Source organism: Pigmentiphaga litoralis (assembly GCF_048632615.1).
In the GTDB taxonomy this organism is placed as follows: Bacteria; Pseudomonadota; Gammaproteobacteria; order Burkholderiales; family Burkholderiaceae_B; genus Pigmentiphaga; species Pigmentiphaga litoralis_B.
Window position 1 is genome coordinate 57672 of the sequence record NZ_CP184479.1, and the last position, 114774, is coordinate 172445.

The window sequence follows — 114774 nt, forward strand, 5'->3', positions numbered from 1 at the left end:
ATGATGGCGGGCACCATGCTGACGTGGGCCTTTCGCTCGTGGCAGGCCGGCAGTGTGACGTCGGGCGACGTGGTGGTCATCAGTGCGCTGGCCTTTCGCATTCTCCACGGCTCGCGCGACCTGGCGCTGGCGCTGGTCGGCACGGCGCAGCAATTCGGCGTGATTGCCGAGATGCTGAACGTGGTCGCCCAGCCGCACGATCAACCCGACCTGCCCGAACTGTCCGACAAGCCGATTGCCCGCGGCACCATCGAATTGCGCAACGTGAACTACGCGTATGCGGACGGACGGCAGGTGTTCAACAATCTGAACCTGACGATCCCGGCGGGCCAGAAGGTGGGCATCGTCGGGCCTTCGGGCGCGGGCAAGTCGACCCTGCTGTCCTTGCTGCAGCGGGTGGACGACGTGGGCGGCGGCTGCATCCTGATCGATGGCGAGCGGATCGACGACATGTCGCGGGACAGCCTGCGCCAGGCCATTGGTGTCGTTCCGCAGGACATCAGCCTGTTCCGTCGCAGCGTGCTGGAAAACATCCGCTATGGGCGGCCCGATGCCTCGACGGACGAAGTCGTTGCCTGCGCCAGGAAAACCCATTGCGACGAGTTCATCAGCGCCCTCAAGCATGGCTACAAGACCGTCGTGGGGGAACGCGGCGCGTCGCTGTCGGGCGGGCAACGGCAACGTATCGGCATTGCGCGGGCGCTGCTCAAGAACGCGCCCATCCTGTTGCTGGACGAGGCCACGTCGGCGCTCGACAGCCAGTCCGAAGCGCTGATCAACAGTGCACTGATCGATCTCATGAAGGACCGCACGGTCGTGGCGGCCGCGCACCGGCTGTCCACGCTGTCGCGCTACGATCGCATCGTAGTGCTGGCCGACGGCCATGTGATCGAAGATGGCAGCCTGGACGAATTGCGCAATGCCGGCGGCATGTTCAGCCAGCTTTGGGCGTTGCAGACGATTGAAGGTGATTGCCCGCCCGTGCAAGAACTCGTGGCGGACGACATGCCTTCCGTGCGTGCGGTAAACGAAGCAGACGAAGTCCGTTCGCGTGCGGCTTGACTGACTACGCAAGCGACCGCGCCGCGAGCGGGCCGGCGCGCCTGTGCCGGCCTACCCTTTCCAGCAGACCCTCAGCTTTTCCTTTCCTCAAAGAAGCGCTGCGTCAACTCATCGTTCCGAGCATGCACCAGATCCTTGTTGAGTTCAGTCGTGACCAGGCCTGCAACCTGGGGCGACAGCGCCTTGCGCAATGCGCCCAGAAAGCGGGGCGCGGCGGCGATCCGCAACTCGTCAAACCGTTTCTGTTGCAAGGCTTTGGCAAGGTGTTCAGCCACGTGGGTCGCGAATTGTTCAGCTTCGACATGCTGTTCGGCTTCACCCGCCGACGATGTGACACTGGACACGGCCTGCAAGCGGTGAGGCGAATCTTGCCTGGCCTGATGCGTCGCCGATCCCGAACGCCTGCCGTAGGCATCGCGCCGCAGGTCCGTTCCAGAGGCATGGGCGTCGGGGTCGGTCAGTTCTTCGACCGGCTCAAGCTGTTCGCCCTCGTCAGGCCAGCGCAAGATTCGTGCAATGGCTTCATCCGCAACCAGCACCCAGATGGTTTTCATTGACATTCTCCTTGAAAGACGTACTCACTATGCCGAGCAACACGCATGCCTGGCGGCCGCCGGACGGCACGCCGTTTGCGTGAGACACTCGACCGCCGGCCCCTGCAACTGTCCTGGAGAACGTTTTTGACCGTGTACCTGCCCAATCCGCCTTTCGCGGCCGCGTCGTCCGCGGGCCTGGCGATCGATGCCTTCGTGTTCGACATGGACGGGCTACTGCTCAATACCGAAACGCTCGCGCGGCGCGCGCTGATGCAGGCCGGCAAGGTGCTCGGCCTGCCCATGACGGATGCGTTCTGCGCCTCGCTGATCGGGATCTCGGCCGATGGATCACGCAAGCTCTTGCTCGACCGCTACGGCGAAGATGCCCCGGCCGACGACTTCTTTTCGATCGCCACACGGGAGCTGACGACGCAGATCGACGCGGGCGAGCTTGCCTTGCGGCCGGGCGTCGAAGCGTTGCTCGACGGGCTCGACCGTTGCAGCATTCCGCGCTCGGTCGCGACATCGTCAGGCCGCGATAAGGCAAGGCACCATCTGGCCGCGGCCGGGATCCTCAAACGCTTCGATCACGTCGTGACGCGGGACGATGTGGCGGCGGGCAAGCCTCGGCCCGACCTCTTTCTGGAGGCCGCGCGGCGCCTGCGCAAGACGCCCGGACGCTGCCTGGCGCTCGAAGACTCCTACAACGGCGTACGGGCCGCGCACGCAGCGGGCATGCCGGTCGTGATGGTGCCCGACCTGCTGACGCCAACCGATGAAATGCGGGAGAAGTGCCTCGCGATCCTGGACAGTCTGCAGCAGGTGGCCGACCTGTTCGTGCGGCCGGCAGGTTTCGGCCCGCTGGCTGGAGCGCCCCTGGCCGAAGCGCGGGCCGCGCCGATCACAGAATAGGCTTGCCCCCCGTGACCGCATACCGCGCGCCGCTGACATAGCTTGCTTCGTCCGAGGCAAGGAACACATACACCGGCGCAACTTCGCGCGGTTGCCCGGGCCGGCCCAACGGGACTTCGGAGCCGAAGCTTTTGACCTGGTCGGGCGGCATCGTTGACGGAATCAACGGTGTCCAGATCGGCCCCGGCGCCACGGAATTGACGCGAATGCCCTTGTCGGCAAGCAACTGCGCCAACCCGCCGGTAAAGTTCGCGATCGCGCCCTTGGTGGCCGCGTAGGCCAGCAGCGTCGGCTTGGGCATGTCCGAATTGACCGACGTGGTGTTGATGATGGCGGAACCAGACTTCATGTGCGGCACGGCGGCCTTGCACAGATGGAACATGGCCGTGATGTTGGTCTTGAAGGTGTAGTCCCATTCGTCGTCAGGGATCTCTTCCAGCGACTCGTGCGACATCTGGAAGGCCGCGTTGTTAACGAGGATGTCGATGCGCCCGAAAGCTTCCACCGCTTGACGGATGATGCCGCGGCAATGTTCGGCGACCGCGATATCGCCAGGAACGAGCACGCATTTGCGCCCCGCCTCTTCCACCCAGCGCTGGGTTTCTCGCGCATCTTCTTCTTCGTCCAGGAAGCTGATCAACACGTCGGCCCCTTCCCTCGCAAAGGCAATGGCCACCGCCCGGCCGATGCCGCTGTCTCCGCCGGTGATGACGGCGACTTTGTTCTCCAGCTTGCCACTGCCGCGGTAGCTGCTTTCGCCATGGTCCGCCTGCGGCCGCAATTCGGCTTCGACACCTGGCGGGTTCTGCTGTTGTTCGGGTTGTGTGCTCATGGCGGGCATGGGGTACTCCGTAAGCGGAAAGCTTCCTAGGAAGCAAAGCCCTGGCAGGTGCCAGGGAAGCCCGGGACATCTTGCAAGCCGTATTCCCGGCGCCCCCGCAACACTGCCTCCTGCCTTCCCCCGGGTACGCGACTTGCAGCGGACGAGCAAGAGCGCGCATCCGATGCGCGGCGAAACGACCTATTTACTGGAGCGCAGCATGTCAGTAAAGGCGGATCGTTCCCATTTCAACCAGGAGCATCAGCATGACCAAAGAAACCAACGCACCGCACAACCCGCATCGTAGCTACGACAACCCGACCGAGTCGGTCGACCAGCAAGATGCCTTTCCGGAATCGAAAGGCACGACGGGCGGCCGGCCCGGTTCGCAGCAGCCCGACAGCGAAAAAGCCACGCAATACAACGGATCGACCGAGGCCGACCCGCGCGAGGACGCGCCCGACCTGTTCAGCCCGCAGGACGATTCCCCCAGCGTGCTGAAGGAGAAGGACGGCGGCCTGATCAAGTCTTCCGGCCGTACGCTGTAAATACGGCGTCCGGCGCCGCCCGAGTCAATCGACTCCGGCGGCGCCTCGGACCTCCCAGTCCTTCAGGTCGGAAGTCTCCACCGTGACGCCGACGTGGCCGTTGCGCACCGCTTTCTGCTGCGCGACGGCATGAATCGCCCGAAAGTTCGCCCGGTAGGCTTCCAGCAAGCCATCGCGTGACCCCGCGGCGCCAAAGTATTCCCGCAGAGCCTGGGCGGTCACCCGCGCCTCGCCAGGGCCATCGGGAAAGTGCATGCGGAAGCTGACACCCCCTCGTCGGGTCGGGCAGTGACATCGAATGCCATGGCAAAAATCCTTCTATTGAGAATGACGCCTTCTCTCCAAGCAAAGACCTTGCCGCACACGCACCTGGGTGTATTGAACAGCAAGCACTACGTCTGCTGAGCGAGCGGAAGGGGCGCTTGCCACGGATGCCAGCCGCTGACGAACGCGGAACGAAGCTTGCGAGAAAGCGTGAGCATTTCTGATTACTGCATGTTCATCCGTATTCGACAGGGCAATCATGGCCGACGACAAAACGCAAAAACCTTCGAAGCCGCGGGGCTTCGCCGCAATGGACGCGAAACGGCAACGCGAGATCGCTTCGCTGGGCGGGCAGACTGCCCATCGCCTCGGGAAGGCCCACCGGTTCAGCGTGGAAGAAGCGCGCGCCGCCGGCGCCGCCGGGCATCGCACGCGCAAGCAGCAGCAGCAAAAGGCAGCAGGAGGCATGTCCGCCTCTGCGTCCACTGCCAACGGCGATCCAGACCAGAAGATGGCATCGTCGAACGAGGCCGAACACGCCGAGGAATGACACGCCCTCACCCACGCGACCGACTGACTCCCTTTGAGACCCCACCGTGAAATTGTCCAGCCTCTCCTTCATGGACGGCGAACCCATGCCCGATCGGTATGCGTTAGCCAAGAATTTGAGCCCCCAGTCGCTGATTCCCGGCGACAACATGAATCCCCAGTTCACCTTCATCGACGTGCCAGACGACGCGCAGTCCCTGGTGTTGCTCTGTGCCGACCTCGACGCGCCCGAGCTCCACCGCTACTGCTTTATGCTGTCCGGCAGTTGCTGAGAGCATGGAAGTCGGACGGCCCCCGAGGCTCATGAGGTCTCCTCGGTCGTGCCCGTTGCCGCGAGCATGGCAACGACTTTCTTGCTCAATGCGTGCATGGCAAAGGGTTTGGTGATGAGCTCGGTGTTGGGTCCAAGCTCCTGCTTGGCAGCCACCGCGCTTTCGGCATAGCCCGTCATCAACAGCGCCTTGAGATCCGGACGACGCGTGCGGGCGGCGTCGATCATCTGCCGGCCGTTCAAGCCCGGCAGCCCGATATCGGTCACGACCAGATCCAGCTTGGGCGTCGCTTCGATCAGTGCAAGGCCCGCCGTGCCGTCATCCGCTCGCAGTACCTTGAAACCCATGTCGGTCAGCACGTCGACCACCAGCACGCGCACCTCGGGATTGTCCTCGACTACCAGGACGATGGCCGGGGCCGCGGCGCGCGGCTCGACGGTCACGGGCGCATCGGCGGACGGCTCGTCATCATCGGCGTCGCACTGCGGCAGATAGAGCCGCACCGACGTCCCCTTTCCCGGTTCGCTGAATATCTTGATGTAGCCATTCGACTGCCGTGTAAAGCCGTAGATCATCGACAGGCCCAGCCCCGTGCCCTGCCCGAACGGCTTGGTCGTGAAGAAGGGTTCGAAAGCCTTCGAGGCGACCTCGGCGGTCATACCCACGCCGGTGTCCGACACCGTAAGAGATACGTACCGGCCCGCGGGCACCGCCGGATACCAGCTGTAGTCGTTGGCGTGCAGGTCCAGATTCTCGGTGATGATGGTGACGGTGCCCCCTTCCGGCATCGCGTCCCGCGCGTTGATCGCGAGATTCAGGATCGCGTTTTCCAACTGATGGGGATCGCAGCGGGTGCGCCAAAGGTCGGACGACGTCGCCAGGTCCAGCCGCACGTTCTCGCCCAGGGTACGGAGCAGCAGTTCGGACAGGCCCTGCACCAGCGCGCTGGCATCCAGGCTCTTGGGGGCAAGCGGCTGCCGGCGCGAAAACGCCAGCAGCCGATGCGTCAATGCCGCCGCCCGATTGGCCGAGGCCATCGCCATGCGCACGTACCGGTCGATGTCGTTGACCCCGCGTGCACTCTGCCGCTGGATGATCTCAAGCGCGCCCAGGATTCCGGCCAGCAGGTTGTTGAAATCATGGGCAATACCTCCGGTCAGCTGCCCGACTGCTTCCATCTTCTGCGCCTGCCGCAGCGCGTCCTGCGCGACTTCCAATTCGGCCAGGGCCTGCGTCTCGGCGGTCAGGTCCAGCCCGAGACCGTGAATGACGCCCTCTCCCGGCAACGCCGTCCAGGCCAGGGTCCGATAGGTCCCGTCCTTGTGGCGGCAGCGGCAGACGAAGCGCGGTGCCGGAAAACCCTTGCGCAGCCGCGCGAGCACCGACGCTGCCACGCCGATGTCGTCCGGGTGCGCCAGCCGCAGCATGTCGCGCCCGACCAGTTCGTCGCTGGCCCAGCCCAATTGCCGGGTCCATGCCGGATTGACCGATTGCACCGCGCCATCGAAATTCATGACGAACATCAGGTCATTCGACAGACGCCACAGCCGGTCCCGTTCCGCCGTGCGCTCCGCCACCGCGCTTTCCAGGCGGCGCTGGCTGCGCGACAGGTCGTTGCGGGCCGCAACCACCAGGTCGATGTCGAACGCGATGACCAGCCAGCTTTCGATCACGCCGTCATCATCGAACAGTGGCGCTGCCTGCGCCTTGAACCAGCGCCATGTGTGATCGGAGGCCCGCAGAAAGCGCAGTTCCAGTTCGCAGCCCTGCCCTGTTGCCAGCGCGCGCTGCCATGTGTCCATGACCGTGGCGCGATCGGCGGGATGCACCGCCTCGATCCAGTCGTCGACGGGCACGCCAGTATTGGTGCGGCCGGTGTAGTCGTACCAGTAGGGATTGATGTAGGTGAACTGGCCGCTGGCGGTCGCAAAAAGGTCATCTGCGGCGACTTCTCGACCAAGGCGCGGAACTGGGCGTCCCGCGCATGCGCGCGCGCTTCGACGTCGTGCTGTTCGGTGTGGTCGCGCAGGATCTTGAGGTAGCCGATGTGCTCGCCCGTCGACTCGTCTTCGAAGCGCATCATGATGCCCGAGCCCCAGTACAAGGACCCATCTGCCTTGCAGTGCCAGCGCTCGTCTTCGGACCGTCCGGTCTTGCGCGCCTGGTCGGCCTCCTGGCCCGGCACACCGCGCGCATTGTCTTCAGCGGTAAACATGCGGGCGGTCGTCTGTCCGAGCATCTCGTGTTCGGTCCAGCCCATCAGTGCCACCGCGCCGTCGTTCCAGCTCGTCACCCGCATGTCGAGCCCCTGCGTAATGATCGCAAAGTCGGTCGCGCTCTTGAGGACCGCTCGCGCAATGCGGTCGTCCGCCGATCCGCCAATCGGGTGTCCTGTCTTGCTGCCTCCATCCATGGGCGCTGTCCTTCCAACGGCTGTCGTCGCTGTCCCGCAAGCCGCATGCCCACACGGCAGAGCACACAAGCCTGCTTCCCGATCATCCTCCTGTGGAGGCGCCGACCGGGTCGGTGGGCAGCCAACTACGCGACAGCCCGTTCCAGCGCGGGCCGCAGCCGCTCGCCGAACACGTCGATGAATTCGCGCTGATTACGGCCGACATTGTGGAGCAGGATTTCCTCGAAGCCGAGCGCGGCGTACTCTGCCAGCCACTCGGCGTGGCGATCCACGTCGGCCGAAATCAGCACGTGGTCGTCCAGGTCTTCGGGCCGTACGTAACGGCTGGCCGCATCGAATTCGTCGGGCGTGCGCAGCGTCTCGGATGCCGCCGCTCCCAGCGTATTGGACCGCCATTGGTCGAAGGCATGGTCGCGCGCCACGGCGTCGGTGGGTGCGTAGGACACATGCACCTGCAGCGCCATCGGCTTGCCTTCGCCGCCGCCTTCCCGAAAGGCCTGCACGATCGCCGCCACGTCGGCCAGCGGCTGGTTGACCGTGATGAGTCCGTCGGCCCAGGCACCCACCCGGCGCGCGGTGGCGGGCGTCAGCGCCGCGCCCATCAGTCGAGGTGGCGTGTCGGGCAAGGTGTAGAGCGTCGCTTCATCGACCCGGATCGGACCGTCGCGGCTAACTGTTGCGCCTGTCCACAATTCGCGAATGATGCCGACGGCGGCCTCGAGTCGCGCATTGCGTTCCGCCTTGGCAGGCCAGCGATCTCCGGTAATGTGCTCGCCCAACGCCTGGCCACTACCCAGCGCCATCCACTGGAAACGCGATGGAAACATGGACGCCAGCGTGGCCGCCGCCTGTGCCGTAATCGCGGGGTGATAGCGCCATCCACCCGGCACGGTGATCATGCCGAATGGCAAGGTCGTGGCCTGCATGGCTGCGCCCAGCCAGGCCCAGGCGAAACCTGACTGGCCCTGGCGCTGGCTCCACGGTGCGATGTGGTCGGACGACATGACGCAGTCGAAGCCGGCGGCTTCAGCCTGTACTGCGTGCGTCAGCAGGTCCTGTGGACTGAATTGTTCATGCGATGCGTGATAGCCAAACTTCATTGCCTGCGCTCCATTGGCGTCGGGTGGTTGCGGGGGGCCGGTGGGATCGCATCCACTGCCAGCCGGTCGTGACGTTGACCAGCAGACACTGCCGCTCGCTGTCGTGCTTGAGCACGAGCGGCCAGGGGCGCGCCACGGCCAGCCCGCGATTGACGGCTTCGCGATGCACGGGATTTCGGGGATCGAACACCACGGGTCCAAACGCCGAAGTTTCGTTGTGGGTCAGCGATTCGAGCAGACGAAGCAAATCCTCGTCCGACACAATGGAGTTTCTGGATTCAAACATGGCCTGGCTATCCTTATGCGATGCTGCGCGCCTGCGCCCCCGGCGCAGACGGCAGGCAGGCAAAGCCGAGCAAGTGGCGTGCCGCTAGCGCCGGTGCAACAGCCAGCTGGCCAGACCCAGGCAGACGCCGAACGCACGCTGGCCGCTGCGCCGAGAATGGCGTCGTCCCACAAGGCATTGGTCCACGTGGGACGACGTGGCGGATCTTCGTCGATAAATTCATGTGGCCTCCTGATGGATCGATGTATCGAAACTTCCCGTTGGGAATGAAGGTTGCTCAGCAACAAGCGCGCCGAGCGTTCGCTTCCTACCGAGCGCCGCATTTCCCGAGGGTTCTGCGCTTGCACATTCTTCTGACCGGCGCCAATGGCTTCATTGGAAGCGCCCTTGCGGCCGCGCTACTTGCCCGCGGCCACACGCTTGTCTGTCCGCGGCGCGGATCCACGGTCGCCGGCCCATCCGCCAGCCAGGCCGATGCCCGCGTCCGCACCTTTCCCCTCGACTTTGCCGACCGTCCGCCGCCGCAAGCGTGGCGCGCCGCGCTGCAGGACGTCGACGTGGTCGTGAACACCGTCGGCATCCTGCGGGAACGCGGGACGCAAACCTTCAGTGCACTGCATGTCGATGCGCCCATCGCCCTGTTCGACGCGTGCGTGCTGGCCGGTGTCCGCCGCGTGATCCAGGTTTCCGCGCTGGGCGCGGACGACGGCGCCCGAAGCGCCTACCACCTGAGCAAGCGCAGCGCCGACGCCTACCTTATGCGTCTGCCGATCGACAGCGTGGTGGTCCAACCTTCCCTGGTCTATGGCCCGGGCGGCGCCAGCGCCAGCCTGTTCGACGCACTGGCCAGCCTGCCGGTGCTGGCGCTGCCGGGCGGCGGCAGGCAGCAGATCCAGCCGGTCTACCTTGACGACGCGATCGATGCGATCGTGGCGTTGATCGAATGGCCAGCCTCGTCACGACCACCCGATTCGCAGGTCGTGCCGTTGGTCGGACCCCAGGCCGTCTCGCTCAGGGACTATCTGGCCACGTTGCGACGGGCGATGCAGTTCACTCCCGGCGCGCCCGTCCTGCCCCTGCCGGTGTCCCTGCTGAAGGGTGTGGCGAAGCTGGCCGGACGATGGCCGGGCAGCCTGTTCGATGCCGATACGCTCGAGATGCTGGAACGCGGCAATGTGGGCGACCCTGCTCCCATCACCCACCTGCTGGGCCGCGCGCCGCGCGGCGCCGACCGGTTCATCGCCTTTCCGGACGCGCCCGCGGTTCGGCTCCGGTCATCGCTGAACTGGCCCCTGCCCTGCCTGCGCATCGCCATCGCGCTGGTCTGGATCTGGACGGGCATCGTGTCATTTGGTCTGTACCCGGAAGCAGAAAGCCTTGCGCTGCTGGCGCGGCTGGGCGCCCATGGCGACTTCGCCCGCGTGCTGCTCTATGGCGCGGCGTTGCTCGACCTGGTCCTTGGCGTACTGATCTTCACGTTGCGCGGCGGCAAGCGCCAGGCCTTGTGGCTGGCGCAGTTCGCGCTGATTGCGTTCTACACGGTGGCCATCACGATCTGGCTGCCCGAGTTCTGGTTGCACCCCTACGGTCCCATCCTCAAGAACCTGCCCATGCTCGCGGCACTGCTGCTGCTCTACCAGCTTGAAGACACACCCACCCACCAAGGCGCGACCCGATGGACTATCTGATCGTCAAATGGCTGCACATCCTGTCGTCCACCTTTTTGTTCGGGACGGGGGTGGGGTCGGCCTTCTATCTGTTCTTCGTGACGCTGCACCGGGACGTGCGCGCGATCGCTGTCGTCACCCGCTACGTGGTGATTGCCGACTGGATCTTCACTGCGACCACGGCCATCCTGCAGCCGGTCACGGGCTTCTATCTGCTGCACATCATGGGCATACCGATGTCGACACACTGGGTAGCGGTATCGCTGGTCCTGTATGCCATTGCGATTGCCTGCTGGCTGCCCGTCGTACGCATCCAGATGCGCCTGCGCGACCTGTCCCAACTGGCCTACCGAGCCAGCGTGCCGCTGCCCGCCGCGTACTGGAAGGCCTTCAAGTGGTGGGTGGCGCTGGGCGTGCCCGCCCTGTTCTGCTTCCTGGCGATCTTCTGGCTCATGGTCGCGAAGCCCGCGTAATCCATGCAACTCGACTGAAGTCTTGTTCCAATGCACTTCTCGGATCCCGTCTCCGGCGCCTCATCATTCCTTCGCCACGCCGCCCACGGTAAAGTGACCGTGCCTGTCTGCCCCATTCCGAGTGATCCCTTCTGAACGGAAGCCGTCTGCCATGCCGCCCAGCTCCTTGTCCGAGGCCCGTGTCGAACGCAGCTGGACCCTGCGCCGCAATTGCTGTGTGTCGCCCGGCCAATGCCTGGCGGGCATTGCGAGCCTGGACGGCGTGCTGGCCATTCTGGGCGTGGCCGCACTGGCCTACGGCTTGTGGGTCATTACCCTGTTCTGCCTGGTTGACGTACTGGCCGTCTCGCTGGCCGGGCTGTGCTACATGCGTCATGCTCGCGATGGCGAGACGCTGTACCTGCTGAATGACGGCAGTGCCGTTGTCGAAGCCGAACGCGGCGGTGACATGACCCGCCAGGTCTTCAACCGCAATTGGGTCAATGTCGATCTGGAACGGACCGCCAACCCCCAAAGCGCCACGCTTTGGCTGCGGCAGGGCGCGACGCGCATGCGCATAGGCGAGTTCGTGCCGCGCCATCGGCTTGGGGCGCTACAGCGTGAACTGCGGCGCGCCCTTCCCTGGCAACAGGCCGTTCATGGAACACCAGCAGCCACGTTACATCCGCTTACAACGACGTGATTCCGAGGCGCTTTTGCCCCTCTTGAAACCCATCGCCCAGCCAATAGATTTGCACTGACGACGTCACCGGCACCGCCGCTTAACACACAGCGGCCAGGCAGCCAGGATGTCCGCCGTGAACTTTTCTATAGGAGAACGACGATGGCCACTCTGACTTCCGCGCGTGATTTCGCCTCTGACTTCGAGGCAATCCGTTCGCAAATGGACGACATCTTTCGCAGCCTTGGTGTCTCGTCCGACATCCGGGCCTACAGCCGCGGCTTTCCTTCATTGAACATCGGCAGCACCCCCGATGCCGTCGAACTGGTCGCCTTCGTGCCAGGTGTGGATGCAGCCAGCCTGCAGGTCACGATCGACAAAGGGCTGCTCACCATTGCGGGCGAACGCCAAACTTCGATTCCCCGTGATGTGGCTGGCCTGAACGTCTATGCCCAGGAACGCCGCCATGGCGCATTCCGCCGCGTGGTGGAACTGCCGCAGGACGCCGACCCCGATGCGGTCGACGCAAGCTATGTGGACGGTTGCCTGCGCATCACGGTGCGCAAGCGTGAATCGTCCAAGCCGCGCCTGATTCCGGTGCAGTGACGGCCGACATCCGATCCATCCATATTGAAGGACCTAACTCTTAATCCAGGGAGCCGCACGCCCCTGTTCTTCTGACCTTGTTTCCAGGAGATGACCATGACCCAGACCACCGATATTGCCGTCGCCAAGAACAGCCAGGGCCGCAACGTCAGCAGCGCTGACCGCCAGTCCAGCCAGGTGCAAGCCCCGTCGCGCCCCCGATCGACGGTGATGCCCCACATGGATATTTACGAAACCCCCGATGGCGTGACGCTGATTGCCGACTTGCCTGGCGTGTCCGCCGACCGCCTGCAGATCCGCACCGAGTCCGATCGCCTGTTCATCGAAGGCGAGGCCCGCATCGACGTGCCGGAAGGCTTCACTATTCTGCACACCGAATTGCGCGACCCCGTGTATCAGCGCAGCTTCAGCCTGAGCCGCGAGATGGATGCATCCAGGATCTCGGCCCAGCTCAAGGACGGTGTGCTGACCCTGACCATTCCGCGTTCGGAAGCCGCCAAGCCCCGCAAGATCGAAGTGCGCACCGCATGATCTGAGGGCTGGCGGGGGCCGGGCTTGCCCGCCCGCTGCACACGAAAAAACGCCGCCCGGCGCGAAACCGGGCGGCGTTTTTGATTGCCGCCAGCCAATGCAGGCTTGTGCGAGCGAACGTCAGTTCACCGTCTTTTCCAGCTGTTCGGCCATTTGAAGATGATGCTGCAGTGCTGGCAGCGTGCGCGTCGCAAACGATCGCAGCGCCGGGTTAGATCCCTTCGAGGCTTCCTGCTTGAACAGGGTGACGGCTTCCGTGTGCGCCTGCACGCCCACCAACTTCACATAGGCCTTGTCGAAGGCCTCCCCTTGTGCGGCCGACAGTGCCGTCATCTTTTCTCGTCCATCGCGGTCGGACGGGAATCCACCGGCATGCCGATCTGGGACGCGATTTGCTGCAGTTCGGCGCTTGTGCGGCCGTGGTCGCTGATCATGCTCTGCGCATACTGGCGCACTTCAGGACGCGTGGCGCGCTGCAGTGCCATCCGGCTGGCGGTCAGCTCCATCATGTCGGTTTGCGCGGCGCGGCTGACGAACAGCGCATCCAGGTCCACACCCGACGCGCTGGCGGGCACGGCCATCTGCGAAGGAAGCATGGCGCAGGCCGACATGAGGGCGCCCACGGCGGTAGCCGAGGCAAGCGTACGAACGACGCGCGGAAAACGGGGAAAAGTCATGACCATGGAACACCTGTGGTGGGGAAATCGATATTGACGCGTGGACAGGTATGGCCTGCCGCGCCGCGGATGCTGGCATCCGGATCCACGCTTCACGCATGGATCCGGGCGCGGTCAGGGCTTGAGCAGCGGGTCGACCGTGCCGGTGACCGTAGCCGACGCGCCCAATTCGGCGCCCGTTGTCGGGTTGCTGTTCGGATCGGACTGCGTGCGCAAGGCCATGGCCGTCACGGCGGCTTCTTCATCTGCGGTCAGTTCCGTGGTGGATATGCCGCCGCCATCGAATCCGCCCTGGTCTTCCCAGTTGGAGACGACATTGAAGTTTTCCGGACTGTTCCAGGGACCGCTGGCATCGCCTTCGCCTTGCGACAGGTTGAAGTACGTGCGCGTGAAGCGAGGATCCCCCGGCAGCTTGCCCGGCGGATAATTGGGTTCCATCGCATACAGCGCTTTTTCGAAGGACAACTGGTGTGCGATCTCGCGTGTCATGAGAAAGCCCAATGCATCCTTGACACCTGGGTCGTCGGTCAGGTTGATCAGGCGTTCATACACGATCTTGGCGCGGGCTTCCGCGGCAATGTTCGAACGCAGATCGGCCGAGGGGTCACCGATGGAATCGATGTAGCCCGCGTTCCAAAGCTGGCCGCCCGAGTTGATATAGGCGGGGCCGCCGCCATACAGCACCTGTGTCACGTGCGAGTCGTTCCCCGCGCCTTGCAGCGAACGATACAGGTCGGCCTCCTTGTCGATGCCTTCCGCCAGCTTGCCCTTGGCGCCCTTGTTCAACATGGCGATCAGGTTCCCGATCACTTCCAGGTGACTGAGTTCTTCGGTGGCAATGTCCATCAACATGTCCTTGCGGCCGGGATCGTCCTCGGCGATGGACTGGTTGAAGTACCGACACGCCGCGGCCAGCTCACCTTGCGGACCGCCGAATTGTTCGAGCAGAAGATTGGCCAGCCCGGGATTGGTACCCGAGACGCGAACGGTATATTGCAGACGCTTGTTGTGGGCGAACATGCTTTCTCCTTGAGTTGCGGGTTTGGGTAGCGATGAATTCGCAACTGGCATTCCCGACCGTCAGAAAGCGCTGGTCTTCAGTGTTATCGCTGTCTGCGGGCCCTGGTCGCGTTTCGGTCGGCGCTTTGTGCATGCCGCTCAATGCTGAGCGTGCTCATGCATTCGGCATCCTGCTCGTCCGTGGCGGCTGGGGACAACTCGCCACTGCCTCCCGCCTCAGCCCAGCGCCGTATCCAGCAGCATCATGACAACGAAGCCGACCATGAGGCCGATCGACGCCGACGTCTCATGCCCCTGGCGATGCGATTCCGGAATGATCTCGTGGCTGATCACGAACAGCATGGCGCCCGCGGCGATGGCGAGCCCCCAGGGCAGCAGCCCCACCGATATGCCGATGGCCGCCGCGCCAAACACGGCGGCAATCGGCTCGATCAATCCAGAGGCGATGCCCAAAGCTACGGCGCTCCACTTGCTGTAACCCACGCCGCGCAGCGCGGTGGCCACGACCAGACCCTCCGGCATGTCCTGGATCGAGATGCCAGTCGCCAGCGCCTGGGCGCCCACCGCGTCGGTACCGCCAAACGCCACGCCAATCGCCATGCCTTCAGGCAGGTTGTGCAAGGTAATGGCCAGCACGAACAGCCACACCCGTTTCATTGCTCGGCCGCTGGGTCCTTCAAGCCCCTTGACGAAATGTTCGTGCGGTACCGCGCGGTCCAGCAGCAGCAACATGGCCGCGCCAAGCAGAATGCCCGCGCCCACGATGCCGCCCGCGCCCCATGGGCCGGCGCCCAGGTCCTGCGCTGACGCCAGCGCGGGGATCACCAAAGAAAAGGCACAGGCCGCCAGCATGACGCCGGCGCCAAAGCCCATGATGGTGTCCGAGATGCGTTGAGAGAAGGTCTGCGACAGCAGTACCGGCACGGTGCCGAGCGCCGTGGCGAAGGCCGCGACACTGCCTGCAAGCAAGGCATCGTGGACCCTCGGGTTCTGGTCAACCAGGAATTGGTACAGGTCATTGAGCAGGACGGCCAGGCCCGCGAGGACGATCAACGAGCCCAGCGCACGCCGCGGCGTGATGGCCAGCGCACGGCCGGAGGATTTCTGCATGCGGTCGAGAGCCGGATTGGGCATTCAATGTCCTGGTGCTACGGAAGAAAGAGGATGGGCGCGAGCACGCTCATCCCAGTGCGTAAGGCACGGAATGCAAGAAATGTTCCGTGATGCCCGACCACCCGCAACGCTCCGCCAGCTGACCACAACCAGATGTTGACGCCGCACGGCACGACCAGGATGTTCCCGTTCGCCATGCCGGTTATGTAGGCCATCGCGACCTATCTGGTGCCTTTGATGGTAGGCGCGCGCCGCGGGAAATCAAGCGACGTGGCCAAGCTGCGGCAGACCTTGCAGAAAGACAAGACGAAGCAGTGATCATCCGTGGCAAAGGCGCGCGAAAGGCTTCACGCCCTGGCCCATAGTAGGAAAATCACTTCCGGTCGACCCACACCGTCTGCGCGTTCAGGAACTCGGTCATCCCGAAGTGCGACAGCTCGCGCCCGTAGCCGCTGTGCTTGATCCCGCCGATCGGAATGCGCGGGTCGGATGCCGGGAAGCCGTTCACGAACACCCCCCGGTTTCGAGCCGCCGCGCAAAGGCCTTGCCCTTCTCGCGGTCGGTGGTCCAGATGGCGCCGCTCAGTCCGAACTCGCTGTGGTTGGCCAGAGCCAGCGCATCGTCTTCGTCTTCGGCAACGATCAGGGAAGCGACCGGGCCAAACAACTCCTGATCGAAGGCCACCATGCCCGGGCGCACGTCCGACAGGATCACCGGTGCAAAGTAGTTGCCCTTGCCATCGACTTTGCCGCCGTCCAGCAGCAGCGTCGCGCCGCCATCCACCGACGCCTGGACCTGACCGGCCAGTTCATCACGCAGGTCGAAGCGCGCCATTGGACCCACGTACGTGTCCGCATCCATGGGATCACCCACTTTCAAAGCCTTGACCGCCGCCACGAATTTTTCGGTGAACGCCTGGGCGATCGGCTTTTCAAGGATGATGCGCTTGGCTGCGATGCAGATCTGGCCGTTGTTCTGAAAGCGCCCCGTCACCGCCGCCTTGACCGCGCCATCCAGGTCCGCGTCCGCCAATACGATAAAGGGATCGGCGCCGCCCAACTCCAATACCGACTTCTTCAAGGCCGCGCCGGCTTGCGAGGCAATGGCGGATCCCGCCCGCACGCTGCCCGTCACCGCCACCGCCGCGATCCGCCGGTCGGCAATCGCCATCGACACGCCATCGTTTGATGCATTCAGTACGCTGAACGTGCCGTCAGGCAGGCCCGCCTGCTTCAAGGCCGATTGCAGTGCGTAGGCGCAGCCCATCACATTCGGGGCGTGCTTCAGCACATAGGCATTGCCCCCCAGCAGAATGGGCACCGCGCCGCGCAGCACCTGCCAGAACGGGAAGTTCCAGGGCATGACCGCCAGCACGGCCCCGATCGGCAGGTAGGACACATAGGCATCCTTGCCGATTGCCGTGCTTTCGTCGTTCAACATGGCCGGGCCGTGTTCCGCGTACCAATCGCACAGGCCGGCGCACTTTTCGACTTCGGCTTCGGCTTGCGCGATCGGCTTGCCCATTTCGCTGGTGGCCAGCGCGGCAAGGGCATGGATATCCGCGCGCAGCACCTTGGCCAGGCGGCGCAGCACGTCGGCGCGGCCGCTGACTGGCATGGCGCTCCAGGTCCGGTATCCGGCCACAGCCAGGTTCAATGACGCATCGATCTGGGTCTGCGATTCGATCGGATACCGCGCAAATTCCTCACCCGTTGCGGGATTGATGGACACGGCAAAGGCGGGGGTAGAGGACATGCAACGCTCCGGAACAAGGGGTCAGGCTCCACGATAGGCTTGTGCAACCTTCCTGGAAAGTGAAAAATAAGGAAAGAAACGTTCTTTCCGGAAGAATATGGACCTGTCTCAACTCGAAGTGTTCCGCGCCGTGGCGGAAGAAGGCGGAATCAGCGCCGCGGCCAAACGCCTGCATCGCGTTCCGTCCAATGTCACCACGCGCCTCAAGCAACTCGAAGAAGAGCTGGGTGTCGACCTGTTCATCCGCGAAAAACTGCGGCTGCGTCTGTCGTCAGTCGGGCATACCTTTCTGGACTACGCGTGCCGGATCCTCGACCTGACCGAAGAAGCGCGGCAGGCGGCGATGGGCAGCGAACCGCGCGGCACCTTTACGCTTGGAGCCATGGAAAGCACCGCGGCCGTGCGCATTCCGCCGGTGTTGGCCGCCTTTCACCAACGCTATCCCAAGGTCGAACTGGACCTGTCCACCGGCCCCTCGGGCGACATGATCGACGGCGTACTGGCGGGCCGCCTGTCCGCCGCGTTCACCGACGGGCCGGTCGGGCACCCGATGCTGGATGGCATTGCGGTCTATCCGGAAGAGATGGTCGTGATCTCGCCCAAGCGCCACGCTCCGATCACACGCGCCAGTGACGTCGCCGGCGCGACGCTGTACGCCTTCCGGCCCAACTGCTCGTATCGCCGCCACTTCGAAAACTGGTTCGCGGCCGACGCCGTGCGCCCCGGCAAGATCTTCGAAATGGAGTCCTATCACGGCATGCTAGCCTGCGTGACCGCAGGCGGTGGCCTGGCGCTGGTGCCCTTGAGCATGCTCAATACCATGTACGGCAGCCAGAACGTCTTGGCGCACCGCCTGGCTGCGCCGTTTCGCGAGGCGCATACCTGGCTGGTGTGGCGGCGCGGCGCACGGACCGCGAACGTCGATGCGCTGATCGGATTGCTGGAGGATCCGGCGACGATGCCCATGACCTTGGCATCGGCATCCGCGTCCGCATCAATATCCGCACCGATATCGGCATCGACATCGGCATCGACATAGGCGTTCGCATCCGCATCGACATAGGCGTTCGCATCCGCATCGACCCAGGCATCCGCATCCGCATCGCCATCGGCATCGGCATCGGCATCGGCCCTGACGCCTACGCCTGCGCCTTGATCGGCATGGCGTGCGCATCCAGCGTTGCCAGATAGGCATGGATCTGCGCCACCACCCCGGCGCCCTCGCCTACCGCGGCAGCCACCCGCTTGGTCGATCCCGCGCGCGCATCGCCCACCGCGAAGATGCCTGGCAGATTGGTTTCGAGCGGGGAAGGCGTCCGCGCCGTCGGCTCATCGGAAGGCGCGCCGGTCACGATGAAGCCCTTGGTGTCGCGGACCACCGGGCAGCCCTCGAGCCAATCGGTATTCGGATCCGCGCCGATGAACAGGAAGAGACGCCGAACGGGCGTGTGCCGTTCTTCCCCGGTATCCCGATGCCGGCAGGTGACCGCGGTCAGCTCGCCATCTTCGCCAGTCAGGCCGACCACCTCGGTGCGAAGATGCACCTCGACGTTCTTCAACCCGCGAATGCGCTCCACCAGATAGCTCGACATCGTCGCCTCCATGGACGCGCCTCGCACCAGGACGTGCACCTTGGTGGCTTGGCTCGACAGGTAGACGATGGCCTGACCCGCCGAATTGCCGGCGCCCACCACCATGATCTCCGACGCACGGCATAACTTGCCCTCGATCGGCGATGCCCAGTAGTGCACACCGGCGTTGTCGTAACGTGCGAAGTTCTCGACATGCAGATGGCGGTACTTCGCGCCGCTGGCGATCACGACTGCCTTGGCCTGCACCGTGGGATTGCCCCGGATGAAAATGCGGCGCGGGCAGGCGCTGCAATCCAGCCCTTCCACCACCGCCGGCACGGCAATGCGCGCGCCGAATTTTTCGGCCTGCACGAACGCCCGGCCAGCCAGGGCCTGCCCCGAAATGCCGGTCGGGAATCCCAGGTAGTTCTCGATCCGTGCGCTGGCCCCGGCCTGCCCGCCGAAGGCGTACGCGTCCAGCACCACCACAGAGAGGCCTTCGGACGCGGCATACACCGCGGTTGCCAGCCCAGCAGGGCCTGCACCGATCACGGCAATGTCATAGACCTTGTCGCCCGACAGATCGGGCAGCAGACCCAGGCATCGGCCCAGCTCGGCTTCGGATGGATTCAGCTGCACGGTGCCATCCGGGCAGACCACCAGTGGCAGTTGTTCGGCGGTGGGCGCATATTGCCTGAGCAGCGCCAGCGCGGTTGCGTCATCCATTGCCAGCTCGGCATGCGGATGGGCATTGCGCGCCAGAAAGCCTTGCAGCCGCACCATATTCGCGTGTCCCGGTGGCCCGACCAGCACGGGCGCCGCGGTATTCGTCTCGAGCAGCGCGACGCGGCGCAGGATCAGCGCGCGCATGATCCGCTCGCCCAGATCGGCTTCGGCCACGACCAGCGCCCGAAGGCTTTCCGGATCGATCACCAGCGCTTCGACATTGCCCACCGCGCGGCCCGACACCAGTGATGGGTGCCCCGCCAGTTGGCCGATCTCGGCAATGAATTGTCCTGGACCCTGCTGTACGACGTCGGCGTGATGCCCCAACCCGTCGTATTGCGTGATCTGCACGCTGCCTTCCAGCAGCACCAGCATCCCGGTCGCCGCATTGCCCGCCTCGAACATGCTTGCGCCATCGGGCCACCGTTGCCTGTGACCGAAGCGGCACAGCCGGCCAATGTCAGCGGAGGACAGGATGGGAAACATCTGCGGCCGCCGCGACTCGCTGGTGGACGTCTTGACGGGCTCGGCGAACGGGACGGAGTCGGCAAGCGAAAAGTCGGAACCTGGTGTGAGACCCATGCGTGGCGTGTCCTTGTCTGTTCCGGGATGGCCCGGTCCTGTGCCGCCGGGGCGATTGCCGCGGAACGTTCCCGCGGGATGTTGCTGCAGGTGCGTTGGTACGAGAGTGTTGATGCGGTGCGTTCCCGCGGCGTGCTGCCGGTCCTAGCGCGACGCCGCCAGCACGGCGTCCACCGCGCGTTCAAGCCGGTCCAGACCAAAGGACACGTCGACCAGCACGCCGTTCACATAGAACGTTGGCGTGGCGCGCACCCGCAGCGCCCTGCCGAGCGCGATGTGTTCCTGCACGCGTTGCAGGTACACATGGTCGTCCAGTTCGCTCTTGAATCGCAGCATGTCGAGTTCAAGCTTTTCCGCGTGTGTGATCAGGTGCGCCCGTTCCAGGTGGGATTGGTGTTCGAACAGCAGGTCGACATAGGGCCAGAACTTGCCCTGTGCGCCCGCTGCTTCGGACGCCTCGGCCGCCAGCTCGGCGTGCGGATGGACCTCGAGCAACGGAAAGTGACGAAACACGTAACGGACGTCATCGGCACGGCGCTTGAGCAACTGGTGCACGGCGCCATGCGCCGTACGGCAGTTCGGACATTCAAGATCGCCATATTCGATGATCACGACGGGTGCCGAGGCCGGTCCGAGGATGTGATCGATGGCCTTGTCAGGAATCAATGCTGTCATATGCCAACCCCCTAGGCGCTTCGCGCCTCCCCGGGGCGACACTGGCGGACTGGCGGAGCCAGATCCGCTGTGTCCTGGTGGGGTGAGTGCTTGCGTCGCGTTTTTGGAGAATAGCCGCATTTTTGCTCCTGGATAAGCCCCTTATGGGGGTGTGATGGGTCGTCGGGCGATGCATGGGGTAACACGTTTGTGTGCTGGCGGTGCGATGCGGGCGGCACAATCGGATTATCGTATTTACGCGCGGTGGCCTTATGAAGATTGCTACGTTCAACATCAATGGGATTCGCGCTCGCTTGCCGGCTTTGCTCGAGTGGCTCGAGCGTGAGGCGCCGGACGTGGCGTGTCTGCAAGAGTTGAAGACAACGGATGCGGCGTTCCCGGCGGACGAGATCCGGGCCGCCGGCTACGGCGTGATCTGGCACGGGCAGAAGTCGTGGAACGGGGTGGCCATCCTGGCGCGTGACACGGAGCCAGTGGAAACGCGCCGCGGCCTGCCGGGCTTCGAGAAGGATGAGCACAGCCGCTACCTGGAAGCCGCGGTCAATGGGGTGTTGATCGGGTGCCTGTATCTGCCCAATGGCAATCCGCAACCCGGCCCCAAGTTCGAATACAAGCTGGCCTGGTTCGAACATCTTCTGAAGCACGCGCAGACGCTGTTCGAGAGCGGCCATCCGGTCGTACTGGCCGGCGACTACAACGTGGTGCCGACCGATGAAGACATCTACAACCCCAAGTCGTGGCTCAAGGATGCGCTGCTGCAACCCGAAAGCCGCGAATGCTTCAAGCGGCTGGTGGACCAAGGCTGGACCGACGCGCTGCGTGTTCAGTATCCCGACGAACGCATCTATACCTTCTGGGACTACTTCCGCCAGCACTGGCAGAAGAATTCGGGCCTGCGCATCGACCATCTGCTGTTGAGCAAGGATCTGGCGCCGCGTTTGCAGTCGGCCGGTGTCGACCGCTGGGTGCGCGACCTGCCGCATGCGAGCGATCACGCGCCGACCTGGATCGTGCTGGGTGAAGCGAAGGCGGCACACAAGGCGCCCGCCAGGAAATCGGCCGTGAAGAAGGTCTCCGCCAGCAAGGCTTCTGCAAAGAAAGCGCCCGTCACGAAAACCGCTGCGACGAAACATGCGTCCGCAACGAGGAAACCTCTTGCGACGGAGAAAGCCCCTGCAACGGAAAAAGCCACTCGCACGAAGGCTGCCCCTGTGACAAAGAAGGCCGCTGCCACAAAGAAGGCCTCTGCGACAAGAACAGCCCCTGTCACAAAGAAAGCCTCTGCTAGGAGCGCCGCAGCTACCAAGACGCCATCCCGCAGAACGGCAGCACGCAATCTGGCGGACTGATCCGGCGCGCAGGGCGGGCCACATTCCGTCAGTCACCCGTGGACATCCGGGCCGCTGACCGGCGGCCCCTGCGGCGTCCGCCATCCCGGCGTACACTACCGCCCTTTCTGGATCGGCCTCGCTGCCCTCCGTCCCTTCCGTACGCGCGCCTCGGTCGTCGATCGCCGTTCGCACGCGTCTGCCCGTCACAGGAAACTTCCATGCAGGCCCTCGCCCGCCTTAGCCGTTTCGTCGGCAATACCTTCGCCATCTGGGTATTGCTGTTTGCCGTCATTGCCTTCTTTGCCCCCGCGCAGTTCACATGGCTGGGCAAGTACATCGTCCCGCTGCTCGGCATGATCATGTTCGGCATGGGCCTGACGCTGTCCAAAGAAGACTTCCGCGAAGTGGTGCGCCGTCCAGGTGACGTCGCCATCGGCGTGGCAGGCCAGTTCATCATCATGCCGGGCCTGGCTTACCTGCTGACGCGGGTGCTGGACCTGCCGCCGGAAGTCGCCGTGGGTGTGATCCTGGTGGGCTGCTGCCCCGGCGGCACGGCGTCCAACGTCATGACCTTCCTGGCCCGAGGCGACGTCGCCTTGTCGGTCGCGGTGACGTCGGTCACGACGCTGGTCGCTCCCATCGTCACGCCCGCATTGATCTATGTGCTGGCCAGCCAGTGGATCGATGTCAGCGCATCGGCCATGTTCTGGTCCATCGTGCAGGTCGTCGTCCTGCCCATCGCGCTTGGCGTGGCCGCGCAATACCTGCTGGGCAAGCGCGTCCAGCATGGGGTGGCCGTTTTGCCGCTGATCTCGGTGGTGGCCATCGTCGCGATCGTGGCGGCCGTGGTCGCGGGGAACCAGGCGCGGATCGCCAGCAGTGGACTGATGATTTTCGCGGTCGTTGTCTTGCACAACGGTCTGGGCCTGCTGATCGGCTATGGCCTTGCCAAGGTGTTCGGCATGAGCGTGGCCAAACGCAAGGCCATCTCGATCGAAGTCGGCATGCAGAACTCCGGACTGGGCGTGGCACTGGCCACGGCGCACTTCTCGCCGCTGGCCGCCGTGCCCAGCGCGATCTTCAGCGTGTGGCACAACATCTCGGGCCCGCTGGCCGCGACGCTGTTCCGCCGTTTCAAGGACGACACCCGCCAGGACGCCGCCCCGCGCATTTGAGACGGCCTTGCCGGGCCAATGGCGCCAGTTCGCCCCAGGCAGCCCTGGTAGGCATGCCCGGGCTGCGCAGGCAGGTCAGCCGCGCAGAAGTCCATTGGCCACACGGCTTCTCGGATGCGGGACTGCCTTCCGGGGCTGCGCGGCGCGCGGGAATCTGCAAGAATCGGTTCCCGTCCTGCCGCCGAGCACGCCGTCATGCCCTACATGCTTCTGATCGTCGAACCCGTCGAACAACGCAGTGAACGCACCGAGGCCGAAGGCCGCGCGCTCTACGACCGCATGCTGGGCTTTGGCGCGGATCTTCATGCGCGCGGCCTGCTGGTCGCGGGCGAATCCCTGGTCTCCCAACAGAAAGCGGTCCGCGTGCAGAAGCGCGACGGCCGCCACCGCCTGATCGACGGCCCCTTCGCCGAAGCCAAGGAAATGGTCGGCGGCTTCTTCCTGCTCAACTGCGCCACCCGCGAGGACGCCGTCGAGATCGCCGGCACCTGCCCGGCGGCCGAATGGTGCACGGTCGAAGTCAGGGAAGTCGCGCCCTGCTACGTCTGAACCCGACCAGCGGGCAAGCCAGTAAAAAAATCGGGCGCCCGGCCGCCAGACGGCGCCAAGCCGTCCGACGCATCATCGTTCGCCGTGCCGCCGTCCCCGCAACTACTTTTTTTCCCCTTGACGCGCATTTCCTGTCGAGGCGGTGTCGATTCCCAGGCATCCCGATCGTCGTAGGGGCACAGGCGATCCATCCCGCCTTGCAGGAGACTCCCGATGCGTTTCATGATCCTGGTCCGGGCCACGCCCGAGACCGAAACCGAAGCCGACACCTTGTTCAGCGATACGGCCTTGATGGCCGCCATGACCGACTACCACGACGCACTTGCCAAGGCCGGCGTGCTGCTCGACGCCGCTGGCCTCAAGCCCAGTGCGGCAGGCTGGCGAGTCCGTTACGCGGGAGACCGCCGCACCGTTATCGACGGCCCGTTCGCGGAAACCAAAGAGTTGCTGGCCGGCTACACACTGATCCAGGTACGCTCACGCGACGAAGCCATGGAATGGGCAAGGCGCTTTCCCAATCCCATGGGCGCGGGCGCCGACGCTGAAATCGAAGTGCGGCCCTTGTACGAGGCCGAAGACCTGCCGGCCGCCCTGACGCAGTCCCAGACGCCACAACCGGACGCCGCTCAAGCTTGAGCATGCTCGACCCGAACCAGACGCGACCCCGACTCCCGCCCCCCCAAGGAAACCGCCATGCACAAACACATCTTCGTCAATCTGCCCGTGACCGACCTGCCTCGGAGCAAGGCCTTTTTTGCCGCGCTGGGCCTGACGTTCGAGCCGCGCTTTACCGACCACACCGCTGCCTGCATGATTCTTGGCGAGAACATCTTCGCCATGCTGCTGACGACCGAAAAATTCCAGGGCTTCACGCCCAAGCCGGTCAGCGACGCCCATGCCAGCACCGAAGTGCTGGTGTGCCTGTCATGTGAAAGCCGGGCCGAAGTGGAAGGCCTGGTGGCCAAGGCCATTGCTGCGGGGGGCACGGCGCCTCAGCCGCCCATGGACTACGGCTTCATGTACGCACACGGCTTTACCGACCCGGACGGCCACATCTGGGAATTGATGTACATGGATATGAGCGCCGCGCCGCCCGAGATGCAGCCGCCGCAGCCCGCCGGGCCGCCCTCTGGCAGCCCCGACCACCAGACCACCACCTGACCTGCCGCGTGGACCTTGCGGCCACCCATCGAGCGATCGATGCCGTCTGGCGCATCGAGTCCGCGCGCGTCATTGCCGCGGTGGCGCGACGGGTGCGTGATGTCGGCGTGGCGGAAGAACTGGCGCACGACGCGCTGGTGGCCGCGCTTGAGCGGTGGCCGCGCGACGGGGTGCCCGACAACCCGGGCGCATGGCTCATGACCACGGCCATCCACCGCGCGCTTGACCGGCTGCGGCAGCAGTCGCTGCACGCGCGCAAGAACGAGCAGTACGGCCAGGAGCAGGAGCTACTGTTTGGCGCGTGGGCGCCGGACCCGGCGGACCAGGTCGCCGACGCCCAGGACGACGACGTGGGCGACGATCTGCTGCGCCTGATCTTCACCGCGTGCCACCCGGTGCTGCCCACCGATGGCCGGGTCGCGCTCACCCTCCGGCTGCTGGGCGGCCTGACTACCGATGAGATCGCGCGCGCGTTCCTGGTGGCCGAACCTGCGATCGCGCAGCGCATCGTCCGCGCCAAACGGGCACTGACCGCTGCCGCGGTGCCTTTCGAGGTGCCCGATGCCCAGGCCCGGCCCGAGCGCCTCGCCTCGGTGCTCGAGGTCATCTATCTGATCTTCAATGAAGGCTATACGGCAACGGCCGGCGATGACCTGATGCGCCCGGCCCTGTGCGATGAAGCTGTCCGGCTGGGCCGCGTCCTGGCCCAGCTGGCGCCCAGTGAAAGCGAGGTGCAGGGTCTGCTGGCCTTGATGGAATTGCAGGCCTCGCGGGCGGCGGCCCGTGTGGACGCGGCCGGCCGGCCCGTCTTGCTGGCCGACCAGGACCGGACACGATGGGACGCCCTGCTGATCCGCCGGGGCCTGGCTGCCCTGGCGCGCGCCGAGGCGCTGGGTGGCGGCGACGGTCCGTATGCCCTGCAGGCCGCATTGGCTGCCTGCCATGCGCGTGCAATGACGGCGGGGGCGACCGACTGGCGGCGAATCGTTGCGATCTACAACGTGCTGATGATGCGTTCGCCGTCGCCGGTAGTCGCCTTGAATCGCGCGGTGGCCGTCAGCATGGCGGACGGCCCGCAGGCCGCGCTGGATCTCGTGGACGATCTGGCGCGCGACCCGGCGTTGGCCCGGTACCCCTGGTTGCCGGGCGTGCGCGGCGATCTGCTGGCCCGCCTGCATCGGTATGCCGAGGCGCGCGGCGCTTTTGAACGCGCCGCGCAACTGACCCGGAATGTCCGCGAGCAAGCGGCGTTGCTGGAACGGGCGGCGGCCCTGCCGGCGGCCGGCGCGACGGTAATGCCGTCTCCCCAAGGCAAGCCGCAAGGGCCGTCCGATATCCCCACCGCGCCGACATGAGTCGGCCATATTGGTGTGACATCCTCAAATGTGGCACCCTTGCCGGTTGCGCCCCGCGCTCCGCTGCCGGAGCGCGTGTGACCGTCCCTACTCGAATCTGTGTGTCATGACCTCTGCATCCCCCACTGAATCGGCCGCTTCGCCCACGCCGCCCGATACCCGCACCCTTGCCACCCGGCGGGAATGGATAGGCCTGGCGGTCATCGCGCTGCCCTGTCTGGTCTATGCCATGGACCTGACCGTGCTCAATCTGGCGTTGCCTGCGATCAGCGAACACCTGCATCCGTCCAGCTCGCAACTGCTGTGGATCATCGATGTCTACGGCTTTCTGGTGGCGGGTTTCCTGATCACCATGGGCACCCTGGGCGACCGCATCGGCCGCCGCAAGCTGCTGCTGATCGGCGCCGCCTTCTTCGCGGTGGCGTCGACATTGGCCGCCTTTGCCGGCACGGCCGGCATGCTAATCGCCATGCGCGCCCTGCTTGGCATCGCCGGCGCCACGCTGGCCCCCTCGACGCTATCGCTCATTCGGAACATGTTCCATGACGAGCGGCAACGGCAGTTCGCGATCGGCGTCTGGATTGCCAGCTTCTCGGTGGGCAGCGCAATCGGACCGCTGGTCGGTGGCGTGCTGCTGGAATTCTTCTGGTGGGGCTCGGTGTTCCTGCTGGCCTTGCCCGTCATGGCGCTGCTGTTGATGGTCGGACCCTCCCTGCTGCCCGAATACAAGGATCCGAATGCCGGCCGGATCGACCTGATCAGCGTGGCCTTGTCCCTGATTGCGGTGCTCAGCATCATCTATGCGCTCAAACAACTGGCCGAGCATGGCCTAAACGTCCTGCCGCTCGCCCTGCTGGCGGCGGGTCTGGCGGTGGGCGTCGTCTTCATCCGGCGGCAGACCACGCTGGCCTATCCGCTGCTCGACCTCGCCCTGTTCCGGAGCCGCCCGTTCAGCGCGGCGATCACGGCCTACGCCCTGTCCTGCCTGGCGATGTTTGGCGTCTACATCTACATCAGCCAGTACCTGCAACTGGTGCTGGGCCTGTCGCCGTTGATGGCGGGCGTCGCGCTGCTGCCGTGGGCGCTGGGCTTCGTGTTCGGTTCCCTGCTGTCGCCGCGGCTGTCCCGCCACGTGGCGCCCGCCACCATCATGATCTGGGGACTGCTCTCGTCGTCGGTCGGCTTCGCCCTGGTGTGGATGGCCGGAACGTCCTGGGGCCTGCCGGCGCTGATTGCCGGCACGATCGTCATGAGCCTGGGCATGGCGCCGGTGTTCACCGTCGGCAACGAAATCATCGTGACGGCCGCGCCACCGGAACGCGCCGGGTCGGCCTCCGCCATTTCCGAGACCAGCGCCGAATTCAGCGGCGCGCTCGGCATCGCCATCTTTGGCAGTCTGGGCACACTTATCTATCGCATGGCCGTGAGCGATAGCCTGCCGGCCGCCCTGTCGCCCGAAGATCGCGCCACGTCGCTCGCCACGCTGGGTGGCGCGGTGGCTACGGCCCATGGCGCACCAGGTCCGATTGCCGACGCGCTCCTGATGGTGGCGCGGGACGCGTTCGTCAGTGCACTGCAGTTCACGGCGCTGGTGGGGGCGTGCTGGTGCTGCTTGCCGGTGTCCTGACCGCGCGGATCCTGCGCACCCTGCCGCGCAAGGCCTGAGAGATCGCACGCGTTCAACCGATGGTAACGGCGTTGGAAGCGGGGCCGGACTCGCTGCTAGCATGTCCGCCGCAGTTCAGATGAGGAAGCCATCATGCAAGAACGTCCGTTCGGCGGCACTGGCCGCCAGGTCCCGATCATCGGTCAGGGAACATGGAACCTGGAATTCGCGCCACGTCTCCAGGCCGTTGCGGCCTTGCAGCGCGGCCTGGATCTGGGTCTGCGCCACATCGACACCGCCGAGATGTACGGGGACGGCGACGCGGAATCGCTGGTGGGCGAAGCGATCGCAGGCCGCCGCGATGAGGTTTTTCTGGTGTCCAAGGTCCTGCCGTCCAACGCGTCGACACGCGGCGTGCGCAGTGCCTGCGAGCGTTCACTGAAGCGCCTGCGCACCGACCGCCTGGACTGCTACCTGTTGCATTGGCGCGGATCCTATCCGCTGGAAGAGACCTTCGCCGCCTTCGAAGACTTGCAGCGCGAGGGCAAAATCCTGAGCTTCGGTGTGAGCAACTTCGATGTGGATGACCTGGAAGAAGCCATCGATGTACTGGGCCCGGGCCGCGTAGCGTGCAATCAGGTGCTCTATCACCTGAAAGAGCGCGCGATCGAACACGCCGTCATCCCGTGGTGTGAAGCGAACCAGATTGCAGTTGTCGCCTACAGCCCCTTCGGACAGGATGCCTTTCCGGCGCCGGACAGCGCCGGCGGCCGGGTGCTGGCGGCCATTGCCGACGCGCATGGCGCTACGGCAAGGCAGGTTGCCCTGGCTTTCCTGACCCGAAGCAACGACGTGTTCGCCATCCCGAAGGCATCCAGTGCCGATCACACGCAAGCCAACGCGGGCGCCGGCGACATCCTCCTGACCGACGACGAGATCGTCCAGATCGACAAGGCCTTTCCGCGCGGCGCCAAACCGCGTGGGTTGCCCATGCTGTAGGTCCCAAATCGTTTGAAGCCCGTTTGTGCCGGGCCGGGCGGGCAGACGCCAACCCGCCCGGCGCGCAATCACACCACGCGGCCCGCCGCCCGCGCTTCGTGCCAGCGCAGCCCCCCAGCATCACCAGCACCACGGCCACCAGCGGGAACATCATCAGGTTGATGGCGTCCCACCCGGCCGCGCCCAGCATGCGGCCCGAGCTGAACGACGACAGGGCCACCGTGCCGAACACCAGGAAGTCGTTCAGGGCCTGCACCTTGGCACGCTCGTCCGGCCGATAGCAATCCGTGACGATGGACGTCGCGCCGATGAAGCCGAAGTTCCAGCCCACGCCCAGCAGCACCAGACCGCCCCAGAAGTTGAAGAGGTCGAGCCCGCCCAGGGACATCAAGGCCGCCGCGGCGATCAGCACCAGGCCCAGCGCCGTCATGGCGTACTTGCCGATAGCCGAGATGAGCCGACCGGTGAACAGGCTGGGCGCGAACATGGCCAGCACATGCCACTGGATGCCCAGCGCGGCTTCCCCCACGGTATGCCCGCAACCAACCATGGCAATCGGCGCAGCCGTCATCACGAAGCTCATCAACCCGAACGTCACGACCCCGGCCGTGACTGCCACGATGAATTTGGGCGTCAGTGCGATCTCCGACAAAGGCCGGCCCGACCCGCTTGCCGTCACCGCCGCAGGCGCTGGAATGCGCAGCATCGCCAGCAGTGGAACCGCCAGCAACGCCAGCGCCGCCTGGCCAAAGAAGCTTCCGGCGAACGGCGCGGCGGGCAAGGCATCGCGGGTCCAGATCACCACCTGCGGTCCGATCACCGCGGCGATCAACCCCCGACCATCACCCGCGAGATGGCTCGCGGCCGCCATGCGGGCGCCGCCATGTCCGCCGCCGCAAACCGGTAGCTCTGTACGCAGGCGCCATAGAAACCCGCCATGGTCGTGCCCACGCAGAACATCACGAAGTCGCCGCGCGCGATGCCCCAGGCCGCGATCAGTCCCGAGACGAGGCCCAGCATCGCGCCCAGCAGATAGGCCGTGCGCCGCCCCGCGCGCCGCATGATCAACGCCGCCGGGATGGTCGATAGCGCGACGCCGAGGTTGTACAGGCTGACCGGCAAGGTAGACAGCGCCGGATTGGTGGACAGCATCTGGCCGACCAGGCCACCGAGCGAAATGATGATGGGCGCGGACGCGCCGCCAAGTGATTGCGCGGCGACCAGCAGGTGCAGATTGCGCCGTTCAGCGGGCTCGGGCGCGGCGTCGGCGGCGTTCGTTATGGGAGATACGGTCGACATCGTCAAGGCTTCCGCTTGGCGCCCGCCGTGCTGAACACGTGGGCAAGGTAACACTGCAGCATGGTCCGCAGTTCATTCAGCAAGCCGGGCAAGCCGGCGGTTTCTTCGTCGATCAGCGGTCCGACACTGCGCATCTGGCTGAGCAGGGTCGCCGCCACCCGCGCGCCCTGAGCGGGCGGCACCTTGCCGGCCAGGGCCAGAATGCCGACCAGACTGCTGCGCATGTCCGCCCGCAGGCGGCTGCGCCGGCCATCGGCGTCACCGCGCGCGTCCATCAGGGCGATCGCGGCGGCGCGGTCGGACCGCAGGGTGCTCATCAGGTCGACCAGTCTGTCGGCCAGTCGGGCCGCGTCCAGCGTGGGGGCATCGGCCGTGATGGCCTCCAGCGACGCGTGGATACGTTCACCGTAGCGGGTCAGCAACACGTCCGCCAACACCTCTTTGGTCGGGAAAAAGCGATAAAGCGATCCGATCGCGGTATTCGATCGCGCAGCAACTTCCGTCATCGTCGCCGCGTCGTAGCCCTTCTCCGCGAACACCGCCGCGCCCGCGTCCAGGATTGCAGCCACGCGCTGCATCCCGCGTTCGCGTTTGGGTTCCCGCGCGCTGGCGACGGCGATTGACTTTTGCGAGGCCATCCTCAACAATCCTGATTTGCGAGTCTATCCTCGCATTCTCGCACAGCCGTGTGCCGCGATGTCCCCCATCCCTCCTCACGTTTCCCCCACCCCCGCCCTGTCGTCCGGGGGCCCCGACCAGGAAAGCCGCCCATGCCGCGCAAGCGCTGGGCGGCGTTGTTGCTGCTGTCCGTCGTCTTTGCGACCTTGCTGGAACTGGCCGGCCTGTCGGCGGCGCTGCTGCTCGGACCAATGATCGCCGCGATCATCGTGGCCTATGTAGGCGGCACGCTCAACGTACCCAAGCGCCCCTTCCTGCTTGCGCAAGGCCTGATCGGCTGCATGATCGCGCACAGCATCCCGGCGTCGCTGCTCGGTGAAGTGCTCAAGGACTGGCCGGTCTTTGTCCTGGCCGTCGGGTCGGTGATCGTGGCAAGTGTGATTATCGGATGGCTCATGACACGCTGGCAGGTGCTGCCCGGCACCACGTCCATCTGGGGCGCCTTCCCGGGCGCTGCCTCCGCCATGACGTTGATGGCCGAGGCCTATGGCGCGGACTTCCGCCTGGTGGCGTTCATGCAGTACGTGCGGGTGGTGCTGGTCGCCATCGTGGCGTCCACCTTGACCCGCTTCTGGGTGAGCGACGCAAGCGTCGCGGCCACCGCGCCGGTCGCGCACATTCTGTGGTTTCCGCCCCTGAACCCGATGGACTTCGCCAAGACGCTGGCGCTGGCGGCGGGCGGCGCGTGGCTGGCGCTGCGCTTGCGTATTCCCGCCGGGCCGTTGCTGGTACCGATGGTGGTAGGCATCGTGCTGCAGAACGTCTTCGGCATGACACTGGTGCTGCCGCCCTGGCTGCTGGCGTTGGCCTACGGCCTGGTCGGCTGGAGCATCGGCCTGCGCTTTACCCGCCCCATCCTCAGTTACGCCATGAAGACGTTGCCGCAGGTGCTCATCGCGGTCGTCACGCTGATTACCTTGTGCGGCGGCTTCGCGGTCATGCTGGTGGTGTTTGCCGGCGTCGATCCCCTTACGGCCTATCTGGCTACGAGTCCAGGCGGCGCTGATTCGGTCGCCATCATCGCTGCCTCCAGCAACGTCGACATGCCATTCGTCATGGCCATGCAGACCGGCCGTTTCGTGGTCGTGCTGCTCATTGGCCCGGGCCTTGCCCGGTATATTGCACGCCGATCGGGCATCAAGGACATTCCCGGCCGCTGAGCAAAGCGCGCTGCAGCGCGCTTTTCGCACCGTCATTCGCGCCAGCCATAGAGGGTATGGCGGGCGATGCGTAGACACTGCCGGGCGCCCGGCCTACCTTAGCCTCCAGTACGACAGCACGATGACAGTCGCATCGTCATCCGTCGGATATTTCGGAGAATGAGCATGAGCCAGGCGTCCCTACGCAACCTCGTCGACGGCGAAACCGGCACCGTCAGCCGCGAGGTCTACGTCAACGACACCATTTTTACGCAGGAAATGGAGCAGATTTTCAGTCGCGCCTGGCTGTTTGTCGGCCACGAAAGCATGGTGCCGAATCCCGACGATTACTTCGTCAGCCGCATGGGCACCGACTCTGTGATCCTGACCCGCGATCGCCAGGGCGAGATCCAGGTGCTGCTCAACAGCTGCCTGCATCGCGGCATGAAACTGTGCCGCTATGACCACGGCAACAATCGCACGTTTACCTGTCCCTACCATGGCTGGAGCTATTCCACCGACGGCCGCCTGGTCGAAAAGGCCGGTGAACTGGTCGGCGTGCCGGGCTACAAGACCCACTATTTTTCCGAACTCGACAAGCAGGCCTGGGGACTGAAAAGCGTCGCCAAGCTGGTGAATTACAAGGGCACCATCTGGGCAACCTGGGATGCGGACGCGCCCGCGTTCGAATACTACCTGGGCGACATGAAGCTGTATCTGGACTTCGCACTGGACCATCGCGATGGCCGCGAAGGCGGATCGGAAATGATCGGCGGCGTGCAGAAGTGGCGTATCCCGTGCAACTGGAAGACGGCCGCTGAAAACTTCAACGCCGACCTCTACCACGACATCAGCCATCGGTCGGTCGACATCGTCGGCATCGGCCCCGGCGGCAAAGGACGCCGCGATCCCACGCCCAACCGCGTGTCCATCTCGTTCAAGAACCTGGGTCATGGACTGGTCGGGCGCGCGCCCTATACCGAAGAAAATCCGTATGCGCCGCTGTATGGCAAGTACCCGGAAGTCGAGGCCTACTACCGTCAGGTGTACGAAGACCGCGAGAAGCGCCTGGGCGGAAAGATGCGCGTCCTGCACAGCGTGGGCACCATCTTCCCGAACATGGCGATCCATGGGCGGCAGCCGCGCACGATCGCTGTCTTTCACCCGATCAGCGCGACCGAAACCGAAATGTGGCGCATCTATCTGGTGGACAAGGACGCCCCGGCAGCGGTCAAGGAAGCGGCGCGCGCCTACTACCTGCGCTACTCAGGACCCGGCGGCATGACCGAGTCGGACGACATGGAGAACTGGTGCTACGCCACCGAATCCAGCACCGGCACCATCGCCCGCACCCTGGCCTACAACTATCAGATGGGCATGGGCCACGAGCAACCGGTGCCCGGGCTCAAGGGCGCCGTCACCACCGGCGAATTCACCGAAGAGACCAATCGCAATTACTACGTGCGCTGGGCCGCTTTCATGGCGGGCACCTCGTGGACCGACCTGATGGCCGGCGCAAACGACTGAGGACGAGACATGACACAGACCTATCTGGACATCGAACCGGCCTCGGTGCAGCAGGAGATCGAGCAATTCTTCTATCGCGAAGCCGACCTGCTGGATGAACGCCGCTATGACGAATGGCTCACCCTGCTTGCCGACGACATCCGCTACTGGATGCCGGTGGTGCGCAACGTGCGGCGCGATGCCCGCGAGCAGGAATACACCCGCGAAGGACTGGACGTCGCGTGGTTCGACGAAGGTATCGAGACGCTGCGCCAGCGGGTTGCGCAGATCAATACCGGTATCCATTGGGCCGAAGAACCGGCCTCCCGCACGTCGCACCTCATTACCAACGTGCGCCTGCTGGACGCACCCGACGGGCAGACACTGGCGGCCGATGAAGTGCGCAGCAAGTGCCGCTTCATCGTCTATCAGAACCGGCTGGAAGGCGAAGTGGCGTGGTTCGTTGGCAAGCGCGTCGATACGTTGCGCCGCACCGAACAGGGTCTGCAAGTTCGTCGACGCGAAATCTATCTGGATCAGACCGTGCTGCTCGGCAAGGCGTTGACCGTGTTCTTCTAGCGTTGGCGGCAGCGTTCCCAGCCCTGCCGACGAGCTGCCCGCGAGCTCTGTCATAACCCGATCCTGCGCCGTGTGGCGCGGGCGGCGACGGCTCGCGTTCGCGGATCGGTTTTGGCCACGGTCGTTGCCCAGCAAGTCCCTGTCGTCGTGATGACGCAGCCGGCCTCTTTCAAATCCTGCGGTTTAGCTATGGAGAGTTCATGAACCCATTGCCCGTCATCGTCATCGGAGCCGGCCATGCCGGTGTCGAATGCGCGTTTGCGCTGCGGCAGGCAGGCGTGCCCCAGGACATCGTTCTGATTGGCGACGAACCGCACTTGCCTTACGAGCGGCCGCCGCTGTCCAAGGCGATGCTGTCGGACATGCTCGATATTGAGCGCGTTCAACTCAAGCCCTTGGCGGCATTCGAGAAGGCACGCATCACCCTGCGCCGCGGAGAACGTGTCACGCGGCTCGATACAGCAACCCGCACCGTCCATATGGCAGGCGGAGATGACCTGCGCTACAGCGAATGCATTCTTGCGACCGGTGGCCGCGCCCGCCTGCTGCCCGGCATGGACGCGGCGCAGGTGCATGCGATCCGCACACTGGACGACGCCTTGCGGCTCAAGCCCGAACTGGTGCGCGGCCGGCGCCTGGCCGTGATCGGCGCCGGGTACCTGGGGCTGGAGGTCGCATCCACGGCGGCCACACTAGGTCTGCACGTGACGGTGATCGAAAGCGGCCGGCTCATGGGCGGCAAGGTGTCGCCGTACACCGAAACACGGTTTGCCGCCCTGCATCGGGAGGCGGGCGTCGCCGTGTTGACGGGGGTGTCGGTTGACGCCTGGGATGGCGGACCTGGCCGCTGGCGCGTGACCGTGACGAAGGAAGGCTTGCAGTCCGATGCCGCGCGGTCAAATGCCGCTCGGTCCGATGCCGCTTTGCTCGATGCTGCGCACTCCAAAGCCGCGCAGGTGAAAGCCGACCTCCTGCTGGTGTCGATCGGCGCACTGCCCAACACCGAGCTTGCCGAGGCGGCCGGCATCGCCTGTCACGACGGCATTGAAGTGGACGCGCTGTGCCAGACCTCGGCGCCCGGCGTTTATGCGATTGGCGACTGCGCCAACGCCCATAGCCAGCACGGGCAGCGCCGCTGCCGCATCGAGAGCGTGCAGAACGCCCTGTTCCAGGCGCGCACCGTTGCCGCGCAACTGGCCGGCAAACCCGCCGCCGCGCTGCGCCCGCCCACCTTCTGGTCCGAGCAATGCGGCAAGCGGCTGCAGATGGCCGGTCTCGTCTTGCTCGACGCGCCCGTTGACGATCGTGTCACGCCCACTGAACGCGGGTGGGTCGTCGAACGCTACCAGCACGGCCAGTTGCGCGCCGTGGAAGCGGTCGACAGCCCCGTCGACTTCGTCCAGAAAACCCGAATGATTGCCGCGCCGCTATCCGCCGAAACGTGCGCGAGCCCCCTTTGACCACGGAGCCCCAGCATGCCTAGTGCAACTTTCGAACAACCCGATGGCGATCGCTTGACGGTCGACATTCCCGAAGGATGGACGCTGATGGAAGGCGCGCGGCGGGACGAGATCGCAGGCATCGACGCCGAATGCGGCGGCGGCGCGATCTGCGGCACGTGCCATGTGCAGGTCGATGGCGCATGGCTGGCGCGGCTCAAGCCCGCCGATGCCTCGGAAAGCGCCTTGCTGGGCATCGTGCCCGAGCGCACGGACGGCAGCCGGCTGGCGTGCCAGATCGTCATGGACGACAGCCTGGACGGCATCGTGGTGCGCGTCCCGGCGGAACAGCTTGGCCTGTAGGCCATCGGCCTGCAGGACGTCCGGGATTGGGACAAGGCCGGTCAGACACATACGTAAATACGATTATCGGGAGAAGGTCGTGAGCGTGGCTTGGAACGAAAGGAAAGACGCGGCATGCCCGCGCGGCGTGGGGATTGCAACCGACGTCTATGCGTCGCATGCGCAGGGCACGGAACTGTTCGATGAAAACGGCAAGCGATATATCGATTTCGCGGGCGGTATTGGCGTGTTGAACGTGGGCCACCGCCACCCGCGTGTCGAAGCGGCGGTCGTGGACCAGGCCCGCCGCTTCATGCATAGCTGCTACCAGGTGCTTCCCTACAAGGAATACATCACCCTGGCCGAGCGTTTGAACGCCCTGGTGCCCGGCGACTTTCCCAAAAAAACGGTGTTCTTCACGACCGGGGTCGAAGCGGTCGAAAATGCGATAAAGATCGCCCGCGCCGCCACCGGCCGGCCCGCGATCATCAGCTTCAACGGCGCCTTTCATGGCCGCACGATGATGGGACTGGCGCTGACCGGCAAGGTCGCGCCGTACAAGATCGGATTTGGCGCACTGCCCGGCGATGTGTATCGCGCGCCCTTCCCCACTGCCGGCACCGATGCGGCCGTGGCGGACACCCTGGCCGCGATCCATGACCTGTTCCGTTACGACGTCGAAGCGTCGCGCGTTGCGGCCATCATCATCGAACCGGTCCAGGGCGAAGGCGGCTTCTATCCCGCGCCTGTCAGCCTGATGCGCCAATTGCGCGCGCTATGCGATGCGCACGGCATCCTGCTCATTGCCGACGAGATCCAGTGCGGCGTCGGCCGCACGGGCACGATGTTCGCCATGGAGCACTTTGGCGTTGCGGCCGACATCACGACGGTCGCCAAGAGCCTGGCCGGGGGCATGCCCCTGTCCGGCGTCGTCGGACGCGCGTCGGTCATGGACGCCCCGGCGCCGGGTGGCCTGGGCAGCACCTACGCCGGGGCGCCCCTGGCGATCGCGGCGGCGCACGCGGTATTGGATGTCTTCGAAAAAGAAGCGCTGCTCGACCACGGCAACCTGCTGGCTCGCACGATGCGCCAGCGCCTGGCGCGTGCCCAGGAACGCCACCCCGAAATCACGGACGTCCGCGGCCTGGGACCCATGATCGCCATGGAATTCAGCGACGAACACGGCAAGCCGTCGGCGGCCCTGGCCCAGGCGCTGCGCATGGAAGCACTGGATGCGGGCCTGATCCTGCTGACCTGCGGCAGCTACGGCAACGCCATTCGCTTCCTGTTCCCGCTCAATACCCCGGTCGGCCTCTTCAATGAAGCGCTCGACATCCTGGACACCGCGCTGGCCCATGTGCTGCGCCGGGAGCACACCGCATGACGACCCATTCCGCGGCATCGGATCATCCGCACGCTGGCGCACAGAGCGCGGCACAGACCGGGGCACACGCCGGCTTGGCCGAGCGCGCACCCGCCGGCATACAAACCGGTTCCCACTGGATGCTGCGCAGCGCCGCCGCCTCTGGCCTGACCGTGTGTTTCGCCAACCCCGGCACGACCGAACTGCCCTTTGTCGCCGGCATGGATGCCGTGCCCGAAGTCCGGCCGATCCTGACGATGTTCGAAGGCGTCTGTTCCGGGGCCGCCGACGGCTATTACCGCATCAGCGGCAAGCCGGCCATGACGCTGACCCACCTGGGCCCCGGATTCGCCAACGCGATTGCCAACCTGCACAACGCCCGCCGCGCCGGATCGGCGATCTACAACGTGATCGGCGAACACATGTCGTGGCACATCGAGGCCGATCCACCGCTGAACAGCGACATCGAATCGCTTGCGCAACCCGTTTCCGCCGGCGTCTATCGCGCCGACTCGGTGGCGTCGCTGGCGTCCGTGACACGTCAGTCGCTCGACAATGTCGTCGCCCCGGGCGGCGGCATCCACAGCCTGATCCTGCCCATGGATCTGCAAGCCGCGCCCATGGACGCACCGCTGCACGCCGCCACCGCCACGCCCATCGACACGCCCATGGACAGCGCGGCAATCGACCGGGTCGCGGCCGGCATTGCCGCGGGCAAACGGACGCTGTTGCTGCTCGGCGCCGATGCCTTGCATGAAGCGGCATTGATCGAAGCGCTGCGCTTCCGGTCGCTGAACCACGTGGAAGTCGTGGGCGAGACCTTCCCCGCGCGCAGTGAGCACGGCGGCGGGCTGCCGGCCATCCGGCGCTTCAACCCGTCGGCCGAACAGGCGCATCCGTATTTACTGGGCTTCGACTGCGTGGCATTGATCGGCGCCAAACGGCCCGTCGCCTTCTTTGGGGCGCCCGGCTATCCCAGTTTTCTTGGCGACCCGGCTCGCACCGTACCGCTGTGCGGCGGCAGCCAAGGCGCGCGTGGCGTGTTGCGTGCCCTGGCCGAGACGCTGCGTCTGCCGGCGCAGGCCGTCCAGGCTCCCCCGCCTGCCCAGGATCACGATCGCGACAACACGCTGACCGCCGAATCGGCCGCGCGAGTCGTTGCAGCCCATCTGCCGGCCAACGCCATCGTGTCGGCCGAAGGCCAGACCCTGGCCTTCCCGTTCAACGCCATCGCAGCCGAAGCGCAGCGGCATTCGACCATCGTGCTCACGGGCGGCGCCATCGGCCAGGGCATCCCGGCAGCCTTCGGCGCCGCCATCGCCGCCCCCGACCGCAAAGTCATCGGCCTGCAGTCCGACGGCAGCGCGCTTTACACGATCCAGACCCTGTGGTCGATGGCACGCGAAGGCGTGGACGCGACGATCCTGATCGCGTCGAACCGTCGCTACAACATCCTCATCAACGAGATGCGCCGCAACGGCTACGACCTGGTCAGCCCCGCCGTGACCGACCTGCTCCATCTGTCCCGTCCGGACGTCGACTGGGTGCACCTGGCGCGCGGGTTTGGCGTCAAGGCCGACCGGGTCGGGACGGTGGCCGAACTGCGCGCGTCCTTCCGGCGCGCCATGGCCGAGCCCGGACCGAAGCTGATCGAGGTCGTCCTTCCTTAATTGCCATTTGCGGAGTCGCCATGCATGCCAACTACATTGCCGGACACTGGGTCGAGGGTGACGGCATTACCCGCAACATCAACCCGTCGGACACGTCCGACCTGGTCGGGGTCTACACGCAAGCCACCCTGTCGCAGGTGGACGACGCCATCGCCGCCGCCGAGGCCGCCGCGCTGGCTTGGGCCAGCACCACCGCCCTGCAGCGCGCCGACATGCTCGATGCCATCGGCACGGAATTGATTGCCCGCAAGGAAGAACTGGGCCGGCTGCTGGCACGCGAAGAAGGCAAGACCTTGGCCGAGGCGACGGGCGAAGCCTGGCGCGCGGGCACGATCTTCCGCTTTTTCGCCGCCGAGGCGGTCCGCTTGCGGGGCGACCGCCTGCCCCAGCTGCGCCCCGGCGTGGACGTCGACATTACCCGCGAGCCGGTCGGTGTGGTCGGCCTGATCACACCCTGGAATTTTCCGCTGGCCATCCCGGCCTGGAAGATCGCGCCCGCGCTCGCCTTCGGCAACACCGTCGTTCTGAAGCCCGCCGACCTGGTGCCCGGCTGCGCGTGGGCGCTGGCCGACATCATCAGCCGTCATGGCGTGCCGCCCGGGGTCTTCAACCTGACCATGGGCCGCGGCACGGTGGTGGGCCAGGCCATTCTCGATGACCCCCGGGTGGCGGCCATCAGTTTTACCGGGTCGGCCGCCACGGGCAAGCGGATCGCCGAGGCCGCCATGCGCCGTCTTGCCAAAGTGCAGATGGAAATGGGAGGCAAGAATCCGCTGGTCATTCTGGACGATGCCGACATGGATCGTGCCGTGGACTGCGCCGTGCAGGGGTCCTTCTTTTCGACCGGCCAGCGCTGCACGGCATCGAGCCGCCTGATCGTGCAACGCGGCATCCATGATCGTTTCGTGGCCGCCATGAAGACGCGCATGGCCGCTTTGCGCACCGACAACGCCTTGCTGCCAGGCACCGACATCGGCCCGGTGGTCGACGCGCGCCAGCTGCAGCAGAACGAAGACTACCTGCGCATCGGCCGCGACGAAGGCGCGACCCTGGTCTTCGGCGGTGAGCGCGTGCGCCGCGACACTGACGGTTTCTACTTCTCGCCCGCCCTGCTCACTGACTGCGACAACGGCATGCGCGTATGCCGGGAAGAAATCTTCGGACCCGTTGCCGCGGTCATTCCGGTGGACAGTTACGAAGAAGCCCTGGCCGTGGCCAACGACACCGAATATGGCTTGTCCGCCGGCATTTGCACCGGCTCGCTCAAGCACGCCACGCACTTCAAGCGTCATGCGCAGGTCGGCCTAGTCACGGTCAATTGCCCCACGGCCGGCGCGGATCACCATGCCGCGTTTGGCGGACGCAAGGGGTCCAGCTATGGGGCCCGCGAGCAAGGCACGTACGCCGCCGAGTTCTACACCACCGTCAAGACGGCCTACACGGCGCCCTGATCCGCATCCCACGCGCGCAACCGTTGCCCGGGGCAACTGGTTGCGCCTGACAACCCGTTGCCTGACTCAATCAACGGATCTAACGCTTCAACTCCACACGCTGCGAGGAACCATGTCGTCATCCCAACCTACCGTCGTCATCAGCGCCACCCTGCCGGCCGACCTGCGCGCCCGAGTCGCCGCCGCCTGCCGGATCATTGACGTTCCGCCCGGCGCGTCCCTGAGCGAAGCCGTGCCCGCGGGGGACCGCGCCCTGATCGAAGGCGTGCTGTGCACGCTGAAGACGTCCATCGGCAAGGAGCAGCTGGCCGCCCTGCCCAAGCTGCGCGTGGTGTCCAACTATGCGGTCGGTTTCGACAACATTAGCGTGCCCATGGCGTCCGAGCACGATGTGTTGGTCTGCAACACGCCAGGCGTGCTGGATCGCGCGGTGGCGGACCTGACGATCGGCCTGCTGATCTGCCTCGCGCGGGGCATGGTCGCGGGCGATGCCTTCGTGCGCAGTGGCGCATGGACCAAAGGCGCCGCGCCACTGACCATGGACATCGCCGGAAAGACCTTGGGCCTGCTTGGCATGGGCCGCATCGGCACCCTGGTGGCCCGCACCGCCAGGGCGTTCGACATGAAGGTTGTGTATCACAACCGCCGCCGCGACGAGGCCGCCGAAGCCGAAGGCCTGGCCACCTACGTGGACCGGACCGCCCTGTTCAGCCAATCGGACATCGTCAGCGTCCACATCCCGCTGTCGGCGGAGACGCGTGGGTCGGTCGGCAAGCCCGAATTGGACCTGATGAAGCCCACCGCCTACCTCATCAACACGGCGCGCGGTCCGGTCGTTGATGAGGCCGCGCTGATCGCGCACCTGCAACAAGGCAGGATTGCGGGCGCCGGGCTCGACGTCATGGAAAAGGAACCGCTGCCCGCGGACAGTCCACTGTGCAGCTTGCCGAACGTCGTGCTGCAGGCCCACGTGGGCAGCGGCACCGTGGAAACGCGCCGCGCCATGATGGATCTGGCTGTCGCCAACCTGCTTGACGCCCTGAGCGGGAAGCCGCCCAAAGCCATGGTCAACCCCGATACCTGGGCCGCCGCACAACGCCGCGCTGCCTGATCGCAGCCGGAATGACCAAAGCTGCGCGTTCTTCGGGACGCGCGGGCTTTGGGACACGCAACTTCAAGGACACGTTTTGCCATGAGTCAGATCCTGCAGCAGATGACCGGTATCCAGCCGGAAGTCGCCATCGAGGCCATTCCCTCCGACGAGCGCGTCTGGGTGCTCCAGGCGCCCAACGTCTGGTTCCGGCCGCTGTTTTTCAACACCCTGTCGGGCGGATGGTGCAACCTGTTGCGCGTGCGCCGGTCGGGCGTGCTGAGCCGCCACATCCACCCTGCCCCCGTCTTCGCCTACGTGATCAAGGGGTCGTGGCGCTACCTGGAACACGACTGGGTTGCGTCAGCCGGGACCTTCGCCTTCGAACCGCCGGGCGAAATCCACACCCTGGTCGTTGACGCCGACAGCGAAAGCGACGAGATGATCACGTTCTTCAATGTCAGCGGCGCAATGATCTATCTCGATGACGCCGGCCGCCAGGTCGGGTATGAAGACGTCTTCAACAAGATCGACATGTGCCGCAAACACTACCGCGACGTCGGGCTGGGCGAAGACTACGTCGACCAGTTCATCCGATAGCGGCCGCGGCACGTTACGCACCTTCATTTGTTCCGAGGCACCATGGATCGTCGAACCGTATTGAAAGTCATCGGCAGTGCCGCAGCGCTCGCGTGGGATATGCCTGCCATTGCCCAGGACGCCTTTCCGTCCAGACCCTTGCGCATCGTCGTGCCCTACACGGCAGGCGGCGTCACGGACGTGGCCGCGCGCATCGTGGGCGACATTCTTTTGCGCAAGTATGGCCAGCCGGCCGTGATCGAAAACCGTGCTGGGGGCAGCGGCGTCATCGGCGCGCAATACGTGGCTCATGCACCTGCCGACGGCTACACCCTGATCGTGGGTGGCCTGGGCGGTAACGTCATCCTGCCAGTCACGGTGCGCAACCTTCCACTGGACAGCAAGGCGGCATTCGTACCTGTTGCCCAGGTGGCGGAATTCGTCAACGTGCTGGTCGTGGCCCAGTCCCACCCGGCCAATAGCGTGTCCGAACTCATTGCCTACGCCAAACGTTCGCCCAAGCCTTTGAGCTATGGCACGAACGGGCTGGGCACGTCATCGCACCTGACCACCGAACTGTTCGCGCTGACTGCCGGCCTCACCCTGATGCACGCGCCCTACAAAGGCAGCAACGAAGCGTTGGTGGATACCGTCAACGGCAATCTGGACTTCTGTTTTTCCAATCTGCCGCCCGTGTTGCCGCTGCTGAAGGCCGGGAAGCTCAAGGCGCTGGCGGTGACGAGTTCGTATCGGTCCCGGCATTTGCCCAATGTCATGACAATGGGAGAAGCCGGCATCGCCGATTTTGCGGTGACGAGCTGGCTGGGGATTTACGGTTCCTCCAGGACGCCGGCAAGCATCGTCGCGCAGTTGGGCAAGGACATTTCGGAAGGTCTGAAAGCGCCCGAGATGCAGGCCAAAGTCGAAGCCGCGGGGTTCGAACCGCGGCCGCTCGACGCCGACGCCTTCGCGCGATTGAATGACGCCGAATATGCCCGGTGGGACCGAATTGCCAAGAAGGCCAATGTGTCGCTGGAGTTCGGTAAATAGGCGACGCCATTCCGGTCGCCGCGCCTCAAGCTCGTTAGCGACTGATTCCCGGGCGGTAGACCGTTCGTCGCATGCCGGATGTCAGCGGTCGTGCCTGACTCAAGCGGTCCTTTCACCCGACCGGCTGTCCTGGCCCACTTTGCGAAGCGTCGCGCCGATCTGCAGCGCGGCGATATGCCCCCGCAGCCAGGTATTGGCCGTGTCGTTGTGAAAACGGGCGTGCCAGAACTGGCGGATGTGCGAGTGCGGCGTCTCGAACGGCAAGGGGCACCACGTCACGCCCTTGGACGCCGTGACCGCATGCGCGATGACCTCAGGCACCGTCACGACCAGATCGGATTGCGCCAGCACGGTCGCCAGCACGAGATAGTTCGGCACACTCAGTGCGACATCACGGCGGCTGCCTTGCTTGTCCAATTCCTGGTCTATCCCCAGATCCGTGCGATTGGCCGATACCACCAAGTGCCGCGCCGAGATGTACTCGTCCATCGTGATGTTCGGGCCGGCCTTGCGAAAGTCCCGGCCCATCACACAGACGTGCTGGTCCACCCACAGTCCCGACTGATAAAAGCCGCTTTGCAGTTCCTGCAGATTGCCCACGGCCAGGTCCGCATCGCCGCTCTCCAGCGCACCCCGATACTGATCGCGGGGAATATTGCTGACGTGCAGGTTGACGCCCGGTGCTTCCTGCTTGAGGCGCGCCACCAAAGGCGGCAACACCAGAAATTGCGCAAAGTCGGACATGAGCAAGGTAAAGCTGCGCGTGGTGGTGGCGGGATCGAAGCCCGTCGCCTGCTCCAGGCCGTTGCGCACCAGTTCCAGCGCGCGCAGCACATTGACCGACAGGTCAGTGGCAAATGGCGTCGGCTCCATACCGGCCTGCGTCCGCACGAATAAAGGATCGCCGCACTGCGTGCGCAGCCGCACCAGCGCATTGCTCATGGAAGGCTGCGACAGCCCGACACGCCGACCCGCACGCGTCACGTTCCGTTCGATATACAGCGCTTCAAATACTGGAAGCAGGTTGAGGTCGAGTTTGCTGATGTCCATGGCGGGAAAACTATATCTTCTGACCGCATGGCAGGCAATGCCGCAAAAGGCGTGAGCGTCGCCCGTTTTGCCGGCCGGGCCGGCGTTCTGCTAGGCTGACCGGCTTCCCATCTCTTGATCAGGGGCTTTGCATGACTATCCGCGCCATGACACTGGCCGACTATGACGCCGTCCTTGCGATGATGCATGCGACGCCGGGTATCACGGTGCGCGACGCCGATTCCCGGGAGGCAACGCAAGCCTATCTGACACGCAACCCCGGATGCAGCTTCGTTGCGGAAATCAACGAGCAGGTGATCGGCTGCATCATGGCGGGCCACGATGGCCGGCGCGGCTACCTGCAACACCTGATCGTGCTGCCGGCGCATCGGCGGCAGGGGATTGCCACCGCGCTGGTCGACGCGAGCATCGCGCGCTTGGCCAAGGACGGCATCCAAAAGCTTCACGTCGACGTCCTCGTGGACCATCCCGCGGCTGCGCGCTATTGGAAAACCCTGGGCTGGCATCGCCGCGACGACATCCACCGTTACTCGTTTGCGCTATCAGGCAAGACCAACGCATGACAGCGGCCCGTTGATCTTGCATGCGTGTGGATCATTGCCGCACACAACGAAAAAGGGAGGCCACAGCCTCCCTTTTTACATGCCAGCGCGCCTGAAGCGTGTGGCAATCAACGGTCAGGCACGGCGGCGCACCATGCCGTAGATCACGAGCAGAATGACCGCGCCAACCACCGAAGCGATCCAGCCCGCCGGTTCGCCTTCGGCGTACCAGCCCAGCGCACGTCCCAGATAACCGGCCACCAGCGCGCCGGCAATACCCAGCACGATCGTCATGACCCAACCCAACTTGTCATCGCCCGGCTTGACCGCGCGTGCAATGAGACCAACGATGAATCCTACGATGATGGTGCCGATAAGAGAAAACATGGATTGCTCCTTGGGAAGAACAGGTGGGACCGCGCCCTGCATCGTGCAACGCGCGGTGGCCATGGCGTCTTAGCAAGTAACGTTCCCAGCAATGACTACAGCGCCCGCTTGTCGAGGCCCACCTTGCCGTAGATTTCATTGATGTGCTGCTTGACCGATTCCGGCGTGTCGTCGTTTTCGGGCTTGTGGTTCCAGCCCACCTTTGCACGCGCGTACTGGCCGATGATCTCGTCCTGGTCCGACGTGGCGCCGCTGATGCCATAGGCACCCACCATCTCGTCGCCCTTGAAGATCGGCGCGCAGCCCCCGGACGCCACGATCTGCCCGTTGGAGAACACCGATGCATTCATCATCATCTGCGGGTTACGTTCCTTGAACCACTGCTGGATGATCAGGCCGTCCTGAAAGCGCGGGCTCATGGAACGGAAAGCCGCGACGGTATACGCCTTGGCGCGCGCCGTATCCGGCGTAATGAAGCCGGCGTCGTCCATCCGCTCCAATGCAATCAGATGCCCCTCGGCACTGACCACCGCCATTGACAGCGGCACGCCCATCTCGGCCGCCTTCTCTGTCACCGCAAGAAAAAACGTACGGCATTCTGCAATCGTGACCTTCGCCATATTCGACTCCTTTGATGATCAGTCGAGTTTCACGCCCGCGGCCTGCATGACCTTGGCGTACTTGTCCACTTCAGTGCCGATATATCGGCCAAACTGTGCAGGGCCTGCGTCGACGGGTTCTATCCCCTGCGCCTGGAATTGCGCCTTGACCGGGGTGGCGTTGACGGCGGTTCTGACGGCGTCCGCCAGCTTGCGCGTCACGGCTTCCGGCGTGCCCACCGGTGCGGCCAACCCGAACCACACGGACGAATCGAAGCCCTTCAGACCGGCCTCGGCGATGGTCGGCACCATTGGCAAGGTCGCTGTCCTTGCGGCGCTTGCCACCCCCAGGGCTTCGAGCTTCCCTGCCTGAACGTGCGGCAATACCGTCGACGCGGGGCCGAACATGATGGCCACTTGCCCACCCAGCAGATCAGCCACGGCAGGCGAGCTCCCCCGGTACGGAATGTGCAGCAGTTGAACGCCCGCCATCGATGCGAACAGTTCGCCCGCCAGGTGCGGTGACGTGCCATTGCCCGACGATGCGAACGTAATGCTCCCCGGCTTGGCCTTGGCGGCGGCGATCAGTTCAGGCACTGTCTTGACCTTCAGCGACGGATGGGCGACCAGCACGTTCGGGACATTGCCCATCATGGCGACCGGCGCGAAGCTGCGCGTCACATCGATGAAGGATGTGCTCTTGGAACTGGTGTTGATGGCATTGGCGATCGTGACCACGAACAGGGAATAGCCGTCGGGCGGCGAGCCCGCTACCTGGCGAGCTGCGATGTCGCTGCTGGCGCCGGGCTTGTTCTCGACCACGACGGACTGGCCAAGCGTGTCGGCCAGACTATTGGCGATCACACGCGTCGCCACGTCGGTCGAACTGCCGGCCGGAAAACCGACGGTGATCTTGATGGGCCGGGATGGGAAAGCGTCCTGAGCCGAGGCGGCCAGCGGTGCAAGCGCCATGGCCGCAGCCATGATGATCGCTGCATGTCGGGTCTGCATGTCGTGTCTCCTTGACTGGCAAGGCGTCGATGCGCCCTGCTCGTTGTATGCGTGCCGTGCGTGGCACGTGTTGGGTCGGGCTTGCACGCCGCGCCCTGGTCGTTGTGTGCATTCCGTGCCTGGCATGTGTTGCGCCGTGCCTGCACGCTGCCTGCTTCGCGCCTTCGCGCCCCAGCGCGTTGCGAGCCTCGCCATTACATGGCACCAACATTTATAATTCAAACGAATCTTTCTTATATTTCAATGAGCCAGGCTCATGAATCTGACCGTCCGGCAATTGCAGGCCTTCGTCCACGTCGCCCGCCTGGGCAGCTTTACCAAGGCTGCACAGGCCATGCACCTGACACAATCCGCGTTGAGTCTGCTCGTGCGCGAACTGGAAAGCGCGCTCGAGACCCGCCTGATCGACCGCACCACGCGCAGCGTCAGCCCCACGGCGGTCGGCCTCGAATTTTTGGCAAGCGCGGAACGCATCCTCGACGACCTGACCCACGCCATTGCCAACGTCGACCAGCTCGTCGCCCAGCAGAAAGGCCGCGTCGTCGTGGCCGCGCCCCTGGTGCTGTCGAGCACCTATCTTCCCGGCATCCTGGCCGGCTTCCGCAAGCGTTACCCCGGCATCGAACTCGCCCTGCGCGACTCGCTGCCCGACGAAGTGCTTCCCCGCGTCAAGAGCGGCGCCGCCGACATCGGCATTGGCACCTTCGACGACAACGAACCCGATCTCGGCCGCATGCTGCTGTTTCGGGAATCACTGGTCGCCGTCTTTCCGAAAGACCATGCCTTCGCCAAGGCGCGAAAGCTTGCGTGGCGCCAGCTCGCCGACGTGCCCACCCTCGCCCTCCCCCGCGGCAGCGTCTTTCGCGACCTGGCTGAACGCGGATGCGCGGATGCGGGCATTGGCTTGTCGCCCGCCTTCGAAGCCACGTATGTCGGCACGTTAATCGGCATGGTGGGAGCGGGTCTTGGCATCGCAATCGTGCCGGGCTATGCGACCGCTTTGGCCGATGCGCAGACCACGGCATGGAAGCCACTGGAACAACCCGTGGTGCAGCGCGACGTCGCCATCGTGCACCGGGCGGGCGTATCGTTGTCGCCGGCGGCAACGGCTTTCGTGGAATTCCTGCAAGCGGCCGAAAGAGACGGCGGCCGCCCAGGCCGGTGTCCCGCAATAAATTGCTGACACGGCTAAGAAAAACGCCATAATTCGCTGTAGCGGGACGCAGAGCCTGCGCACCAGGAGACACGCATCATGAGACTGCTTTGCCATGGCATCGCCGCGGGCCTTGCCGCGTCCGTGCTTGCCGTCAGCCACGCCGCCGACGCCCCCTTCCCCGACCACCCCGTCAAGATCGTGATCGGTTTTCCGCCTGGCAGCGCGACCGATGTCGCCACGCGCATCATCGCCAGCAAGATGGGCGACCTGCTCGGCCAGCCGATGGTTGTCGAGAACAAGCCCGGCGCCAGCACCAACATCGCCGCCGCCCAGGTCGCGCGCGCTGCGCCCGATGGCTACACGCTTTTCATGGCGGGCAACTCCAACTCGGTCAACCCCGCCCTGCTCAAGAACGTGCCCGTCGACATGTTCCGCGACTTCACACCGGTAGGACTGGCCGCGACCGTGCCCAGCATTCTGGTCGTCGCACCCAGCCTGGGCGTCACGTCCGTGCCCGACCTCATCGCCGCCGCCAAACGCGCGCCCGGCAAGGTCTTCTTTGCATCGTCAGGCGTCGCCACCACCTCCCATCTGTCGGGGGAGCTGTTTGGCATGTCCACGGGCGCCAAAATGACCCATGTGCCGTACAAAGGCAGCAATCAGGTCATTACCGATCTGCTCGCCGGCTCGGTCCCGGTCATGTTCGCGCCCGCCCCCACCGTCCTTGCCTTCATCAAAGACAACAAACTGACGGCGCTGGCCACCACCGGCCTTGCGCGATCCCGGCTGCTCCCCGACCTGCCGACGGTGGCCGAAGCCGGCGTCAGGGACTACGAAACGCGCATCTGGTTCGGCCTGGTCGCACCTGCGGGCACCCCCAACCGGTCATACAAAAGCTGTCCAGCGCGCTCGATGCCGCCACGGACAGCCAGGAAGTCCGCGATCAGCTCGCCGCGCAAGGCATCGAACCCTTCAAGGGCGACGCCAGAGAGTTCGCGCGCTACATGCAGCAGGAAACGCGAAAGTGGGCCGAGGTCATCAAGACCAGCGGCATCACGGTGGAATGACGCAGGCGTCGCCCCCCTTGGGTCGATACCCGCCGCCATAGACAAACGATCACGGAGACACCCTTGAACACGCTCAAACAATGGATTGCCGGCGACGACCTGATCGTCGCGCCCGTCGCCCTCAACCCCATGATGGCCCGCCTGGCGCAAGACGCAGGCTTCAAAGCTGCCTATGTCAGCGGGGGTCGCTGGGCTGGCTGAAATGTGTGACGGAGGCGAACCTGAGCGTGCACGAAATGGCCCAGCTTGGCCTGGAGATCCGTTCGGCCTGCGACATCCCGCTCGTGCTGGACGCAGGCGGCGGCTGGGGCGACCCCGTCCACATGCACCGCACCATGGCATTGTCCGAAGCCGCCGGCTATGCCGCCCTGGAAGTCGAAGACCAATACCTGCCCCGCCGCGTGCATCACCATTTGGGCGTCGAACGCCTGATCGACACCGACCTGATGGTCCAGAAACTGCGTGAACTCGCGGCCGCCCGCAAGAACCCCGACACCCTGATCATCGCCCGCACCAACGCCATCCGCGCCGGCGGCATGGACGACGCGCTGCGCCGCGCCGAAGCCTTCCACAAGGCCGGCGCCGACATGTTGTTCGTACACACCCGCGACCCCGAGCAGATGCGATACATCGGCGAACGCCTGCCCGCGCCCCTGATGATCTTTGCGCCTGGCGATGGATTTTCTACCTTTGCGCTGTCACGCGCCGACCTGGCCGGACTCGGCTACCGCCTGGCCGCGTCGTCGGGGTCCGCCTTTGCCGCCATGTACAAGGCGGTCAAGGAGTCCTACGAAGCCTTGGCGAATGACGCCCCCAACCCATACATGGCGCCCGGCGAAGTCGGCAGGCAGATGAAGGCGGCGCACGCAACGAGCCGCCTGCAGGACTTGATCGATGTGGAGCGCGCCACGACGGGGGATTGAGCCCGAACGAAGGGAACGTCAAGGCCCGGGCACCGGGTTCAATCGCTCAGGTACTTGGGGGAACGCGGTCCATACAACATGCCCATGGGCCGTCCGGCGCCCAGCAGCAGCGTAGTGGCCTGAGCTGCGATTTCCTGTGACCGGTCGTCGGATACCGCATTGATGATCTGGGTCACCAGGGCAACGACCAGCATCTCAACCAGCCCGCCGCTTTGCTGCTGCCGGTCCGCCGTGGACGCCGTGGCAGCGCCCTCCCAGAGCAGCTCCCCACTGCGCAGATCGACCAGCCGCGCCTTGACCGACACGGTGACGTGGCTGGCCAGAACCTGATAGCTGGCTCCGTACTGGCTCACTTCCATGTACAGCGCCGCGTCCGCGCCAAATACGTCGCGCAACTTGCCTGGAGGTGCGCCATGCATATCGTCGGGGTTCGCCAGCCCGTTCTGCTTGAGCGATTCGTCTACCACCGCCACCGGCACCACGTAGTAGCCCGACTCCGCCAGCGGCGCGGTCGCGCGAGCCAGCACGCCATACGTGGCGTTGACGTCCACCGTGCGGTTGAGCGGCGGAAGGACAACGACGGAGGCTGGCCGATTCGCACGGAAAGCCGTGTAGTCGTAGCTGGGCGGCGGTGTCGTCGTGCACGCCGTCCCACCGGCAACCATGAGCAAGACCACGCATGCCTTCCGATAACGTCGAATCATGGTCTCGTTCCTTGACCGGTGTAACGCGCAATTAGTGCGTCCATGTGTTGCGCCGACTCCGGATACAACGTTTTTTCGGTCGTCAGTTGCTGCACCACGTCACCCGTTTTTCCCAGCCGCGCGTAAAGCAGGCGCAGGTGCGCATGGAAGCCTGGCGGCAGGCGCGCGTTGGTGGCGCGTGCCTTCTGCACGTCCGACTCCAGCGCCATAAGCTGCTTTTCGACATTTCCTCCGCCGTTCTTGAAGTAGTCGTACAGTTGGTCCTGGTAGCCGCCCCAGTGATACAGCGGTCGCGGCGCCTGCGCGCAGCCGACCAGCGTCAGTAACGCCAGGGCGAAAGGAAGGGCTTGGGTGGCGGTGTTGCGGCAAGAGACGCGACGTGGCTTCGCCATGACGCGCCTTCAGGGTGCCGGGCGCCACGCGCCCGATTCAACGCCGGCAACCAACTGGGTCACGGCCTCGCGTATCGCCAGATCCAGGACCTTGCCGTTCAAGGTCGAGTCGTATCCTGCCGTGCCGCCGAAGCCGATGACTTCACGGTTAGACAGGCTGTATTCACCAGCGCCGACGGCCGAGAAAACGACCTGGGACGTCTGTACATCGACGACGTTGACGTTCACTTTGGCATAGGCCACCTGCTCACGCCCGCGCCCAAGAATGCCAAACAATTGCCTGTCTCCGACTTCCTTGCGTCCGAATTCCGTCACGTCTCCCGTCAGGATGTAATTTGCCCCTTTCAGGCTTTGCGTCCGCTGGGCAATACCGGCTTCCTGCTTGATCTCGGCCATATTGTCGCGATCCATGACCGCAAACCGGCCGGTCTGCTGCAGATGGGAGATGAGAATGGTCTTTGCTTGTCCGCCTAGCCGGTCGACGCCGTCGGAGAACAGGCCCCGCATGAAGCTGGATCGATTGTCGAATTTGCCGACGGCAACGGGACGTTGCACACCGGTATAGGGGGTGATGGCCGCAGCGACCTGCTTGACGGGCACCGAGCGGGATTGTTCGGTGGCGCATCCGCTGACGACAACGCTGGTGGTCAACGCGGCGGCGATGACACGCCACGCAGAGGCAGGAAGAATGGGGGCGTTCATGAACGAGCTGTCCGGAAGTGGAAGGTCGTCGACAGTAGCGGCCCGCGCCGGTTCGGAACAATGAGGAAGAGCCGAGTTCGCTTATCCACGTAGGCAATCGTGGAGCTAAGGCGCTGCCTATCTTGACAACGCCCGCCCCGCCTCCATCTACATACGATGCGCGCCCGCCCGTTCAGCCTTGCCGAGAGCTTCCACCCCGCCGTTACCGCGTGGTTCTGCTCCGCCTTTGCGGAAGCCACGCCCGCGCAGCAACAGGCCTGGCCGCTGATTCAGTCCGGCCAGTCCACCCTGATCGCCGCGCCAACCGGATCCGGCAAGACACTGACCGCTTTCCTGGCGGCGCTGGACACCTTGGTCCGAGATGCGATCGCGCGCAAAGGCGCTCTCCCGGACGAGACCACCGTCGTCTACGTCTCCCCGCTCAAAGCTCTGTCCAACGACATCCGCATCAACCTGGAACGCCCGCTCCAGGGCATCTCCGACGAACTGGAAAAGCTCGGCCTGCCCTCCCCTGGCATACGCACCGCTGTCCGCACGGGTGACACCACGCAGCAAGAACGCACCGCGATGCGTAAGCGGGCGCCGCACATCCTGGTGACGACGCCGGAGTCCTTGTACGTGCTGCTCGGCTCGGACAGTGGGCGCAACATGCTGAAGACGACGCGGACCGTGATCGTTGATGAAATCCACGCGGTGGCGGGAAGCAAGCGGGGCAGCCATCTGGCGTTGAGTCTGGAACGGCTGGACGCGCTGTGCGCGGCGCCGCCGGTGCGCGTTGGCTTGTCGGCCACGCAAAAACCGCTAGCGGCGGTGGCGCGCTTCCTGGTGGGCGCCAGCCGCCCCTGTGCGGTGGTTGACATCGGGCATGGGCGTCCGCGCGACCTCGCGCTGGAATTGCCGCCAGTGCCGCTGGAAGCGGTCATGGCCAACGATGTGTGGGAGCGCGTATACGACCGGATGGCGGAGCTGGCGGTCCTGCATCAGACGACGCTGCTGTTCGTGAACACGCGGCGGATGGCGGAACGGACGGCGCGGCATCTGGCGGATCGGCTGGGGTCCGAACTGGTGGCGGCGCACCACGGCAGTCTGGCCAAGGAAACCCGGCTGAATGCCGAGCAGCGCCTCAAGCGCGGGGAACTGCGGGTGCTGATCGCCACGGCATCGCTGGAACTGGGCATCGATATCGGCGACGTGGATCTGGTGTGCCAGGTCGGTTCGCCGCGCAGCATCGCGGCGTTCTTGCAGCGGGTTGGCCGATCCGGTCACCACGTGGGCGGTACGCCCAAGGGCCGGTTGTTTCCGACGTCGCGCGATGATCTGATCGAGTGCACGGCGTTGCTCGACTGCGTGCGGCGCGGTGAACTGGATTCCTTGCGGATCCCACAGGCCCCGCTGGACGTGCTGGCCCAGCAGATCGTGGCCGAGGTGGCGTCGCGGGAATGGGCGGAGTCAGACCTGTTCGACACGGTGCGGCGGGCCGCGCCGTACGCCGAACTGTCTCGCACAAACTTCGACGCGGTGATCCGCATGTTGGCCGAGGGGTATACCGGCAGTAACGGCGTGCGTGGCGCCTACCTGCATCGCGATTCGGTTGCTGGCACCGTGCGTGCCCGGCGGGGTGGCAAGCTGACGGCTGTCACATCGGGCGGGACCATTCCCGACAACGCGGATTTTTCAGTGCTGCTGGAACCACAGGGCCTGTCGATTGGCACGGTCAACGAGGACTTTGCCGTGGAAAGCCTGGCCGGCGATGTCTTCCAGTTGGGAAACACGTCCTACCGGATCGTGAAGGTCGAGAGCGGCAAGGTCCGGGTCGAAGACGCCCATGGCGCGGCGCCGAACATCCCTTTCTGGCTGGGGGAAGCGCCGGGCCGCAGCGACGAACTGTCGATGGGCGTGGGCCGTTTGCTGGCGGCGATTGACCGGTCATTGGGAGCTTCGGACAACCGGACAATGCAGGCAGCGGACGGGATGTCGAACAAAGCAGGAAGCGAAGCGGCACATGGAGCGTCGACCAAAGCAACGCGCGAAGTCGCCTACGGCGTTGCATTCGAACCAGGGCGCGAGGCATGCCACCAAGCGGCAATCGAAGTAGCACATCAGCAAGCATCTGCGCCTGACCTCGATGCGGCGATTGACCTGTTGCTGAACGACGTCGGCATATCCCACCCCGCTGCAACCCAGATCGTGGACTACCTGGCCCGCGCGCGGTCCGCCTTGGGCGCCCTCCCCAGCCAGGACACGCTGATCATGGAGCGTTTTTTTGACGAAAGCGGCGGCATGCGGTTGGTCATCCATTCGCCGTTCGGCAGCCGGGTGAACCGCGCCTGGGGCCTGGCGCTGCGCAAGCGTTTTTGCCGCACGTTCAATTTTGAGCTGCAGGCAGCCGCGACCGAAGATGCGATCGTGCTCTCCCTGTCGACGCAGCACAGCTTCGCGCTGGACGAGGTGTGGCGCTATCTGCGCAGCGAGACGGCCGAGCAGGTGCTGATCCAGGCGCTGCTGGACGCGCCGATGTTCAACGTGCGGTGGCGCTGGAACGCGACGACGGCCCTTGCCTTGCCGCGCTTTGCCGGTGGCCGGAAAGTGGCGCCCCCTTGCAGCGGATGCGCAGCGACGATCTGTTGACGTCGGTCTTTCCGGATCAGGCGGCGTGCCTGGAGAATGTGGTGGGCGAACGTGACGTCCCGAGCCATCCGCTGGTGGACCAGACGCTGGACGATTGCCTGCACGACGCCATGGATAGCGCTACCTGGCTGGCGCTGCTGCACCGGATCGAGCAAGGGCAGGTGCGACTGATCGCGCGCGACCTGCCCGCGCCGTCACCGCTCGCCATGGAGATCCTGAACGCGCACCCCTACGCTTTTCTGGACGATGCGCCTCTGGAAGAGCGCCGCACCCAGGCCGTGCGCAACCGCCGATGGACCGACCCGTCCTCGCCAGACGACCTGGGCGCGCTCGATGCGAAGGCCATTGCCGATGTCCTGGCGGAGGCCTGGCCGCGGGTGCGCAACGCCGATGAGATGCACGAAGCGTTGATGGCGCTGGGCTGCGTGACGCAAACGGAAGCCTTGCAAGGAAACGGTGCGGCGGAGCGCGACAACGGGACTGCGATGGCGGCGTTGACCTTTCAGCCCGGCGATGAGCCTGCTCTCAACGGCGCCTGGACGCCCTGGCTGCATGCGCTGGCTGCCAGCGGCCGGGCGTTTCTGTGCGAGACCGCGCCGGCTGTTGGGGCGCCCGCGTCCGGAACGGGGCTGTGGGTCCCAGTCGAACGCCTGCCGCAGTTCCGGCTTGTCTACCCGGGCGCCGACAGGACCGGGTTCCCCGAGGGAACTTCGCCAAACAATACCGGCGTTCCGGACGAAGACTCTGCCGACGACGCCCTTGCCGGCCTTCTCCACGCCCGCCTCTCCGGCCTCGGCCCGGTCACGCCCGAGGTTCTGGCTGCGCCCCTATCATTGAGCCTGCCAACTGTCCATGCAGCCCTGGCCCGGCTCGAGGCGCAGGGCGCCGTGCTGCGCGGCCGTTTCACGCCGTCTGCAACTGCCGACGAATGGTGCGACCGGCACCTGTTGGCCCGCATCCACCGGTACACCATCCGCCGGTTGCGGCGCGACATCGAGCCCGTCGAGCGACAAGACTTCATGCGCTTCCTGCTGGAATGGCAGCACCTGACGCCGGACACCCGCTTGCAAGGCCCGGACGCCGTATTCGAAGCCGTCGCGCAGCTGGAAGGCTTCGACGCCGCGGCCGCCGCTTGGGAAGGCCAACTGCTTCCCGCCCGCGTCACGGACTATTCCCCTTCCTGGCTGGACGACCTGTGCCGAGCAGGCAAAGTCGTCTGGACCCGCCTGGCGGGGCAGGCGAACGCCACGGGCGGGCCGGTGCGCAGCACGCCGATTGTCCTGCTACCGCGGCGCCATCTGGCGGTCTGGACGACATTACCGTCCCTGGCAGGGGACCCCGAAATCTCGCCCCGCGCCGAGAAAGTCCATGCGGCGCTACGCAGGCACGGCGCGATGTTTTTTGACGAACTGGTGACGGATGCCCGCCTGTTGCCGACCGAACTGGAAAATGCCCTGGGAGAGCTGGTGTCAGCTGGGCTGGTCAACGCCGACAGCTTTGCCGGCCTGCGCGCGCTGTTGCTGCCGGCCACGCAGCGCATCAGCCCGGGCAAACGCCGCGGAAGAGGCGGTTTCCGCCCTGCCACGATGGACGAGGCCGGTCGATGGGCGGCGCTTCGCAAGGCGGGGGCGCCGTCCAGCGTGGATGTCGACTCCGCTGATGCCGTCACGGCCCTTACACCGGCGGCCCAGGATCCCTCGCGGCAACCCGCCCATACCCGCCGCCTGCGCACCGACCCTGCCACCCTGGAACACATCGCCCACGTGCTGCTGCGCCGCTACGGGGTCGTTTTCTGGCGCATCCTGGAACGCGAACCGGACTGGCTGCCGCCCTGGCGGGATCTGCTGCAGGTCTTCCACCGCATGGAAGCGCGTGGCGAGATTCGCGGTGGGCGCTTCGTGGGAGGCCTGTCAGGCGAACAATTCGCCTTGCCTGAAGCCATTCCGCTGCTCCGGGGCATTCGCAAGCGGCCCCTGGATGGCATATGGGTCGCCGTATCCGCCGCCGACCCCGTGAACCTGGTCGGCACCGTCCTGCCCGGGGACAAAGTTCCGTCGCTGGCCACCAACCGCCTGGTGTTCAAGGACGGACTGCCGGTCGCCACACTGATCGGCGGCGACGTGACCGTGACCCCATCGCTGTCCGCTGAAGACCATGCGGCAGTGGCGATTGCTCTGCAGTCCCGGCGCTAGAGTATCCAGGTGATCAAGTCGGGCCGTCGCCAGCGCCGCAGGCACACCTGGCCGGACCAGCGATCCTTGAACGCTCAATAAAAAACCGGCCGGTCCTGTTGTTACAGGAACCGGCCGGCTTTCACCCAGCCTTCAATACCACGGCCAATCTTACGACCAGTCGCGCGCTTCGAAATTCTTGTTGATCCGCAGGGCCAGCAGCGTGCACGCCGCGCCGGACAGCAGATAGGCGCTCAAATAAGCCAGGCCGTAGTTGGCCGACAGACCCAAGGCCACCACCGGCGCAAATGCGGCGCCGATCAGCCAGGCAAAGTCCGACGTCAGGGCCGCACCCGTGTAACGGAAGCGCGGCAGGAAGTTCGCCGTGACGGTACCCGACGACTGGCCATACGACACACCCAGCAGGGCAAAGCCAATCAGGATGAACGCATCTTGCGCCAGCGGGCTGCCGTCGATCAGCCACGGTGCGAACACCGCGAAGATACCGATCACCACGGCCAGGATACCCAGCGTGGTGCGGCGGCCGATGCGGTCGGCGATCAAGCCCGATGCAATCGTTGCGCCAATGCCCACAAAGGCGCCAATGACCTGAACGAACAGCACGTCGGTGATGGATTGCGACGAGCGCAGTGCGATCCACGACAGCGGGAACACGGTCACCAGGTGGAACAGCGCGTAGCTGGCCAGGGCGGCAAATGCGCCGATGAAGAGGTTGTAACCCTGGGCCTGGACCAGTTCGACGACGGGCACGGGTTCCAGTTCGCCTTCTTCCATCAACTGCGTGTATTCCTGCGTCAGGACCAGGCGCAGACGGGCGAACAGCGCCACGACGTTGATCGCGAAGGCCACGAAGAAGGGATAACGCCATCCGAAGTCAAGGAAGTCACCCAGCGACAGTTCGGCGTACAAATACAGGAACAAGGCGCTGGCGATCATGAAACCAACCGGCGCGCCCAGCTGTCCGAGCATGGAATACCAGCCGCGGCGGTTTGCGGGTGCATTCAGGGCCAGCAGCGACGGCAGGCCGTCCCATGAACCACCGAAGGCCACGCCCTGCAGCACACGGAAGATCGCCAGCAGGATGATCGAGGCGCTGCCCAGCGAGGCATAACCCGGCAAGAAGGCCATGCCGCAGGTAGCGGTGCCCAGCAGGAACAAAGCGGCCGTCAGTTTGGCGCTTCGGCCCCATCGCCTTTGAATCGCCATGAATAGCGCGGTACCGATAGGACGGGCCACGAACGCGAACGAGAAGATCACGAACGAATACAGGGTGCCTTCCAGGCGTTCTTCAAACGGAAAGAACACGGTGGGGAACACCAGCACGCAAGCGATGCCAAATACAAAGAAGTCGAAATATTCGGATGCCCGGCCGATGATCACGCCGATGGCGATTTCACCTGGGGCAACCTTGGAGTGGCTGGTGGTGACCAGCCGGGCGTCGTTCTCCAGTTGAGAGGAGTGCGGCTCTGCGTGGTGCTCATGAGTGGTGCTGGACATCGTGCTTGCTCAGTGATTCGGAATGAGATTGCGCCAATATTGCGCGAACGGCCGTAGGATCGCATTGTCTGCCCTGGGCCGCCATAGGACAAAATGTCCAATTCCGGCCATGCGCGGGTAAGCGTACATTTTGCATCCTTTCCCAAGGTACGTTTTCGTCAATCCGGCAATGCCCACCCTCAAGAAATTTCGCGGACTGCTCTTGCTCCCCGCCGTCGCCATGTTGGCGGGCTGCAACGCGGTACTGCTCTCCCCTCCGGCGACATCGCCGCCCAGCAACGCGATCTGATCATCTACTCAACGGTGTTGATGCTGATCATTATCGTGCCTGTCATCGTACTGACTTTGTTGTTCGCATGGCGATACCGTGCCTCCAACAAAGAAGCGACGTACGAGCCGGACTGGGATCACTCCACCCTGCTCGAGCTGCTGATCTGGGCTGCTCCGCTGCTCATCATCATCGCGCTCGGCGCGCTGACCTGGGTCAGCACGCACAAGCTGGACCCCTATCGCCCGCTGGATCGGGTCAGCGCCACGCGCGAACTGCCGGCGAACGTCAAGCCGCTGGTGGTCGAAGTGGTGGCCCTGGACTGGAAGTGGCTGTTCCTGTACCCGGAACAAGGCATTGCCACGATCAACGAAATGGCGGCGCCGGTGGATCGGCCCATTATGTTCAAGATCACGTCGTCGACGGTCATGAATTCGTTCTTCATCCCTGCCCTGGCCGGCCAAATCTACGCCATGCCGGGCATGGAAACGAAGCTGCACGCGGTGATCAACCACCCTGGCGACTACGAAGGCTTCTCGGCCAACTTCAGCGGCGCGGGCTTCTCGGGCATGCGTTTCCGCTTCCACGGCGTCAGCGAAGGCGACTTCGACAAGTGGGTCGCCAAGGCCAAGTCCGAAGCGGGCAATGACAGCGAACTGACGCGCGATGCGTACCTGAAGCTCGAACAGCCCAGCGAACGGGATCCGGTCAAGTATTTCGCCTCGGTGGCCCCCGGCCTGTATGACGCGATCGTGAACCGTTGCGTCGAAGCCAACCGCATGTGCATGAAGGACATGATGGCCGTTGACCAGCGCGGCGGCCTCGGGATGGCCGGTGCGTACAACGTCGCCAAGCTCGACACCGCGTCGCGCAAGCGCCTGGGTATCGACGACAGCAAGGCCAAGACGTATGTCGGCGCCATGTGCACCCCGACCGACCTGTCGGGCTCCGCGAACGCGAGCGTGCCCCTGTGACCGATCGTCTTCCTGTAATTCTCTCCCGCGCTTTCCGCATCGGTACCCAAGATGTCTGAACACCTCGATCTCACCAAGCTATTACTCGGCCGCCTCTCGTGGGAGGCAATCCCCTTCCACGAGCCCATCCTGCTGGTCACCTTCGCCGCCGTGCTGCTGGGCGGCCTGGTGCTCGTGGGCGCGCTGTTCTATTTCAAGCTCTGGACCTACCTCTGGAAAGAGTGGTTCACCAGCATCGACCACAAAAAGATCGGGATCATGTACATGATCCTGGGCATCATCATGCTGCTCCGCGGCTTTGCCGACGCGCTGATGATGCGGGCGCAGCAGGCGATCGCCTTCGGCGACAACGCAGGCTTTCTGCCGCCGCACCACTACGACCAGATCTTCACGGCGCACGGCGTCATCATGATCTTCTTCGTAGCGATGCCGCTGGTGACGGGCCTGATGAACTTCGTGGTGCCGCTGCAGATTGGCGCCCGCGACGTGGCCTTTCCGTTCCTGAACAACTTCAGCTTCTGGATGACCACCAGCGGCGCCGTGCTGCTGATGGCCTCGCTGTTCGTTGGCGAATTCGCCCGTACCGGCTGGCTGGCCTACCCGCCGCTGTCCGGCATCGCGCAAAGCCCGGACGTGGGGGTGGACTACTACATCTGGGCCTTGCAGATCGCGGGGTCGGAACGCTGCTGTCCGGGGTCAACCTGCTGGCGACCATCGTCAAGATGCGCGCGCCCGGCATGGGCATGATGAAGATGCCGATCTTTACGTGGACCGCCTTGTGCACCAACGTGCTGATCGTTGCCGCCTTCCCGGTGCTGACCGCCGTGCTGGCCCTGCTGTCGCTTGACCGTTACGCCGGGTTCAACTTCTTCACGAACGACTTCGGCGGCAATTCGATGATGTACGTGAACCTGATCTGGATCTGGGGTCACCCCGAGGTGTACATCCTGATCCTGCCCTTGTTCGGCGTGTTCTCGGAAGTCGTGTCGACCTTCAGCCGCAAGCGCCTGTTCGGGTATGCATCGATGGTGTACGCCACCGTCGTGATTACCGTGCTGTCCTACCTGGTCTGGCTGCATCACTTCTTCACGATGGGGTCGGGTGCAAGCGTGAACTCGTTCTTCGGGATCACGACGATGATCATATCGATCCCGACCGGGGCGAAGATCTTCAACTGGCTGTTCACGATGTACCGTGGCCGCATCAAGTTCGAAGTGCCGATGCTCTGGACGGTGGGTTTCATGGTCACGTTCGTGATCGGCGGCATGACCGGCGTGATGCTGGCCGTTCCCCCGGCCGACTTCGTGCTGCACAACTCGCTGTTCCTGATCGCCCACTTCCACAACGTGATCATCGGCGGCGTGCTGTTCGGCCTGATGGCAGGTATCAACTACTGGTATCCAAAGGCTTTCGGCTACAAGCTCGATCCGTTCTGGGGCAAGTGCTCGTTCTGGTTCTGGCTGATCGGTTTCTGGGTCGCATTCGCACCGCTGTACGTGCTGGGCTTCATGGGCGTCACGCGCCGCATGAGCCACTTCACGGATCCGTCGCTGCAGATCTGGTTCCAGATCGCTGCCGTGGGCGCGGTGCTGATCGCGCTGGGTATCGCCAGCTTCCTGATCCAGCTGGTGGTCAGCTTCCGCAACCGTGAAGCGCTGCGCGACCACACGGGCGACCCATGGGATGGCCGTACGCTGGAGTGGGCGACCTCGTCTCCCCCGCCTGCCTACAACTTCGCGTTCACCCCGCAGATCCATGAAGGCGACGCGTGGTGGCAGATGAAGCAGCGCAACTACAAGCGCCCTTCCGAAGGCTTTACGGCGATCCATATGCCGAAGAACACCGGCGCGGGCATCATCCTCGCGGGTATCTCGACGGTGCTGGGCTTCGCGTTGATCTGGCACATGTGGCTGCTGGCCGGCATTTCGTTCGCCGCCCTGATGATCGTGACGATCGTCCACACCTTCAACTACAAGCGCGACTATTACATTCCCGCCGAAGACGTCCTGCGCGTCGAGACGGAACGCACCCGACTGCTGGCCCAATATGTCTAATTCACACGCTATCCCTGCGACCGGCGACGCAAGTTCGCCGGACAACCTGCGGTTCTACGTGCCAGGCGAGCACCACGTCGAAAACGCCACCGGGTTGGGCTTCTGGCTCTACCTGATGAGCGACTGCCTGATCTTCGCGTGTCTGTTTGCCGTGCACGGCGTGCTGGGCCGCAGCTACGCGGCCGGCCCGTCGGGCGCCGACCTGTTCGACCTGCCGCTGGTGGCGATCAACACGTCGATGCTGCTGCTGTCGTCGATCACCTATGGCTTTGCCATGATCGAAATGCGCCGCAAGCGCATCAATGCCGTGCTGGGCTGGCTGGCGCTGACCGGCCTGCTGGGCGCGGTCTTCATCGGCCTCGAACTGTATGAATTCGCGCACCTGATCCACGAAGGCGCGACGCCGCAACGCAGCGCGTTCCTGTCGTCGTTCTTCACCCTGGTGGGCACGCACGGCCTGCACGTCACGTTCGGCATCATCTGGCTGGTCACGTTGATGGTCCAGGTCAAGCGTCATGGCCTGATCGCGGAAAACCGCCGTCGCCTGGCCTGCCTGTCGATGTTCTGGCACTTTCTGGACGTGGTCTGGATCGGCGTGTTCACCTTTGTCTATCTGATGGGAGTGCTGCCGTGAGCGCGGACACCAATACCCTGCATGCGCACCACCACGCGCATGGCCACGATGATGGCCATCACGGTCACGATGATCACGATCATGATCACGGCGATGGCGCAAGCCACGGCACTTTCCGGGAATACATGACCGGTTTCGTGCTGGCCGTGATCCTGACGGTGATTCCGTTCTGGATCGTCATGACGGGCCAGTTCCAGGATTCGGGCACCACCGCCCTGGTCATCCTGGGCTTTGCCGCCGTGCAGATCGTGGTGCACATGGTCTACTTCCTGCACATGAACGCCCGCTCCGAAGGTGGGTGGACCATGCTGGCGCTGATCTTCACCATTGTCCTTGTCGTGATTACCCTGGCCGGTTCCATCTGGGTGATGTTCCATCTGAACACCAACATGATGCCGAACATGCTGCACGACATGAACAACATGCCCTGATCTTGACCGACCCGCAACACACGCCCTCCGCCGGCCCGACTCCTGGGCCGGCACCCGCCGCCCCGTCGGGCCCCGCCCGGCGGCGCGCGCGATCCTTTACCTTCCTCGTCACTCTCTCCCTTCTTGCTGCGCTTCTTGCCGGTGGCTTTGCCGCGCTTGGCACCTGGCAGGTCTATCGGCGCGCCTGGAAGCTTGATCTGATCGAGCGGGTGGACCAGCGGGTGCATGCGCCCGCGGTCACGGCACCCGGCAAGGACCGTTGGCCGGCCGTCAACAAGGCGGACGACGAATACCGCCACGTCGAAGTCCGCGGACAGTTCAAGCACGGCAGCGAAAGTTTCGTGCAGGCCGTGACTGAGGCCGGCAGCGGCTTCTGGGTCATGACACCCTTGCAGCGCGATGACGGCACGACCGTCCTGATCAATCGCGGCTTTGTATCGCCTGAACGACGGGACCGCGCCACCCGTGGCGCCGAACCGTCGGGCGACGTAGTGGTGACCGGCCTGCTGCGCATGACCGAACCCAAGGGCGGCTTTCTGCGCGACAACGATCCCGCCGGCGATCGCTGGTTCTCGCGCGATGTGCAGGCCATTGCCGCGGCGCGCGGTCTCAGCAACGTGGCCCCCTACTTCATCGACGCCGCGGCCACGCCACCGGGCGTCAATGGCGAACGGTCCTGGCCGATCGGCGGGCTGACCGTCATCCGTTTCCCGAACAGCCATCTGGTTTATGCACTGACGTGGTACGGCCTGATGCTGATGGTCATCTTTGCAGCCTGGTACGTGGCCCGGGACGAACGTCGCCTGCGCCAGCAGCAGGAACCGCTTACACTTCGCGCGAACGGAGAACGCGAAGATGCCCGACTTTCCGACTGACACAGTCACCCTGCTGCAAAGCCCCCAGCCGCCCGTCATGCGCCGCGGCATGAACGACACCACCGGACGCAAGAACATGCAGCAGCTCATCGAGCTGCGCTGGATCGCCGCGCTCGGCCAGTTCGCCACCATCCTGGTCGTTCATTTCGGCTTCGACATCCCGCTGCCGCTCAAGCCCATGTTGTGGCTGCTTGGCGGACTGGTGATCTTCAATGCCATCAGTGTGCTGCGGCTGCGCACGCATCCTGAAGTCACCAACGCCGAATTGCTGGTGGCCGTGCTGGTCGACGTCGCCATGCTGACGGGCCAGCTGTATTTAAGCGGCGGCGCCACCAACCCCTTCGTCTTTCTGTATCTGCTGCAGGTCACGCTGGCCGCCGTGCTGCTCGAGGCCTGGTCGACCTGGACCATCGTGGCAATTACCGGCGCATGTTTCGCGGGCCTGGCCCTGTTCGGCCGCCCGCTCGCCCTGCCCCTGGACCATGACCGGGGCCTGTGGAGCCCGTACATCCAGGGGATGCTGCTCTGCTTTGCGCTGAACGCCGCCCTGCTGGTGGTGTTCATCAGCCGGATCAGCGCCAACCTGCGCGCCCGCGACGCCCGGCTGGCCGACTTGCGCCAACGCGCGGCCGAAGAAGAGCACATCGTACGCATGGGCTTGCTTGCATCGGGCGCCGCGCACGAACTGGGGACCCCGTTGGCGACCCTGTCGGTCATCCTGGGCGACTGGGCGCACCTGCCGTCCTTCACGTCCGAACCGGACATGCTGCAGGAGATCGAAGAGATGCAGGCGCAGGTCTTGCGCTGCAAGTCCATCGTCAGCGGCATTTTGTTGTCCGCCGGCGAAGCACGGGGCGATTCGCCTTCTGAAACCACCATGCGCACCTTCCTGGACAATCTTGTGGATGAGTGGAAGGTGACGCGGTCGGTGTCATCGGTGGACTATCGCAACCGGTTTGGCGATGACCTGAGGATCGTGTCGGACTCGGCCATCAAACAGATGGTCTGCAATGTGCTGGATAATGCCCTGGAGGCCTCGCCTACCTGGGTGGGTCTGGAAGCGGCGCGCGACGACAACCTGTTGCGCCTGACCGTGACCGATCGCGGACCGGGATTTGCGCCGGGCATACTGCAACGGCTCGGCACGCCCTACCAGTCGACCAAGGGCCGGCCGGGTGGCGGGCTGGGACTGTTCCTGGTGGTCAACGTGGCCCGCACCCTGGGCGGCAGCGTCGACGCGGGCAACCGTGCCGACGGCGGCGCGTTCGTGACCGTGACCCTGCCGCTTGCGGCCATTACGCTGGACGAAGAGGAAGAAGGCATCGATGCCGATTGACGACGACGCACCCGACACCGCCATCAGCGATCGCACCCTGCTGATCGTCGAAGACGACGCCGCGTTCGCCCGCACGCTGGGTCGGTCGTTCGAGCGGCGCGACTACACGGTCCTGCACGCCGCCAGCCTGGAAGACGTCATCGCCCTGCTGCCCCACCATTCACCCGGCTATGCGGTGGTCGACCTGAAATTGAAGGGTGAAGCGTCGGGGCTGGCTTGCGTGCAGGCCCTGCATGCCCATGACCCGGACATGTTGATCGTGGTGCTGACCGGATTTGCCAGCATCGCGACCGCGGTCGAGGCAATCAAGCTGGGCGCCTGTCATTACCTGGCCAAGCCATCGAACACCGATGACATCGAGGCTGCGTTCGAACGCGCCGAAGGCAATATCGAGGTCGAGTTGACCGGCAGGACCACGTCGATCAAGACGCTGGAATGGGAAAAGATCCACGAAACCCTGGCCGAGACGGGTTTCAATATTTCCGAGACGGCGCGCCGGTTGGGGATGCATCGGCGGACCCTGGCCCGAAAGCTCGGAAAGCAGCAGGTGAAGTAGCCAGGCCGCCTGGTTGAATTCGACCGCAAGAAACGCGCTGCTCCTGGCAGCGTCCGGTCGTACAGTGCGTGCATTGACCTTTCGGTGAATCCGCCATGACTTCCACTCTCTTGCCTGATGTGTGTGATGCCGTCGATGCGGCAACGGGCGGCTACGCCAGTGACGAGTCGCGATGGCGCGCCGTCATCACACGCGATCGCGCGGCTGACGCATTTTTTGTCGTTGCCGTGCGCACGACGGGTATCTACGGCCGGCCAAGTTCATCGGCGCGTATCCCGCGCCGCGACAACGTCCAGTTCTTTGACACCCCCGCGGCCGCCGAAGCCGCCGGCTACCGGCCCAGCCGCCGCGCAAGCGCAGACGGCACCCAGGCGGCACGGCGGCGTTCGCAGCTGGTTGCGCAAACCTGCCGCGCCATTGAACGGGCGGACACGCCGCCTTCCCTGGCGGACCTGGCTGCAGACGCCGGCATCAGCAGCTTTCATCTGCACCGTCTGTTCAAACAGGAAACCGGCCTGACGCCCAAGGCCTACGCCACGGCATTCCGCGCACAGCGCGTGCGCGAACAACTGGGCGCAACGCCGACGGTCACCCAGGCCATCTACGACGCGGGCTTCAATTCGCACAGCCGCTTCTATCAGGAATCGGACAGCCGGCTGGGAATGCCTCCGCGCGCATTCCGCGCGGGCGGCGCCGACGCAGACATCCGTTTCGCGATTGGGCAGACCAGCCTGGGCGCCGTCCTGGTTGCGGGAAGCCCGCGCGGCATCTGTGCCATCCTGCTCGGAGATGATCCGGAAACCTTGCTGCGCGATCTTCAGGACCAGTTTCCGAAAGCCAGGCTGCTGGGCGCGGACCCGGCGTTCGAGCAATGGGTGGCGCAAGTCGTCGGACTGGTCGACGCTCCGGGGCTGGGAACGGATCTGCCGCTGGAGGTGCGCGGCACGGCTTTCCAGGAACGGGTGTGGCGCGCGTTGCGAGAGATCCCAGCTGGCACGACGATCAGCTATACCGAACTGGCGTCGCGCATCGGATCCCCCGCGTCGGTGCGTGCCGTCGCGCAGGCGTGCGGGGCGAACCGGCTGGCAGTCGCCATTCCGTGCCATCGCGTGGTGCGGATCGGGGGCGAGCTTGCCGGGTATCGCTGGGGGTGGATCGCAAGCGGGAACTGTTGCGCAGGGAAGCGCAAATCGATGGCCCCGGGGGCGATGGATCGGCCAGCGCCGCATCCATAACAGACGGTAAGGCGCGCACAGCGGGCGGAAAATAACCCCGCAACAGGTTGCGCGCCGCAACGCCCGTGCACACGGTCTGTCATCAATCTGCCGGTAGGTCCAATGTTATTATCCTACAAAGGAGACCAGCATGGCCACGGCACTCGATGTCCACCCCCGCAGCGAACCCAATCTGACCGACCGCATTGCGCAGCGGCTGATGGACGAGATCACCGGTGGGCAGTATCAGATTGGTGACGTGCTCCCGCCCGAGCAGGCCATTGCCGACCGGTACGGGGTGTCGCGCACCGTCTTGCGCGAGGCCGTCTCCCGCCTGAAATCGGAAGGCATCGTGTCCAGCAAGCAGGGCCGCGGTCTGCAGGTCATCGCCAATTCCCCCTATCCATATTGCGGATCCCCGCCGCCGATCTGAACGACACCGCGCAGATCCTGGGTATCGTCGAACTGCGGCGCGGCGTGGAAATCGAGGCCGCCGCCCTTGCGGCTGAACGCCGTACGCAAACCGACCTGATCGACATGCGCGCCGCGCTCGACGCGATGGCCGAAGCCATCGCTACCGGCGACGTGGCGCTGGGCGCCGAGGCCGACCTGGGCTTTCACCGCGCCATTGCGCGCGCAACGCGCAACGAGAACTACATCATGTTCTTCGACTTCATGGCAGTGCTGCTGCGCAAGAACGTCGAGCTCTCGCGCCGAAGGTCGTCGAAGGTGTCGGGCCGGGGCGCGCAGGCACAAAAAGAACATGCCAAGGTGTTTGCCGCGATCGAAAAAGGTGACCCCGACATGGCGCGGCAGTTCGCGCGCATTCATGTGGTGAACACTGAAGCCCGGCTGCGCTCGCTCGTCCCAGAAAGAACCGGGCGATAAGTCGCGCCTGGTACGGCCGCCCGGACGGAGATGCCCTGTTTGCAGGCGGGTTGATCGAATGCGCGCAGCGCAAGCGGCACCCTGGCCCGGCTGTATGGCCAATGCCTGATCGAACTGCTCCCTTCGCTTAGGGCTCACGGCTTCGCCAGAATGGATGAGTCAGGCGCAAAGCTTGCTGGCATCTCGACCAGCAGCGCGAACCCTTGGTAACCGCACGCCGATGCAACGCGCTGCGACGCAGATTTTCTTTCGCTCGCGAGGCGTCCGATGGTTTACCGATGAGTAGCACTTCCCACCCCGATTCCCCCGGACGCGCCGGCATGAACCGCGAGCTGCTGCGCGACCTGTGGTCTGCGATCTGGAAGTTCCGCTTTCAGACCCTGACCGCCACGGCACTGATGGTCGCTGCCAAACTGGCCGGCGTATCGGTTCCGCTGGTCTTGCGCAACATCATTGACGACCTGGCGCATCCGGCCCAGCTAGCGCTCTTCCCCGTATTCCTGGTCCTGGCGTATGCCCTGCTCCGCTTCCTGTCGGATGCGTTGAGCGAAGCGCGCGATGTCGTCTTCAGCATCGTGACGCAACGCACGGTGGCAGCCTTTACGTCGCGGACGTTCACACGCTTGCATGCGCTTGGCGCGCGTTTCCATGCCAGGCGCGAAACGGGCGCGATCGTGCGCGATGTGCAGAAAGGATCGAACGGCATTGCGTTCCTGCTGGGCGTGGCGCTGTTCACGATTCTGCCGGCACTGGTCGAGATCGGCAGCATCGTTGTCATCATGGCAAGCAACTACACGATGGGTTTCATCGTGGCCATTTTCGCGACCTTCATCAGCTATGCCGTGTGGACCCAGATCTTCACGCGCCGTCGCATGCGGATTCAACGCGAGGTCAACAGTCTGGAGTCGCAGTCCGATAGTCGTATCGTCGACAGCCTGCTCAATCACGACACGGTCAAATACTTTGCGTCTGAAGATACCGAGACCGCGCGGCTCAATCAGGTGCTGGAAAAGTGGGTGAACGCGCGACAGCGCAATCAACGCGCCCTGACTACGCTGCATGTCGGGCAGAGCGCGATCATTGCCGCGGGCATTACCGCGGTCATGTTGCTGGCGGTCCAGCACGTGGCGGTGGGCCGCATGACGGTGGGCGACCTGGTGCTGGTCAACGCCTACATTCTGCAGGTCTGCATGCCTTTGAACACCCTGGGCTTCGTGTTCCGCGAGACCAATGATGCGATCGTGAACGTGGAACGCATGTTTGCAATCCTGCGCGCAGAGGGCAAACCGGGCGAGGACGTCGATCGGCCCGATGCGCAAGCGCTGCGCGCGGCAACGGGCGACATCGTGTTCGACCACGTGCATTTCGGGTATGACCCGACCCGGCCCATCCTGCATGACGTCAGCTTCCGCGCCTATTCCGGGAAAACGATTGCGGTGGTGGGAGGCAGCGGTTCGGGCAAGTCGACGCTGGTCAAGCTGTTGTTCCGCCTGTACGAGCCGACCAGCGGCACCGTCAGCATCGATGGCCAGGACTTGCGGGATGTCACCCAGCGCAGCCTGCGGCAGGCCATTGGCATCGTGCCGCAGGACACCATTCTGTTCAACGACACCATCGCCTACAACATTGCCTATGGCACGCCTTCCGCGACGCGGGCGGACGTGGTGCGGGCGGCGCGCGCGGCGCAGCTGGATGAATTCATCGAGCGGTTGCCGGATCATTACGACACGCGCGTGGGGGAACGGGGCGTGCGGCTGTCTGGCGGCGAGCGCCAGCGTATCGCCATCGCGCGCGCGATCCTGAAAGACCCGCGCGTGATCGTGTTCGACGAGGCTACGTCCGCGCTGGACACGCGGTCCGAACGGGCGATCCAGAACGAGCTGCATCGGCTGGCGCACGGGCGCACGTCGATCGTGATTGCGCACAGGCTGTCGACCGTCGTGGACGCGGACTGGATCCTGGTCATGGAGCATGGCCGCGTGGTCGAACAAGGCACGCATGACGAACTGATCGCACAGGGCGGCGTGTACACACAGATGTGGACCCTGCAACGCCAGCAAGGCGAACTGGAGCATACGCAGCGCAAGCTGTCGGGCGAAGCCGTGGCGCTGGACGAACTGACGCAAGGTGTTGCCGAGGTGCTGCAGGAACAGTTGGCGGACCGGCACGTGGACCTGCATACCGTCGTGACGGATCCGGAACTCGGGACGACCGCCAACCGCGCGGACCTGCGCGATGCGATTGCAACGATCGCGCGCAGCGAGATCATGCAGGCCTCGCCCGGCGACCGGATCGAACTGCGGCTGGAGCGGCAGGACAACAAGGCGCTGCTCAGCATTGTGGGGTCAGGCAGCGAGCTGCCCCGGCTGTCGGCCAAGGCGGCGGACGATGCACAGTCCACGCTGGCGGCCTTTGGCGGCAGCCTGACGCTGATGCAGATCGATGGCCGCGCGGCGTATGCCGCCGTGCTGCCCCTGCGGCCGGTCATGGACCCACCGCCGGCCGATCTTGCGGCGGTCACGGCGCCCGAGTCGGACCTGGACCTGGACCTGCCCCTGGACGACACCGTGCGCGTGGCCACTGCTCCGGTGGTAAACCGGGAGCCCTTGCTGGGCTGTTCCTTGCTGATCGTCGATGACGAAGAAGAGTCGCGCGATGCGCTGGAGCTGCTGTTGGGCGACTTCGGCGCCGAAGTGCACCTGGCGGCGTCCCCGCGCGAGGCGCTGGACTTCCTTGACGCGCGCCCGCACACCCGATGGCCTACTACCCTGCTGTGCGACATCATGCTGGATGACGATGCCGACGGGTACGACGTGCTGCGCGAGATCCGGGAGCGCGAAACCGCGATGGGAGTTCCGCGCGAGGACCGCATGCAGGCCATTGCCATGACGGGGTTTGCCGACGCGGACCATCATGAACGCGCGCTGGTGGCCGGCTTCAAGGCCAGCCTGACCAAACCCGCGCCGCTGGAACGGATGATCGAGGAAATCCTGCGGGTCACCCCGCCCAGTCCCTATTACACGGAAGGAAGGCCGGGCTGAACACGTTGACGTTCGCATCCATGATGCCAAGGCGCCGGCCCCTGCCCGGTCACAGCGCGCACATCGCCCTGGCCGTCCTGACCACCGCCTGCACGAACGGCGCAACGGCCGGCGGCAGTTCCCGGCCCTTGCGTACGATCCGGTAAAAGGCCAGATCGACCAGCGGCGCCTGCAGGCGCGCGACTTCGACGCCGAAACGCAAGGCGACGGGCAGCGCAAAGGAAGGCACGATGCCGACCCCAAAACCGCGCGCCGCCATCGCGATGATCAATTGCATGCTGTGGTAGGTCGGCCGTTCTTCATTGGCGCGGCCGATCTGCGCCAGTTGGGCATCGATCAGCATCTGCGTGGTATCGGTGGCGGGCGCCGCCAGGATGGGCAGATCAGGCAACTGCTTCCAGCGCGTGCGCGGCAGTGCGTCCCCTGCCCGATGCGTCAGCGTCAGGCGCCCGGGCTGCGCCACGCACAGCAGGTGGCAATTGAACAGGGCGACACGGTCGATGCCGGCAGCCGGATTCAGGAAGGATCCAAAGCCCACGTCCACCTCGCCGCTCTCGATCATCGTGGGCATCTGCTCCTTGTTGACGTCGTGCAGCCTGACGGTCACGTCGGGGTGCTCCTTGGCGAAGTCCTCGCACACCTCCGGAAAAAAGCTTGACGCCACCACGGGCGACACGGCGACCGACAGTTGCCGCCTTGCCGCTGCCGCCGTGTTACCCATGCGCAGCGCCGCGAAGTTCAGCTCACTGAGCATCCGCTCGGCGCTTGGGACCAATTGCGCGCCTTCGGGTGTCAGCGTGACCACGCGGGTGGTGCGATCGAACAGACGGCATCCAAACTGGGTTTCCAGATCACGCATAATGGCGCTCAGGCCCGCCTGGGTGATGTGCAGCTGTTCGGCCGCCCGCGTAAAGCTGCGCAGCCGGGCAAGCGTCAGAAAACAGCGCAGCTGGCGTGCGGAAACGTTCATAACTGCTGCTTGTAAATCCATAAGATAGTGTGACTTTACTTGTCGCGGTGCGGCTCGTCTAATCGCACGCATCCGATGGCTTTCATCCAACTGACCAGGTCGAGCCGCATGCCGACAACCGAACTTTCTACCGAAGCCGCCGCGGCGTTCGTCTACGCCGAAGCGCTCTGCCTCGATGAGCAGCGATGGCAGGACTGGCTGGCCATGTACGCCGACGACGCGGTGTACTGGATCCCCAGTTGGAAAGATGATCACCTGACGACGCAAGATCCGGCCACCGAGGTGTCCTTCATGCACGCGGCCGGACGGACCCGCCTGGAAGAGCGCGTCAAGCGGGCCAGCGGCACCAAGTCCATTGCGTCGATGCCCTTGCCTCGCACGCTGCATTGCATCAGCAACGTCATGGTGTCGTCGCCCGCCGACCGCGCCGAGATGGGCGCAGCGCCATCCCGCCCGGTCCAATGGCGCGTTCGATCCAACTGCGTGACCCAGATCTACGACCTGCGCAACGACGGCCTGAAAGTAATGGCGTGCCGATATGACCATCTGCTGACAGAGGTGGACGGCGCGCTGCGCATTGCCCGCAAGAAGATTGTGTTGATCAACGATAACGTCCCGACCGTGCTGGACTTCTACTGCGTCTGACGCGCCAGGAACTACGATGACCGACTCCCGTACCCCTTCCTCCGATGCCTCGCCCGACACCCGCGCCGACATTGACATCGATGGACTGCTCGATGACCGGGCCGACGAGCAGATCTTTCGTGTCCATCGCGATGCCTACATTGATCCGCATGTGTTCGAACGGGAACAGCAGGCCATCTTCGAATCCACCTGGGTTTTCGTCGGACTGGAAAGCCAGCTTCCCCGGCCTCACGACTTCTTTACCGCCACCCTGGGGCGGCAACCGGTGATCGTCAGTCGCAATGGCGATGGCGACATCCGCTGCCTGCTCAACTCCTGCCGCCACCGGGGCATGGTGGTGTGCCCCCAGCGCAGCGGCAATCGCAAGACGCACACCTGCCGGTATCACGGCTGGGTCTATGGCAGCGGCGGCGAAAACATGTTCGTGACCGACCAGGCGGAAGGCCGTTACCCCGCCTGGTTCGCCAAGGACAACCACGACCTGGTGCCGGTCGCCCGCTTCGGCAGTTACCGCGGCTTCCTGTTCGCGAGCCTGTCGCCCGACGTGCCGCCACTGGAGACGCATCTGGGCGACGCAAGATTTTTCCTGGATTTGATTCTGGATCAGGCGCCACAGGGCCTGGAATACGTGCCGGGCGACATCCGCTATACCTTCAACGCCAACTGGAAGCTGCAGATCGAGAACTCGCTGGACATGTACCACTTTGCGTCCACCCATGCGTCGTATGTCGAACTGCTGGCGCGCCGCAAGCCCGATGCCTTCGCGGGGGCATGCCGCCCTCGCCTGCCGATGCCGCCGAACAGGGCACCTTCAGCTTCGGACGCGGCCATGCGGTCATGTGGCGCGGCAAGAGCCGGGCATCGCCCGAACTGCTGGCGCGCCGCCGCGCCGGATACGTGGGGGACATTACCGAGATTCGCGCGAAATGGGCGGGGTCGGCGCGCAACCTGACCATCTTTCCGAATCTGCAGATCGTTGACAACGTCACCAGTGTCATGCTGCGGGTGATTCACCCGCTGGCGGTCGACAAGACGGAGATGCAGACGCATTGCCTGGCGCCGGTGGGTGAAGACGCGGAGCTGCGCGCCGCCCGTATCCGCGACTACGAGGACTTCTTCAACCCCAGCGGCCTGGCGACGCCCGATGACAACGTCATCTACGAACACAGCCAGGCCGGGTTCAAGGCGATGGCCGCCGGATGGACCGCCGGCCACCTGCGCGGCATCAATCCGGACGGCGCGCCCGCTTCGAACCCGTACGCGCAAGAGCTGGGCTTGACCGACGCGGCATGGAGCCTGGGGTCGCGCGCATTGGGCGACGAGACCTGTTTTCACGACGCCTACCGGGAATGGCGCAGGCTGTTGACGCAACACCGTCCGGGCCAAGCCGCGTAGAACAACGACAACCGCCACGACGACCCGCTTTCCACCGAGGAGACCTCGATGTCCATGATCACCTTCAAGACGCTGTGGCGCCGTGCGCGCCCGCTCGCGTATGCCGCCGCGCTGACCCTGGCCGGCACCGCCTGTCTGGCCGCCAGCCCGGCTGCGCCCACGGCGCGCGACTACCCGCGCGGCCCGGTTTCGATGATCGTTCCGTTTCCTCCGGGTGGTCCCACCGACATTCTTGCGCGCATCGTCAGCCAGCAGTTGTCGGAAACCTGGAAGGCGCCCGTGGTCGTCGATTACAAGCCCGGTGCGAGCACGATGCTGGGCGTCGCCGCCACCGCGCGCGCCACGCCCGACGGGCAGACTCTGGGCATCATCAACTCCGCCTATGTGATCAACCCCAGCCTGCAGAAAAAAATGATGTACCGGAACGAGGACCTGGTCGCCATCACGCAGTTGATCCGGGTGCCGCTCGCGATTGCCGCCACGCCCAACGCGCCTTTCAATACCCTGTCGGAGATGATCGCGTACGCCAGGCGCAATCCGGGCACCGTCACTTTTGCAAGCCCGGGCACCGGCGGCACCTCCCACCTGGCGGGAGAACTGCTCGCCCGCCGCGCCGGCGTCGAATTGACGCATGTGCCCTACAAAGGCAGTTCGCCCGCGCATACCGACGTGATCGGCGGCCGCGTCATGCTGATGATCGACCCGCTGTTTTCGCTGATGCCCAACGTCAAGGCGGGCCGCATGAAGCTGCTCGCCACCACGGGCGCTACACGATCAGCGCCTTACAAGGAATACGAAGCGGTTGCCGAGCAGTTTCCCGGCTTCGAGGTGCAGGCCTTCATCGGCATGATCGCACCCGCCGGCACGCCCGCCGACATCGTCGCCAAAGTGCAGCGGGATGCCGCCGCGGTCATGGCCCAGCCCGCCGTCAAGCAGAAGGTCGAAGACCTGGGAATGGAAATCGTGGCGTCCGATCCCGCCGCTTTCCAGAAGCGCGTGACCGACGAGACGGCGCAGTGGTCCACTATCATTCGCGACGCCCGCATCGAATTGCAGGAATAGGCGGCGTGCCGCGGCTGCGCCGGGATGGCCGATAATGGCGGCATTGCACTCCCGCCATCATCGCCTACGAGCCACCGCATGACCTACGAAGAATACCTGGACGAAGTCGCCACCCTGCTGACCGAGAATCATGACCTGACCGAATCCGCCGCGATCAAGTGCGTCGTTCGGGCGCAGGCCGCCGATTATTTCGTGCCACACGACGACAATGCCGACCTGCGGACGGTGGCCAATGCCGTCAAGGACGCCGAGGCCCTGTACGAACAGCGCGTGGCCGCGGCGGCCGCGGCAAAGGGCAAGCCGGCGCGCGGCAAGCACTGACGGCGCGTCACGCCCCGCTCATCAGCTGCTGCAACAGCTCGATCAGGCGCGACGCCGCGGGCGACAAGGCCTGGCCTGGCAAGGTGACGATGGCCATATCCCGCGCCAGGGGCGGATCGACAATGCGCAGCTTCTGCACCGAAGGGTCGAGCTGCTCGGGAATGACGATATTCGGCAAGACGGCAGCGCCCAGGCCGGCGGAAGCCATCGATATCAGAGTCTGCGCCTGGATGAACTGATACCGGGTCTGCACCGTCAGGCCTTGTTCCGCCATGGCATCCTCCACGATCTTGCGCAGCGCCGTCCCCTGTTCCAGCAGCAAGAGCGGCATGGCCGACAAGGTCTGCAGGCTGACCGTCTTTCGGTCGCGCGGCAGGCGGCTGCGCGGCACCAAGGCAAACAAGGGGTCCGTCAGGATGCGCTGAAAGCGGAATTCAGGACTGTCGATGACGACGCTGATACCGAAGTCCACTTCGCGTTGACGAACGCTTTCGAACAGCGCCGCGGCGGTGATCTCGCGCACGGACACACGAATGCCTGGGTAATGCTGCTCGAAGGCGGCCAGGACGCTGCCCAGGCGGGTGCCCGCCACGGTCGGCGCGCAAGCCAGTGAGATGCGGCCGCGCTGGATATCGGCCGATTCCTGGATCTGCTGCAGCCCCTCTTCGATATCGTGCAAGGCGCGCCGCACGCACACCAGCAGTTGTTCGCCCTCCTGGGTCAACCGGACCTGCCGTGTCGTCCGATGAAACAGCGCGACGCCCAGCTGGTCTTCGAGCTTGCGGATCTGACTGCTGACCGCCGAACCCGAACGATGCGCACGATCCGCCGCGCCGCGAAAGCTCTGCGCTTCGCCTACCAGCAAGAACGTATTCAACAGCTTGAGGTTGACGTGGGTGCGCCAATCGACCGTGCGTGTCATTGCCATTCCCCGGAACAAAGCGACGAACGATTGTACGGAAAAGTGAATCAATCGCTTTGATAATTGCGATTGTTGTGCCTGGGAAGCGCTCCTACACTTTGCGTCATCAGGGCTCCGGCACGTGCTGGCGACCTGAAAGAACATGCCGGCGCGCTCCGTCAGCGACCGGCCAGACAGGAGACATTGCATGCCCAAGGCCTCGTCATTTTCATGGCGGCTTGCCGCGCCGCCAGCCATTGCCCGACTTGCCATCGCCGCGCTGATGATCGTCAGTCCGCTCATGGCATCGGCCCAAGCCACGTACCCCAGCAAGCCGATCCGGATCGTTGCGCCGTTCCCGCCGGGCAACTCATCCGACGTGGCGGCGCGCTTCTTGTCGGAGCAGCTTTCCGACAAGCTTGGGCAACCCGTGGTGGTCGAAAACAAGGTTGGCGCGGCCGGACAGCTGGGCGCGAGCTACGTCGCCAAAGCGGACCCCGACGGCTACACCTTGCTGATGACGTCGACGTCGGCGGCCATCAGCCCTGCCATCTACAAGTCGCTGCCCTTCGACATCGTGGAAGACTTCACCCCTGTCGTTCAGGTGGCGGTGTCTCCCATGGTGCTGCTGACCCGCGCCGACTTTCCGCAAGGCAAGCTGGAGGATTTCGTGGCCGAGATCCGCAAGAATCCCAAGGCGTATACCTACGCCACGGCGGGCACCGGGACCATCCAGCATCTGACCATGGCCGCGTTTCTGTCGAGGCTCGGCGTGGACGTGCTGGGCGTGCCATACAAAGGCAGCCCGCAGGCGCTGACGGATCTGATCGGCGGACAGGTGCAGTTCATGTTCGACGCCGTGCTGTCGGCCAAGCCGCATTTCGAGTCTGGCCGGCTCAAACCCATTGCTGTGGCCAGCGCAGCGCCAACCCCGCAACTGCCGGGAGTCCCGGCGGCGGCGCAGTCGGCTGTCCCGGCACTCAAGGATTTCGTGATCGAGGGGTGGGTGGGCCTGTTGGGGCCGAAAGGCATGCCGGCCGATATCGCGCGCCGGCTGAATCAGGAGATCGTCACGATCATCACATCGCCGGCCATGCAGGACCGCCTGGCAAAGGCCAACATCGCGGTCGCGCCGGCGAACAGCCCGCAACAATTCGGCACCTTTCTGCGCACCGACGTCAAACGCTGGCAGGACATCGCATCGGCTGCGCGGATCCCGAAAGAATGAGCACGCTCAAGCATCTGGAGGGCGCCGAAGGCCCGACACGTCCCATCGCGGACCGGCTCGCGGACCGCCTCAGGTCGGGGTCGGCCGCGGCGGCCTACGAGGCTGCCGGGAAACGCGGTGACGTGGCGCCCTGCATCCGCGCGATGGGTTCGGGCCTGTTGTGTGTCGGGCCAGCATTCACGGTGCGGGCGCCTCCGGGATATGGCGAGGACATTACGGAGGCGACCGACACTGCCCCTCCCGGGTCCGTCATTGTGATCGACATCGGCGCCGGCCACGCGGCGTGTACGTGGGGCGGAACCGGCGCAACGATTGCACAGCGCCGCGGCATTGCGGGCGTCGTCAGCAACGGGCACGTGCGTGACATTGCCGAGATCCGCCAGCTCGGTTTTCCCGTCTTTGCCGCCGGCACCGTCGTCAGTGGATGGCGGCGCGGCCAACGCGGCGCACTGCAGGTGCCGGTCAGCATCGGGGGTCAGGTAGTCCATCCAGGCGACCTGGTCTGCGCCGATGACGACGGCGTGGTGATCCTGGCGCGGGACCAGTTCGAGGCGGCCCATGCTGCCCTGGAGGCCAGGTTGCGCTTCGAACGCGAGGCCCACGCGATCGTCCAGGCGGGCGGAACCTACGCCGACATCATCGAACGCAAACCAGCGTGATGCGCAACCGCTTTGTACGATTATTGGACGTAGAAGAATGAACGCACCTTACCCTTGCACCGCGCGCGCCCCCATGACGGCGGCCGAAAAAGTGCTTGCCGCTGCGAGCGGTGTGCCATACGTCCGCCCGGGCGATGTGATATCGCCCGACCCCGAACTGGTCATCATCCACGATGGATACGTCGAGTCGGCCTACAACGAACTCAGCCAGCTGGGCTACAAGCGGATCTGGCGGCCCGAGCGCGTCGTCTTCGTGACGGACCACGAAGTGGCCTACGCCAGCCCGGCCGGCGCGCTGCGCGGCACGCGGATCCGCCGCATCGCACGCGACTGGGGGATCACCCAGTTCTTCGACGCGGGACGTGGCGGGCACGGCCACCTGTTCCCGCTCGAACAAGGCTTGGTCCGCCCAGGCATGCTGCTGTCCTGTTACGACATGCACTGCACCAACTTTGGCGCGGTCGGCGCGTTGGCCCTGGCCGCCGGCGCGGAAATCGTGTCCGTGCTGGCGACGGGCCGCGTGTGGGAACAGGTGCCGCATACCGTCAGAATCGTGCTCGAAGGCCAGCCCGGCGCCGGGGTCATGGCGCGCGATATCGGGTTTTATCTGAGCACCCTGTTTGCTGCGGGCAAGCTGGCGGCTGCGCACGATAATCGGATTATCGAATTTTCGGGCGACTACGTAGAGCGCCTGCCGGTCGCGGGCCGGGTCGCCCTGTGCAATTCCCTGACCGAAATCGGCGTCGCCAACATCTGGTTCACGCCATCATCGTCTGACCTGTCCCATGGCGGAACCATCGTGACAGGTGACGCCGATGCCCACTACGAAGCCACACTGCATGTCGACATCTCGCGTCTGGCGCCCCAGGTCGCCTTGCCTGGCGGCCCGCAGTTCGGGGTCGACGTCGATCAGGTCACCGGAACGCACGTCGATCACGCCTACCTGGGCGCGTGTGGCTCCGGCATGTATGACGATTTTGCGGACGCCGCGGCAGTGCTGCGTAACCGCTCGGTAGCCAGTCATGTGCGCTTCTTTGTCGTGCCGGGCACGGTCGCGACGGCCCAACGGCTTGCCAATGACGGCTTGCTGCAGGTGTTCCAGGCCGCGGGCGCCATCGTGTTGCCGCCCGGTTGCGGCCCGTGCGCGGGCGGGGTCATGGGCCCGCTGGCCGACGGCGAGACGTCGATATCGACCGCTGCGACCAACCACGCTGGCCGCTTTGGATCCAAGACGGCACAGGCGTATCTGGGCAGCCCGGTCACGGTTGCGGCGTCCGCCATCGCTGGCAGGATCGCAGACAGCCGCTCACTGATTCCACTCCCCAAAGGTACGCAATGACAGGTCCCCTGCTGCGGCGCGGCCGCTGCCATGTTTTTGGCGACGATGTGCCCCTGGATGAAGGATTGATACCGTTCGACATGGCGATCCGCCGCGTCGACGATCCAGCCATCCTCATACCGGAACTGTTCCGCCAGATCGATCCCGGCTTTCAGGATCGCGTTCAGCCCGGCGACATCATCGTTGCAGGGCGCAACTTTTGCTGTGGCAAGCCGCATTTGCAAGGTTTCATCGCGATGGCATCGCTCGGTCTGTCGGTCGTCTGCACGAGCATGCCGTACAAGGCGATGCGCGGCGCCGTGTCCAAAGGCGTTCCCGTGATGACCGGGTCCGACATCCAGCCTTCCGCGTTCCGGACGGGCGACGAGGTCCAAGTCGATTACACGGCGGGTACGGTCAGGAATGTGAGCCAGACGGTATCCCTTACCGGTCAGCCCCTTTCCACCACGTTGGTCGACATCGTGGCCGCAGGGGGAACCCGAGGCCAATTGAAAGCATGGTTACAGGGGCATCCCATCATGGCGACCGAGAGGGGCCGCGTCGACTGACAGGCCAGAGCGCGCGGGTTCAGCTGGCTGGCTCAACAGTCGGGAGCGACGCTTGCTGAGTATCAGGCACGTTCCGCAAGGATGGCGCGTGGCGCGATCCAGCGGCCCCGATCCACGGCTGCCACGGCCTATCGCCGATGCGCGCCACCGTTTCCTGGAGTTGCCATGTCTGATCGGACCCTTTCCGACCTCTCAAAGAAGATGCAAGGCATCGATTTTGCGATGCTCAATACCCGCGCCGAAGGGGGCGAGATCGCTTCCCGGCCCATGAGCAACAACGGCGACGTGGAGTACGAAGGTGACTCCTATTACTTCACGTGGGAAAAGTCGCGGATGGTGGATGACATCAAGCGCGATCCGCAGGTCGGGCTGTCATTCACCGGCAACAAGGGTCTGCTCGGCAAGCCGCCAATTTTCATCGGCGTTGAAGGCAAGGCCGAGCTGATCCGCGACAAGGCGCAATTCGAAGCGCATTGGACCAAGGAATTGGATCGCTGGTTCGAACAAGGCATCGACACCCCCGGGGTGGTGATGATCAAGGTCCACGCCTCGCGCATCCACTACTGGGATGGCGAGGACGATGGCGAAGTCAAGGTCTGACGCCTGACGTATCAAGCCTGATGCGGCGGACCGCCAGTCCGCCCAGCAGCAGCATGAGCATTCCCGATGCCGCAACGCGTGCCCAGCCAGGCGCCGCAACCGTTGCGGCAGGTGGCGTGTTGTGCGCGCCCGTCTCGGCCCAGGCAGCCTGGGGCGTGGATGCGGGAGGCGCTGCTTCCAAGCATTCTTTGAAGCGAGGCAGTCTGGCAACGTCATTCCTGGTGAAACGCACGTCGTTGAATACGAACGGGTAATAGAACGCCCGTAAACGATCGTGGAAGGCCGTGACACGATCCTGGAACGCCAGCTGTGCATGCAGATCCGTGTCTGCCAGTCGCTGTAATGCGACTTGCACTGCAACGCCGGGCAGCACCCATCCCGACAATTCCGACCATGACTGGCGCGTCAGCATGCCGTCGCGATAGGCCCGCGCGTCGGGCGCCACGGCTTCGTCACCCAGTTGGTGGAACGCGAAATACCACTTCCAATGAAACTTTTCTGGCAGCGGTGCGGTGTCTGACCATTCTGGATGCGTCGTGACGAACGCCTGCATGGTCTCGCCGCGCGGCCGGTCCCAGGCGGCATTGATGTGCTCGCGCTGGGTCAGTGTCAGGTCTATTCCCTGACCGACCGGTGCGGCGCGGGCAGAGACGAGATGAGCCAGACCTGGCAGGACCAGGGTCAACACTGCCCACACGCCCATCAATGCAATGGCATGCGTGGCGGGCCGCCAGGGCCGCGCGCCCACGATCATGGCAAGCCCGACCCAAAACGCCAGGTAGGCCGCGACGATGGTCAATACGCTTGCCAGCGCCGGCAAGGCCAGCCCCTGCAGCCCGCTTCCGACGACCACAGGCACGGCAATGCACGTGAACAAGGCCAGGAACCGCAGGGCCGCCCGCCGCCACCACAACGCGGCGACCGGCCCGGGCAGCGTCAGCAACAGCCGCAAGCGTCCCGACTGGCGTTCGTCGGACACCAGGTCGTGCAGCAGCGCAATGACGAACAGGGGCGCAAGATAGGTCAACACGAACGCCAGGTCGAACCGGCCTAGCACCGCCACTTCAGGGTTCAGGGTTTCGCCATCATGCAACTGGCTTTGCAAAGCCAGCGCCCGGACGCGCAACACGTACGGCGACACGTCCCGCATGCCGGCAGCCAGGAAACTGGCGGCGGATGGCGACTGCCAGGTCGGAAAGAAGGTGTAGTACGCGACATAGCCTGCGTCCCCGCCGTGCGTAGGGTCCCGGTTGGTCGAGACTGCCGCGTCGTGCATCGCTGTCAGACGCGCGATGGTGGCGGCCTCCGTCCTGACCTGCGCCATACCCGCGGCGACGGCCAGCGTGGTCAGCATCAACAACAGCAGCAATGCCGCGACGGTCAGACGCGACCGGATCAGCAGGCGCCATTCATGGGCGAGCGTGCTCATGTTGTGCCCTCCGTGGCAGCGGCAGGTGGCGTATATGTGCGGCCTTTTGCCGATGACGCCCTACCGTCCAGGGTCTTTGCGGCTCCCGCCAGCGCGCCGGCGGCAAGCAGCAGCCACACCGCCAGCACCATGAGCGGCTGCCCTGTCCGCGCCATCACCGCATGGGGCGCTTCGGCCTCGAACACGAAGTCGGGAATGCTTTCCCAGTTCGCCTGTGGTATGCGCGTCGGCCCGGCGCCCTTGCGTTCGTTGACGTAGTCCACTTTCTCGGCCTGCATCTGGTTCAGTGATTGCACCAGCCGGTAACGATAGGCCTCCGCCTGTTCGACGAAGCGCCGATAGCTCGTCAGGTCCGTCTGCGTCAACGTCATCGACAGGCGGCGCACGGCCAGGGTCGGCGCCAGCCAGGCCAGCGCGTCGACCGTGGCGCTCTGCGCCGCTTGCCGCTCGAAGGCTTGCGCGGCGTAACGGTTGAACAGCGTACTGGTCAGCCGCTCACCTTCAATCGCCACCAGGCCACGATAGTTGACGGGCAGGTCTTCGAGGCGGCTGACCCCGTAGCGTTTGAGCACGTCGGCTTTGAAGCGGAAAAAGTGCGGATCATCGGGGCGGTGGCTGTCGCCAATGGCAGCCAGGTCACGCGCAATGGCAAGGTCGGTTTCAAAGCGCGTCGTCAGCGGCGTGCGCGCATCGGCCCACGCGGCGCCCAGGCGCGGCAACAGGATCACTACCATGACCCACACCCCCAGCAGCGCCATCAGCGCATCGCGTGGGCGGGCGCACAGCGTCGACACCGCCACGATGGACATCGCCCACACGGCAAGCCACGCGGCATGGCCCGCTACCAGCACGCCCGCGGCCATCATTGCGTGGGCGTCCCCCAGGGCAAGGAAGCCCAGTGCGATGGCACCCGGCAGCAGCAATCCGGCCGCCGCGCCCAGCAAGGCCAGCACTTTCCCCGCGATGATCTGGCCGCCGCTGACGCCCTGGGTGATCAGGATGCGCAGGGTTCCCGACGCCCGCTCGCGCGCGACCATGCCGAAGCCTAGAAACACCAGGAGCAGCGGCGCCAGGGTTTGCAGCACGAAGGCTGGCGTCAACTGGCCAAAGCGAAGCAACGACGACGATTGCCTGGCATCCCCGAAATTGGCTGTGTTCTGCCGGTGGCCTTCCAGAAAAATCATGGTGCCGGTGTAAGGGTCGATGCCGCTGTCGAACCCTGCAAGCGCATTCAGCGGCCGGAACACGAACTGGCCGTAGTGGACCATGCGGTGCGGATGCCGGTCGGGCTGCGCATCGAACTGCCGATCGACGTCTGCCTGGTACCGCTCGCGCTGCGCCATGGCGTCGCGTTGGCGTTCGTACGAGGTGGCCGCCGCAATCACGGTCAACACCACCAACAGCGCCGCGCCCACCACGGCCACACGGTCCCGCAGCATGTGCCGCCACGCATCGCGGGCAATCAGGAGGACGACGCGCATGGCTCGCTCCCGGCGGTGTAGCGGCGGTACAGCGCCCGCACGTCGAACCGTTCGGCTCCCGCGGAACTGACGACTTCGGACAGGCTGCCCTTCGAAAGAAAACCGATGCGGTCCGCCACGTCGGCGGCGCTGAGCAGGTCATGCGTCACCATCAGGATGGCTACGCCTCGATCGCGCAACACCTGGAGCGCCGCGTGGAATTCCGCCGTGGCCTGCGGATCGAGGCCCGATGTGGGCTCGTCCAGCAACAAGGCCGGTACGCGCCGGGCCAATGCGAGCGCAATCGCTACTTTTTGCCGCATCCCTTTCGAGAACCCCGTCACCCGGCGGTCCCAGGCCGTCGCGGCCAGGCCCGCGGCCGTCAAGGCGGGTTCGATGGCGGCCCGCGCATTGTCCTGCCGGGCCAGGTCGAGCAGATACGCCAGGTTCTCGCGGGCGGTCAGGTGCTCATACAACGCGACGTTTTCCGGAATGTAGGCCAGATGACGGCGCGCCAATCCCGGCTCGGTGGATGGGTTGACGCCATTGACGCTCAAGGAGCCCGTGGCAGGAGCGAGCAAACCCAGCAGCAGGCTCAGCGTCGTGGTCTTGCCCGCGCCATTGCCGCCCAGCAGCGCGTAGATCTCGCCCGCATGGACCGCCAGGTCCAGACCATGAAGAATGGTCCTGTCGCGATAGCCGGCGGTGACCGCCCGGGCTTCGAGCACGGGTTCGCCCGGGCAAGGCATGACGGCATGAAGCAGCGCGTTCATGAAGTCTCCTTAGAAATTGGCATGGAGGCCGACAATGACCGTGCGCGATGCACCCGGCGCCACCCACAAGCGGTTGTAGGAACTGGCATACGTGGTCTTGTCGAACAGGTTGTGAACGTCAACCGACAGCCGCATCTTGGGATTCAGGCGCCAGTACGCGCCAAGCCGCGCGACGGTATACGCGGGCAGCATGAAGGCCGGCGCGCCCGTATCGGCCTGAACCTGCGTGCGGGCTTCGCCCAGCCGCTTGCCCACGTGCGTCACCCCGCCCCCCAGGCCGTAGCGGTCACCGTTGGGCAGCACGTCTTCGTACATCGTCATCACACTGGCCGTGACGGCGGGCGTGTTCAGCAGACGGCCACCCACTTCCAGCGAGTTGTCCTTGCGGATCTCGACGTCATTCACGCTCAGGCTGGCATTGACCCGCCAATGGCGCGAAACCTGCCCGTTCATCTCAGCCTCGACGCCACGGCTGCGCACTTCGCCGGCCGAAATCGAAAACCCGGGATTGAGGGGATCGCCCGTCAGCACATTGCGTTTGCGGATGTCGAACAACGACGCGGTCGCACCCAAGGTCTGGTCGGCGTTTTCCCATTTGCTGCCCAGTTCGACCGCGCGACCTTCTTCAGGCACGAAGCTGCGGGCGCCAACGTCGGCGCCGGCATTGGGACGGAATGACGTGCCTGCGTTGGCATATACCGTCCACTGACGATTCGGCAGCCAGCTGACGCCCAGCTTGGGCGAGGTGGCCGTCGGGTCTTGCGACGTGGTGACGCCGGTGCGGCGATTGAGCAGCGACTGCCGCGTCGTATCCACACGCACGCCGCCCAGCAGACGCCACTGCGGCGCCAGTTCGATGGCATCCTGCAGGTACAGCGCTCTGCCGCGCTGCCGCTCCAGGGTGGCCGTGTTCGGCAACAAGGCGGGTTGCGGCTGGCCATAAACCGGCTGGTAGATATCGATCGCGTACGGCGCGGCCGCGGTGGGATTGGCCCGAAGCGCCAGCGTATCCATGGTGTAGTGGAAGGTCTCGATGCCGATCAGCAGGTCATGCTTGAGACTGCCGGTGCTGAAGTTGCCCTGCACTTCGGCCTGTACGCCCACGTCATGCGACTGGTAGTTGCGAAAGCGCCGCTGCCGGTTCAGGATGCCGCTGGCCGACAGGCTGCTGGCTTCGGTCGAAAATCCGTCGAGCGAGGTATCGCGATAGGACAGACCCACGCGGCTGCGCCAGGTATCATTCCATTGCTGCGAAAGCACCAACTGGTGTGTCTGATTCTTGATCGTCATCCGGCCGTCGGACGGTTCGCCCAGGAAACGCGACCGCGGGATGGCGCCCAGACGGTTGTTGATCGCAACGACCCCGCGATCCAGGTTGGCGGAGTGGCGCAGCACCTCGCCCACGTATTCCAGCTGAGTGTCATTGGTCAGCTTCCAGGTCAACGCGGGGGCAAACACCTGCCGATTGCTGTTTACGTAGTCGCGAAACGTATTGCCGCCTTCAGCAGCGACATTGAGCCGATAGGCCACCGAACTGCTGAGCGGCCCGGTGCTGTCGAGCGCCCCGCGCGCAAAGCCCTGACTGCTGACGTGCGCGTCCATGGCATGGGCAGGGGTCCATCGCGGCCGCTTAGAGACGATGTTGAGCGTGCCACCCGGCTCGCTGCTTCCATACAGGGCGGCGGCCGGCCCTTTCAGGAATTCGATCCGTTCGACACCAGCCAGGTCACGTGGCGCATTGAAGCCACGATTGCCAGCAAAACCATTCAGCAAGGTGGCGGAACCGGTGTTTTCGTTGCCGGGCAGACCCCGTATCGCTACGTTGTCCCACAGGCCGCCAAAGTTGTGCTGCCGGGAAACACCCGCCACGGTGTCCATCACGTCGTCCAGGCGCGTGGCGCCCAGGTCGTCCAGGGTCTCGCGCGACAGGATGCGCACGGACTGCGGCAGTTCGCGCAGCGGCAGGTCGGTCTTTGCGGCGCGCACGTCGTCGGGCTGGTAGGTGCCTCCGGTCGCAGCGCCGCCGATGACTTCAACCGTTGGCAGGAGCACGCCGACCGGGGCGTCGGACGTCTGCGCAGCCGACGGCTCCGAGGGCGTTTGGGCAGCGGCGGGATGAACCGCCCAGAGGGCAGCCAGGGCGAGTGCGAGCGGAACCGGGGCAAGGCGCGCCGGGGAGGTGGACGTGGACATGACAAGGCTCGAGAATGCGGCCCCGCGCCGGCTTCGGGCAACGGTCAGGGGCGTGACAAGGAAAGGTCCGCAGAACGCAGTGGCGCCGTCGTGGGAACAGGACGGAACCGGTGGGATGGTTCAGGCGGCAAGACGCGGTGCGTAGCCGGGGCCAGCACGCAGGAAGATCAGGTGCGGGGAGGATCGCGGGCCGCGAAGGGCCACTGCCCTGCCTCGGCGATATCCGGGGAGACGTAAGAAGGAAGGTCGCACAGCCAAGCGGGCGCGGCAGGCGGCGCCATGGGCCAGATGACGAAGGCCGTGGCCTGGTGGGTGTGCGCGGCGCAGACGGCGCAGGACTCGGCTGTGGTATGCACGTCCGGCCGCGAGTCCGGTGTCTCGCGCTCCAGCGCCGGTAAAGCGGCGTTGGGCGATGGCGTGGTCAGTTCGGCCAGTTCGGATGACGGCGTTGCTTGCGCGGCCGCCTGTGCTGCAACCTGTGCTGCAACCTGTGCCGCAGCCTGTGTCGCGGCCTGCGCCGCGCCGCGTGCGGCACCCTGCCCTGCGGCCTGGACGCCGGCGCGTGATTTGCCCTGCACCCACGCGCCCGCCCCCTTGACGTGTTCCGCCGCGTGCAGGGGCACGCCGATCGCGGTGTTGAAGAACACGGCAATCATCAGATAGACAGCGAGCTGACGATAGAACGGCATAACGACCTGAAAACCTTGACGCGCGACCCGAGCCCCTGCCCGTGCGCGCCACGAAGGTGCAACTATATTGCATTTTCAGCGTAACGCAATCCGGTTGCAGTATTTTGACAGGGCTTTTTTGCGTGTGCCAAAACGACAAAGCCGCCTTGCGGCGGCCTTGTCTTACGCGTTCACGGACTGACGGGTCTTATTTGACGGCGTCGATCGTGGCGTTCAGGGTGGCGCTGGGGCGCATGGCCTTTTCGGTCTGCGCCGTATCCGGGCGGTAGTAGCCGCCGATCTGCACCGGCTTGCCCTGGGCCGCCGTCAGCTCTTCCAGGATCTTCGCCTCGTTGCTTTCCAGTTCCTTGGCGATGCTCGTGAATTGCTGCTGCAGTTCCTTGTCGTCGGTCTGGGCGGCCAGCGCCTGTGCCCAGTACAGGCCAAGGTAGAAGTGGCTGCCCCGGTTGTCCAGACCACCCACCTTGCGCGAAGGCGACTTGTCTTCGTCCAGGAACTTGCCGGTCGCCTGGTCCAGCGTCTTGGCCAGCACGTTGGCCTTGGCGTTGTTGTAGGTGTTGCCCAGATGCTCGAGCGAAGCGGCCAGCGCCAGGAATTCACCCAGCGAGTCCCAGCGCAGGAAGCCTTCTTCGACGAACTGCTGCACGTGCTTGGGCGCCGAGCCGCCCGCGCCCGTTTCGAACAGGCCGCCACCGGCCATCAGCGGAACGATGGACAGCATCTTGGCGCTGGTGCCGACTTCCAGGATCGGGAACAGGTCGGTCAGGTAGTCACGCAGCACGTTGCCGGTGACCGAAATGGTGTCCTTGCCCTGGCGGATGCGGTCGATCGAGAACTGCGTGGCCTCGACCGGCGACATGATCTGGATGTCCAGACCGTTGGTGTCATGGTCCTTCAGGTACTGGTTGACCTTGGCAATGATCTGCGCGTCGTGGGCGCGATTCTTGTCGAGCCAGAAGATGGCCGGAACGCCGGTCGCGCGGGCACGGTTGACGGCCAGCTTGACCCAGTCCTGGATCGGCGCGTCCTTGGTCTGGCACATGCGCCACAGATCGCCCTCTTGCACCTTCTGTTCCAGCAAGACCTTGCCCGACGTGTCGGTCACGGTCACGGTGCCAGCGGTGGGGATCTGGAAGGTCTTGTCGTGCGAACCGTATTCTTCCGCCGCCTGAGCCATCAGGCCGACGTTCGGCACCGAACCCATGGTGACCGGATCGAACGGACCATTCTTCTTGCAGTCGTCGATGGTGGTCTGGTAGACGCCGGCATAGCAGCGGTCGGGGATCACGGCCTTGGCGTCTTGCAGCTTGCCTTCGGCGTCCCACATCTTGCCCGACTCGCGGATCATGGCCGGCATGGAGGCGTCGACGATCACGTCGCTGGGCACGTGCAGGCTGGTAATGCCCTTGTCGGAGTTGACCATGGCCAACTGCGGGCGGCTTTCGTACAGCGCCTTCATGTCGGCTTCGATCGCGGCCTGCGTGTCGGCCGGCAGCGACTTGAGCTTGGCATACAGGTCGCCGATCCCGTTGTTGGGGTCGAAGCCGGCCTGCTTGAGCGCATCGGCGTACTTGGTCAGCACGTCCTTGTAGAACACCGAAACGACCGTACCGAAGATGATCGGGTCGGACACCTTCATCATCGTGGCCTTGAGGTGGACCGAGAATAGGACGTTCTTGGCCTTGGCGTCGGCGATCTGGGCTTCGATGAAGCGGGTCAGGGCCTGCTTGCTCATGACGGACGCGTCGATGATTTCACCCGCCTTGACGGCGGTCTTTTCCTTCAGCACGGTTTTGGTGCCATCGGCGGCGGTCAGTTCGATCTTGACGGAACCAGCGTCGGCGATCAGGGCCGACTTTTCGCTGCCGTAGAAATCGCCCTCGTCCATGTGCGCGACGTGGGCCTTCGAATCGGAGGTCCAGGCGCCCATCTTGTGCGGGTGCTTGCGAGCATAGTTCTTGACCGACAGCGGCGCGCGGCGGTCCGAGTTGCCTTCACGCAGCACAGGATTGACCGCGCTGCCCTTGATCTTGTCGTAGCGTGCCTTGACGTCCTTGTCGGCGTCGGTCTTGGCTTCGTCGGGGTAGTTCGGGAGTTTGTAGCCCTGATCCTGCAGTTCCTTGATCGCGGCTTTCAGCTGCGGAATCGAGGCGCTGATGTTGGGCAGCTTGATGATGTTGGCTTCGGGCTTGGTGGCCAGTTCACCGAGTTCGGCCAGCGCGGCACCGATCTTTTGCGAATCTTCCAGGAAATCCGGGAAGGCCGCGATGATGCGGCCGGCGAGCGAGATGTCGCGCGTTTCCACGGCGATGCCCGACGAGCGGGTGAACGCCTTGACGATCGGCAACAGCGAATAGGTCGCCAGCGCGGGGGCCTCGTCGGTAAGCGTATAAATGATTTTGGATGTAGTAGCCACTGTCTCTAACCTCGCTGCATTTCAGGGATAGCAAAACTTGTCTGGCTTCGCGCGCTTCAAGCGCCGCACGAAAACGCACCGCCTTCGATATTAGACGATATGGGGCTTCCAACAGAAGCACCTGCTTGGCGAGCCCGCCAAATCACGCGTCGCCGAGCAGGTCGCGAGCGTTCAGCAGCGCATAGACGATCTCGGGATTTTTTTCCAAAGACCTGCGGATGGCGGCGGGAAGCGTCTGCCGCGTCTTGCGGCACAGGCCGGGGCGCGCTTCGACTTCAATGGCGATGCCGCGGGCCGTCCGCACTTCGCGGGCGCCGGGTTCGACCCGGATGACGATGCCCAGCTGGGCTTGTATCCGTTCTTCGAAGCGCCGCAGCTCGGCCAGGTCGGCCAGGTTTTCCAGCCGCGCCACCAGCTTCTTTTCCTCTTCCTTGGTCAGCATCAGCACGCGCAGATCGGCCTCGGGGTCCGCCAGCAGGCGTTCCCGGTCGCATTCGCAGGCGCCAGGCGGGCATTCGGTCCGGATCGGAAAGCGGGGACTCATGCGGCCGCCTGGTCCCGCAGAACGATGAGCGCGTTCCGGCGCGTCAGGGTGCCGTCGGCCAGCAGGTCGGCAAGGCCCGCGGCCAGCAGCTTGCGCAAAGGCGCGCTGGTGGACTTGAACCCCAGCAGCCGCGCCACGGCCACCACGATCTCTTCGTCGGCCGCGCCAAGGTGGTCACCCACCACCTGCACGATGCCGGCCGCGATTTCGGCCGGCGCGATCATTTCAGGCTTGCGCAGTCCGGGCGACAGCGCGTTGCGCCGATCGCGCAGCACGGGCGCCTTGCCCGGCTGCAGCAGGAAATCCCCGTCGCGTTCGATCGCGCCATCGGCCACGGCCTGCCGCACGCCCTGCCCCACGGCGGCTTCGATGCGGGCGCCGGCGCGTTGCAGACCCCATGCGCCACGGATCCGCACGATGACTTCATCGATGTGCACCGGCGATTCCACGGCAACCACCTGGCGGACGAGGTCGGCCATCACGCGCGCCGGGGTGTCATGCAATTCGTAGGCGCCGGGGCGATCCAGGGTGGCTTCCACATAGAAGGCTTCGGGCGACGTCGCGTCCAGCGAATCGACCAGTCCGATGGCGGTCATGTCCCCCCGGTCGACCGTCACGATCTCGACGGGTACGGCGCGGCGCGCGGCAACGGGCTGCCCAGGGTCCTGGCCATTCTGGCCTGCCAATCCGGGCGAATCGCGTCGTGCGCCGGCGTCGCCCATTTCTGCCTTGGCGGCCTCGATCGCCGCGACGACCCGGTCCAGCTGCTCCTGCGGTCGCTGGAACCAGTCGACGCTCCAGATTCGATGCACGCGCCAGCCATGGTCTTCGAGCACCGATTGGCGCAAGCGATCGCGATCCCGCGCCGAACGCGCCGAGCGATAAGCCGTGCCGTCGCATTCGATGCCCAACAGATAGCGGCCCGGGTACGCCGGGTCGTCCACAGCCAGATCAATGAAAATTCCGGCGATGCCGACGCGCGGGTGCACCTGGTAGCCCTTGGCCTGCAAGGCCGTCGCCACCTGGGTTTCGAACACGTGCTGCGCATCGCGGACTGTGTGGTGCCCCACCTCCAGCCTGCCTGTGCGCGCGTAGTGCAGGAACAGCTTGAAGGCCAGGACGCCCTTGCCCTTTGCGCGTTCCAGGTCGATGTCCTCGTCGGTGATGGAGGCAAAGACTTCGCAGCGGCGCTTGGCCCGGCTGATCAACACGTTCAGCCGTCGCTCGCCGCCTTCAGCGCCCAAGGGGCCAAACCGCATGGTCAGGCTGCCCTGCGCGTTTCGCGCGTACCCGACGGAGATCATGATCACGTCACGTTCGTCGCCCTGGACGTTTTCCAGATTCTTCACGAAGAACGGTTCACTGGGGTGGGCGCTGAAAAAGCCTTCGGTTGCGGGCTGCGCGCGGCGCAAGGCTTCCAGCTCATCCGTAATGGCCTTGCGCTGCGACACCGAAAACGTCGCAACGCCCAGGGACAGCTCGGGCGTCTGCTGCGCGTGCGCCAGAATGGCGGCGGCCACCACACGCGCTTCGATCACGTTGGCGCCGCTGCCGCCCGAATCGAAAACGCCATCGGGCACGTGGTGGAAACGCAGTCCCATCCCGGCTTCCTGGGTGTAGGGGCTCGGGACGATGTACAGCTTGTTCTCGTAGAACTGCGTGTTCGAGATCGCGATCAGCGACTGATGACGGCTGCGGTAATGCCAGCGCAGCATGCGCTGCGGCAGGCCGCGCGCGGTAAAGAGGCCCAGGATGCTTTCGATATCGGACACCTGCGTGTCGTCGTCCTCGTCATCGGCCTGCGACTCGGTGATCTTGGAAAAAAACTTGGTGGGCGGCAACTGGCGTTCGTCGCCGACCACCACGACCTGCTTGCAGCGGGCAATCGCGCCCATCGCGTCGACGGGCTGGATCTGACTGGCTTCGTCCATCACCAGCAGATCGAAGGTCAGGCTCCCTGGCGACAGAAATTGCGCCACCGACAAGGGACTCATCATCATGACAGGCTTGATCGCCTGGATGGCCGGACCGGCCTTCAATACCAGTTGGCGGATCGGCAGATGGGCGCGGCGTTTGGCCATCTCCGCGCGCAACACGCCTACGGCGCCGATCCCGCCGTCGCGTGGCGGAATGCGGCGGTAGTGCGCGCTGGCGACCTGGATGCGGGCGCCGGCAATACGCTCTCGATCCAGATCCGCAAATTCCTGCACGTGACGGCTGTGCAAGGCGCCGTCGAAGCGGCCGAGTTCGGGCGCCTGCGCAATCATCTCGCCAAGAATGGCTTCGTGGTAGGCCATGTCGAAAGTCGTGCCGGCTTCGCCGGGCGCCAGGCCCCCATCGGCCAGCCGGTCCGCCAACGCTGCCAGGCCTGCCCCGCGGGCGGTGTCGGCGCGCTCGCGATAGGCCACCCATTTGGACAGTTGCTCGGTGTTGGCGAGCCAGCTCGCCAGCTTGGCGGAGACCGCGTCCAGCGAGGCGTGCAGGGTTTGCGGCGCATGCAGCACCACGGCCGGCTCGGCTTTCAACTCGGCCAGGATGGCGTCGATCGCGTCGGCCAGGCCAGCAGCGGCCGCGCGTTCCCGTTGCGCCCGACCGACCAGGTCCTTGCGATCGGGCTGCGCAGCCGCGACATGGCGCAGGTCGCCGTGCGCAGTGATCCAGTCGTAGCCACTTACCAGTTGCGGCCAGTCGGATGCCTGCGCAAGCCAGGCGTTGCCGAAGGCGGCAGCACCCAGCTCCGCCTGGGCGGCCACGGCCGAGTGGGCAGCATGCAAGGCGGCCAGCTGATCGACTTGCGTCATGCGGGCGTTCAGGTCCAGCGGCGGGTTCACGAACCACTGTCTGGAAAGGTCATCGATGTCGACCAGGGCAGCCGCGCGCTGGCCGACCACCCGCAGGCTTGCATGGTCCAGCGTGGCGGCGCCGTCGAAGGCGTCGGCCACGTTCGAGGCATAAGCCTGGCCCAATTGCTGCATGGCCGGCCGCGCCTGCTCGATCAATTGGCGCAATTGCGCGGCGCGCGCCCCCACCGCCGATCGTTCGGCCAGCCGGCCCGCGAGCAGACGCGGCTCATCGCCGAGCCCTTGCAGCGTGCGCATCCACTCGACCAGCGCCAAAAGCGGCGCGCTGGAAGAGCGTTCACCGCGCCAATCGCCGCCGAACGCCGACAGGCCGAAGCTGTGATCGGCCAGGATGCGGGCGGCGGCGGCCTGGCCGCGCAGCAGCGTGTCGAACAGCGCCACGATGTCGGCCACCGGCAGTTGCGGGTCGCGCACCAGGGAACGGGCCAATGCGCGGGCCGTGCGCCACTCGCCGTTGAGCACCTTGAACATGCCGGTATGGGTGGCAAGGGCCTGGCGCGCGGCGCCCACGTCGGTAGTCCACGCGGATTCCAGCAGTTGTTCGCCCACCGCGGCCCGGCTTTGCTCCAGCGTGGCCACCGCCTGCGCCAGGTCGTTGGCCTGCTCGACGCCGTGGCTCCAGACCGTCGCCGCAAAGGCCTCCGGACTGGCATCCGGCGCGTTGGCGACCCGGTCAGCAGTCGCCGCCAGCCGCGCGATGGCGGCAAACGTATCGGTGGTCGTATTGCTGCCGAGTTCGGCGGCCAGCCGCTGCGCGTCCAGGTTCAGACGCGGCAACAAGGCCAAGAGGTCGCGCGCGGCGCCGAGTGCCGCCAGGGGAAAGCCGGCAGGCAAGGCGGCCAGGCCCGCGCGCAAGGGTTCCAGGTCATTCCGGGTGATCGCGCCGGCCTGAAGCAGGGGGCGCAGGGCGGCTTCCTGGGCGGCATAGGCCAGGCCCTGGTCCAGCATGGCCCGAATGTCGGCCACCCGCTCGTCCCACACGGGCGCGGCCAAGGCGTCCGAAGACAGGAAATCCGGCACGGTCGCAAGCCGTTCCGCCTTCTCGGTCAAGCGCTTCACGTCATCGAACCCGGCAACCGGCGGATCCAGCGCCAACGCGGCTTCCAGTTCATGGACATCGGCTTGCAAGCGGCCCAGCTGGTCGGCCAGATCCCGCAGACGCGGCGTCAGGCGTTCGACGAAGGTGGGCAGCACCATGTCCAGGCCGATGCCGTACCACGGGTGCGCGGCGGGAAGGCCGATGTCCTCGATGCGCTGGCTCAACTCATGGACCAGCCGCGCGCGGTCTCGCACGTCATCGGGGGTCCAGGCCGTTGCGCCTTCCAATTGGAGGTCCACCGGGCGCTGGCCTTCGCGCCGCAAACGCACCATCTGCCCGACCACGTCGAAGGGCGACAGCACCGACGGTGCAAGGGGCGTATGCATGCGCGTCACGTGGCCGTTGAGACCATCGCGCGCGGCCTGCAGGCGCGTCACCACATTGCCCGAGAAGTCGGCGCGCGGCGCACCCAGTTCCCATGTGCGCCGCAATTCCTGCAGCAATGCGCGCTTGTTGGCTTTGTTGCTGTGCAGTTCCAGGCAGGCATCGCCCACGCCTGCACTGTCAAGCCGGCGCTTCACGACTTCCAGCGCCGCCATCTTCTCGGCAACGAACAATACGGTCTTGCCGTCGGCCACCGCGGCCGCGATGACGTTCGCGATGGTTTGCGATTTGCCCGTGCCCGGGGGCCCTGGATGACCAGGTTGCGCCCCTTGCGGACGTCATGGATCGCCAGGGTCTGCGAACTGTCGGCGTCGACGATGTGCAGCATGTCGGCCGGCGGGATCAGCTCGTCGATCGCGACGTCATCCGACACGGATTCGCCGTCGCTCTCGAAGCCATCGCCCAACAGCGACCGCACCACGGGCTGCTTCAGGATGCCCTGATCGGGCCAGTTGGCCGGATCGAGATCGCGATACATCAGGAACTTGGCGAATGAGAAGAAGCCCAGCACGATGTCGTCCGGCTCGACCTGCCAACCGGCCTTGGTCGACACCGCCTGGCTCACGGCCGCCAGATAGGCGACCGGATCGAAGTCGTCCGTTGCGTCGAAGGGCGGCATGGCGAGCCCATGTTCGCGGTCCAGCCAGGCTTCCAGCGACAGGTTGGACGTGATTTCTTCCTGCCGGACCCGCAGCGTAAAACGTTCGCCCGCCTTGGCCCGGTCCAGCGTCACCGGCACCAGCAGCAGGGGCGCGTGGCGCGCATTGTCTTTGTTCTTGGGATCGATCCACCTGAGTGTGCCCAGCGCCAGGAACAGGATGTTGACGCCCTGCTCTTCTTCTAGCGTGCGGGCATCGTGGTACAGGTCCAGCAGGCGCTTTTGCAGGCCCTTGGGCGTCATGCGCGTCTGCAGGCGGGTGTCCGCGTGGCGGCGCATGACCCCACGCGCGTCCAGCTCCGCGTCCTCCGGCGTCACATCGTAGTCGGCCGACCACTGGCCTTCCTCATCCGTGCCCTCACCTTCCTGCGCCTCGCCCCGTTCCGGCCGGTCGGGCCGGCCCGCCACGAAGCTGAAGGACTTGGATTCACGCACGAGCAGGCGGAACACCTCGGCTGTCTTTTCGCCCACGACGTCCACGGTCTTGGCCGTCTTGGAAAACTTGGGTACGTTCAGCAGACGGTTGCGCGCGGACAGGTCCAGCAGTTCGAGCCGGGCGCGCTCGAGCTTGAGCTCGGGCGTCAGGCTGCTTTGGAACAAGGAGGGAGGCGTGGCGGACATGGATGACCTTCGACGGAGACGGCGCCCCGGGGCAAAGGTGCATTCTGCCACGCTGACATTGGGTAACGCACGTAACGCCATCGACGGACCCTTACATGCTTGCTCAAGGGGAAACCTGCTGTAATGGAACGCCCCGCCCCCGTATGAGCACGAATCATGAAGCGACTGTTTTCCCTTCTTATGCTTTCCCTGTTCGCTGCGACCCTGACCGGTTGTGGCTATAACGCCATGCAGGCTTCCGACGAACAGGTGAAAGCGGCGTGGTCCGAAGTGCTGAATCAATACCAGCGCCGTGCCGACCTCATTCCCAATCTCGTAAGTACCGTGAAGGGCTACGCCAGCCACGAAGAGGCCGTGCTGACCCGGGTCACGGAAGCCCGCGCGCGCGTCGGCTCGGCCAACATCAGCGCTGAACAATTGGACGATCCGGCGCAGGTGCAGCGCTTCCAGCAGGCGCAAGGCGAACTCAGCTCGGCCCTGTCCCGCCTGCTGGTGGTCACTGAAAACTACCCGCAACTGAAAGCGGACGGACTGTTCCGCGACCTGCAGGCGCAACTGGAAGGCACCGAGAACCGCATTGCCGTGGCTCGCAATCGCTACGTGAAATCGGTTGAGGAATACAACGTCATGATCCGCCAATTCCCTGGTGCGATCACCGCCAAGGTCATGGGCTACAAGCCCAAGGCGAACTTCGCGGTCGAAAACGAAGCCGCCATTTCGCGGCCTCCCACGGTGGACTTCGGTGGCGGCGCACGTCCTGCGCCTGCTCCTGCGCGATGACTTCGTCCCGCCTGTGGCACAGGTTCTGCCTGTGCCTGACGATACTGGCCGGCGCGCTGGTGGCGCCTGGCCTGGCCCACGCCGCCGAGACGGCCGTACCCAAGCTGGAGCGGCGCGTGACGGACCAGACGGGCACGCTGGACCCGGCGGCTGTCGTGCGGCTCGAAGCGCACATGCAGGCGCTCGAAGCGGAAAAAGGTGCGCAGATCGCCGTGCTGATGGTGCCGACCACCCAGGGCGAGCCGATCGAAAACTACGCGGTTCGTGTGTTCGAAGCCTGGAAACTGGGCCGCGCCAAGGCGGAAGATGGCGTGCTGTTCGTCATTGCCAAGAACGACCGCACCTTGCGTATCGAGGTCGGATATGGGCTGGAAGGCGCGGTGACCGACGCCCAGGCGAGCCGCATCATCCGCGAGCAGGTCACCCCCCGTTTCCGGGAAGGCGACTTTACCGGGGGTGTCGAGGCAGGCGTGAATGCGCTGATCGGCCTCGTGCAGGGAGAAGACTTGCCACCCGTCGAGAAGGCCAAGGCCAATGCCGCCGAGACCGTCCGCGGCATTCCGACCGGCGTTCTATTCGGCGCCGGCCTGGTGCTGGTCATCCTGCCGGTCTGGGCGGCTGCCCTGCTTGGCGCCGTCGCGGGTTTCATGTTTACCGGATCCCTGCTTTTCGTCCTGCTCGGAGGGGTGTTGGGCGTGAGCTGCAGCGTGGTCGGCAAGGGTTTCCTGCCTGGCGGCGCGGCGCGCACGATGTCGCGCCGCGGCCTCGGCCGAGGTGGATTCGGCGGAGGTTTTGGTGGCGGATTTGGCGGTGGCGGCGGCGGCTTTGGCGGCGGTGGCGGTTTTTCGGGCGGCGGCGGCCGCAGTGGAGGTGGCGGTGCATCCGGCAGTTGGTAAGTTCGCCCGCGCGTGCGGCTGGCCCTTGATCAGCGGTCATTGGCGTCGGTCGCGGCATTTTCATGCCGCTGCGCTTGACCGGCTGGCTGCGGCCATTGCCGAAAGCGAGACCCATCACCCTGGCGAATTGCTGGTGGTGCTGGAGACCCACCTGCCCGACCACGTGCCCGATGGCGCCACACGAGCCCTGGAAGTGTTCGGACGCCAACGGGTGTGGGACACCCCCAACGCACCGGCGTGCTGCTGTACGTCGCATTGGGCAACCGGTGCATCGAACTGATCGCCGACCGGGGGATCGACGTGCCGGATGCCACGTGGGACGGCGTCTGCCGCCAGATCCAGGACGGCTTCCGGCGCGGCGATTACATCGGTACGTTGGAAACGGGCATCGATGCAATCGAAGCGGCGTTGAAGGCCGCGCTGCCGGTTGCCGAAGGTGCGGCGGATGCCAACCGCTTGCCGGATCGCCCCGTGTTCATCTAGACCCGTTCGCGGCAATGAGAGTGAAAAAGGGGATGCCGTAGGTCATGGCATCCCCTTCTTGCATGACGCACCGCCTGCGAATGCGGTGCCCAGTCTTTACATCAGCTTGGCCTTGACCGCTTCCAGGCCCGCCGCGCCGCATTCGCCGTCAATGACGCCCGAGGGCGCGCCGGCTACACCAACCGCGCCGACCACTTCATTGCCGACGCGGATCGGCACGCCGCCGCCCAGCAGCAGGAAGCCGGGGATGTCGGACAGGTGTTGCGCGACAGGGTTCTTTTGCGAGTTCTCTTGCATGGTCAGCGTCGGGGTGCGCGACGACGATGACGTGTAGGCCTTCATTCGCGCGCCGTCGACCGTATGCGGGCCGGCATTGTCGGCACGGACCAGCACGCGCAGCACGCCGGCGCGATCCACGACAGCGGCGCTGACATTGAATCCGCGCTGGGCGCAGGCATTCAAGGCGGCGTGCGCGATTTCGGTGGCGATGCCGGCGGGCACATTGCGCTCTTGCAGCAGTTGCGCCGACGCGAACAGCGGCGTGGCGGCAAGGGTGATCGCGGCGATGAGATGGGTGGCTTTCATGGAGGTCTCCGGGGGTTGCGTGACCGGTCATCCGGCCATGGGGAGCACTGTACCGACCGCCCTCCTGCGCGCACAGCCGGTGCGCTACCCAGGCAACTGGGTAGAACTACGCCGTCGCCAGCACCAGGCGGACCATGTCGGCCACCGAGGTCGTGCCGAGCTTGGTGGCGATGCCGGCCCGGTGTTTTTCCACCGTGCGCGGCGACAGATCCAGTGCCCGCGCGATCTCTTTCGTCGCCAACCCTTGTGCAATGAGTCCGATGATCTCGCGCTCGCGCTGGCTCAGCACGGATAGCGCGCGTGCCGCCTCGTCGCGCTCGCGGGCGCGCCCCAGGTCGCCCTGCCCTCGTGCCAAGCCCGCATCGATGGCTTCAAGCAAGGCATGCTCGTCGATCGGCTTGGTCAGGAAGTCCACCGCGCCACCCCGCAGCGCGCGGCGGCACGCGGCGACGTCCCCATGCCCGGTTATCACGACGACGGGCAGCCCCAACGCATCGGCCTGCAGGCGCTCGAGCAGATGCAGGCCGGACATGCCGGCCATCCGCACGTCGGTCACCACGCAGCCAAAGCGCTCTGGCGCTTCACGCGCCAGAAAGGATGCCGCGTCCGCATAGGCTTCGACGGCAAGGCCCATCGTGCGCAGCAGCAGCGCCAGCGCGTCGCGCACGTCTTCGTCATCGTCGATCAGAAACACCAGGGGGCGAGTCATGCAGCGGCCTTTAGCGTCAGGGTAAATCGGGTGCCTTTGCCTATCCCGCTTTCGGCCTGGATACGTCCGCCCATTGCTTCCATCAGACGCTCGCACAAGGGCAAGCCAAGCCCCATCCCGCCTTCCTTGGTCGTGTAGAACGGTGTAAAGATCTGTTCGAGCTCGTTGGGAGCCATGCCCGGACCGTTGTCTTCGACAACGATCGTGACGATCGCGTCGTTGTGGATCGCAACGAGTCGGATCCAATGGACTGGGTCACCTGAAAGCCCTGGGGCGCTGCCGGGCGCCAAAGGGGCCGGGCGTCCCGCGCCGGTGCGTGCCGCCAGGGCCTCCGCCGCATTGCGCACCAGATTATGCAGGACCTGTTCGAGCGACACGGCGTCCGCCACGGCGCGGACGCCAGCAGCGGACTCCCCTGCAGCGCCACGCCGCGTCCCGCCAGGTCGGCCTCGCTCAGTTCCACCACGCTTTGCACGACGGCATGGACGTCCGTATCCGCCAAGGGCAGCTCGCGCCGGCTGACCAGTGCGCGCATGCGTTCCAGGATGGCGCCTGCCCGGTTGACCAGGCGGATGTTGGTGCGGATGACCGGCGCCAGATCACCGGCCGCCGCACCGCCATCGATCAGTCGCAAGGCGGCCTGGTTCTGGCTGAGCAAGGCCGTCATGGGTTGTGTGAGCTCATGCGCAATGCCCGACGCCATCTCCCCCAGGCCGTCGACACGCATGGCGTGCGCCAGCCGCAGCGCCTGGTCCTGAAGCCGCGCATCGTGACGGGCGCGTCGCAACCGTTGGCCGGTCTGCAATGCGCCCAGCAGCACGGCCGCCAGCGCTGCGCAGGCCAGCACGGCAGGCACAGGCAGCAGCTCCGACCATCGGGCATCGCGCTGCAAGGTCACCACCAGCGGCTGGCTGGGGCTGTCAAGCTGCGACCTCATGACCATGGCGGGCAGGCGCCACCGTGACGGGCGCAGCGGCTGGGCATCGGTGGCGCCCTGCAACGCCGCCAAGGTCGTGGCGCCATCAGGGACTTCAAGGGTCCATGCGATGGGCCGCGGCCCGGCGTCGGCCGCAACCAGCTGGCCGGCATCGATACTGAAGACCAATACGGTGTAAGGCTCGCGCGGGATGTGCTTGATCAGACGAAAGGTGTCCGGAAGGCGGCCTGGCGCGAGCCGCGTTTTTCCCACCGCAATGCCCGCCGACGCTTGCGTCATGGCAGCGTTCCATCCCGCATCGGACACGGCGTGCGCCGCGCTGATCGCCAGCACACGCGGCACGGTTGCCGCCGACGGCTCGGGCGCCAGTTCGACCAGCACGATCTCGGTGATGCGTGGGTAGTACTGGCGCACCGACGCCGATACCCCCAGAAAGTTGGCAAAGCTTGCGTCATCGAAGCGCGCGACCGCCGCCAGGCTGGTCAGATGGGCGTCATGCTGGTCGACCCGTTGTGCGATCTGCCGCACGAGCGTACTGGCGTCGGTGTTGAACTGCCCCCGCGCATCGGCATAACGGAAGCCCAGCAGCGCCGCGCAGGCAAGCGCGGTCAGGCCCAGCCACAAGGCGAACCAGAGGGCAAACCGGGCAAAGACCGAACGAAGCGAAGACACGGGTGGCGGCATGCGCCGCATTATCGCCGCAATCACGCGGTGCGTCCCGGCGCCCGCCGCAGCCTGCCCCGGCTGCTCCGCCTGCCGGCGAAACGACCCCACACTGACCTGCATGCCTTGCCGCACGGCGTCGATGGACCGGTTGTCGTCATCGTTCTTACGCGTCACCATCGAAAACTGCAGCACGGGTGCGCCGCGCCCCAGCCGGATCACGCGCACCGGATACACCTGCAGCACGGCGGGGTCGGGCTCCTGCAGCAAGGACACCCCCAGCCCTGCGCTGACCATGGCGACAATGGCGGGCGAGCTGTCGAATTCCAGGGCGCCGCGAATGTCGGGTAAATGCTCGTTGGCGTAGTGCACGGCCATCGCCCCCGTTACCGTGTTCCGGTCGTAGCGGATCCAGTCGTGTTGCCGGAACAGCGTGCCCAGCGCGGTGTCATCGGCATCGGGCGGGGCGATCACCACAAGCTCGCGGGTGAACATCGGCGTCCAGCGCAACCGCGCCGATCCGCCCGACAGAGGCTGCGCGACCAGGGCCGCATCCAGCTCGCCCGCCTTGACCGCGGCGGTCAGGGTGCTGCTGCGGCCGCGGGCGGGCCGCAGTTCCAGGCGCGGGTGGCGTTCCCGCAAGAAGGCCATGATGCCGGGCAGCACGGCTGCCTGCAGGGATTCGATGATGCCCAGGCGTACCTGCCCTTCCGCCGCCAGACTGCTACCTGCGCGCAGGGATTCCAGCCCCTGCAGCGCCGCGCGCAAGGTATCGGCCACATCATGCGCCAGCTGGTTGGGACGCGCCTGCAGGCCCGATCGGTCAAAGAGCGGCTTGCCCAGATACAGTTCAAGCTGCTTCATCTGCATGCTGACCGCGCTGGGCGTCACGTTGGTGGCACGTGCCGCGGCGGCGAACGTGCCGGTCTGCAGCACGGCTTCCAGCGTGGCGAACGTCTCGATCTTCATCAATTTTCCTTATGAAGAAGCTCAAATACCTTCGCTATTCTAATGAAGCGCTGTGGCCTAGACTAGCCTTCAAACGCATAACAGCAGGAGCAAGCCATGCAAGCCACGTCCACCCCTATTCCTCAGGCACGTCCGGACGCGCGCCGCCCGCTGGCCTGGACCGCCGAACAGGTCCGGCAAGATGATTCCTGGATCATCCGCCTGACCACGGAGCAGATCGATGGCATGCACGCCGCGCTCGCTCACGCCAGGCAAACAGGCAAGACCCTGCTGGAGATGACGCAGGAAGACTTTCCCCTGAACGCCGCCGCGATCGCGGTGTTGAAGCAGGCGATCGACACGACCCAGGGCCGTTGGGGCATGTGCCTGGTCAAAGGCTTCCCGGTCGACGTCTGGTCCGAGGACGATTCGCGCCTGGCCTTCTGGGGCATGGCCTTGTACATGGGCGTGGGCCGGACGCAGAACCGCGCCAGCCAGATCATGAATGACGTCCGCAACGAAGGCGGCGAATACAAGGTCAAGGGCGGCCGGGGCTACAACACCAATGCCGGCCTGGACTTCCATCAGGACTCCTGCGACGTGGTCGGCCTGCTGTGCCGCCGTACGGCCAAGTCCGGTGGCACCAGCAAGGTGATCAGTTCCATCGCGCTTCGGGACGAGGTCAAGCGCCGGCGGCCCGACCTGATCCCGGTGCTCGAATCACCGTTCTTCCACAGCTATCAAGGCACGCAGGATCCTTCGCAGCCGGCCTACTATCGCCTGCCCATCTTCGGCAACCATCCGGACTATTTTTCGGCCCGCGCCAATCGGAAGAACACGGACGCCGCACAGCGCGATTTTCCCGAGGTGCCGCGCCTGACGCCCCAACAGATCGAAGCGCTGGACCTGCTCGAAGAACTGATGCCCAGCGACAAGCTGTGCTACACGATGGAACTGGAGCAAGGCGACGTGCAGTTGCTGAACAACTACGTCACCCTGCATTCGCGCACGCCGTTCGAAGACTTTGACGAGCCCGACCGCAAGCGCCACCTGTTTCGCCTCTGGCTCGCCATTCCAGGATCCCAGCCGCTCCCCGACGCCTGGGCCGAGTACTACGGCGACGCACGGGCCGGCGCCGTGCGCGGCGGAGTGCGTGGCACGGCCATCACCCCAGAATTCCTGGCCTATGAAAAACGTCAGGCCGCCACCCTCGGGATGCAATTCGAAACCTGGAAACCCCGCATGCTGAAGCAAGATATGGACACACTGTTGGGCGCAGACCTCGTCAGGGCGGACAACCACGCCGAGGCCTGAACGCCGCAAGACCAGACTGCATCGCGGTCGCCACCCTGGAAGGGGTCGCGGCCGCGCACCCACATCCGCCACGCGGATAGATAGCGATAACAAACGCGGGCAAGACCCGGCACACAAGGAGATACGCCATGCAGAGACGAACCTTTCTGGGCGCCATGAGCGCGGTGGGCCTGCTGGCCGCAACAGGCATGGCGCGGGCGCAAAGCGGCGCGACGCGCATCGTGGTCGGAGCGTCGCCCGGCGGAGGCACCGACACCGTCGCCCGCCTGATGGCCCAGGAACTGGGCCGCCTGCTGGGCGGCACGTTCGTCGTCGACAACAAGCCGGGCGCGGGCGGCAACATTGCCGCCCAGCAGGTCGCCAACGCCGAACCCGACGGCCGCACGCTGCTCATGTGCTACACCAGTCACGCCATCAACGCGACGCTCTACCCCAAACTGCCCTTCGATCCGGTCAAGGACTTTTCGCCCATCGCCTGTGTGGCCAGCGCGCCGTCCATTTTGCTGGCCCGCCCCGGCATCAAGGCCAATACCATGCGCGAACTGATCGCCCTGGCCAAGGCCGAGCCCGGTACGCTCAACATGGCCTTGCCCGGCATCGGATCATCGGGCCACCTGGCGTCCGAAGTGCTCAAGACGCGCGCCGGTGTGGACATCACGCTCATTCCGTACAAAGGCACGGCGCCCGCGATGAACGATCTGCTGGGGGGACAGGTCGACCTGATGTTCGCCACGGCGGCCCTGGCCAAGGCGCAGATGGACAACAAGACGCTCAAGCCCCTGGGGGTCAGCAGCGCGCAGCGCATGGTGTCGGCGCCCAATGTCGCGCCGATCGCGGATGTGCTGCCGGGCTATGACTTCAGCGCCTGGTACGGTTTGCTCGGACCCGCTGGCGTCAAGCCGGAACTGGCGCAGCAGATCTCGGCAGCGGTAGAAAAAACGCTGGCTCAAGAGCCCATCCGCCGCAGGCTGCTGGACGAAGGCCTGATCGCCCAGAGCAGTTCGCCCGATGCGTTCGGCGCCTTCGTGAAGTCGGAAGTGGAAAGGTGGGGCGCAGTGGTCAAGGCTACCGGCGCCAAGGTGACCTGATCCGCCTGGATGGCATATCGTTTGCTGATGGGCATCGGGGAACGCATCCCCGACCGCCAATCAGGAGCCAGGCATGTCATTACCCGCGGACTGCACGTTTGTGCTGGGCGCCCAAGACCCCGAAATGCGCGAGATCGAACGCGTGGTGCGGAACGCCGGCTACCCGTGCGTCGTCGCGGCGCAGGGTCGGCAGCGCGTGTCCCCCGGACGGCTTATGACGCCGACAGCGTCCTGCACAACGGGCCGGGCGGATTGCGGCTGGCCGTGCTCTTGCCCAAGGCGCCCATCGTGACCGTGGAGTGCCGCCTTCGCGGCTACGAGCCCCTGGTCGCGGTAGACCACCACAATCCGGGCGACATCGGCTATGAGATCGGCCCGGACCGCTACATGGAAGGCGCATCGCTCGGCCAGGTGCTATCCCTGCTCGAGCGCGAACCGACCGAAACGCAGCGTCTGCTGGCAGCCGGAGACCACTGCCTGACCGCCGCCTATCAGGGTGCGTGTCAAGGCGCACCGCCCGACCGCCTGCTGGAATTGCGTGCCTCCTGGCAGGCGCGGGTGAGCGGGCGAAGGCTGTCCGAGGTCATCGGCGGCATTCTGGATGCCGCCCTTCAGGTGCGCGCCCGGTACGACAGCATCCGCGGCGAATCCCGCTTCCTCGATCCCATCGGCGTGCCGCGCGACCTGCCCGAAGGCGCGGCCTACGCCGGACTGCCGGTGCGCTACCGGCAGTTGCTGCCCGACGGCGTGGTCAAGGAGATGTTCAAGGGCGGCAGCCCGGACGCCATCGAACGCTTCATGGAAGAACACCGTTCCGCCGGGCGGCCCGCTTACGGAAACCCGTATCGGGGCTACGCAGGCGCTTATTGGGGCGGATAGGCCAGACGTAAGCCGGGCAGAGGCCGGCCTTCGGTGGACGGCCGGTTCTTCCTGACGCGGTCAGCCCCGGCCCACGAATGGCATCTTCGTTGCCATCACCGTATGGAACAGCACGTTCGCTTCCAGCGGCAGGTTGGCCATATATAGGACCGACTGGCCAACCACGTCCACGTCAATCATCGGCTCGATCTCGATCGCGCCGTTGGCCTGGGGCACGCCCTTGGCCATGCGCGACGCCAGGTCGGTCATGGCATTGCCCACGTCGATCTGTCCGACGGCGATATTGAATGCACGGCCATCCAGCGCCGCTGTCTTCGTCAGCCCCATCACCGCATGCTTGGTGGCCGTATAGGCGATCGAATTGGGCCGCGGCGCATGGGCGGAGATCGAACCGTTGTTGATGATGCGGCCGCCTTGCGGCGATTGGTCGCGCATCACCCGGAAGGCCTGTTGCAGGCAATAGAACATGCCGTTCAGATTGACATCGACCACCTCGCGCCACTCGGCGGCCGTCCAGTCGATGAACGACCCCGGCGGATTGCCGCGACCCGCATTGTTGAACAGCACGTCTACCCGGCCGAACCGGTCTACCGCCTTGGCAAACAAGTGTTCGACCGCGGCCGCGTCCGCCACGTCGGTCGGCACGCACACCAGGCGGTCGCCCGCGCCATGGCGCTGCCGGGCCTCCTCGCGCACCGCGTCGAGCAATGCCGCCCGCCGCCCCGCAAGCACGACCCGATAGCCCGCTTCGGCCAGCGCCAATGTCACCGCCTTGCCGATGCCTGAACCTGCCCCTGTCACGATCGCCACTTTTCCAAGGCTCACTGCTGTCTCCCGTTGGTCGGATGCTTGCGAAGGTCAACGATAGCGGATAACGGCACCAACTTCGAGGATGACCGTTGAACGGCATCGAACGAACCCTTCGAAACATTCGACTCGTGGCCGCCAGGACCCGCTGACATAATCGCCGTCACCAACACGGACAACACCGGAGACAGCATGCTGCATGACGCTTTGCGCGGCGTTCGCGTCGTCGATCTGTCGCGGATCCTGGCGGGCCCCTGGTGCACGCAGAATCTGGCTGACATGGGCGCGGACGTGCTCAAGATCGAGCATCCGCACCGCGGCGACGACACCCGCGGATGGGGTCCGCCCGACCTGGCGTCCGCCAGCGGCGACGCATCGATGTCGGCCTACTTCATGGCGTGCAACCGCGGCAAGAAGTCGATCACGCTCGACTTTTCGACGCCCGAGGGCGCGGCCCGCGTCCTTGACCTGGTCAGGGACGCGGACATCCTGGTCGAAAACTACAAGGCCGGCGGCCTGCGCAAGCACGGGCTGGACTACGACAGCCTGAAGGCCATCAACCCGCGGATCATCTACCTGTCGATCACCGGATTCGGCCAGACCGGGCCCATGGCTGACAAACCCGGCTACGACTATGTGTTCCAGGGCATGGGCGGGTTGATGAGCTACACCGGACAACCGGACGGCATGCCCGGTGCAGGCCCCTTGCGCACCGGCGTGGCCGTCGTCGACCTGATGACAGGCATGTATGCGACGTCCGCGGTGCTGGCCGCTTTAAGGCAACGTGACACAACGGGCGAAGGCCTGCACATCGATCTGTGCCTGCTCGACGTCGCGGTTGCCCTGAATGCCAATCAAGCCGCGAACTACCTGGTGTCGGGCAACGCCCCGCAGCGCAGCGGGAACGCGCATCCGAACTGCGCGCCGTATGAAGTGTTCGCCGCGCAGGACGGACACCTGATCCTTGCGATCGGCAACGATGCGCAGTTCGCCCGCTTCAGCGCCGTGATTGGCCAACCCGCGTGGGCTGGCGACGCCAGGTTCGCCACCAACAGTGCCCGGCTGTCGAATATGACGGTGCTTCGGCCAGCGATCGCCGAGGTGCTGGCGCAACGTCGGCGCCAACACTGGACGGACGCGTTTGACGCCAACGGCGTGCCTTGGGGTCCGATCCACACCCTGGATGAAGTGTTCGCCCACCCGCAGGTGCGGCACCGTGGACTTCTGCAGACGGTCACGCATCCGGAGCTTGGCGCGATGCGTCTGGTCAGGAACCCACTGGTGGCGGGATCCCTGGGAAGCACTGTGGCAAGCGCGCCGCCCACGCTGGGCCAGCACGATGCCATGTACTAAACGACAACGACAACAAGAACACCCTGACTCACCGCAACAGGAGACACCCATGCGACTTTCCGTTCTATCCGGCCTGCTGACGCTGGCCCTGTGTTCCGCCGCGAACGGCGCGTATGCCCAGACCTACCCCGACCGGCCGATCCGGCTGATCGTGCCCTACGCGGTGGGAGGCACCACGGACATCATCGCTCGCGTCGTGGGCAATAAGCTTGGCGCGGTGCTTGGACAACCCATCGTCATCGAAAACAAACCGGGTGCCGGGGGCAACATCGGCAGCGCCTACGCCGCCCGGCAGCCCGCGGACGGTTACACCCTGGTGATGGCCGTTGAGAGCTCGCATGCGGTCAATCCGAACGTCTATGCCAAGTCCCCCTACGACCCGATCAAGGACTTTTCGCCGATCAGCAACCTGGCTGACGTCCCGAATGTACTTGTGGTCAATCCCGCCCTGCCCGCCCAGGATCTCAAAGCATTCCTGGCATTGTTGAAAAGCCAGCCCGGCAAGCTGGCCTTCGGTTCATCGGGCAACGGCGGCCTGAGCCACATGAATGGCGAACTGTTCATGAGCGTGACCGGTACCCGTATGCTGCACGTCCCGTACAAGGGACTGGGTCCCGCCTTGAACGACTTGGTGGCGGGCCAGCTCCAAGTCGTGTTCGATAACATTCCGTCGTCGAACCCACTGATCCAGAGCCACCGTATCCGTCCCCTCGCGGTCGCGGCAAGGCAGCGTCTGAAAGTGCTGCCCGATGTGCCCACCTATGCCGAAGCCGGCCTGCCGGCCATGAATACGCCTTCGTGGTTCGGACTGGCAGCGCCAGCCGGCGTACCGGATGCCATCCTTGACCGGCTCAATGCCGCGGTAGCGCAGACCTTGAAAGACCCGCAAACGGTCGAGGCCATCGAAAAGCAAGGCGCGGTTCCAGCGCCCACGACACGCAAGGCATTTGCCGAGACGATCAGCCAGTCATACGCCGGCTGGAAAAAGATCGTTGACGACAACGCGGCACAGGGGACCGCGCGTTCGTTGCCGGCGCGGACATCCAGGAAATGTCCTTGCTGGACCGCGAGTCCGGAGAGGCGTTCATCGCCCGCCTGCGCAACCTGTGCCACGCCGTGCATCACTTTCCCGTGCCGGTCATCGCCCGCATTCCGGGCTGGGCCCTGGGTGGCGGAATGGAACTGGCAATGGCCTGCGACATGCGCATCGCGGCACAGGACGCGCAGTTCGGCATGCCCGAGGTCAAGGTAGGCATTCCGTCCGTCATTCACGCTGCGTTGCTACCCAGGCTGATCGGTGCCGGCAATGCGGCATGGATGCTGCTGGCCGGCGAACTGATCGATGCGCCGACTGCGGCAGCCTGGGGGCTGATCAACGAAGCGGTAGCCAGGGATCAGCTCGATGAACGCGTCCTGCACCTTGCCAACTCGCTTGCGCGCATCGGGCCGGCCGTGCTGCGCCAACAGAAAGGGCTTCTGCGTCAGTGGGAGGCGCTGGATCTGGCAGCTTCGATCGACGCCAGCGTCCAGGCATTCGGCGCGGCCTTCGACACCGGCGAGCCCCAGGCTTTCATGAATGCGTTCCTTGAAGAGAAGCGGCAGCGCAAGGCGCGATAACGACACGCCTCGCGAGCGGTCACTGGCCTCAACCCTGGGACAGGCGCGATGCCATGACCACAGGATCATCCAGCAGCAGGTCGACGACCGCCGACACCAATGGCGACAGATCCCCCGCGCGTGTAACCAGGGACAGTTCCCGATGCGCCCACGGGTCGGTCAGCGCTACCGCCCCGATCCTTCCCGCGTCCAGCGCAGCCGCCGCTATGCTGCGCGGCACAGCCCTGTCGAGAAGCCGGCGACCTCGCCGTGCATGGCCTCGATGCCCGCGAACAGCCCGCGCACGTGCTTCAGGACGGACGTCCCGGCAGCCGTCAGTTCCATGCCCCTTGCCGCCCGCGTGAACAAGGACACGCCCAGGGCGAACTCCAGGTTCTTCAAGCGATAGCTTGCCGCCGATGCCGTCAGATGGACCGCTGCCGCGCCTGCCGACAGGCTGCCGGCCTCGGCAATGGCAAGGAACAGTCGCAGGTCGGTCAGTTCATATCGCATAGGGCCGGATGATTGCGGGTGTCAACGATCCGGATTATGCATGAGCCGGCCGCGCCCGCCGTGGTTTGCGGCGACGCCGATATGGCAGACGCGATCACCACGTTGCCCGCCCATGTCCCTGTCAACCGCGCGCGTGCGTTCCGCCCGGTCTCGTTCCCTCTGCTGCTAGACTGGGCGGCACGTTCCGCGCTCGTGCTCTCACCGCACTCCCTCTTGTCATGGCATCGACGCCCTGCTCCTCCTTGAACGCGTTGCTACGCAAAGTGCCCCGGCGATACCGGGTGCCTGCGCTGGCTGACCATTCCACCGGTTCGCAGGCGCCGTCCGCATCCAGGGATATCGCCACCGCCATCGAGATGGCGCGCGCGGCCCTTGCGCGTGGTGAGCATCCGGACGCGGCCATCCAAGCCCACTTCTTGCAGGCATTGTCACGGCTGATCGCCGATGCCTTGCACCCGCAGGCCGGGGACGTTGCCTTCCAGGCGATGGTGCTGCGCCATCGATATGCGGCGGTGCGTGAGCACGCGTCCCTGCAGGCGCAGGGAAATAAGGACGCCCGCGACCTTCGCAGCCGCGTCAGTGCCATTGCGCATCCGGGCAAGCTGCGGCAGCAGGAGCCCAGCCCGTTGCGCGACACGTTGTCGCGACTGTATGGGCAGGTGTCGATGGGAGCATGGGCAGAGGCTGCGGAGACGGGCCGGAACTTGTTGGCCGGTCTTGAAACCCAAGCAGACTGCCGGGGCGATTCGCGGCCGGATTCGCGGTCCGATCTCCGATCCCAAACCCGATGCGATCTCCGGTCCGACCCCCAGTCCAACGCCGAGCTGGAACACAGCCTTCGACGCCTTCTGGAAGACCCTGCGCTGGCGCGTCTGCAGCGGCTGTCGGCGCTGGCGCAAGACAACGAGGTGCAGCAATACCTTGCATTATGGGCTGCGCATGGCCCCAGGTCAGGCAGCGCGGAAGCTGCGGCCCAGGGTGCCGGCGCACAGCAGCGAGGCGCCCACGTCGAGGCGAAAGTTGCGCAGGCGCTGGATGCGCTGGCGGCGCAGCTGAACCGTGACGGCAGCCAACCTTGCATCTACCGAGTCGTCACCGCCATGCAGGTTCCGGCGGTGCTCGTGGACAGCGCCGAGCGGGCCAAGACCGAGTGGGATGTGGTGGTCTTGCGGCATCCGAAGACCGAAGTGTCCAAGGACACCGGCGACGCCGTCGGCACCGTATCGCCGCCCTGGGATATCTGCCTGCTGGTCGAGGTCAAGGCGTCGCCCGATGCCGCAACCACGGATTATCCGAGGCTGCTGCGTGGCCTGCAGCTGCTGACGAAAGCCGATCCCCATTCCGCCTATCCTTTCCGGAAGACGCAAGGGACTGTGCTCATTCGCGGCGCGTCGCTCCATGCGTTGCCCACGACGGACGTCCTGGCGACATTTCACGAAGCGGTGCTCTATGCCTCGGACACGCCGGCGGACTCAGTTCCCAAGCCTCTGGGCGCGGCCAGCCGAATGCAGTTGCTATCGTCAACCACCACGCTGGATTACGCGAGCAGGCTGGCCACGAGCGAAGCTGTTGACATGCACGACCTGGAACCCGTGTGGCAGGCCTTGCTGACCGATCCCCGCTGGCTTACCGTCCTGAACCAATACGCCACCCTGCGCCGCGTCAGGGAACTGATGGTGCACGTGGCTGACCTTGAAGCCCTATTGGAGAAATGAAGCAAGTATGGAATACATCGCAGGGTTCGTTATTCACGTGCTGCGCTCGCTGGCGTTCTGCGCCGTCTTCTTCTGGCCAGGCTGGCTGGTGCTGCGCGTCATGACATTCGGACGCTTTCCGCGTCTGCGTAAACCCAGCCGCGATGTTGAAGACCTGTCCGACGTGGAGGTCATCAGCTTCATCGGGTTCGTTTCCCTCATGGGACTGGTCATTCTGGTTGCAACGCTGATGCAACCCTGACCTACCTTCACGCGCTTTCCCGCCGCACGATTTCGAACCCGATCTCCACGACCGATTCCGCCGGCCGCTGACCATTGGCACACGCCGCGATCATCTCCGCCGCGCGCGCACCGATTGCCGCGCCATCCACATGCACCGACGTGATGGATGGCGACATCGACCCGGCAATGTCCATGTCCCCGAACCCCACCACCGCCAATTGCCCGGGCACCGACAGGCCTCGCACCATGGCCTCGGTCAGCACCCCCGCGGCCATCAGGTCCGACGTACAGAACACACCATCGATCCGTTTGTCCGCTTCCAGCAAGGACCGCAGCCCCTCGCGGCCTTGCGCGTGCGTCGTGGGCGCCGACACGAACCGCACCACCGGTTCCGGCAATCCCAGCTCCAGCGCCTTGCGCACCACGCTGCTGGCCCGCAAGTGCGCACGCTCATCATCGCCCGCCAGCACCGCCAGATGTTTCTTGCCTGCGTCGAACAGATACGTGCTGACGGCCGCGCCGATCTGTTCGTGCGAAACGCTAAGCAGCATGTCGATGGGGGTCGAAGTCGTGTCCCAAGTTTCGACGACCGGAATGCCCGATGCCTGAAGCAATTGCCGTCCCTGAGGCGAATGCATGACGCCGGTCAACACGATGCCATCGGGGCGGCGGCCGATGATCGCGCGCAGCAAGGCGTCTTCGCGCGGGGTGGCGTAACCGCTCTGCCCCACCATCAGCTGGAAGCCTTTGGCGTCCAGAGATTCGGTCAACGCGGTCAGCATGCCGGCGAACAGCGAACCCGCCACGGACGGCACCAACAGCGTGACCAGGTTGCTGCGCGACAGCCGCAGCGCTCCAGCCATCAGGTTCGGCACATACCCCAGCGCGTTGATGGCCGCATTGACCTTCTCAAGCGTGGCAGGCGACACCTGTTGCGGGGTGTTGATCACTCGCGAGACGGTGATCATCGACACGCCCGCGGCACGCGCCACTTCGCGCACGGTGACCTTGCCACGGTCGATGGAACTGTGCGGAGGCACGGGGGCTTGCTGGACGTCGCGGGCATGGGCGGAAACGGGTGGCTCGTGCTGGGGATAAAGCAGAAGGCTAACCCGTTGCTTCGTGCAGGTCACCAAACAACCCCTGGGTTTGCCCCAATGCCAGCGTTCCAAACTTGCTCCATACTCTCGCCAATTCCGACGTTAACGTTAACAAGCAAGATGTTAACGTTAACAAACATGCAAAAAATCGAGGAGACAAGAATGAACAGCAATTCCAGCAAATGGGTGTTTGGTCTGACGCTGATGGCGGCCGCCGGGGCTGCCCAGGCATGGCCCGACAAGCCGGTAACGATGGTCGTGCCTTTTCCGCCGGGTGGCGCAACCGACTCCGTGGCCCGTTCGGTGGCCAACAAGCTGACCGAGCAGTTCAAGCAGACCTTCGTGATCGAAAACAAGGCGGGCGCAACTGGAACGATCGGCGCGGCGCAAGTGGCTCGGGCTGCCCCGGATGGCTACACGCTGATGGTGACGTCGCTGGCGCCGCTGGTGGTGGCCGAACACTTGATGAAGTCGCTGCCCTACTCCCCGGCCAAGGACTTCACCTATCTGACCGTGGCGGTGCAGGCGCCTAACGTGCTGGTCGTCAGCCCCGCCCTGGCACCCAAAGTCAACAACGTGCAGGATGCGCTGGCCATGCTGAAGGGCAAACCAGGCGGCATCAGCTTTGCGACGTCGGGCGCGGGTTCGTCCGACCATCTGACGGCTGAACTGTTCTGGCAGAAGACGGGCACGAAGGGCTTGCACGTGCCGTACAAGGGCGGCGCGCCGGCCATCTCTGACCTGCTGGGCAATCAGGTCGACATGTCCTTCCAGAACGTCAACGCCGTGTTGCCGCACATCAAGGCTGGCAAGCTGAAGGCGATCGCCGTGACCGGCAACAAGCGTTCGCCCGTGCTGCCCGACGTCCCGACCTTTGCCGAAGCGTCGGTACCAGGCCTCGTGGTCTATTCGTGGCAGGCCGTCGTCGCGCCCAAGGGCCTGCCAACCGACGTGCGTGACAAGTTGTCCGCCGCGTTGGTCAACGCCGTGAAAGACCCCGCGATCAGCAAGCCGTTCACCGACCAGGGCCTGGAAGTCGTTGCCAATTCGCCGGAAGAATTCACTCGCTTCCAGCAGCAGGAAAGCGCGCGCTGGAAGGAAGTGATCCAGACCGGCAACATCACGATCGAATAACCGCAGCGCGACCTGGTCGGCTGCACCACGCCATTTTCTACCGAGCTACCATGCCCCACACTTCCCCTGCAGTCGGCCAGACGCCGACCATCACCCACATGCGCGTCGTGCCCGTTGCCGGACGCGATTCCATGCTGCTCAACCTGAGCGGCGCGCATGGCCCCTACTTCACCCGCAATCTGGTGATCCTGACCGACAGCGCCGGCCACACCGGCGTGGGCGAAGTGCCGGGCGGCGAAAAGATCCGCGCCACGCTGGAAGACGCCGGCCAATTCATCATCGGTAGTTCCATCGGCAACTATCAGCACACGTTGAATCAGATGCGCCAGGCCTTCGCGAGCCGCGACAGCGGCGGCCGCGGGCAGCAGACCTTCGACCTGCGCGTGGCGATTCACGCGGTCACCGCAGCCGAATCCGCCTTGCTGGACCTGCTGGGCCAATACCTGAACGTGCCGGTAGCCGCGTTGCTTGGCGAAGGCGTGCAACGCACGTCAGTGCAGATGCTGGGCTACCTGTTCTACGTGGGCGACCGGCACCAGACGCCCCTGGACTATGACAGCGCGCCTGATGAAGCCGACGACTGGCTCCGTCTGCGTCATGAAAAGGCGCTGACGCCCGACGCCATCGTCCGGCTGGCTGAAGCCACTTATGCACGCTATGGATTCCAGGACTTCAAGCTGAAGGGCGGCGTCCTGCGCGGCGAAGAAGAAGTCGAGGCCATTCGCGCCCTGCATGAACGTTTCCCGCAAGCCCGCATCACGCTGGACCCCAACGGGGGCTGGCTCCTGAAAGACGCCATCCGCCTGTGCCGTGACCTGCATGGCGTGATGGCGTACGCCGAAGATCCTTGCGGCGCCGAGGGTGTGTTCTCGGGCCGTGAAGTGATGGCCGAGTTCCGACGCGCAACGGGTCTGCCCACCGCCACGAACATGGTGGCAACCGACTGGCGCGAGATGGCGCACGCTTTGTCGCTGCAATCCGTCGACATCCCGCTCGCCGATCCCCACTTCTGGACAATGCAGGGTTCGGTCCGCGTTGCGCAGACCTGCCAGGCGTTCGGCCTGACCTGGGGTTCGCATTCGAACAATCACTTCGACATTTCGCTGGCGATGTTCACGCATGTGGGCGCCGCCGCGCCCGGCCGCGTTACGGCGCTGGACACGCACTGGATCTGGCAGGACGGCCAGCAACTGACGCGCAATCCGCTGCAGATCCGCAATGGCTACATCGACCTGCCGGACACACCGGGGCTGGGCGTGGAACTGGACATGGAAGCGGTCGAACGCGCGCATCAGCTCTACAAACAGCACGGTCTGGGCGCGCGAGACGATGCGATGGCCATGCAGCACCTGATTCCCGGGTGGTCATTCGACAACAAGAAGCCCTGCATGGTGCGGTAAGCCAGGCGGCACGCAACGACAACAGCACGGGACACCGCGGCACAGCGGTGCCAGCACAAGAAGGCCATCGGGCCACATCACGCTTGGCGACAGGCAATCGAGGAGACAGCAAGGTGAATACCGCATCGAACTTCAAATGGAAAGTGCTGCCGGCGATCCTTGCCGCGGCATTCCTGGCAGGCTGCGGGGGCAGCGGCGATGATGACGCCGGACCGACGGCTTCCGCGCCGGCATTCCGGTCGGCAGGACTGGTCCAGGCCGCGCCGACCGTCACGACCAGCGCGTCCGGCCAACAAGTTGTCAGCGTCAGCGTGCTGACGCAAGGCGGGCTCAAGACCTTGACCACGACGGCGGTCACGCCTGCCAGCGCGACGGCCATCCAGGCCTCGCTGGCTCCTGGCAACCTGGTAGATTGGCTGGCGTCCGACACCGGGGCCGTAACAGTCCCGACCGATCCCGCGCAGACCTTCAACGTGGTGCTGGCCAAGGGCAAGTCCAGCGATGCGCAATTCAACTTGCAGAAGTACGGGGCCTCGGTCGCCCGCAACGCCAACGC

101 protein-coding genes and 14 pseudogenes (2 of these 115 running past the window's edge) are annotated in these 114774 nt (G+C 65.1%); 73 read left to right on the top strand and 42 right to left on the bottom strand.

Features of this window, described 5'->3' with window-relative positions:
• Window positions 1-1062 carry the 3' portion of an ABC transporter ATP-binding protein gene (locus ACNANG_RS00285; RefSeq protein ID WP_420225496.1) on the top strand. 792 nt of this gene lie to the left of the window's left edge, so 1062 of the gene's 1854 nt are visible here — the last part of the coding sequence; the start codon falls outside the window, past its left edge; it ends in the stop codon at window positions 1060-1062.
• Between the two features lie 71 nt (window positions 1063-1133).
• Here ACNANG_RS00285 and ACNANG_RS00290 read toward each other — a convergent pair whose 3' ends face one another.
• On the bottom strand, window positions 1134-1616 hold the full coding sequence (locus ACNANG_RS00290) for a host attachment protein (protein ID WP_420225497.1): 483 nt from the start codon (window positions 1614-1616) through the stop codon (window positions 1134-1136).
• 132 nt (window positions 1617-1748) lie between these two features.
• On the opposite strand from ACNANG_RS00290, the gene ACNANG_RS00295 reads away from it, so the two are divergent.
• The gene (locus ACNANG_RS00295) at window positions 1749-2510 is read left to right on the top strand and encodes an HAD family hydrolase (RefSeq protein ID WP_420227669.1); all 762 of its coding nucleotides are present in this window, start codon (window positions 1749-1751) and stop codon (window positions 2508-2510) included.
• Here ACNANG_RS00295 and ACNANG_RS00300 read toward each other — a convergent pair.
• Window positions 2500-3342, bottom strand: a complete 843-nt coding sequence (locus ACNANG_RS00300) for an SDR family oxidoreductase (RefSeq protein WP_420227670.1) — start codon at window positions 3340-3342, stop codon at window positions 2500-2502. The genes ACNANG_RS00295 and ACNANG_RS00300 overlap by 11 nt on opposite strands.
• 254 nt (window positions 3343-3596) lie before the next feature.
• Here ACNANG_RS00300 and ACNANG_RS00305 point away from each other — a divergent pair, with 254 nt between their 5' ends.
• Window positions 3597-3878, top strand: a complete 282-nt coding sequence (locus tag ACNANG_RS00305) for a hypothetical protein (protein WP_420225498.1) — start codon at window positions 3597-3599, stop codon at window positions 3876-3878.
• A 24-nt stretch (window positions 3879-3902) separates the two neighbouring features.
• On the opposite strand, the gene ACNANG_RS00310 is transcribed toward ACNANG_RS00305, so the two are convergent.
• Window positions 3903-4133, bottom strand: a complete 231-nt coding sequence (locus ACNANG_RS00310; protein WP_420225499.1) for a hypothetical protein — start codon at window positions 4131-4133, stop codon at window positions 3903-3905.
• 268 nt (window positions 4134-4401) lie between these two features.
• Between ACNANG_RS00310 and ACNANG_RS00315 the strand changes: the two genes are divergently transcribed.
• On the top strand, window positions 4402-4692 hold the full coding sequence (locus ACNANG_RS00315) for a KGG domain-containing protein (protein ID WP_420225500.1): 291 nt from the start codon (window positions 4402-4404) through the stop codon (window positions 4690-4692).
• A gap of 46 nt (window positions 4693-4738) precedes the next feature.
• A complete protein-coding gene (locus ACNANG_RS00320) occupies window positions 4739-4963 on the top strand; it encodes a hypothetical protein (RefSeq protein WP_420225501.1) in 225 nt (74 codons plus the stop codon).
• A gap of 29 nt (window positions 4964-4992) precedes the next feature.
• Here ACNANG_RS00320 and ACNANG_RS00325 read toward each other — a convergent pair whose 3' ends face one another.
• The 4 genes and pseudogenes from ACNANG_RS00325 to ACNANG_RS00340 form a co-directional block, all read right to left on the bottom strand.
• Window positions 4993-7092 carry a PAS domain-containing protein gene (locus ACNANG_RS00325; RefSeq protein WP_420227671.1) on the bottom strand — a complete coding sequence of 700 codons (2100 nt, stop codon included), beginning with the start codon at window positions 7090-7092 and terminating at the stop codon, window positions 4993-4995.
• Window positions 7014-7376: pseudogene (locus tag ACNANG_RS00330) on the bottom strand (PAS domain S-box protein); the annotation flags it as partial. The pseudogene ACNANG_RS00330 and the gene ACNANG_RS00325, both read right to left, overlap by 79 nt.
• Window positions 7377-7501: 125 nt before the next feature.
• Window positions 7502-8476 (bottom strand): TIGR03885 family FMN-dependent LLM class oxidoreductase, encoded by a 975-nt coding sequence (locus ACNANG_RS00335; protein ID WP_420225502.1) that lies wholly within the window; start codon window positions 8474-8476, stop codon window positions 7502-7504.
• Window positions 8448-8762, bottom strand: coding sequence for a hypothetical protein (locus ACNANG_RS00340; RefSeq protein ID WP_420225503.1), 315 nt, complete (start codon window positions 8760-8762; stop codon window positions 8448-8450). Before ACNANG_RS00340 ends, ACNANG_RS00335 begins: the two co-directional genes overlap by 29 nt.
• A gap of 341 nt (window positions 8763-9103) precedes the next feature.
• Between ACNANG_RS00340 and ACNANG_RS00345 the strand changes: the two genes are divergently transcribed.
• The 5 genes from ACNANG_RS00345 to ACNANG_RS00365 all read left to right on the top strand — a co-directional run bounded on the left by ACNANG_RS00345 (window position 9104) and on the right by ACNANG_RS00365 (window position 12700).
• A complete protein-coding gene (locus tag ACNANG_RS00345) occupies window positions 9104-10450 on the top strand; it encodes an SDR family oxidoreductase (protein ID WP_420225504.1) in 1347 nt (448 codons plus the stop codon).
• Window positions 10438-10902 carry a DUF2269 family protein gene (locus ACNANG_RS00350; protein ID WP_420225505.1) on the top strand — a complete coding sequence of 155 codons (465 nt, stop codon included), beginning with the start codon at window positions 10438-10440 and terminating at the stop codon, window positions 10900-10902. The genes ACNANG_RS00345 and ACNANG_RS00350 overlap by 13 nt, the downstream gene beginning before the upstream one ends.
• A 151-nt stretch (window positions 10903-11053) precedes the next feature.
• On the top strand, window positions 11054-11584 hold the full coding sequence (locus ACNANG_RS00355) for a DUF2244 domain-containing protein (RefSeq protein WP_420225506.1): 531 nt from the start codon (window positions 11054-11056) through the stop codon (window positions 11582-11584).
• A gap of 141 nt (window positions 11585-11725) precedes the next feature.
• Window positions 11726-12169, top strand: a complete 444-nt coding sequence (locus tag ACNANG_RS00360; RefSeq protein ID WP_420225507.1) for an Hsp20/alpha crystallin family protein — start codon at window positions 11726-11728, stop codon at window positions 12167-12169.
• A gap of 96 nt (window positions 12170-12265) precedes the next feature.
• Complete coding sequence (locus ACNANG_RS00365; protein WP_420225508.1) at window positions 12266-12700, top strand: Hsp20/alpha crystallin family protein; 435 nt, start codon at window positions 12266-12268, stop codon at window positions 12698-12700.
• A 120-nt stretch (window positions 12701-12820) separates the two neighbouring features.
• Here ACNANG_RS00365 and ACNANG_RS00370 read toward each other — a convergent pair.
• From ACNANG_RS00370 to ACNANG_RS00385, 4 genes and pseudogenes are all read right to left on the bottom strand, one after another.
• A pseudogene (locus ACNANG_RS00370) lies at window positions 12821-13383 on the bottom strand (DUF4142 domain-containing protein).
• Between the two features lie 108 nt (window positions 13384-13491).
• Window positions 13492-14397, bottom strand: coding sequence for a manganese catalase family protein (locus ACNANG_RS00375; protein WP_420225509.1), 906 nt, complete (start codon window positions 14395-14397; stop codon window positions 13492-13494).
• 216 nt (window positions 14398-14613) lie between these two features.
• The gene (locus ACNANG_RS00380; RefSeq protein WP_420225510.1) at window positions 14614-15531 is read right to left on the bottom strand and encodes a ZIP family metal transporter; all 918 of its coding nucleotides are present in this window, start codon (window positions 15529-15531) and stop codon (window positions 14614-14616) included.
• Window positions 15532-15883: 352 nt separating this feature from the next.
• Window positions 15884-17265, bottom strand: a pseudogene (locus ACNANG_RS00385) (NAD-dependent succinate-semialdehyde dehydrogenase).
• 97 nt (window positions 17266-17362) lie between these two features.
• Here ACNANG_RS00385 and ptrR point away from each other — a divergent pair.
• Entirely contained in the window at window positions 17363-18304 is a 942-nt protein-coding gene (gene ptrR / locus ACNANG_RS00390) for a putrescine utilization regulator PtrR (RefSeq protein WP_420225511.1), read from the top strand.
• A 100-nt stretch (window positions 18305-18404) separates the two neighbouring features.
• Here ptrR and ACNANG_RS00395 read toward each other — a convergent pair whose 3' ends face one another.
• Both ACNANG_RS00395 and ACNANG_RS00400 read right to left on the bottom strand, forming a co-directional pair.
• Window positions 18405-20144 carry an FAD-dependent oxidoreductase gene (locus ACNANG_RS00395; protein WP_420225512.1) on the bottom strand — a complete coding sequence of 580 codons (1740 nt, stop codon included), beginning with the start codon at window positions 20142-20144 and terminating at the stop codon, window positions 18405-18407.
• Between the two features lie 144 nt (window positions 20145-20288).
• Window positions 20289-20819 carry a DsbA family protein gene (locus ACNANG_RS00400; RefSeq protein ID WP_420225513.1) on the bottom strand — a complete coding sequence of 177 codons (531 nt, stop codon included), beginning with the start codon at window positions 20817-20819 and terminating at the stop codon, window positions 20289-20291.
• A 251-nt stretch (window positions 20820-21070) separates the two neighbouring features.
• Here ACNANG_RS00400 and xth point away from each other — a divergent pair.
• The 8 genes and pseudogenes from xth to ACNANG_RS00440 form a co-directional block, all read left to right on the top strand.
• A pseudogene (xth, locus tag ACNANG_RS00405) lies at window positions 21071-21859 on the top strand (exodeoxyribonuclease III); the annotation flags it as partial.
• Window positions 21860-22368: 509 nt separating this feature from the next.
• Window positions 22369-23325: a bile acid:sodium symporter family protein gene (locus ACNANG_RS00410; RefSeq protein ID WP_420225514.1), complete on the top strand. Its 957-nt coding sequence runs from the start codon at window positions 22369-22371 to the stop codon at window positions 23323-23325.
• 195 nt (window positions 23326-23520) lie between these two features.
• Window positions 23521-23874, top strand: coding sequence for a YciI family protein (locus tag ACNANG_RS00415; RefSeq protein ID WP_420225515.1), 354 nt, complete (start codon window positions 23521-23523; stop codon window positions 23872-23874).
• 213 nt (window positions 23875-24087) lie between these two features.
• Window positions 24088-24510 (top strand): YciI family protein, encoded by a 423-nt coding sequence (locus ACNANG_RS00420; protein ID WP_420225516.1) that lies wholly within the window; start codon window positions 24088-24090, stop codon window positions 24508-24510.
• A gap of 57 nt (window positions 24511-24567) precedes the next feature.
• Window positions 24568-25035: a VOC family protein gene (locus ACNANG_RS00425; RefSeq protein ID WP_420225517.1), complete on the top strand. Its 468-nt coding sequence runs from the start codon at window positions 24568-24570 to the stop codon at window positions 25033-25035.
• A gap of 8 nt (window positions 25036-25043) precedes the next feature.
• A complete protein-coding gene (locus tag ACNANG_RS00430; protein ID WP_420225518.1) occupies window positions 25044-26390 on the top strand; it encodes an RNA polymerase sigma factor in 1347 nt (448 codons plus the stop codon).
• Between the two features lie 106 nt (window positions 26391-26496).
• Window positions 26497-28055 (top strand): annotated as a pseudogene (locus ACNANG_RS00435) (MFS transporter).
• Between the two features lie 94 nt (window positions 28056-28149).
• A complete protein-coding gene (locus ACNANG_RS00440; RefSeq protein WP_420225519.1) occupies window positions 28150-28995 on the top strand; it encodes an aldo/keto reductase in 846 nt (281 codons plus the stop codon).
• A 91-nt stretch (window positions 28996-29086) separates the two neighbouring features.
• Here ACNANG_RS00440 and ACNANG_RS00445 read toward each other — a convergent pair.
• Both ACNANG_RS00445 and ACNANG_RS00450 read right to left on the bottom strand, forming a co-directional pair.
• Window positions 29087-30294, bottom strand: a pseudogene (locus ACNANG_RS00445) (MFS transporter); the annotation flags it as partial.
• Window positions 30295-30296: 2 nt separating this feature from the next.
• Window positions 30297-30932 (bottom strand): TetR/AcrR family transcriptional regulator, encoded by a 636-nt coding sequence (locus ACNANG_RS00450; protein ID WP_420225520.1) that lies wholly within the window; start codon window positions 30930-30932, stop codon window positions 30297-30299.
• 132 nt (window positions 30933-31064) lie between these two features.
• Between ACNANG_RS00450 and ACNANG_RS00455 the strand changes: the two genes are divergently transcribed.
• The 11 genes from ACNANG_RS00455 (at window position 31065) to ACNANG_RS00505 (ending at window position 43180) form a co-directional block, all read left to right on the top strand.
• On the top strand, window positions 31065-32132 hold the full coding sequence (locus ACNANG_RS00455; protein ID WP_420225521.1) for an AbrB family transcriptional regulator: 1068 nt from the start codon (window positions 31065-31067) through the stop codon (window positions 32130-32132).
• Between the two features lie 165 nt (window positions 32133-32297).
• Complete coding sequence (locus ACNANG_RS00460) at window positions 32298-33638, top strand: aromatic ring-hydroxylating oxygenase subunit alpha (protein ID WP_420225522.1); 1341 nt, start codon at window positions 32298-32300, stop codon at window positions 33636-33638.
• Window positions 33639-33647: 9 nt separating this feature from the next.
• Window positions 33648-34196 (top strand): 3-phenylpropionate/cinnamic acid dioxygenase subunit beta, encoded by a 549-nt coding sequence (locus ACNANG_RS00465; protein WP_420225523.1) that lies wholly within the window; start codon window positions 33648-33650, stop codon window positions 34194-34196.
• Between the two features lie 200 nt (window positions 34197-34396).
• The gene (locus ACNANG_RS00470) at window positions 34397-35656 is read left to right on the top strand and encodes an NAD(P)/FAD-dependent oxidoreductase (RefSeq protein WP_420225524.1); all 1260 of its coding nucleotides are present in this window, start codon (window positions 34397-34399) and stop codon (window positions 35654-35656) included.
• Between the two features lie 15 nt (window positions 35657-35671).
• Window positions 35672-35998, top strand: a complete 327-nt coding sequence (locus ACNANG_RS00475; protein ID WP_420225525.1) for a 2Fe-2S iron-sulfur cluster-binding protein — start codon at window positions 35672-35674, stop codon at window positions 35996-35998.
• A 79-nt stretch (window positions 35999-36077) separates the two neighbouring features.
• Window positions 36078-37361, top strand: a complete 1284-nt coding sequence (gene gabT / locus ACNANG_RS00480; RefSeq protein WP_420225526.1) for a 4-aminobutyrate--2-oxoglutarate transaminase — start codon at window positions 36078-36080, stop codon at window positions 37359-37361.
• Window positions 37358-39010, top strand: coding sequence for an acetolactate synthase large subunit (locus ACNANG_RS00485; protein ID WP_420225527.1), 1653 nt, complete (start codon window positions 37358-37360; stop codon window positions 39008-39010). Before gabT ends, ACNANG_RS00485 begins: the two co-directional genes overlap by 4 nt.
• A 20-nt stretch (window positions 39011-39030) precedes the next feature.
• Window positions 39031-40461: an aldehyde dehydrogenase family protein gene (locus tag ACNANG_RS00490; RefSeq protein ID WP_420225528.1), complete on the top strand. Its 1431-nt coding sequence runs from the start codon at window positions 39031-39033 to the stop codon at window positions 40459-40461.
• A 112-nt stretch (window positions 40462-40573) separates the two neighbouring features.
• Window positions 40574-41572 carry a 2-hydroxyacid dehydrogenase gene (locus ACNANG_RS00495; protein WP_420225529.1) on the top strand — a complete coding sequence of 333 codons (999 nt, stop codon included), beginning with the start codon at window positions 40574-40576 and terminating at the stop codon, window positions 41570-41572.
• An 81-nt stretch (window positions 41573-41653) separates the two neighbouring features.
• Entirely contained in the window at window positions 41654-42151 is a 498-nt protein-coding gene (locus ACNANG_RS00500) for a 2,4'-dihydroxyacetophenone dioxygenase family protein (RefSeq protein ID WP_420225530.1), read from the top strand.
• A 42-nt stretch (window positions 42152-42193) separates the two neighbouring features.
• Complete coding sequence (locus tag ACNANG_RS00505) at window positions 42194-43180, top strand: Bug family tripartite tricarboxylate transporter substrate binding protein (protein ID WP_420225531.1); 987 nt, start codon at window positions 42194-42196, stop codon at window positions 43178-43180.
• 99 nt (window positions 43181-43279) lie between these two features.
• On the opposite strand, the gene ACNANG_RS00510 is transcribed toward ACNANG_RS00505, so the two are convergent.
• Window positions 43280-44230, bottom strand: coding sequence for a LysR family transcriptional regulator (locus ACNANG_RS00510; protein ID WP_420225532.1), 951 nt, complete (start codon window positions 44228-44230; stop codon window positions 43280-43282).
• A gap of 131 nt (window positions 44231-44361) precedes the next feature.
• On the opposite strand from ACNANG_RS00510, the gene ACNANG_RS00515 reads away from it, so the two are divergent.
• Window positions 44362-44793: a GNAT family N-acetyltransferase gene (locus ACNANG_RS00515; protein WP_420225533.1), complete on the top strand. Its 432-nt coding sequence runs from the start codon at window positions 44362-44364 to the stop codon at window positions 44791-44793.
• 114 nt (window positions 44794-44907) lie between these two features.
• On the opposite strand, the gene ACNANG_RS00520 is transcribed toward ACNANG_RS00515, so the two are convergent.
• From ACNANG_RS00520 to ACNANG_RS00530, 3 genes are all read right to left on the bottom strand, one after another.
• On the bottom strand, window positions 44908-45159 hold the full coding sequence (locus ACNANG_RS00520; RefSeq protein ID WP_420225534.1) for a GlsB/YeaQ/YmgE family stress response membrane protein: 252 nt from the start codon (window positions 45157-45159) through the stop codon (window positions 44908-44910).
• A gap of 95 nt (window positions 45160-45254) precedes the next feature.
• Window positions 45255-45779, bottom strand: coding sequence for a GlcG/HbpS family heme-binding protein (locus tag ACNANG_RS00525; RefSeq protein ID WP_420225535.1), 525 nt, complete (start codon window positions 45777-45779; stop codon window positions 45255-45257).
• Between the two features lie 18 nt (window positions 45780-45797).
• Window positions 45798-46769 carry a tripartite tricarboxylate transporter substrate binding protein gene (locus tag ACNANG_RS00530; RefSeq protein ID WP_420225536.1) on the bottom strand — a complete coding sequence of 324 codons (972 nt, stop codon included), beginning with the start codon at window positions 46767-46769 and terminating at the stop codon, window positions 45798-45800.
• 256 nt (window positions 46770-47025) lie between these two features.
• Here ACNANG_RS00530 and ACNANG_RS00535 point away from each other — a divergent pair, with 256 nt between their 5' ends.
• From ACNANG_RS00535 to ACNANG_RS00550, 4 genes and pseudogenes are all read left to right on the top strand, one after another.
• Complete coding sequence (locus tag ACNANG_RS00535; RefSeq protein WP_420225537.1) at window positions 47026-47952, top strand: LysR family transcriptional regulator; 927 nt, start codon at window positions 47026-47028, stop codon at window positions 47950-47952.
• A 255-nt stretch (window positions 47953-48207) separates the two neighbouring features.
• Window positions 48208-48992 (top strand): annotated as a pseudogene (locus ACNANG_RS00540) (tripartite tricarboxylate transporter substrate-binding protein).
• Window positions 48993-49055: 63 nt separating this feature from the next.
• A complete protein-coding gene (locus ACNANG_RS00545) occupies window positions 49056-49193 on the top strand; it encodes a hypothetical protein (RefSeq protein ID WP_420225538.1) in 138 nt (45 codons plus the stop codon).
• Between the two features lie 5 nt (window positions 49194-49198).
• Window positions 49199-49915: an isocitrate lyase/PEP mutase family protein gene (locus tag ACNANG_RS00550; protein WP_420225539.1), complete on the top strand. Its 717-nt coding sequence runs from the start codon at window positions 49199-49201 to the stop codon at window positions 49913-49915.
• A 38-nt stretch (window positions 49916-49953) separates the two neighbouring features.
• Here ACNANG_RS00550 and ACNANG_RS00555 read toward each other — a convergent pair whose 3' ends face one another.
• From ACNANG_RS00555 to ACNANG_RS00565, 3 genes are read right to left on the bottom strand one after another with little or no spacing between them, the layout of a single operon-like run.
• A complete protein-coding gene (locus ACNANG_RS00555; RefSeq protein ID WP_420225540.1) occupies window positions 49954-50619 on the bottom strand; it encodes a DUF799 domain-containing protein in 666 nt (221 codons plus the stop codon).
• The gene (locus tag ACNANG_RS00560; protein WP_420225541.1) at window positions 50616-51011 is read right to left on the bottom strand and encodes a DUF4810 domain-containing protein; all 396 of its coding nucleotides are present in this window, start codon (window positions 51009-51011) and stop codon (window positions 50616-50618) included. The genes ACNANG_RS00555 and ACNANG_RS00560 overlap by 4 nt, the downstream gene beginning before the upstream one ends.
• Before the next feature lie 9 nt (window positions 51012-51020).
• Window positions 51021-51611, bottom strand: a complete 591-nt coding sequence (locus ACNANG_RS00565) for a CsgG/HfaB family protein (protein ID WP_420225542.1) — start codon at window positions 51609-51611, stop codon at window positions 51021-51023.
• A gap of 258 nt (window positions 51612-51869) precedes the next feature.
• On the opposite strand from ACNANG_RS00565, the gene ACNANG_RS00570 reads away from it, so the two are divergent.
• Complete coding sequence (locus ACNANG_RS00570; RefSeq protein ID WP_420225543.1) at window positions 51870-54341, top strand: DEAD/DEAH box helicase; 2472 nt, start codon at window positions 51870-51872, stop codon at window positions 54339-54341.
• Window positions 54320-56533 (top strand): Lhr family helicase, encoded by a 2214-nt coding sequence (locus tag ACNANG_RS00575; protein ID WP_420225544.1) that lies wholly within the window; start codon window positions 54320-54322, stop codon window positions 56531-56533. The genes ACNANG_RS00570 and ACNANG_RS00575 overlap by 22 nt, the downstream gene beginning before the upstream one ends.
• 150 nt (window positions 56534-56683) lie before the next feature.
• Here the strand turns inward: ACNANG_RS00575 and ACNANG_RS00580 are convergent, their stop codons facing one another.
• On the bottom strand, window positions 56684-58030 hold the full coding sequence (locus ACNANG_RS00580) for an MFS transporter (RefSeq protein ID WP_420225545.1): 1347 nt from the start codon (window positions 58028-58030) through the stop codon (window positions 56684-56686).
• A gap of 169 nt (window positions 58031-58199) precedes the next feature.
• Here ACNANG_RS00580 and cyoA point away from each other — a divergent pair.
• From cyoA to ACNANG_RS00635, 11 genes and pseudogenes are all read left to right on the top strand, one after another.
• A pseudogene (gene cyoA, locus ACNANG_RS00585) lies at window positions 58200-59272 on the top strand (ubiquinol oxidase subunit II).
• A 282-nt stretch (window positions 59273-59554) separates the two neighbouring features.
• A pseudogene (locus ACNANG_RS00590) lies at window positions 59555-61326 on the top strand (cbb3-type cytochrome c oxidase subunit I).
• Entirely contained in the window at window positions 61319-61960 is a 642-nt protein-coding gene (gene cyoC, locus ACNANG_RS00595) for a cytochrome o ubiquinol oxidase subunit III (protein WP_420225546.1), read from the top strand. Before ACNANG_RS00590 ends, cyoC begins: the two are co-directional and overlap by 8 nt.
• Window positions 61957-62391 (top strand): cytochrome o ubiquinol oxidase subunit IV, encoded by a 435-nt coding sequence (cyoD, locus tag ACNANG_RS00600; protein ID WP_420225547.1) that lies wholly within the window; start codon window positions 61957-61959, stop codon window positions 62389-62391. The genes cyoC and cyoD overlap by 4 nt, the downstream gene beginning before the upstream one ends.
• 2 nt (window positions 62392-62393) lie before the next feature.
• On the top strand, window positions 62394-63266 hold the full coding sequence (locus ACNANG_RS00605; RefSeq protein ID WP_420225548.1) for an SURF1 family protein: 873 nt from the start codon (window positions 62394-62396) through the stop codon (window positions 63264-63266).
• Window positions 63267-63303: 37 nt separating this feature from the next.
• Window positions 63304-64602, top strand: coding sequence for an ATP-binding protein (locus tag ACNANG_RS00610; protein ID WP_420227672.1), 1299 nt, complete (start codon window positions 63304-63306; stop codon window positions 64600-64602).
• Complete coding sequence (locus tag ACNANG_RS00615) at window positions 64592-65158, top strand: response regulator transcription factor (protein WP_420225549.1); 567 nt, start codon at window positions 64592-64594, stop codon at window positions 65156-65158. Before ACNANG_RS00610 ends, ACNANG_RS00615 begins: the two co-directional genes overlap by 11 nt.
• 95 nt (window positions 65159-65253) lie before the next feature.
• Window positions 65254-66428 (top strand): annotated as a pseudogene (gene ada, locus ACNANG_RS00620) (bifunctional DNA-binding transcriptional regulator/O6-methylguanine-DNA methyltransferase Ada).
• 95 nt (window positions 66429-66523) lie between these two features.
• Window positions 66524-66805, top strand: a complete 282-nt coding sequence (locus ACNANG_RS00625) for a FadR/GntR family transcriptional regulator (protein WP_420225550.1) — start codon at window positions 66524-66526, stop codon at window positions 66803-66805.
• Entirely contained in the window at window positions 66781-67260 is a 480-nt protein-coding gene (locus ACNANG_RS00630; protein ID WP_420225551.1) for a FadR/GntR family transcriptional regulator, read from the top strand. Before ACNANG_RS00625 ends, ACNANG_RS00630 begins: the two co-directional genes overlap by 25 nt.
• Window positions 67261-67538: 278 nt before the next feature.
• Window positions 67539-70301: an ATP-binding cassette domain-containing protein gene (locus ACNANG_RS00635; RefSeq protein WP_420225552.1), complete on the top strand. Its 2763-nt coding sequence runs from the start codon at window positions 67539-67541 to the stop codon at window positions 70299-70301.
• A 49-nt stretch (window positions 70302-70350) separates the two neighbouring features.
• Here ACNANG_RS00635 and ACNANG_RS00640 read toward each other — a convergent pair whose 3' ends face one another.
• Entirely contained in the window at window positions 70351-71271 is a 921-nt protein-coding gene (locus ACNANG_RS00640) for a LysR family transcriptional regulator (RefSeq protein WP_420225553.1), read from the bottom strand.
• A 108-nt stretch (window positions 71272-71379) separates the two neighbouring features.
• Here ACNANG_RS00640 and ACNANG_RS00645 point away from each other — a divergent pair, with 108 nt between their 5' ends.
• The 5 genes from ACNANG_RS00645 (at window position 71380) to ACNANG_RS00665 (ending at window position 74694) form a co-directional block, all read left to right on the top strand.
• Window positions 71380-71916 carry an aromatic-ring-hydroxylating dioxygenase subunit beta gene (locus ACNANG_RS00645; RefSeq protein ID WP_420225554.1) on the top strand — a complete coding sequence of 179 codons (537 nt, stop codon included), beginning with the start codon at window positions 71380-71382 and terminating at the stop codon, window positions 71914-71916.
• A gap of 16 nt (window positions 71917-71932) precedes the next feature.
• Entirely contained in the window at window positions 71933-72868 is a 936-nt protein-coding gene (locus ACNANG_RS00650; RefSeq protein WP_420225555.1) for an aromatic ring-hydroxylating oxygenase subunit alpha, read from the top strand.
• Window positions 72754-73311, top strand: coding sequence for an SRPBCC family protein (locus ACNANG_RS00655; RefSeq protein WP_420225556.1), 558 nt, complete (start codon window positions 72754-72756; stop codon window positions 73309-73311). Before ACNANG_RS00650 ends, ACNANG_RS00655 begins: the two co-directional genes overlap by 115 nt.
• Window positions 73312-73359: 48 nt before the next feature.
• On the top strand, window positions 73360-74373 hold the full coding sequence (locus ACNANG_RS00660; RefSeq protein ID WP_420225557.1) for a tripartite tricarboxylate transporter substrate binding protein: 1014 nt from the start codon (window positions 73360-73362) through the stop codon (window positions 74371-74373).
• A 78-nt stretch (window positions 74374-74451) separates the two neighbouring features.
• Window positions 74452-74694 carry a hypothetical protein gene (locus ACNANG_RS00665; RefSeq protein ID WP_420225558.1) on the top strand — a complete coding sequence of 81 codons (243 nt, stop codon included), beginning with the start codon at window positions 74452-74454 and terminating at the stop codon, window positions 74692-74694.
• A gap of 7 nt (window positions 74695-74701) precedes the next feature.
• Here the strand turns inward: ACNANG_RS00665 and ACNANG_RS00670 are convergent, their stop codons facing one another.
• The gene (locus ACNANG_RS00670; protein ID WP_420225559.1) at window positions 74702-75760 is read right to left on the bottom strand and encodes a LysR family transcriptional regulator; all 1059 of its coding nucleotides are present in this window, start codon (window positions 75758-75760) and stop codon (window positions 74702-74704) included.
• Window positions 75761-75803: 43 nt separating this feature from the next.
• Between ACNANG_RS00670 and ACNANG_RS00675 the strand changes: the two genes are divergently transcribed.
• The 5 genes from ACNANG_RS00675 to ACNANG_RS00695 all read left to right on the top strand — a co-directional run bounded on the left by ACNANG_RS00675 (window position 75804) and on the right by ACNANG_RS00695 (window position 79969).
• A complete protein-coding gene (locus ACNANG_RS00675) occupies window positions 75804-76823 on the top strand; it encodes a Bug family tripartite tricarboxylate transporter substrate binding protein (RefSeq protein WP_420225560.1) in 1020 nt (339 codons plus the stop codon).
• Window positions 76820-77482, top strand: a complete 663-nt coding sequence (locus ACNANG_RS00680; protein WP_420225561.1) for an RraA family protein — start codon at window positions 76820-76822, stop codon at window positions 77480-77482. The genes ACNANG_RS00675 and ACNANG_RS00680 overlap by 4 nt, the downstream gene beginning before the upstream one ends.
• Before the next feature lie 37 nt (window positions 77483-77519).
• Entirely contained in the window at window positions 77520-78821 is a 1302-nt protein-coding gene (locus tag ACNANG_RS00685) for a 3-isopropylmalate dehydratase large subunit (RefSeq protein ID WP_420225562.1), read from the top strand.
• Window positions 78822-78901: 80 nt separating this feature from the next.
• The gene (locus ACNANG_RS00690) at window positions 78902-79369 is read left to right on the top strand and encodes a hypothetical protein (protein WP_420225563.1); all 468 of its coding nucleotides are present in this window, start codon (window positions 78902-78904) and stop codon (window positions 79367-79369) included.
• Window positions 79370-79534: 165 nt separating this feature from the next.
• A complete protein-coding gene (locus ACNANG_RS00695; protein ID WP_420225564.1) occupies window positions 79535-79969 on the top strand; it encodes a pyridoxamine 5'-phosphate oxidase family protein in 435 nt (144 codons plus the stop codon).
• On the opposite strand, the gene ACNANG_RS00700 is transcribed toward ACNANG_RS00695, so the two are convergent.
• The 9 genes from ACNANG_RS00700 to ACNANG_RS00740 form a co-directional block, all read right to left on the bottom strand.
• Window positions 79959-81398 carry an ABC transporter permease gene (locus tag ACNANG_RS00700; protein ID WP_420225565.1) on the bottom strand — a complete coding sequence of 480 codons (1440 nt, stop codon included), beginning with the start codon at window positions 81396-81398 and terminating at the stop codon, window positions 79959-79961. The genes ACNANG_RS00695 and ACNANG_RS00700 overlap by 11 nt on opposite strands.
• Complete coding sequence (locus ACNANG_RS00705; protein ID WP_420225566.1) at window positions 81395-82879, bottom strand: DUF3526 domain-containing protein; 1485 nt, start codon at window positions 82877-82879, stop codon at window positions 81395-81397. The genes ACNANG_RS00700 and ACNANG_RS00705 overlap by 4 nt, the downstream gene beginning before the upstream one ends.
• Window positions 82861-83631 (bottom strand): ABC transporter ATP-binding protein, encoded by a 771-nt coding sequence (locus ACNANG_RS00710; protein WP_420225567.1) that lies wholly within the window; start codon window positions 83629-83631, stop codon window positions 82861-82863. Before ACNANG_RS00710 ends, ACNANG_RS00705 begins: the two co-directional genes overlap by 19 nt.
• Before the next feature lie 9 nt (window positions 83632-83640).
• The gene (locus ACNANG_RS00715; RefSeq protein WP_420225568.1) at window positions 83641-85824 is read right to left on the bottom strand and encodes a TonB-dependent siderophore receptor; all 2184 of its coding nucleotides are present in this window, start codon (window positions 85822-85824) and stop codon (window positions 83641-83643) included.
• A gap of 167 nt (window positions 85825-85991) precedes the next feature.
• Window positions 85992-86513, bottom strand: a complete 522-nt coding sequence (locus ACNANG_RS00720) for a hypothetical protein (protein WP_420225569.1) — start codon at window positions 86511-86513, stop codon at window positions 85992-85994.
• Window positions 86514-86700: 187 nt separating this feature from the next.
• The gene (locus tag ACNANG_RS00725) at window positions 86701-88929 is read right to left on the bottom strand and encodes an NADP-dependent isocitrate dehydrogenase (protein ID WP_420225570.1); all 2229 of its coding nucleotides are present in this window, start codon (window positions 88927-88929) and stop codon (window positions 86701-86703) included.
• A 142-nt stretch (window positions 88930-89071) separates the two neighbouring features.
• On the bottom strand, window positions 89072-89473 hold the full coding sequence (locus tag ACNANG_RS00730) for a hypothetical protein (protein ID WP_420225571.1): 402 nt from the start codon (window positions 89471-89473) through the stop codon (window positions 89072-89074).
• Window positions 89470-94011 carry a DUF3320 domain-containing protein gene (locus ACNANG_RS00735; RefSeq protein WP_420225572.1) on the bottom strand — a complete coding sequence of 1514 codons (4542 nt, stop codon included), beginning with the start codon at window positions 94009-94011 and terminating at the stop codon, window positions 89470-89472. Before ACNANG_RS00735 ends, ACNANG_RS00730 begins: the two co-directional genes overlap by 4 nt.
• The gene (locus ACNANG_RS00740; RefSeq protein ID WP_420225573.1) at window positions 93951-95096 is read right to left on the bottom strand and encodes a DUF4011 domain-containing protein; all 1146 of its coding nucleotides are present in this window, start codon (window positions 95094-95096) and stop codon (window positions 93951-93953) included. Before ACNANG_RS00740 ends, ACNANG_RS00735 begins: the two co-directional genes overlap by 61 nt.
• 156 nt (window positions 95097-95252) lie before the next feature.
• Here ACNANG_RS00740 and ACNANG_RS00745 point away from each other — a divergent pair, with 156 nt between their 5' ends.
• Genes ACNANG_RS00745 through ACNANG_RS00760 form a run of 4 tightly spaced genes read left to right on the top strand, consistent with a single transcriptional unit; the run spans window position 95253 to window position 97255 of the window.
• On the top strand, window positions 95253-95876 hold the full coding sequence (locus ACNANG_RS00745; protein WP_420225574.1) for a LemA family protein: 624 nt from the start codon (window positions 95253-95255) through the stop codon (window positions 95874-95876).
• A complete protein-coding gene (locus ACNANG_RS00750) occupies window positions 95873-96772 on the top strand; it encodes a TPM domain-containing protein (protein ID WP_420225575.1) in 900 nt (299 codons plus the stop codon). Before ACNANG_RS00745 ends, ACNANG_RS00750 begins: the two co-directional genes overlap by 4 nt.
• 25 nt (window positions 96773-96797) lie before the next feature.
• Window positions 96798-97052, top strand: coding sequence for a hypothetical protein (locus ACNANG_RS00755; RefSeq protein ID WP_420225576.1), 255 nt, complete (start codon window positions 96798-96800; stop codon window positions 97050-97052).
• Entirely contained in the window at window positions 96986-97255 is a 270-nt protein-coding gene (locus ACNANG_RS00760) for a TPM domain-containing protein (RefSeq protein ID WP_420225577.1), read from the top strand. The genes ACNANG_RS00755 and ACNANG_RS00760 overlap by 67 nt, the downstream gene beginning before the upstream one ends.
• Window positions 97256-97351: 96 nt before the next feature.
• On the opposite strand, the gene ACNANG_RS00765 is transcribed toward ACNANG_RS00760, so the two are convergent.
• From ACNANG_RS00765 to ACNANG_RS00780, 4 genes and pseudogenes are all read right to left on the bottom strand, one after another.
• A complete protein-coding gene (locus ACNANG_RS00765; protein WP_420225578.1) occupies window positions 97352-97840 on the bottom strand; it encodes a GlcG/HbpS family heme-binding protein in 489 nt (162 codons plus the stop codon).
• Between the two features lie 106 nt (window positions 97841-97946).
• Entirely contained in the window at window positions 97947-98549 is a 603-nt protein-coding gene (locus ACNANG_RS00770) for a response regulator transcription factor (protein WP_420225579.1), read from the bottom strand.
• Window positions 98546-98938, bottom strand: coding sequence for an ATP-binding protein (locus tag ACNANG_RS00775; RefSeq protein WP_420227673.1), 393 nt, complete (start codon window positions 98936-98938; stop codon window positions 98546-98548). The genes ACNANG_RS00770 and ACNANG_RS00775 overlap by 4 nt, the downstream gene beginning before the upstream one ends.
• A gap of 1397 nt (window positions 98939-100335) precedes the next feature.
• Window positions 100336-101118, bottom strand: a pseudogene (locus ACNANG_RS00780) (LysR family transcriptional regulator); the annotation flags it as partial.
• Between the two features lie 96 nt (window positions 101119-101214).
• Between ACNANG_RS00780 and ACNANG_RS00785 the strand changes: the two are divergent.
• From ACNANG_RS00785 to ACNANG_RS00795, 3 genes are all read left to right on the top strand, one after another.
• The gene (locus ACNANG_RS00785; protein WP_420225580.1) at window positions 101215-102411 is read left to right on the top strand and encodes a TauD/TfdA family dioxygenase; all 1197 of its coding nucleotides are present in this window, start codon (window positions 101215-101217) and stop codon (window positions 102409-102411) included.
• A 128-nt stretch (window positions 102412-102539) separates the two neighbouring features.
• Window positions 102540-103499, top strand: coding sequence for a tripartite tricarboxylate transporter substrate binding protein (locus tag ACNANG_RS00790; protein WP_420225581.1), 960 nt, complete (start codon window positions 102540-102542; stop codon window positions 103497-103499).
• A gap of 165 nt (window positions 103500-103664) precedes the next feature.
• Window positions 103665-104378, top strand: coding sequence for a hypothetical protein (locus tag ACNANG_RS00795; RefSeq protein ID WP_420225582.1), 714 nt, complete (start codon window positions 103665-103667; stop codon window positions 104376-104378).
• 60 nt (window positions 104379-104438) lie between these two features.
• Here the strand turns inward: ACNANG_RS00795 and ACNANG_RS00800 are convergent, their stop codons facing one another.
• A complete protein-coding gene (locus ACNANG_RS00800) occupies window positions 104439-105203 on the bottom strand; it encodes an SDR family oxidoreductase (RefSeq protein ID WP_420225583.1) in 765 nt (254 codons plus the stop codon).
• Window positions 105204-105377: 174 nt separating this feature from the next.
• Here ACNANG_RS00800 and ACNANG_RS00805 point away from each other — a divergent pair, with 174 nt between their 5' ends.
• The 3 genes and pseudogenes from ACNANG_RS00805 to ACNANG_RS00815 form a co-directional block, all read left to right on the top strand.
• Entirely contained in the window at window positions 105378-106538 is a 1161-nt protein-coding gene (locus ACNANG_RS00805; protein WP_420225584.1) for a CaiB/BaiF CoA transferase family protein, read from the top strand.
• Between the two features lie 49 nt (window positions 106539-106587).
• Window positions 106588-107538, top strand: a pseudogene (locus ACNANG_RS00810) (Bug family tripartite tricarboxylate transporter substrate binding protein); the annotation flags it as partial.
• Window positions 107539-107540: 2 nt separating this feature from the next.
• Window positions 107541-108155 (top strand): annotated as a pseudogene (locus ACNANG_RS00815) (enoyl-CoA hydratase); the annotation flags it as partial.
• A 28-nt stretch (window positions 108156-108183) separates the two neighbouring features.
• Here the strand turns inward: ACNANG_RS00815 and ACNANG_RS00820 are convergent.
• Both ACNANG_RS00820 and ACNANG_RS00825 read right to left on the bottom strand, forming a co-directional pair.
• Window positions 108184-108375, bottom strand: a complete 192-nt coding sequence (locus ACNANG_RS00820) for a hypothetical protein (protein ID WP_420225585.1) — start codon at window positions 108373-108375, stop codon at window positions 108184-108186.
• Window positions 108375-108647 (bottom strand): annotated as a pseudogene (locus ACNANG_RS00825) (LysR family transcriptional regulator); the annotation flags it as partial. The gene ACNANG_RS00820 and the pseudogene ACNANG_RS00825, both read right to left, overlap by 1 nt.
• Before the next feature lie 485 nt (window positions 108648-109132).
• Between ACNANG_RS00825 and ACNANG_RS00830 the strand changes: the two are divergent.
• Window positions 109133-110362: a 3-deoxy-D-arabino-heptulosonate 7-phosphate synthase gene (locus tag ACNANG_RS00830; protein WP_420225586.1), complete on the top strand. Its 1230-nt coding sequence runs from the start codon at window positions 109133-109135 to the stop codon at window positions 110360-110362.
• Window positions 110363-110369: 7 nt separating this feature from the next.
• Window positions 110370-110603: a hypothetical protein gene (locus ACNANG_RS00835; RefSeq protein ID WP_420225587.1), complete on the top strand. Its 234-nt coding sequence runs from the start codon at window positions 110370-110372 to the stop codon at window positions 110601-110603.
• A 7-nt stretch (window positions 110604-110610) separates the two neighbouring features.
• Here the strand turns inward: ACNANG_RS00835 and ACNANG_RS00840 are convergent, their stop codons facing one another.
• On the bottom strand, window positions 110611-111624 hold the full coding sequence (locus ACNANG_RS00840) for a LacI family DNA-binding transcriptional regulator (protein WP_420225588.1): 1014 nt from the start codon (window positions 111622-111624) through the stop codon (window positions 110611-110613).
• Between the two features lie 222 nt (window positions 111625-111846).
• Between ACNANG_RS00840 and ACNANG_RS00845 the strand changes: the two genes are divergently transcribed.
• The 3 genes from ACNANG_RS00845 to ACNANG_RS00855 form a co-directional block, all read left to right on the top strand.
• Window positions 111847-112818 carry a Bug family tripartite tricarboxylate transporter substrate binding protein gene (locus ACNANG_RS00845; RefSeq protein ID WP_420225589.1) on the top strand — a complete coding sequence of 324 codons (972 nt, stop codon included), beginning with the start codon at window positions 111847-111849 and terminating at the stop codon, window positions 112816-112818.
• A gap of 50 nt (window positions 112819-112868) precedes the next feature.
• Window positions 112869-114218, top strand: a complete 1350-nt coding sequence (gene gudD, locus ACNANG_RS00850) for a glucarate dehydratase (RefSeq protein ID WP_420225590.1) — start codon at window positions 112869-112871, stop codon at window positions 114216-114218.
• A gap of 113 nt (window positions 114219-114331) precedes the next feature.
• On the top strand, window positions 114332-114774 hold the 5' portion of the coding sequence (locus tag ACNANG_RS00855) for an MBL fold metallo-hydrolase (RefSeq protein WP_420225591.1). 1885 nt of this gene lie beyond the right edge of the window; the window shows 443 of its 2328 coding nt (coding positions 1-443); its start codon is at window positions 114332-114334; its stop codon lies off the right edge, out of view.

Bases quoted from the DNA above. Each gene is read 5' to 3' on its own strand.
- ACNANG_RS00365 (WP_420225508.1), top strand. From the start codon at position 12,266: ATGACCCAGACCACCGATATTGCCGTCGCCAAGAACAGCCAGGGCCGC.
- ACNANG_RS00495 (WP_420225529.1), top strand. From the start codon at position 40,574: ATGTCGTCATCCCAACCTACCGTCGTCATCAGCGCCACCCTGCCGGCC.
- ACNANG_RS00310 (WP_420225499.1), bottom strand. From the start codon at position 4,133: ATGCACTTTCCCGATGGCCCTGGCGAGGCGCGGGTGACCGCCCAGGCT.
- ACNANG_RS00790 (WP_420225581.1), top strand. From the start codon at position 102,540: ATGCAGAGACGAACCTTTCTGGGCGCCATGAGCGCGGTGGGCCTGCTG.
- ACNANG_RS00580 (WP_420225545.1), bottom strand. From the start codon at position 58,030: ATGTCCAGCACCACTCATGAGCACCACGCAGAGCCGCACTCCTCTCAA.
- ACNANG_RS00425 (WP_420225517.1), top strand. From the start codon at position 24,568: ATGCACAAACACATCTTCGTCAATCTGCCCGTGACCGACCTGCCTCGG.
- ACNANG_RS00650 (WP_420225555.1), top strand. From the start codon at position 71,933: ATGACCGACTCCCGTACCCCTTCCTCCGATGCCTCGCCCGACACCCGC.
- ACNANG_RS00410 (WP_420225514.1), top strand. From the start codon at position 22,369: ATGCAGGCCCTCGCCCGCCTTAGCCGTTTCGTCGGCAATACCTTCGCC.
- ACNANG_RS00830 (WP_420225586.1), top strand. From the start codon at position 109,133: ATGGTGCTGCGCCATCGATATGCGGCGGTGCGTGAGCACGCGTCCCTG.
- ACNANG_RS00695 (WP_420225564.1), top strand. From the start codon at position 79,535: ATGTCTGATCGGACCCTTTCCGACCTCTCAAAGAAGATGCAAGGCATC.
- ACNANG_RS00640 (WP_420225553.1), bottom strand. From the start codon at position 71,271: ATGAACGTTTCCGCACGCCAGCTGCGCTGTTTTCTGACGCTTGCCCGG.
- ACNANG_RS00530 (WP_420225536.1), bottom strand. From the start codon at position 46,769: ATGCAGACCCGACATGCAGCGATCATCATGGCTGCGGCCATGGCGCTT.
- ACNANG_RS00770 (WP_420225579.1), bottom strand. From the start codon at position 98,549: ATGACTCGCCCCCTGGTGTTTCTGATCGACGATGACGAAGACGTGCGC.
- ACNANG_RS00700 (WP_420225565.1), bottom strand. From the start codon at position 81,398: ATGAGCACGCTCGCCCATGAATGGCGCCTGCTGATCCGGTCGCGTCTG.
- ACNANG_RS00470 (WP_420225524.1), top strand. From the start codon at position 34,397: ATGAACCCATTGCCCGTCATCGTCATCGGAGCCGGCCATGCCGGTGTC.
- ACNANG_RS00660 (WP_420225557.1), top strand. From the start codon at position 73,360: ATGTCCATGATCACCTTCAAGACGCTGTGGCGCCGTGCGCGCCCGCTC.
- ACNANG_RS00645 (WP_420225554.1), top strand. From the start codon at position 71,380: ATGCCGACAACCGAACTTTCTACCGAAGCCGCCGCGGCGTTCGTCTAC.
- ACNANG_RS00335 (WP_420225502.1), bottom strand. From the start codon at position 8,476: ATGAAGTTTGGCTATCACGCATCGCATGAACAATTCAGTCCACAGGAC.
- ACNANG_RS00290 (WP_420225497.1), bottom strand. From the start codon at position 1,616: ATGAAAACCATCTGGGTGCTGGTTGCGGATGAAGCCATTGCACGAATC.
- ACNANG_RS00675 (WP_420225560.1), top strand. From the start codon at position 75,804: ATGCCCAAGGCCTCGTCATTTTCATGGCGGCTTGCCGCGCCGCCAGCC.
- ACNANG_RS00535 (WP_420225537.1), top strand. From the start codon at position 47,026: ATGAATCTGACCGTCCGGCAATTGCAGGCCTTCGTCCACGTCGCCCGC.
- ACNANG_RS00670 (WP_420225559.1), bottom strand. From the start codon at position 75,760: ATGTTCTTTCAGGTCGCCAGCACGTGCCGGAGCCCTGATGACGCAAAG.
- ACNANG_RS00685 (WP_420225562.1), top strand. From the start codon at position 77,520: ATGAACGCACCTTACCCTTGCACCGCGCGCGCCCCCATGACGGCGGCC.
- ACNANG_RS00500 (WP_420225530.1), top strand. From the start codon at position 41,654: ATGAGTCAGATCCTGCAGCAGATGACCGGTATCCAGCCGGAAGTCGCC.
- ACNANG_RS00610 (WP_420227672.1), top strand. From the start codon at position 63,304: ATGCGCCGCGGCATGAACGACACCACCGGACGCAAGAACATGCAGCAG.
- ACNANG_RS00785 (WP_420225580.1), top strand. From the start codon at position 101,215: ATGCAAGCCACGTCCACCCCTATTCCTCAGGCACGTCCGGACGCGCGC.
- ACNANG_RS00450 (WP_420225520.1), bottom strand. From the start codon at position 30,932: ATGGCCTCGCAAAAGTCAATCGCCGTCGCCAGCGCGCGGGAACCCAAA.
- ACNANG_RS00690 (WP_420225563.1), top strand. From the start codon at position 78,902: ATGGCGATCCGCCGCGTCGACGATCCAGCCATCCTCATACCGGAACTG.
- ACNANG_RS00705 (WP_420225566.1), bottom strand. From the start codon at position 82,879: ATGCGCGTCGTCCTCCTGATTGCCCGCGATGCGTGGCGGCACATGCTG.
- ACNANG_RS00740 (WP_420225573.1), bottom strand. From the start codon at position 95,096: ATGTCCGCCACGCCTCCCTCCTTGTTCCAAAGCAGCCTGACGCCCGAG.
- ACNANG_RS00305 (WP_420225498.1), top strand. From the start codon at position 3,597: ATGACCAAAGAAACCAACGCACCGCACAACCCGCATCGTAGCTACGAC.
- ACNANG_RS00400 (WP_420225513.1), bottom strand. From the start codon at position 20,819: ATGACAGCATTGATTCCTGACAAGGCCATCGATCACATCCTCGGACCG.
- ACNANG_RS00745 (WP_420225574.1), top strand. From the start codon at position 95,253: ATGAAGCGACTGTTTTCCCTTCTTATGCTTTCCCTGTTCGCTGCGACC.
- ACNANG_RS00395 (WP_420225512.1), bottom strand. From the start codon at position 20,144: ATGGGTCTCACACCAGGTTCCGACTTTTCGCTTGCCGACTCCGTCCCG.
- ACNANG_RS00845 (WP_420225589.1), top strand. From the start codon at position 111,847: ATGAACAGCAATTCCAGCAAATGGGTGTTTGGTCTGACGCTGATGGCG.
- ACNANG_RS00730 (WP_420225571.1), bottom strand. From the start codon at position 89,473: ATGAGTCCCCGCTTTCCGATCCGGACCGAATGCCCGCCTGGCGCCTGC.
- ACNANG_RS00440 (WP_420225519.1), top strand. From the start codon at position 28,150: ATGCAAGAACGTCCGTTCGGCGGCACTGGCCGCCAGGTCCCGATCATC.
- ACNANG_RS00575 (WP_420225544.1), top strand. From the start codon at position 54,320: ATGCGCAGCGACGATCTGTTGACGTCGGTCTTTCCGGATCAGGCGGCG.
- ACNANG_RS00300 (WP_420227670.1), bottom strand. From the start codon at position 3,342: ATGAGCACACAACCCGAACAACAGCAGAACCCGCCAGGTGTCGAAGCC.
- ACNANG_RS00315 (WP_420225500.1), top strand. From the start codon at position 4,402: ATGGCCGACGACAAAACGCAAAAACCTTCGAAGCCGCGGGGCTTCGCC.
- ACNANG_RS00460 (WP_420225522.1), top strand. From the start codon at position 32,298: ATGAGCCAGGCGTCCCTACGCAACCTCGTCGACGGCGAAACCGGCACC.
- ACNANG_RS00415 (WP_420225515.1), top strand. From the start codon at position 23,521: ATGCCCTACATGCTTCTGATCGTCGAACCCGTCGAACAACGCAGTGAA.
- ACNANG_RS00485 (WP_420225527.1), top strand. From the start codon at position 37,358: ATGACGACCCATTCCGCGGCATCGGATCATCCGCACGCTGGCGCACAG.
- ACNANG_RS00505 (WP_420225531.1), top strand. From the start codon at position 42,194: ATGGATCGTCGAACCGTATTGAAAGTCATCGGCAGTGCCGCAGCGCTC.
- ACNANG_RS00720 (WP_420225569.1), bottom strand. From the start codon at position 86,513: ATGCCGTTCTATCGTCAGCTCGCTGTCTATCTGATGATTGCCGTGTTC.
- ACNANG_RS00340 (WP_420225503.1), bottom strand. From the start codon at position 8,762: ATGTTTGAATCCAGAAACTCCATTGTGTCGGACGAGGATTTGCTTCGT.
- ACNANG_RS00615 (WP_420225549.1), top strand. From the start codon at position 64,592: ATGCCGATTGACGACGACGCACCCGACACCGCCATCAGCGATCGCACC.
- ACNANG_RS00510 (WP_420225532.1), bottom strand. From the start codon at position 44,230: ATGGACATCAGCAAACTCGACCTCAACCTGCTTCCAGTATTTGAAGCG.
- ACNANG_RS00355 (WP_420225506.1), top strand. From the start codon at position 11,054: ATGCCGCCCAGCTCCTTGTCCGAGGCCCGTGTCGAACGCAGCTGGACC.
- ACNANG_RS00490 (WP_420225528.1), top strand. From the start codon at position 39,031: ATGCATGCCAACTACATTGCCGGACACTGGGTCGAGGGTGACGGCATT.
- ACNANG_RS00655 (WP_420225556.1), top strand. From the start codon at position 72,754: ATGTGGCGCGGCAAGAGCCGGGCATCGCCCGAACTGCTGGCGCGCCGC.
- ACNANG_RS00350 (WP_420225505.1), top strand. From the start codon at position 10,438: ATGGACTATCTGATCGTCAAATGGCTGCACATCCTGTCGTCCACCTTT.
- ACNANG_RS00560 (WP_420225541.1), bottom strand. From the start codon at position 51,011: ATGGCGAAGCCACGTCGCGTCTCTTGCCGCAACACCGCCACCCAAGCC.
- ACNANG_RS00710 (WP_420225567.1), bottom strand. From the start codon at position 83,631: ATGAACGCGCTGCTTCATGCCGTCATGCCTTGCCCGGGCGAACCCGTG.
- ACNANG_RS00465 (WP_420225523.1), top strand. From the start codon at position 33,648: ATGACACAGACCTATCTGGACATCGAACCGGCCTCGGTGCAGCAGGAG.
- ACNANG_RS00375 (WP_420225509.1), bottom strand. From the start codon at position 14,397: ATGTTCGCCCACAACAAGCGTCTGCAATATACCGTTCGCGTCTCGGGT.
- ACNANG_RS00715 (WP_420225568.1), bottom strand. From the start codon at position 85,824: ATGTCCACGTCCACCTCCCCGGCGCGCCTTGCCCCGGTTCCGCTCGCA.
- ACNANG_RS00680 (WP_420225561.1), top strand. From the start codon at position 76,820: ATGAGCACGCTCAAGCATCTGGAGGGCGCCGAAGGCCCGACACGTCCC.
- ACNANG_RS00750 (WP_420225575.1), top strand. From the start codon at position 95,873: ATGACTTCGTCCCGCCTGTGGCACAGGTTCTGCCTGTGCCTGACGATA.
- ACNANG_RS00475 (WP_420225525.1), top strand. From the start codon at position 35,672: ATGCCTAGTGCAACTTTCGAACAACCCGATGGCGATCGCTTGACGGTC.
- ACNANG_RS00805 (WP_420225584.1), top strand. From the start codon at position 105,378: ATGCTGCATGACGCTTTGCGCGGCGTTCGCGTCGTCGATCTGTCGCGG.
- ACNANG_RS00515 (WP_420225533.1), top strand. From the start codon at position 44,362: ATGACTATCCGCGCCATGACACTGGCCGACTATGACGCCGTCCTTGCG.
- ACNANG_RS00835 (WP_420225587.1), top strand. From the start codon at position 110,370: ATGGAATACATCGCAGGGTTCGTTATTCACGTGCTGCGCTCGCTGGCG.
- ACNANG_RS00625 (WP_420225550.1), top strand. From the start codon at position 66,524: ATGGCCACGGCACTCGATGTCCACCCCCGCAGCGAACCCAATCTGACC.
- ACNANG_RS00525 (WP_420225535.1), bottom strand. From the start codon at position 45,779: ATGGCGAAGGTCACGATTGCAGAATGCCGTACGTTTTTTCTTGCGGTG.
- ACNANG_RS00570 (WP_420225543.1), top strand. From the start codon at position 51,870: ATGCGCGCCCGCCCGTTCAGCCTTGCCGAGAGCTTCCACCCCGCCGTT.
- cyoC (WP_420225546.1), top strand. From the start codon at position 61,319: ATGTCTAATTCACACGCTATCCCTGCGACCGGCGACGCAAGTTCGCCG.
- ACNANG_RS00665 (WP_420225558.1), top strand. From the start codon at position 74,452: ATGACCTACGAAGAATACCTGGACGAAGTCGCCACCCTGCTGACCGAG.
- ACNANG_RS00380 (WP_420225510.1), bottom strand. From the start codon at position 15,531: ATGCCCAATCCGGCTCTCGACCGCATGCAGAAATCCTCCGGCCGTGCG.
- ACNANG_RS00520 (WP_420225534.1), bottom strand. From the start codon at position 45,159: ATGTTTTCTCTTATCGGCACCATCATCGTAGGATTCATCGTTGGTCTC.
- ACNANG_RS00765 (WP_420225578.1), bottom strand. From the start codon at position 97,840: ATGAAAGCCACCCATCTCATCGCCGCGATCACCCTTGCCGCCACGCCG.
- ACNANG_RS00455 (WP_420225521.1), top strand. From the start codon at position 31,065: ATGCCGCGCAAGCGCTGGGCGGCGTTGTTGCTGCTGTCCGTCGTCTTT.
- ACNANG_RS00420 (WP_420225516.1), top strand. From the start codon at position 24,088: ATGCGTTTCATGATCCTGGTCCGGGCCACGCCCGAGACCGAAACCGAA.
- ACNANG_RS00635 (WP_420225552.1), top strand. From the start codon at position 67,539: ATGAGTAGCACTTCCCACCCCGATTCCCCCGGACGCGCCGGCATGAAC.
- ACNANG_RS00555 (WP_420225540.1), bottom strand. From the start codon at position 50,619: ATGATTCGACGTTATCGGAAGGCATGCGTGGTCTTGCTCATGGTTGCC.
- ACNANG_RS00360 (WP_420225507.1), top strand. From the start codon at position 11,726: ATGGCCACTCTGACTTCCGCGCGTGATTTCGCCTCTGACTTCGAGGCA.
- ptrR (WP_420225511.1), top strand. From the start codon at position 17,363: ATGGACCTGTCTCAACTCGAAGTGTTCCGCGCCGTGGCGGAAGAAGGC.
- gudD (WP_420225590.1), top strand. From the start codon at position 112,869: ATGCCCCACACTTCCCCTGCAGTCGGCCAGACGCCGACCATCACCCAC.